The organism is Roseibium sp., assembly GCF_051016195.1.
Lineage (GTDB): Bacteria > Pseudomonadota > Alphaproteobacteria > Rhizobiales > Stappiaceae > Roseibium.
Genome location: NZ_CP134616.1, coordinates 5,715,395 through 5,830,737, shown reverse-complemented (window position 1 = coordinate 5,830,737; position 115,343 = coordinate 5,715,395). Strand labels below are relative to the sequence as shown.

101 protein-coding genes (1 of these 101 cut by a window edge) are annotated in these 115,343 nt (G+C 58.9%); 66 read left to right on the top strand and 35 right to left on the bottom strand.

Translation table 11 applies throughout. The features are described from left to right. Positions 1–576 precede the first annotated feature (576 nt). The 4 genes from cysQ to RDA78_RS26425 all read left to right on the top strand — a co-directional run bounded on the left by cysQ (position 577) and on the right by RDA78_RS26425 (position 5,538). Positions 577–1,422, top strand: coding sequence for a 3'(2'),5'-bisphosphate nucleotidase CysQ (cysQ, locus tag RDA78_RS26440; RefSeq protein WP_434052735.1), 846 nt, complete (start codon positions 577–579; stop codon positions 1,420–1,422). 70 nt (positions 1,423–1,492) lie between these two features. Continuing rightward, positions 1,493–2,422, top strand: coding sequence for a sulfate adenylyltransferase subunit CysD (cysD, locus tag RDA78_RS26435; protein ID WP_434052734.1), 930 nt, complete (start codon positions 1,493–1,495; stop codon positions 2,420–2,422). Between the two features lies 1 nt (position 2,423). Further along, positions 2,424–4,331 (top strand): sulfate adenylyltransferase subunit CysN, encoded by a 1,908-nt coding sequence (gene cysN / locus RDA78_RS26430; protein ID WP_434052733.1) that lies wholly within the window; start codon positions 2,424–2,426, stop codon positions 4,329–4,331. A gap of 193 nt (positions 4,332–4,524) precedes the next feature. Then, a complete protein-coding gene (locus RDA78_RS26425) occupies positions 4,525–5,538 on the top strand; it encodes a GDP-mannose 4,6-dehydratase (RefSeq protein WP_434052732.1) in 1,014 nt (337 codons plus the stop codon). 3 nt (positions 5,539–5,541) lie between these two features. Here RDA78_RS26425 and RDA78_RS26420 read toward each other — a convergent pair whose 3' ends face one another. After that, the gene (locus RDA78_RS26420) at positions 5,542–6,018 is read right to left on the bottom strand and encodes a YbaK/EbsC family protein (RefSeq protein ID WP_434052731.1); all 477 of its coding nucleotides are present in this window, start codon (positions 6,016–6,018) and stop codon (positions 5,542–5,544) included. A 241-nt stretch (positions 6,019–6,259) separates the two neighbouring features. On the opposite strand from RDA78_RS26420, the gene RDA78_RS26415 reads away from it, so the two are divergent. After that, positions 6,260–6,448 carry a hypothetical protein gene (locus tag RDA78_RS26415; protein WP_434052730.1) on the top strand — a complete coding sequence of 63 codons (189 nt, stop codon included), beginning with the start codon at positions 6,260–6,262 and terminating at the stop codon, positions 6,446–6,448. Between the two features lie 100 nt (positions 6,449–6,548). Here RDA78_RS26415 and RDA78_RS26410 read toward each other — a convergent pair whose 3' ends face one another. Continuing rightward, positions 6,549–7,709 (bottom strand): NAD(P)/FAD-dependent oxidoreductase, encoded by a 1,161-nt coding sequence (locus RDA78_RS26410; RefSeq protein ID WP_434052729.1) that lies wholly within the window; start codon positions 7,707–7,709, stop codon positions 6,549–6,551. Between the two features lie 281 nt (positions 7,710–7,990). Between RDA78_RS26410 and mnmD the strand changes: the two genes are divergently transcribed. Next, positions 7,991–8,713 carry a tRNA (5-methylaminomethyl-2-thiouridine)(34)-methyltransferase MnmD gene (gene mnmD, locus RDA78_RS26405; RefSeq protein WP_434052728.1) on the top strand — a complete coding sequence of 241 codons (723 nt, stop codon included), beginning with the start codon at positions 7,991–7,993 and terminating at the stop codon, positions 8,711–8,713. A gap of 6 nt (positions 8,714–8,719) precedes the next feature. On the opposite strand, the gene RDA78_RS26400 is transcribed toward mnmD, so the two are convergent. After that, positions 8,720–9,595: a LysR substrate-binding domain-containing protein gene (locus RDA78_RS26400; RefSeq protein ID WP_434052727.1), complete on the bottom strand. Its 876-nt coding sequence runs from the start codon at positions 9,593–9,595 to the stop codon at positions 8,720–8,722. Between the two features lie 383 nt (positions 9,596–9,978). Between RDA78_RS26400 and bla the strand changes: the two genes are divergently transcribed. Then, positions 9,979–10,860, top strand: coding sequence for a class A beta-lactamase (bla, locus tag RDA78_RS26395; RefSeq protein ID WP_434052726.1), 882 nt, complete (start codon positions 9,979–9,981; stop codon positions 10,858–10,860). 43 nt (positions 10,861–10,903) lie between these two features. Here bla and RDA78_RS26390 read toward each other — a convergent pair whose 3' ends face one another. Next, positions 10,904–11,857, bottom strand: a complete 954-nt coding sequence (locus RDA78_RS26390) for a 2-hydroxyacid dehydrogenase (RefSeq protein WP_434052725.1) — start codon at positions 11,855–11,857, stop codon at positions 10,904–10,906. A gap of 305 nt (positions 11,858–12,162) precedes the next feature. Here RDA78_RS26390 and ettA point away from each other — a divergent pair, with 305 nt between their 5' ends. Both ettA and RDA78_RS26380 read left to right on the top strand, forming a co-directional pair. Beyond that, positions 12,163–13,812, top strand: coding sequence for an energy-dependent translational throttle protein EttA (gene ettA / locus RDA78_RS26385; protein ID WP_434052724.1), 1,650 nt, complete (start codon positions 12,163–12,165; stop codon positions 13,810–13,812). A gap of 67 nt (positions 13,813–13,879) precedes the next feature. Then, positions 13,880–14,845, top strand: a complete 966-nt coding sequence (locus RDA78_RS26380) for an endonuclease/exonuclease/phosphatase family protein (RefSeq protein WP_434052723.1) — start codon at positions 13,880–13,882, stop codon at positions 14,843–14,845. Between the two features lie 242 nt (positions 14,846–15,087). Here the strand turns inward: RDA78_RS26380 and RDA78_RS26375 are convergent, their stop codons facing one another. Then, complete coding sequence (locus RDA78_RS26375; protein WP_434052722.1) at positions 15,088–15,420, bottom strand: DUF2834 domain-containing protein; 333 nt, start codon at positions 15,418–15,420, stop codon at positions 15,088–15,090. Positions 15,421–15,591: 171 nt separating this feature from the next. On the opposite strand from RDA78_RS26375, the gene RDA78_RS26370 reads away from it, so the two are divergent. The 4 genes from RDA78_RS26370 to RDA78_RS26355 all read left to right on the top strand — a co-directional run bounded on the left by RDA78_RS26370 (position 15,592) and on the right by RDA78_RS26355 (position 19,926). Further along, entirely contained in the window at positions 15,592–17,709 is a 2,118-nt protein-coding gene (locus RDA78_RS26370; protein ID WP_434056216.1) for an FUSC family protein, read from the top strand. Positions 17,710–17,857: 148 nt separating this feature from the next. After that, complete coding sequence (locus tag RDA78_RS26365) at positions 17,858–18,685, top strand: hypothetical protein (protein WP_434052721.1); 828 nt, start codon at positions 17,858–17,860, stop codon at positions 18,683–18,685. Positions 18,686–18,867: 182 nt separating this feature from the next. Next, on the top strand, positions 18,868–19,485 hold the full coding sequence (locus tag RDA78_RS26360; RefSeq protein WP_434052720.1) for an MOSC domain-containing protein: 618 nt from the start codon (positions 18,868–18,870) through the stop codon (positions 19,483–19,485). Between the two features lie 48 nt (positions 19,486–19,533). Beyond that, the gene (locus RDA78_RS26355; protein ID WP_434052719.1) at positions 19,534–19,926 is read left to right on the top strand and encodes a RidA family protein; all 393 of its coding nucleotides are present in this window, start codon (positions 19,534–19,536) and stop codon (positions 19,924–19,926) included. Here RDA78_RS26355 and RDA78_RS26350 read toward each other — a convergent pair. Both RDA78_RS26350 and RDA78_RS26345 read right to left on the bottom strand, forming a co-directional pair. Then, entirely contained in the window at positions 19,923–20,237 is a 315-nt protein-coding gene (locus tag RDA78_RS26350) for a DUF2293 domain-containing protein (protein ID WP_434052718.1), read from the bottom strand. The genes RDA78_RS26355 and RDA78_RS26350 overlap by 4 nt on opposite strands. Before the next feature lie 45 nt (positions 20,238–20,282). Then, positions 20,283–22,280 carry a putative bifunctional diguanylate cyclase/phosphodiesterase gene (locus tag RDA78_RS26345; RefSeq protein WP_434052717.1) on the bottom strand — a complete coding sequence of 666 codons (1,998 nt, stop codon included), beginning with the start codon at positions 22,278–22,280 and terminating at the stop codon, positions 20,283–20,285. Between the two features lie 365 nt (positions 22,281–22,645). On the opposite strand from RDA78_RS26345, the gene RDA78_RS26340 reads away from it, so the two are divergent. Both RDA78_RS26340 and RDA78_RS26335 read left to right on the top strand, forming a co-directional pair. Further along, a complete protein-coding gene (locus RDA78_RS26340) occupies positions 22,646–23,281 on the top strand; it encodes a helix-turn-helix transcriptional regulator (RefSeq protein ID WP_434052716.1) in 636 nt (211 codons plus the stop codon). Positions 23,282–23,404: 123 nt separating this feature from the next. Further along, positions 23,405–25,285: an ABC transporter ATP-binding protein gene (locus RDA78_RS26335; protein WP_434052715.1), complete on the top strand. Its 1,881-nt coding sequence runs from the start codon at positions 23,405–23,407 to the stop codon at positions 25,283–25,285. A 72-nt stretch (positions 25,286–25,357) separates the two neighbouring features. Here the strand turns inward: RDA78_RS26335 and RDA78_RS26330 are convergent, their stop codons facing one another. After that, positions 25,358–26,458: a hypothetical protein gene (locus RDA78_RS26330; protein ID WP_434052714.1), complete on the bottom strand. Its 1,101-nt coding sequence runs from the start codon at positions 26,456–26,458 to the stop codon at positions 25,358–25,360. Positions 26,459–26,741: 283 nt separating this feature from the next. Here RDA78_RS26330 and RDA78_RS26325 point away from each other — a divergent pair, with 283 nt between their 5' ends. From RDA78_RS26325 to RDA78_RS26295, 7 genes are all read left to right on the top strand, one after another. Next, complete coding sequence (locus tag RDA78_RS26325; RefSeq protein ID WP_434052713.1) at positions 26,742–27,587, top strand: helix-turn-helix domain-containing protein; 846 nt, start codon at positions 26,742–26,744, stop codon at positions 27,585–27,587. Between the two features lie 272 nt (positions 27,588–27,859). Beyond that, entirely contained in the window at positions 27,860–28,366 is a 507-nt protein-coding gene (locus tag RDA78_RS26320; protein WP_434052712.1) for a hypothetical protein, read from the top strand. A gap of 150 nt (positions 28,367–28,516) precedes the next feature. Continuing rightward, positions 28,517–29,200 (top strand): PspA/IM30 family protein, encoded by a 684-nt coding sequence (locus RDA78_RS26315; RefSeq protein ID WP_434052711.1) that lies wholly within the window; start codon positions 28,517–28,519, stop codon positions 29,198–29,200. 2 nt (positions 29,201–29,202) lie between these two features. Next, a complete protein-coding gene (locus tag RDA78_RS26310; protein WP_434052710.1) occupies positions 29,203–29,961 on the top strand; it encodes a YqiJ family protein in 759 nt (252 codons plus the stop codon). Positions 29,962–30,014: 53 nt separating this feature from the next. After that, a complete protein-coding gene (locus RDA78_RS26305; protein ID WP_434052709.1) occupies positions 30,015–31,895 on the top strand; it encodes a flotillin family protein in 1,881 nt (626 codons plus the stop codon). 137 nt (positions 31,896–32,032) lie between these two features. Further along, complete coding sequence (locus RDA78_RS26300) at positions 32,033–32,812, top strand: hypothetical protein (protein WP_434052708.1); 780 nt, start codon at positions 32,033–32,035, stop codon at positions 32,810–32,812. A gap of 89 nt (positions 32,813–32,901) precedes the next feature. Beyond that, positions 32,902–33,834: a DUF922 domain-containing protein gene (locus RDA78_RS26295; protein WP_434052707.1), complete on the top strand. Its 933-nt coding sequence runs from the start codon at positions 32,902–32,904 to the stop codon at positions 33,832–33,834. Positions 33,835–33,876: 42 nt separating this feature from the next. On the opposite strand, the gene RDA78_RS26290 is transcribed toward RDA78_RS26295, so the two are convergent. Next, entirely contained in the window at positions 33,877–35,457 is a 1,581-nt protein-coding gene (locus tag RDA78_RS26290; RefSeq protein ID WP_434056215.1) for an FMN-binding glutamate synthase family protein, read from the bottom strand. Between the two features lie 424 nt (positions 35,458–35,881). Here RDA78_RS26290 and RDA78_RS26285 point away from each other — a divergent pair, with 424 nt between their 5' ends. Continuing rightward, the gene (locus RDA78_RS26285) at positions 35,882–36,940 is read left to right on the top strand and encodes a hypothetical protein (RefSeq protein WP_434052706.1); all 1,059 of its coding nucleotides are present in this window, start codon (positions 35,882–35,884) and stop codon (positions 36,938–36,940) included. Positions 36,941–37,011: 71 nt separating this feature from the next. Here RDA78_RS26285 and RDA78_RS26280 read toward each other — a convergent pair whose 3' ends face one another. Next, complete coding sequence (locus tag RDA78_RS26280; protein ID WP_434052705.1) at positions 37,012–38,298, bottom strand: glycosyltransferase; 1,287 nt, start codon at positions 38,296–38,298, stop codon at positions 37,012–37,014. Between the two features lie 136 nt (positions 38,299–38,434). On the opposite strand from RDA78_RS26280, the gene RDA78_RS26275 reads away from it, so the two are divergent. Beyond that, on the top strand, positions 38,435–38,863 hold the full coding sequence (locus RDA78_RS26275; RefSeq protein WP_434052704.1) for a secondary thiamine-phosphate synthase enzyme YjbQ: 429 nt from the start codon (positions 38,435–38,437) through the stop codon (positions 38,861–38,863). 6 nt (positions 38,864–38,869) lie between these two features. On the opposite strand, the gene RDA78_RS26270 is transcribed toward RDA78_RS26275, so the two are convergent. From RDA78_RS26270 to RDA78_RS26255, 4 genes are all read right to left on the bottom strand, one after another. After that, positions 38,870–39,622, bottom strand: coding sequence for an SDR family NAD(P)-dependent oxidoreductase (locus RDA78_RS26270; RefSeq protein WP_434052703.1), 753 nt, complete (start codon positions 39,620–39,622; stop codon positions 38,870–38,872). A gap of 27 nt (positions 39,623–39,649) precedes the next feature. Continuing rightward, the gene (locus RDA78_RS26265; protein WP_434052702.1) at positions 39,650–40,093 is read right to left on the bottom strand and encodes a hypothetical protein; all 444 of its coding nucleotides are present in this window, start codon (positions 40,091–40,093) and stop codon (positions 39,650–39,652) included. 388 nt (positions 40,094–40,481) lie between these two features. Beyond that, entirely contained in the window at positions 40,482–40,994 is a 513-nt protein-coding gene (locus RDA78_RS26260; protein WP_434052701.1) for a hypothetical protein, read from the bottom strand. Between the two features lie 144 nt (positions 40,995–41,138). Then, positions 41,139–41,810 (bottom strand): hypothetical protein, encoded by a 672-nt coding sequence (locus tag RDA78_RS26255; RefSeq protein WP_434052700.1) that lies wholly within the window; start codon positions 41,808–41,810, stop codon positions 41,139–41,141. 326 nt (positions 41,811–42,136) lie between these two features. Here RDA78_RS26255 and RDA78_RS26250 point away from each other — a divergent pair, with 326 nt between their 5' ends. Beyond that, positions 42,137–42,991, top strand: a complete 855-nt coding sequence (locus tag RDA78_RS26250; RefSeq protein ID WP_434052699.1) for a cysteine hydrolase family protein — start codon at positions 42,137–42,139, stop codon at positions 42,989–42,991. Between the two features lie 90 nt (positions 42,992–43,081). Here RDA78_RS26250 and RDA78_RS26245 read toward each other — a convergent pair whose 3' ends face one another. The 4 genes from RDA78_RS26245 to RDA78_RS26230 all read right to left on the bottom strand — a co-directional run bounded on the left by RDA78_RS26245 (position 43,082) and on the right by RDA78_RS26230 (position 47,691). Continuing rightward, on the bottom strand, positions 43,082–43,393 hold the full coding sequence (locus tag RDA78_RS26245; protein ID WP_434052698.1) for a hypothetical protein: 312 nt from the start codon (positions 43,391–43,393) through the stop codon (positions 43,082–43,084). Positions 43,394–43,966: 573 nt separating this feature from the next. Continuing rightward, a complete protein-coding gene (locus RDA78_RS26240; protein ID WP_434052697.1) occupies positions 43,967–44,221 on the bottom strand; it encodes a YdcH family protein in 255 nt (84 codons plus the stop codon). A 185-nt stretch (positions 44,222–44,406) separates the two neighbouring features. Continuing rightward, positions 44,407–45,672 (bottom strand): HupE/UreJ family protein, encoded by a 1,266-nt coding sequence (locus RDA78_RS26235; RefSeq protein ID WP_434052696.1) that lies wholly within the window; start codon positions 45,670–45,672, stop codon positions 44,407–44,409. 78 nt (positions 45,673–45,750) lie between these two features. Further along, positions 45,751–47,691 (bottom strand): calcineurin-like phosphoesterase C-terminal domain-containing protein, encoded by a 1,941-nt coding sequence (locus RDA78_RS26230; RefSeq protein WP_434052695.1) that lies wholly within the window; start codon positions 47,689–47,691, stop codon positions 45,751–45,753. 251 nt (positions 47,692–47,942) lie between these two features. Between RDA78_RS26230 and RDA78_RS26225 the strand changes: the two genes are divergently transcribed. After that, a complete protein-coding gene (locus RDA78_RS26225) occupies positions 47,943–48,326 on the top strand; it encodes a VOC family protein (protein WP_434052694.1) in 384 nt (127 codons plus the stop codon). A 73-nt stretch (positions 48,327–48,399) separates the two neighbouring features. Then, the gene (locus RDA78_RS26220) at positions 48,400–49,101 is read left to right on the top strand and encodes a helix-turn-helix transcriptional regulator (protein ID WP_306143224.1); all 702 of its coding nucleotides are present in this window, start codon (positions 48,400–48,402) and stop codon (positions 49,099–49,101) included. A 12-nt stretch (positions 49,102–49,113) separates the two neighbouring features. On the opposite strand, the gene RDA78_RS26215 is transcribed toward RDA78_RS26220, so the two are convergent. Further along, positions 49,114–50,136, bottom strand: coding sequence for a LacI family DNA-binding transcriptional regulator (locus tag RDA78_RS26215; protein ID WP_434052693.1), 1,023 nt, complete (start codon positions 50,134–50,136; stop codon positions 49,114–49,116). Between the two features lie 83 nt (positions 50,137–50,219). On the opposite strand from RDA78_RS26215, the gene RDA78_RS26210 reads away from it, so the two are divergent. After that, positions 50,220–51,398 carry a phytanoyl-CoA dioxygenase family protein gene (locus RDA78_RS26210; RefSeq protein WP_434052692.1) on the top strand — a complete coding sequence of 393 codons (1,179 nt, stop codon included), beginning with the start codon at positions 50,220–50,222 and terminating at the stop codon, positions 51,396–51,398. Between the two features lie 4 nt (positions 51,399–51,402). Here the strand turns inward: RDA78_RS26210 and RDA78_RS26205 are convergent, their stop codons facing one another. Continuing rightward, on the bottom strand, positions 51,403–52,119 hold the full coding sequence (locus RDA78_RS26205) for a DUF1194 domain-containing protein (RefSeq protein ID WP_434052691.1): 717 nt from the start codon (positions 52,117–52,119) through the stop codon (positions 51,403–51,405). Between the two features lie 180 nt (positions 52,120–52,299). Between RDA78_RS26205 and RDA78_RS26200 the strand changes: the two genes are divergently transcribed. From RDA78_RS26200 to RDA78_RS26160, 9 genes are all read left to right on the top strand, one after another. Beyond that, complete coding sequence (locus RDA78_RS26200) at positions 52,300–52,554, top strand: PepSY domain-containing protein (RefSeq protein WP_434052690.1); 255 nt, start codon at positions 52,300–52,302, stop codon at positions 52,552–52,554. Between the two features lie 78 nt (positions 52,555–52,632). Next, positions 52,633–53,301, top strand: a complete 669-nt coding sequence (locus tag RDA78_RS26195) for a response regulator (RefSeq protein WP_434052689.1) — start codon at positions 52,633–52,635, stop codon at positions 53,299–53,301. Then, complete coding sequence (locus RDA78_RS26190) at positions 53,291–54,724, top strand: sensor histidine kinase (RefSeq protein ID WP_434052688.1); 1,434 nt, start codon at positions 53,291–53,293, stop codon at positions 54,722–54,724. The genes RDA78_RS26195 and RDA78_RS26190 overlap by 11 nt, the downstream gene beginning before the upstream one ends. A gap of 168 nt (positions 54,725–54,892) precedes the next feature. After that, positions 54,893–55,330 (top strand): RT0821/Lpp0805 family surface protein, encoded by a 438-nt coding sequence (locus RDA78_RS26185; protein ID WP_434052687.1) that lies wholly within the window; start codon positions 54,893–54,895, stop codon positions 55,328–55,330. Positions 55,331–55,523: 193 nt separating this feature from the next. Beyond that, positions 55,524–56,912 (top strand): hypothetical protein, encoded by a 1,389-nt coding sequence (locus RDA78_RS26180; RefSeq protein ID WP_434052686.1) that lies wholly within the window; start codon positions 55,524–55,526, stop codon positions 56,910–56,912. A gap of 107 nt (positions 56,913–57,019) precedes the next feature. Next, complete coding sequence (ccmI, locus tag RDA78_RS26175; protein ID WP_434052685.1) at positions 57,020–58,150, top strand: c-type cytochrome biogenesis protein CcmI; 1,131 nt, start codon at positions 57,020–57,022, stop codon at positions 58,148–58,150. A gap of 58 nt (positions 58,151–58,208) precedes the next feature. Beyond that, complete coding sequence (gene ccmE / locus RDA78_RS26170; RefSeq protein ID WP_434052684.1) at positions 58,209–58,658, top strand: cytochrome c maturation protein CcmE; 450 nt, start codon at positions 58,209–58,211, stop codon at positions 58,656–58,658. Between the two features lie 36 nt (positions 58,659–58,694). Then, entirely contained in the window at positions 58,695–60,683 is a 1,989-nt protein-coding gene (locus RDA78_RS26165) for a heme lyase CcmF/NrfE family subunit (protein WP_434052683.1), read from the top strand. Between the two features lie 10 nt (positions 60,684–60,693). Continuing rightward, positions 60,694–61,191 (top strand): cytochrome c-type biogenesis protein, encoded by a 498-nt coding sequence (locus RDA78_RS26160; RefSeq protein WP_434052682.1) that lies wholly within the window; start codon positions 60,694–60,696, stop codon positions 61,189–61,191. Between the two features lie 48 nt (positions 61,192–61,239). Here RDA78_RS26160 and RDA78_RS26155 read toward each other — a convergent pair whose 3' ends face one another. Next, positions 61,240–62,184 carry a LysR family transcriptional regulator gene (locus RDA78_RS26155; RefSeq protein ID WP_434052681.1) on the bottom strand — a complete coding sequence of 315 codons (945 nt, stop codon included), beginning with the start codon at positions 62,182–62,184 and terminating at the stop codon, positions 61,240–61,242. Positions 62,185–62,400: 216 nt separating this feature from the next. Between RDA78_RS26155 and RDA78_RS26150 the strand changes: the two genes are divergently transcribed. From RDA78_RS26150 to RDA78_RS26125, 6 genes are all read left to right on the top strand, one after another. Next, on the top strand, positions 62,401–63,999 hold the full coding sequence (locus RDA78_RS26150) for an ABC transporter substrate-binding protein (protein ID WP_434052680.1): 1,599 nt from the start codon (positions 62,401–62,403) through the stop codon (positions 63,997–63,999). A 137-nt stretch (positions 64,000–64,136) separates the two neighbouring features. Then, positions 64,137–65,198, top strand: coding sequence for an ABC transporter permease (locus RDA78_RS26145; protein ID WP_434052679.1), 1,062 nt, complete (start codon positions 64,137–64,139; stop codon positions 65,196–65,198). Next, positions 65,198–66,127: an ABC transporter permease gene (locus tag RDA78_RS26140; RefSeq protein ID WP_434052678.1), complete on the top strand. Its 930-nt coding sequence runs from the start codon at positions 65,198–65,200 to the stop codon at positions 66,125–66,127. The genes RDA78_RS26145 and RDA78_RS26140 overlap by 1 nt, the downstream gene beginning before the upstream one ends. Positions 66,128–66,144: 17 nt before the next feature. Beyond that, positions 66,145–67,044 (top strand): ABC transporter ATP-binding protein, encoded by a 900-nt coding sequence (locus tag RDA78_RS26135; protein WP_434052677.1) that lies wholly within the window; start codon positions 66,145–66,147, stop codon positions 67,042–67,044. Further along, positions 67,041–67,817 (top strand): ABC transporter ATP-binding protein, encoded by a 777-nt coding sequence (locus RDA78_RS26130; RefSeq protein ID WP_434052676.1) that lies wholly within the window; start codon positions 67,041–67,043, stop codon positions 67,815–67,817. The genes RDA78_RS26135 and RDA78_RS26130 overlap by 4 nt, the downstream gene beginning before the upstream one ends. 122 nt (positions 67,818–67,939) lie before the next feature. Then, a complete protein-coding gene (locus RDA78_RS26125; RefSeq protein ID WP_434052675.1) occupies positions 67,940–69,181 on the top strand; it encodes a bifunctional alpha/beta hydrolase/OsmC family protein in 1,242 nt (413 codons plus the stop codon). 27 nt (positions 69,182–69,208) lie between these two features. On the opposite strand, the gene RDA78_RS26120 is transcribed toward RDA78_RS26125, so the two are convergent. Next, positions 69,209–70,288, bottom strand: a complete 1,080-nt coding sequence (locus RDA78_RS26120) for a DUF2336 domain-containing protein (protein WP_434052674.1) — start codon at positions 70,286–70,288, stop codon at positions 69,209–69,211. A gap of 291 nt (positions 70,289–70,579) precedes the next feature. Next, positions 70,580–71,578 carry a DUF2336 domain-containing protein gene (locus tag RDA78_RS26115; RefSeq protein ID WP_434052673.1) on the bottom strand — a complete coding sequence of 333 codons (999 nt, stop codon included), beginning with the start codon at positions 71,576–71,578 and terminating at the stop codon, positions 70,580–70,582. Positions 71,579–71,707: 129 nt separating this feature from the next. On the opposite strand from RDA78_RS26115, the gene RDA78_RS26110 reads away from it, so the two are divergent. The 5 genes from RDA78_RS26110 to RDA78_RS26090 all read left to right on the top strand — a co-directional run bounded on the left by RDA78_RS26110 (position 71,708) and on the right by RDA78_RS26090 (position 79,434). Next, the gene (locus RDA78_RS26110; protein ID WP_434052672.1) at positions 71,708–72,367 is read left to right on the top strand and encodes a glutathione S-transferase; all 660 of its coding nucleotides are present in this window, start codon (positions 71,708–71,710) and stop codon (positions 72,365–72,367) included. A gap of 249 nt (positions 72,368–72,616) precedes the next feature. After that, a complete protein-coding gene (locus RDA78_RS26105; RefSeq protein WP_434052671.1) occupies positions 72,617–74,158 on the top strand; it encodes a Do family serine endopeptidase in 1,542 nt (513 codons plus the stop codon). A 189-nt stretch (positions 74,159–74,347) separates the two neighbouring features. Beyond that, on the top strand, positions 74,348–75,034 hold the full coding sequence (locus RDA78_RS26100) for a response regulator transcription factor (protein WP_434052670.1): 687 nt from the start codon (positions 74,348–74,350) through the stop codon (positions 75,032–75,034). Beyond that, positions 75,018–76,475: a sensor histidine kinase gene (locus RDA78_RS26095; protein ID WP_434052669.1), complete on the top strand. Its 1,458-nt coding sequence runs from the start codon at positions 75,018–75,020 to the stop codon at positions 76,473–76,475. Before RDA78_RS26100 ends, RDA78_RS26095 begins: the two co-directional genes overlap by 17 nt. Continuing rightward, positions 76,429–79,434 carry a bifunctional [glutamine synthetase] adenylyltransferase/[glutamine synthetase]-adenylyl-L-tyrosine phosphorylase gene (locus RDA78_RS26090; RefSeq protein ID WP_434052668.1) on the top strand — a complete coding sequence of 1,002 codons (3,006 nt, stop codon included), beginning with the start codon at positions 76,429–76,431 and terminating at the stop codon, positions 79,432–79,434. Before RDA78_RS26095 ends, RDA78_RS26090 begins: the two co-directional genes overlap by 47 nt. Positions 79,435–79,467: 33 nt before the next feature. Here RDA78_RS26090 and RDA78_RS26085 read toward each other — a convergent pair whose 3' ends face one another. Together RDA78_RS26085 and pepN are read right to left on the bottom strand one after the other, a co-directional pair. Continuing rightward, on the bottom strand, positions 79,468–81,834 hold the full coding sequence (locus tag RDA78_RS26085; RefSeq protein WP_434052667.1) for a PAS domain-containing sensor histidine kinase: 2,367 nt from the start codon (positions 81,832–81,834) through the stop codon (positions 79,468–79,470). 157 nt (positions 81,835–81,991) lie between these two features. Further along, on the bottom strand, positions 81,992–84,637 hold the full coding sequence (gene pepN / locus RDA78_RS26080; RefSeq protein ID WP_434052666.1) for an aminopeptidase N: 2,646 nt from the start codon (positions 84,635–84,637) through the stop codon (positions 81,992–81,994). Positions 84,638–84,851: 214 nt separating this feature from the next. Between pepN and RDA78_RS26075 the strand changes: the two genes are divergently transcribed. The 9 genes from RDA78_RS26075 (at position 84,852) to RDA78_RS26035 (ending at position 96,197) form a co-directional block, all read left to right on the top strand. Continuing rightward, a complete protein-coding gene (locus tag RDA78_RS26075) occupies positions 84,852–85,349 on the top strand; it encodes a class I SAM-dependent methyltransferase (RefSeq protein WP_434052665.1) in 498 nt (165 codons plus the stop codon). 30 nt (positions 85,350–85,379) lie between these two features. Next, positions 85,380–86,570: a CaiB/BaiF CoA transferase family protein gene (locus RDA78_RS26070; protein WP_434052664.1), complete on the top strand. Its 1,191-nt coding sequence runs from the start codon at positions 85,380–85,382 to the stop codon at positions 86,568–86,570. Between the two features lie 24 nt (positions 86,571–86,594). Next, complete coding sequence (locus tag RDA78_RS26065) at positions 86,595–87,191, top strand: NUDIX domain-containing protein (RefSeq protein WP_434052663.1); 597 nt, start codon at positions 86,595–86,597, stop codon at positions 87,189–87,191. 133 nt (positions 87,192–87,324) lie between these two features. Next, positions 87,325–89,175, top strand: coding sequence for an adenylate/guanylate cyclase domain-containing protein (locus RDA78_RS26060; protein WP_434052662.1), 1,851 nt, complete (start codon positions 87,325–87,327; stop codon positions 89,173–89,175). A 202-nt stretch (positions 89,176–89,377) separates the two neighbouring features. Then, positions 89,378–91,264 (top strand): ABC transporter ATP-binding protein, encoded by a 1,887-nt coding sequence (locus tag RDA78_RS26055; RefSeq protein ID WP_434052661.1) that lies wholly within the window; start codon positions 89,378–89,380, stop codon positions 91,262–91,264. Further along, complete coding sequence (locus tag RDA78_RS26050) at positions 91,261–93,147, top strand: ABC transporter substrate-binding protein (protein ID WP_434052660.1); 1,887 nt, start codon at positions 91,261–91,263, stop codon at positions 93,145–93,147. Before RDA78_RS26055 ends, RDA78_RS26050 begins: the two co-directional genes overlap by 4 nt. A 189-nt stretch (positions 93,148–93,336) precedes the next feature. Continuing rightward, a complete protein-coding gene (locus tag RDA78_RS26045) occupies positions 93,337–94,362 on the top strand; it encodes an ABC transporter permease (RefSeq protein ID WP_434052659.1) in 1,026 nt (341 codons plus the stop codon). Positions 94,363–94,364: 2 nt separating this feature from the next. Next, positions 94,365–95,540, top strand: coding sequence for an ABC transporter permease (locus RDA78_RS26040; RefSeq protein WP_434056214.1), 1,176 nt, complete (start codon positions 94,365–94,367; stop codon positions 95,538–95,540). Positions 95,541–95,603: 63 nt separating this feature from the next. Continuing rightward, entirely contained in the window at positions 95,604–96,197 is a 594-nt protein-coding gene (locus tag RDA78_RS26035) for a class I SAM-dependent methyltransferase (protein ID WP_434052658.1), read from the top strand. Positions 96,198–96,486: 289 nt separating this feature from the next. Here the strand turns inward: RDA78_RS26035 and RDA78_RS26030 are convergent, their stop codons facing one another. Then, positions 96,487–96,774, bottom strand: coding sequence for a DUF1330 domain-containing protein (locus tag RDA78_RS26030; protein ID WP_434052657.1), 288 nt, complete (start codon positions 96,772–96,774; stop codon positions 96,487–96,489). A 145-nt stretch (positions 96,775–96,919) separates the two neighbouring features. Here RDA78_RS26030 and RDA78_RS26025 point away from each other — a divergent pair, with 145 nt between their 5' ends. After that, the gene (locus tag RDA78_RS26025; protein ID WP_434052656.1) at positions 96,920–97,810 is read left to right on the top strand and encodes a LysR family transcriptional regulator; all 891 of its coding nucleotides are present in this window, start codon (positions 96,920–96,922) and stop codon (positions 97,808–97,810) included. 8 nt (positions 97,811–97,818) lie between these two features. Here RDA78_RS26025 and RDA78_RS26020 read toward each other — a convergent pair whose 3' ends face one another. The 4 genes from RDA78_RS26020 to nthA are packed head-to-tail and all read right to left on the bottom strand — an operon-like array spanning position 97,819 to position 99,904. Beyond that, on the bottom strand, positions 97,819–98,271 hold the full coding sequence (locus RDA78_RS26020) for a methyltransferase family protein (protein WP_434052655.1): 453 nt from the start codon (positions 98,269–98,271) through the stop codon (positions 97,819–97,821). 10 nt (positions 98,272–98,281) lie between these two features. Further along, a complete protein-coding gene (locus RDA78_RS26015; protein WP_434052654.1) occupies positions 98,282–98,635 on the bottom strand; it encodes a nitrile hydratase accessory protein in 354 nt (117 codons plus the stop codon). After that, on the bottom strand, positions 98,622–99,281 hold the full coding sequence (gene nthB / locus RDA78_RS26010) for a nitrile hydratase subunit beta (protein ID WP_434052653.1): 660 nt from the start codon (positions 99,279–99,281) through the stop codon (positions 98,622–98,624). Before nthB ends, RDA78_RS26015 begins: the two co-directional genes overlap by 14 nt. Then, complete coding sequence (gene nthA, locus RDA78_RS26005) at positions 99,278–99,904, bottom strand: nitrile hydratase subunit alpha (protein WP_434052652.1); 627 nt, start codon at positions 99,902–99,904, stop codon at positions 99,278–99,280. Before nthA ends, nthB begins: the two co-directional genes overlap by 4 nt. A gap of 157 nt (positions 99,905–100,061) precedes the next feature. Between nthA and RDA78_RS26000 the strand changes: the two genes are divergently transcribed. Next, positions 100,062–100,577 carry a peptide-methionine (S)-S-oxide reductase gene (locus tag RDA78_RS26000; protein WP_434052651.1) on the top strand — a complete coding sequence of 172 codons (516 nt, stop codon included), beginning with the start codon at positions 100,062–100,064 and terminating at the stop codon, positions 100,575–100,577. Between the two features lie 365 nt (positions 100,578–100,942). On the opposite strand, the gene RDA78_RS25995 is transcribed toward RDA78_RS26000, so the two are convergent. From RDA78_RS25995 to RDA78_RS25975, 5 genes are all read right to left on the bottom strand, one after another. Next, positions 100,943–101,716 carry a polysaccharide deacetylase family protein gene (locus tag RDA78_RS25995; RefSeq protein WP_434052650.1) on the bottom strand — a complete coding sequence of 258 codons (774 nt, stop codon included), beginning with the start codon at positions 101,714–101,716 and terminating at the stop codon, positions 100,943–100,945. 151 nt (positions 101,717–101,867) lie between these two features. Then, complete coding sequence (locus RDA78_RS25990) at positions 101,868–103,085, bottom strand: glycosyltransferase family protein (protein ID WP_434052649.1); 1,218 nt, start codon at positions 103,083–103,085, stop codon at positions 101,868–101,870. Next, on the bottom strand, positions 103,082–104,137 hold the full coding sequence (locus RDA78_RS25985; protein ID WP_434052648.1) for a glycosyltransferase family 4 protein: 1,056 nt from the start codon (positions 104,135–104,137) through the stop codon (positions 103,082–103,084). Before RDA78_RS25985 ends, RDA78_RS25990 begins: the two co-directional genes overlap by 4 nt. 89 nt (positions 104,138–104,226) lie before the next feature. Then, positions 104,227–105,447, bottom strand: a complete 1,221-nt coding sequence (locus RDA78_RS25980) for a glycosyltransferase family 4 protein (protein ID WP_434052647.1) — start codon at positions 105,445–105,447, stop codon at positions 104,227–104,229. A 40-nt stretch (positions 105,448–105,487) separates the two neighbouring features. Beyond that, positions 105,488–106,705: a glycosyltransferase family protein gene (locus RDA78_RS25975; RefSeq protein WP_434052646.1), complete on the bottom strand. Its 1,218-nt coding sequence runs from the start codon at positions 106,703–106,705 to the stop codon at positions 105,488–105,490. Positions 106,706–106,986: 281 nt separating this feature from the next. Here RDA78_RS25975 and RDA78_RS25970 point away from each other — a divergent pair, with 281 nt between their 5' ends. The 7 genes from RDA78_RS25970 to RDA78_RS25940 all read left to right on the top strand — a co-directional run. Beyond that, positions 106,987–109,506 carry an ABC transporter transmembrane domain-containing protein gene (locus RDA78_RS25970; RefSeq protein WP_434052645.1) on the top strand — a complete coding sequence of 840 codons (2,520 nt, stop codon included), beginning with the start codon at positions 106,987–106,989 and terminating at the stop codon, positions 109,504–109,506. Positions 109,507–109,605: 99 nt separating this feature from the next. Continuing rightward, positions 109,606–110,064: a cyclic nucleotide-binding domain-containing protein gene (locus RDA78_RS25965; protein ID WP_421982280.1), complete on the top strand. Its 459-nt coding sequence runs from the start codon at positions 109,606–109,608 to the stop codon at positions 110,062–110,064. A gap of 10 nt (positions 110,065–110,074) precedes the next feature. Further along, a complete protein-coding gene (locus tag RDA78_RS25960; RefSeq protein WP_434052644.1) occupies positions 110,075–110,899 on the top strand; it encodes an MBL fold metallo-hydrolase in 825 nt (274 codons plus the stop codon). A gap of 376 nt (positions 110,900–111,275) precedes the next feature. Further along, positions 111,276–112,427 carry a helix-turn-helix transcriptional regulator gene (locus RDA78_RS25955; RefSeq protein ID WP_434052643.1) on the top strand — a complete coding sequence of 384 codons (1,152 nt, stop codon included), beginning with the start codon at positions 111,276–111,278 and terminating at the stop codon, positions 112,425–112,427. Between the two features lie 96 nt (positions 112,428–112,523). Then, entirely contained in the window at positions 112,524–113,882 is a 1,359-nt protein-coding gene (locus RDA78_RS25950) for an adenylate/guanylate cyclase domain-containing protein (RefSeq protein WP_434052642.1), read from the top strand. A 176-nt stretch (positions 113,883–114,058) separates the two neighbouring features. Beyond that, positions 114,059–114,826, top strand: coding sequence for an SDR family NAD(P)-dependent oxidoreductase (locus RDA78_RS25945; protein ID WP_434052641.1), 768 nt, complete (start codon positions 114,059–114,061; stop codon positions 114,824–114,826). Positions 114,827–115,006: 180 nt separating this feature from the next. Beyond that, a protein-coding gene (locus tag RDA78_RS25940) for a hypothetical protein (protein ID WP_434052640.1) crosses the window boundary here: on the top strand, positions 115,007–115,343 show its 5' portion. 173 nt of this gene lie beyond the right edge of the window; the window shows 337 of its 510 coding nt (coding positions 1–337); its start codon is at positions 115,007–115,009; the stop codon falls past the right edge of the window.

Sequence of the window (115,343 nt, the reverse complement as noted above, 5' to 3'; positions counted from 1 at the left end):
GCAATGGTTCAGCCCCTTTTGCATTTAAACCTAGTCTAAAGCTGTTTCCAAGAAGTGAATCTGAGCAGATAAAATAAAGAAAGTGATCTGAATCTATTTTTCACAAGTTCAAAGAATGAGTTGCTGCAGCTTTTGGATGTAAAAATATTAAAAGGAATGCGATATTAACGTAAAAAGATAAAAATGTATTTAAATTGATTGTAATTCCCAGCAGTGCTGATATGTTTGCCCGCAATTTTATGAAGAGATTTGTTGCGGAATGCGCGTGTGGAATTTAGAGTATCGGTACGGTGTGCGTTGCAGTGCAAAACTAAGCCGGTTCCGATCATCAATGAATTTGAAGGGACTCGCATATGGGACGATATGAGCAGGTTTTGGGGCTGATTTGGAAAGCGGATACCACGCGCGCAATAAACACCCACAAGTCACGTATGGCAGGTTCCAGGCATTCCCCGTTCAGGTGAAACCATGGAACGCCATTTCTTGAATTGATGCATGTGTTTCCTTTATTTACAGGCCGGAAAGACCGGTAAAATTCAACTGAAACCGATTGGTTCCGGCGTATACGAGGCGTTGATGACAGAAGAACAGATATCCTTATTGTGCCAGTTGGCCGTGCGGGCCGGCGAGGAGATCTTGAAGATTTATGCCGAACCGTTCGACGTGGAGAACAAGGCCGACGGTTCGCCGGTGACCAAGGCCGATGCTGCGGCAGAGCGGATCATTCTTGCTGGTCTTGGCAATGCCTTCCCTGGCATTCCGGTTATTGCCGAGGAGTCCGTCGAAGCAGGCAACCTGCCGGAGGTCGCGGATGTCTATTTCCTGGTTGACCCGCTTGACGGCACCAAAGAGTTTTTGAAGAAGAACGGGGAATTCACTGTCAACATCGCGCTGATCGAAAAAGGTGTGCCCGTTTTCGGTGTGGTCTCGGCCCCTGCTCTTGGTGAGATCTATTGGGGCGGACAGTCGTTGTCGTCTGATGCGGCGGCGCCGTGTGCCTTCAAGGCGCGCATCGAGGGCGGGCTTCTTGCCGACGTGGAAGCGGTAAAGGTCCGGACACCACCTCCCGGAGGCTTGAGCGTGCTCGCAAGCCGCTCCCATCTTTCGGAAGAAACCTCCGCGCTGATCGACCGTCTCAATGTTGCAGAGCGTCTGTCGGTGGGGTCGTCTTTGAAACTGTGCTGGGTGGCGGCCGGAAAGGCGGACCTCTATCCAAGGCTGGCGCCGACCATGCAATGGGACATCGCGGCAGGCGATGCCGTTGTGCGCGCGGCCGGTGGCGCGGTCGTTCTCGCGGCAGATGGTTCCGATTTTGTTTATTCGGTCCCGGTCAACGCCACCAAGGACGATCTGCGCAATCCTCATTTCATCGCTGTGACATCGAGAGACCTTCTGCCGGAACCGGCGGCCGCGGCCTCGTGACAAGCTGCAATAAAAAAGACAGGACATATCCAGATAAAGCCGGTTCGCCGGTCAAAACGGAAAAGCGAACATGAATATGCAATCTCACGGGATCACGCCGGAGCGCCTTAGCAATTTGAAGCGCCTCGAAGCGGAGAGTATCCACATCATCAGGGAAGTGGCCGCGGAGTTTTCAAATCCGGTGATGCTGTATTCCATCGGCAAAGACTCCGGCGTCATGCTGCATCTTGCGATGAAGGCGTTTTATCCGTCCAAACCGCCGTTTCCGCTGTTGCATGTGGACACCACCTGGAAGTTCCGGGACATGATCCGGTTTCGGGATGAAACCGCGAAGCGTCTTGGGCTGGACCTGTTGGTTTACACAAATCCTGAAGGCGTTCAGAAGAACATCAATCCGTTTGATAATGGCTCGTCGGTGCACACGCACATCATGAAAACGGAGGCTCTCAAGCAGGCGCTGGACAAATACGGTTTCGACGCGGCCTTCGGCGGCGCGCGGCGCGACGAGGAGAAGTCCCGCGCGAAGGAGCGCGTTTTTTCATTCCGGAATTCAAACCATGGCTGGGACCCGAAGAACCAGCGGCCGGAACTCTGGAATCTCTACAATGCGCGCGTGGCAAAAGGCGAGAGCATCCGTTCGTTTCCGCTGTCCAACTGGACCGAACTGGATATCTGGCAGTATATCCTGACGGAGAATATCCCCATGGTTCCGCTCTATCTCGCCGCCAGCCGGCCGGTGGTTGAAAGGGACGGCATGCTCATCATGGTCGATGACGATCGCATGCAGCTGCAGCCCGGGGAAATCATCCAGGAAAAGAAGGTGAGGTTCCGCACGCTCGGCTGCTACCCGCTGACCGGCGCGATTGAATCGGATGCCGACACGCTTCCCGCGATTGTCCGCGAAATGCTGATCGCCCGCACGTCCGAGCGGCAAGGCCGCCTGATCGACAAGGACGAAAGCGCGTCCATGGAGAAGAAAAAGCGGGAAGGGTATTTCTAAGATGACTGCAGACGTCAAAGAGGCTGCCGAGGCAGCGGTCACGGACTATATTCTTGCTCAGGAAACCAAGGATCAGCTCCGGTTTCTCACCTGCGGCTCGGTTGATGACGGCAAGTCGACGCTGATCGGCCGCCTGCTCTATGACACCAAGCTGATCTTCGAAGATCAACTGGCAGCTCTGGAGCGCGATTCGAAAAAACATGGCACTGTCGGCGAGGACATCGATCTTGCGCTTCTGGTGGACGGCCTTGAGGCTGAACGCGAGCAGGGCATCACGATTGATGTCGCCTACCGTTTCTTTTCAACCGACAAGCGCAAATTCATCGTCGCCGACACACCGGGCCACGAGCAATATACGCGCAACATGGCGACTGGCGCTTCCACGGCAGACCTGGCCGTGCTGCTGGTGGACGCGCGCAACGGTCTCCTGGTGCAGACCCGGCGTCATGCCTTCATCGCCTCTCTGCTCGGCATTCGCCATGTGATCCTGGCAGTCAACAAGATCGACCTGGTCGACTATTCGCAAAACCGTTTCGACGAAATCCGCAAGGAGTTCGAGGTATTCGCCAACGGGTTCGATTTCGAGACCCTGGAGGCCATCCCGATGTCGGCCCGTTTTGGCGACAACGTGACGGCCAAAGGCGAACACCTGGACTGGTACACCGGGCCTACCCTGCTGGAGCATCTGGAGAGCGTTGAGGTCGGCGAGCACGCGCTCGAGGCACCGTTCCGCTTTCCGGTCCAGTGGGTGAACCGGCCCAACCTTGATTTCCGGGGGTATTCGGGAACGATCGCAAGCGGCCGTGTTTCGGTCGGCGAAGAACTCGTCGTGGCAGGCCCGGCGAAGGTTTCAAGGGTCAAGAGCATCGTCGGTGCTTCAGGAGATGTGTCCGAAGCGCGCGCAGGCGAAGCGGTTACACTCACCCTTGAAGATGAAATCGACATTTCGCGCGGCGATCTTCTGTCTTCGACCGCTCACCGGCCGGACGTGGCCGACCAGTTCGCTGCTCATGTGATCTGGATGAGCGATGAACCGCTTTTGCCGGGGCGTCCCTATCTCTTGAAAATCGGCACACGTACGGTCACCGCGACCGTGTCCGAGATCAAGCACAAGATCAACGTGAACACGTTCGAGCACACTGCGGGCAAGACGCTTGAACTGAATGAGATCGCGTTTTGCAACTTCTCCCTGTCCGCGGCGGTGCCCTTCGATCCATATGAAGCCAACCGGTCCACTGGCGCGTTCATCCTGATCGACCGCATGTCCAACGCCACTGTCGGCGCCGGCATGATCTGGTTTGCACTTCGCCGCGCAAGCAACATTCATTGGCAGGCACTGGACGTCGACAAGACCGCCCGTTCGCGAGAGCTCGGTCAGAAGCCCGCCGTTCTGTGGTTTACCGGCCTGTCCGGATCGGGCAAATCCACGATCGCCTCGATCGTGGAGAAGAAGCTGCATATCGACGGCAAACACACCTACACGCTGGACGGCGACAATGTTCGCCATGGTCTCAACAAGGACCTCGGTTTCACGGACGCGGACCGTGTTGAAAACATCCGTCGGGTGGGCGAGGTTGCGAAGCTGTTCGCCGACTCTGGTCTGATCACGCTCGTCTCCTTCATTTCTCCGTTCGTGTCCGAACGCCGGATGGCACGCGATCTGTTGGAGGAAGGGGAATTTGTCGAGGTGTTTGTCGATACGCCCATCGAGATCTGCCGCCAGCGTGACCCGAAGGGCCTTTATGAAAAGGCTGACCGGGGTGAAATCAAGAATTTCACCGGGATCGACAGCCCGTACGAGGCCCCGGAAAAACCGGAGATCCACGTTAGGAATGTCGACCGGGACCCGGAGGACGTGGCCGAGGAAATCATCGGTTACCTCCGCCAGAACGGTTACCTCGGCAGCTGACGCCGCCGCCGGGCGAAGCCGGACCCGAATTCCAGAGACGCGGTCGCACCTTGTGCGGCCGCGTTTTTGATTGCATGCGTGCCTGCACGGCACGGAAAAACCGGAAACGGACTTTGCCGTTGCCCAAAAGGCCGAAGCCCTATAAGACGCGAGCGACAATCCTGTCGTCTCAGCTAAAGGGCTACGTGCGCAGATGAAAACCGTTTTGGTAACCGGTGCGGCCGGATTTATCGGATACTTTTTGTGCACGCGCCTGTTGAAGGATGGTTTCAGGGTCATCGGTCTCGATGCGATGACAGATTACTACGACGTCCGTTTGAAGGAACGCCGGCAGCAGATGCTGCTTCAGCACGAGCATTTCCAGGCGTTGAATGACCGGGTCGAGACCCAAGACCTGCTCATGTCGCTGTTTCGGACCGAGGTGCCCGACTTCGTGATTCATCTGGCAGCGCAGGCCGGTGTCCGCTACTCGATTGAAAACCCGCGGTCTTATCTGGAAAGCAATATCTGCGGCACATTCGAGCTGCTCGAGGCCGCGAGGGCGTATCCGCCCGAGCATATGCTCCTGGCGTCGACTTCGTCTGCCTACGGTGCCAATGACGTCATGCCGTATCGGGAGACGGACAAGGCGGATCATCAGGTGTCGTTCTACGCGGCAACAAAGAAGGCAACCGAGTCGATGGCGCATTCCTACGCCCATCTCTACGATCTTCCGATCACCATGTTCCGGTTCTTCACCGTCTACGGTCCATGGGCCCGGCCGGACATGGCGCACCACAAGTTCGCCAAGGCCATCCTCGAGGGGCGCCCGATTGACGTCTACAATTACGGCGACATGAAACGGGACTTCACCTATGTGGAGGATCTTGTCGAGGGCATTCGCCTGCTCATGGACGCGGTTCCCGTTCGCCCCGCCGATGGTGAGGAGGTTCCCGAGGGAGACAGTCTTTCACCGGTCGCGCCGTGGCGCATCGTCAATATAGGCAATTCGAAAAGCGTTCAACTGACGGAGTTCATCGATGCAATCGAAGAGGCGACCGGCAGGACGGCTGAGCGCAATCTCATGCCGATGCAGCCAGGCGATGTCGTTGCAACCTGGGCAGATGCCGACCTTCTGCAGCGCCTCACCGGTTATACGCCGAAGACCTCCGTGCGCGAGGGCATTGCGAAGTTTGTCGCCTGGTACAGGGAATACTACCAGGTTTGAGTGTCAGCTTGCCTCGGGCGGAGGCTGGCATACATCCACCCACTGTGCATCGGTGATGTCCGCGAGACGGTCCGGGCTGATCTTGACGGCAGCGTTTGTCGCTCCGGCGGCCGGGATGACGACGTCGAACGCTTTCAGGGACACGTCGCAGTAAACCTGAAGCGGTTGTGCGAGCCCGAAGGGACAAACGCCACCAACGGGGTGTCCGGTCAGGGTTTCCACGTCTTCCAGCCCGAGCATCTTGATTTTTCCGCCAAAGGCGGCCTTGGCCTTCTTGTTGTCCATGCGCGCATCCCCGCGCGCCACAACAAGAAAGACCTTGTCCTTCAACTGGAACGAAAGCGTCTTTGCAATCTGCCCCGCAACTACGCCATGGGCCCGTGCAGCCAGCTCCACGGTTGCACTGCTTTGGTCCGTTTCAATGATCTCCAACTCCGGCGCTGCAATTTCAAGGTGTTGGCGTACGCTGGCAAGGCTCATCTGTTTTGGGCATCCCTGTTAGAAAGAAGATCGTGAAAATTGACATTATTAAGGCAGTGAAACAATCAACAGGCAGAAAACTACTTGTGAATATAATTAAAATTCACCTTTTCGAAATTAATAAAGCGTTCATACTGAATTTAAACGAGAGTTAAACACTTACTCCATAATGCTTATTGATAATGTAACGGAGAAATACGTGAGAGCGTCTTGAAGGCGCAAAGGTTCGAGGAACGCCCATATGGCCAGATCGATGACAGCTGCCGGAGAAGTTCACAACCCCAAATTGGGGGGGCGTGAAAAGGCTGCCGGTTTGAATGATCGCGGCGAAGTTGTAACCCTCCCGTTCCTGCTGGCGAAGAACCTCCTGTTCTGGGGCTCGGTTTCCCTGAGCCTCTATTGCATTTACACTGTCACGACGCTCCTTTGACCTCCCAATAGTTTTCCGGCACTCCCGGCACCGCGGCTTGCCGGGCGTAAGGCGGTCGCAGGTTTGCTCCAAAAACGCTCAATACTCTCTCCATCCACAATCAGAAGCCATCGGAATCCAGCCGATTGAGGCCGAAATGATGTTCCGGCACAAAGGTTTGCGGGAGTTTCTGCCGAGCATCCACTCCTTCGATCTCCGATACCAGGCAATCAGCTACCAGATGGGCGATGCCGAAGGATATCTTGTAGCCACCGGTGGCCGCGTAGAGGGAACGTTGTCCGGGAAGACAGCCCACGAGCGGATCGCGCTTGTTGCAACGCGGCCTGATGCCGGCCCATTCGGACAAGATCTCCCGGCCATGCAACTGCGGACAGAAACGGCTTGCACGCTCGACGAGTTCGGCGGTGCGTGCGGGCGAGGGGGTGGCATCCTCAAAGTCCCGGTCGGAGGTGCTGCCGATGGCGACCGTGCCGTTTCCGTGTGGCACCACGTAGAGGCCGTCGCAGTAGATTGCCGGCCTGTCCTCAAGTCCCTTGCCGTCCAGCAGCAAGGCCTGGCCCTTTTCTCCGCGCCCGATTCGTTCGCCGGTAAACCGCCTTATCAGATCAAAAGTTGAAAATCCGCCGGCAAGAACAAGCGTCTTCGCCTTTATCGTTTCACCATTGGCGAGAAAGACCGTCCCGGATGCCTCGTCGAAACCGGTGACACCTGCGGTCTCGGCAAGGCACCCGTGTCGGCGCACAAACGCGGCGAGTGCTGCGAGGTATTCGCGCGGTGAAGTCCGTGCCGCCAGCGTCTCATAGACGATGCCATAGGGTGCTGCCGCTGCGTCCAGCCAATCCGACCGGCTGCCAGCCGGTTCGACTTCGTATGTGAATCCGGTCTTGTCCGGCTGCCAACGAAGCTTGCTTTCCTCGGCCCTCTCAAGGTGATGGTCGAGCTTGTCCTGCGTTGTCAGCGGCAGAATGCGGCCACATCGTGCATATCCGCAGCTCAGTCCGGTGTCTGCCTCGAGCTGCCGGATGTGGTCTTGAAGACAAAGCAGGGCCTGAAACTGGAATTCCTTCTTCGGGTTCCAGCGTGCCGGCATATGCGGCATCAGGGCGCCGAGCAGTCCGCCGCTGGACCCGGCACCAACATGCGCTGCCTCCAGGACAAGCGTGCGCAATCCCTGCTTGATTGCGCGGTGCGCAATCGAAAGTCCGAAGATCCCGGCGCCGGCAACCGCGATGTCGAAGGGGGTGTCGGACGGCGTTGACATCTTCAGGCGTGGCCCCGGGATTGAAAGCGATGGACGGCTCTCTTATGAGAACGGATCGGATTTGGCAAAGACTTTAGATGATGGATCCATAAATGAGACTGAAATGGCATGCGAAATGGCGAAATCCCGTTAGGAAGGGTGTGCGGAGCGGGCGTCCTGCCCGGTCAAGCACGCTGACGCCACGGGGTGACGCCATTTCCGCCGCCAAATCGGCCTCATTTATGAGTCCGATTTGGCGCATGTCTCAAGGGGCGTGCGCGGGAAACGGCAGGGCGCACTTGATGTCGAAAGGGGCACCTGAGCTTGAGTGGCTGGAAGGCGACGTGCCGCGCGCACCTGGTTTCGGCGACACCTATTTTTCCAAAGCCGGCGGATTGGAAGAAACCCGGCATGTGTTTATCGGCGGTAACAGGTTGTCTGACCGATTACCCGGCAGGAAGAGCTTCACCATCGCCGAATTCGGGTTCGGAACCGGACTGAACTTTCTGACGACACTGCACATGATGACCGCGCTGGAAGAAGGCCCGGACCTGATGTTCCTTTCGTTCGAACTTTACCCGCTTTCCGCTGATCAACTGGAACGGGCGCTGGCTGCTTTTCCAGAACTGTCCGGCCTCGCAGACGCGCTCATCGGCAGCTGGGCTCCGGGGCCGGGCTGGAACCGCATGAAGATCGCGGGTGCGGAACTTCTGCTCGGCGTCGGCGATGCGCGGCAGTTGATATCGGATCTTGCTTCGGGAGGCGGACCAGAAGCAGGTGGTCGCACCGTCATTCCGGCAGTGGATGCCTGGTATCTCGACGGGTTCAGCCCTGCGAAAAACCCGGAGCTCTGGGACCCGGATCTGCTGGCGAACGCAGCCGGCCTGACAGCCCCCGATGGAACCCTTGCGACCTACACGGCCGCTGGCTGGGTCCGTCGAAATCTTCAGGCAGCGGGTTTCGCCATCGAAAAGAAACCGGGCTTTGCCGGCAAGCGTGAGATGATCGTCGGGCGAAAGACCTGAGCCCGCTCACATTCCGGACCGCGCTGCCGCCTCGAGCCAGTCGCGAAAAGTCCGCATAGCGCTTGTTTCGTCGCGCGACTTCAGCCAGGTCAGCCAGTAACTGCCGGTAATGACGCCGATATCGAAGGGTTGGACAATCCGTCTGCATTCAAGGTCGCGTTCAAACAGGCAAACGGGCACAAGACCCACACCCGCACCCTGAGCCGCCGCTTCCACGATGGAAAGCGAAGAATCGAATATCCAGCCACGGCTTCTGGGTGGCGGCACGGCAGCTGCCTGGAACCAGAGCGCCCATTCGTTCAGCCTGTAGGACCGGAGCAGGGTTTCGCGCGTCAGATCGGCAGGTTCGATGAGCTGCGATGCCGTGGCTGGTGCACAGACGGGGGAAAGGTTTGCCTCGAACAGCCTGACGGCCTCCGTTCCGTGCCAGGCGCCGTCTCCAAAGCGCAGAAAACAGTCCAGACCGTCCTCCAGAAGGTCCGCGCGGTTGTTGTTCGTCTTGAGCCGGATGTCGATCTCGGGGTGCTGCTTCGAAAAAGCCTCAAGCCGGGGCAGGAGCCATCCCGTTGCAAAGCTGCTGACGACACCGACTGTCAGGACGTCCCGGAAGTTGCCGTCTTCAAACCGGCTCAGCGCGTCGCTCATGCGCCGGAAGGCGTCAGAAAGAACAGGCAGAAGAGCCTGGCCTTCATCGGTCAGCGTGACACCGCGCGATCCCCGCTTGAAGAGCGACACCCGAAGCGTTTCCTCAAGGGACTTTACCTGGTGGCTGACCGCAGTCTGTGAGACACGAAGCTCAAGCCCGGCGCGCGTGAAACTCTGTAATCGGGCCGAAGCTTCGAACGCCCGGAGAGCGTTGAGCGGTATTCGGGATAGATCCATGGGTCGTTGCTGTTCTCCGGTTTGCGGGGCGCCTGGGTAAAAATGAGCGCCCGGCTTTCAAAACTCGATAAAGAAGCAGGTCTCGATGCCTACCCGGCTTCCGGCGGCCTCTCGCCTGACACGGTTGAGCACACTTCAAACGCACACGCTCCGGCCTTTCGCGCGGCATCCGGAATGACGGGCCTTGAAAAATCAGACCATGCCTTGACCCCACCTTGCATCGTACTGACTGACAACCGATCATGGCCAAGTTTTTCTCATGTCTGACGTTATCAATCATCATTTGTCTTATGCAAAAAGCAAGCGCAATCTCCCGCTTGCTTGAAGCTGTCCACCGGGGGGCAGGGCGCAGCAGGCAACATTTCATACTTCTGGAGATGATGATGATTTCGAGTAGTCGTAGGTTTGCCCTCCTGGGTTTGCTGATCCCCATTCTGTCCGTTGTTCCCGCCGGGGCGGCTGATTTTGATCCGGGCCCCGTTGCGAGGGCTGTCGAGGACGTCGAGACCCGTCTGTCCGCAAGGGTTGGTGTCGCGATCATGGACACGCAAACGGGCAAGACCTGGTCGAACAGGGGCGATGAGCGCTTTCCCCTGAACAGCACCTTCAAGGCATTGCTGTGCGCCGCGTTGCTGGACGCCGCCGAAAAGGGAACCGCAGACGCGAAGCGCGAGGTGGTCGTGCAGGAAAGCGATATCGTTTCCTATTCACCTGTCCTGGAAAAGCATGTTGGCGGCAAGGGTTTTTCAATCGGCGAACTGTGCGAGGTTACTGTCACAACCAGCGACAATGCGGCCGCCAACCTGGTCATGGCGGAACTCGGCGGACCGGAAGGGGTGACGGCCTACCTCCGTCGGATCGGCGATGACAAGACCCGCATCGATCGCTGGGAGCCGGATTCAAACACCGGCGTTCCGGGCGATCCAAGGGACACCACCACGCCGTGGGCGGCCGCTGAAACGCTCCGCAAACTGGTGCTGGGCGATGCCCTGGAGCCTCAGGCGAGGGTGACGCTCACATCCTGGCTGGAAGGCAACAAGGTTGGCAATTCCACCCTGCGGGCCGGCATCCCGAAGAACTGGCGCATTGCCGACAAGACCGGGGCAGGGTCCAACGGATCGCGCAACAACATTGCCGTTATCTGGCCGGAGAACCGGGATCCCGTTGTCATCGCGATCTACATTACCCAGACAACCGCCGCATTCCAGACACGCAACGCGGCAATTGCTGGAATAGGCGCCGCGCTGGCCGAGAGCATAGACTGAACGTCAGGAAGCTGCGCGCCGGATTTGCCACGGCGCGCGGCCTTCATCTCATTTCCGGAACTGCCGTCAGCGGCTTGCCGGTTTCAAACCAGCTCTTCAGGTTGTCGACAACAAGCTGGCCCATGGCGTTGCGGGTTGCCTGTGAGGCCGAGCCGACATGGGGCAGCAGCGTGACGCGGGGCAGTTTCATGAGCCGTTCGGGCGTGCACGGCTCCTGTTCGAAGACGTCCAGTCCGGCACCGTAGATGGTGCCGCTCTCCAGCGCCTCGGCCAGGGCCACCTCGTCGATCACAGAGCCCCGGCCGATATTGATCACGATGCCGTTCGGGCCGAGCGCCTTCAGCACGTCTGTATTGACCGCATGCTGGGTTTCCGCACCGCCCGGCGCGACCACCATCAGCGTGTCGCAGGCCTCCGCAAGCGAGACGAGGCTTGCGTGATAGGGATAGTCCACGCCGTCCTGCCGGGAGCGGCCGTAATATGCGATCTTGAGCCCGAAGCTTTCGGCGCGTCTGGCAATCGCCTTGCCGATACGTCCAAGGCCGAAAATGCCGAGCGTCCGCCCCTGAAGCGTCGCCTGGCTCAGCGGGTAGCCGCCTTTCTTGGTCCAGTTGCCGTCCCTCAGCCAGGTTTCGGCCTGTCCGAGTTCGCGCACCGTCATGATCATAAGGCCGATGGCCGTATCGGCCACCTCGTCTGTCAGGACGTCGGGCGTGTGCGTGACCATCACCTTCGCCCGCAGGCAGGCATCCGTGTCGACATGGTCGTAGCCGACGCCGAAGCTCGAGACGATCTCCAGGTTCGGAAATTTCTCCAGAAACGTGTCGTTGACCTCCGCCCAGGAGAGCGCAATGCCCCGGATCTTCGGGCCAATCTCGCCAAGCATGGCTGCCGGGTCTTCCGCCGCATGCAGCCTGTGCACGGTGAAAGCCTCGTCCAGCTGCTCCTCGACCACGGGAAGCATGGGTTTTGTCATGAGAATGTCGGGTTTTTGCATGGGGTATCCGGCGGGAGAAAAGCTTTGAGATATGTTGTTTCAGCCGCCGGACTTTACAAGAAATCAGGTCTCAGGGAAGAGGAAAAGCGCGCGGCGGGATATCATCGCCCATCGCCGACCCGGACAGCGATGTATTCAATGGTTGCTGCGGCGATTGTGCAGTTCTCGCATAGAAGTTTGCACCATTTTGTAAATGACACTGATTGAACATTCCCCCCATTGCCCCCGGCGCGCATTTCCCCTAAAAGACGCGGCAGAATTCCTAAGAATCCCGTCAGTTTTCGAAAGTGGAGAAGCGGAGCCCCATGGCGCGCCAGTTCATCTATCACATGCATGGCCTCTCCAAGGCCTACAACGACAAGAAAGTCCTCGACAATATCCATCTCTCCTTCTACCCGGACGCCAAGATCGGCATCCTGGGCCCGAACGGGGCGGGTAAGTCGACGCTTCTGAAAATCATGGCCGGCATCGACAAGGAGTATTCCGGTGAGGCCTGGGCCGCCGAGGGCGCCAAGGTCGGCTATCTGCCGCAGGAGCCGCAGCTCGACAATTCCAAGACGGTCATGGAAAACATCATGGAAGGCGTTGCCCACAAGCAGGCCAAGCTCGATCGCTACAACGAGCTGATGATGGACTATTCGGACGAGACCGCCGAAGAGGCCGCAACGCTTCAGGACGAGATTGACGCCCAGGACCTTTGGAACCTGGAAAGCCAGGTCGAAATGGCGATGGAAGCGCTGCGCTGCCCGGCCTCTGACAGCGCCGTCGACAATCTCTCCGGTGGTGAGCGACGCCGTGTCGCGCTCTGCAAGCTGCTTCTGTCCGAGCCCGATCTTCTTCTTCTCGACGAACCGACCAACCACCTGGACGCGGAAACCGTTCACTGGCTGGAGCGGCATTTGCGCGAGTTCAAGGGCTCGGTCCTGATCATCACCCACGATCGCTACTTCCTCGACAACGTCACCGGCTGGATCCTGGAACTCGACCGCGGCCGCGGCATTCCCTATGAGGGCAACTATTCGGTCTATCTGGAAAAGAAGACCAAGCGCATGGAGCAGGAAGGCCGCGAGAACATGGCCCGCTCCAAGGCAATCTCGCGTGAACGCGAGTGGATGGGCATGTCGCCCAAGGGCCGCCAGACCAAGTCCAAGGCGCGTATCCGCGCCTATCAGGACCTTGTCGCGATGCAGGAGGAGCGTCAGCCGTCCATCGAGCAGATCCTCATTCCGGTGGGCGAGCGCCTCGGTGCCAACGTCATCGACTTGGAAGGCGTGTCCAAGGGCTTCGGCGACCGTCTCCTGATCGAGGATCTCACCTTCAAGCTGCCGCGCGGCGGCATCGTCGGCGTGATCGGCCCGAACGGCGCCGGCAAGTCGACGCTCTTCAAGATGCTGACGGGTCAGGAAAAGCCGGACGGCGGCAATGTCGTCATCGGCGACAGTGTTCAACTCGGCTATGTCGACCAGTCGCGCGATGCGCTGGACCCGGACAAGACGGTCTGGGAAGAGATTTCCGGTGGCGCCGAGGTGATCTATCTCGACGACAAGGAAATCAACTCCCGCGCCTATTGCTCGTCCTTCAACTTCAAGGGCCCGGCCCAGCAGGCCAAGGTCGGCGACCTCTCCGGCGGTCAGCGCAACCGCGTGCACCTGGCGAAGGTTCTGAAAAAGGGCGCCAACGTGCTCCTGCTCGATGAGCCGACCAACGACCTCGACACCGAAACGCTGGCTGCCCTGGAAGACGCGCTGGAAAACTACGCCGGCTGCGCCGTGGTCATCAGCCACGATCGTATGTTCCTCGACCGCCTGGCCACGCACATGCTTGCCTTTGAGGGCGACAGTCATGTGGAGTGGTTCGAAGGCAACTTCGAGGACTACGAAAAGGACAAGGTCCGCCGCCTCGGCGCTCACGCCGCCGACCCGCGCCGGATAAAGTACAAGCCGCTGACGCGCTGAAAAATTTGCACAAAAAATACTGAAAGGGCGGTCAACGGACTGCCCTTTTTTCATTTATGCGTCGAACATGACTTCAATTGAACGATCTGTATGTCTGGGCTTTCTGGCGTGTGCATTCGCAAGCGCAGGGTCGGTTCTCGCGCACAACGGATGGCCTTTCGATCTGCTGGCGCAGTTCCAAGCTCAGATCGCTCTGTCCAGCCTACTGTTGCTCGTACTTTTGTGCGTGTTTCGGCGGTGGGGACTGGCTCTTGTAGCCGGTTTTCTGTTCGCATTCTCCGTCTGGAAAATGGACATCGGCAGCAACACACGTTTCGCCGCGGCATCCACATCCGCTGATGCCGCGGTCAAGGTTGTTACGGCAAATCTGTTCGGCAGATCCGGTGCGCTTGACCGCCTGTCAAAGGTGCATGGCCGCGAAGAATTCGACCTCCTGGTTCTGACGGAACTGCCGGTGGCGGCAGATGATGCGCTTCTTTCCAGGTTTCCGGACATGACCCACATTGCCGGAACACCGCGACAAGCGCTCTTTGGGTTGCCGAGCGCCGTCATCCTCTCCAGGTCGCCACCACAGCACGTTGAAATTCTGCGCGTCAACGAGAACCCATCCGCAATCACGAAGGCGAGATATTGCTTTGAGAGCCAAGCTAACTGTTTGACCACTTTTGCGATCCATCCACTCCCGCCGATCACCCCAAGTCTCTATGAGCGCCAGAAGGCAATACTTGAGGAGGTTGCCCGTCAACTACAGGAAACGGACGGTGCAGCGCTGGTCGCAGGTGATTTCAACGCGGTCTCCTGGTCGCCTCTCATGACGGCTTTTCGACGCCGGGGCGACGTCCGGAAAGTCGCATGCGGGGCGCGCTGGAGCCCGACATGGCTCGCACCCTTTCCAGGTGTTGGTCTGGAGCTGGACCACATTTTCGTCAACGGCGGAGTGATGAAAGAGACATGCGAGGTCGGAGCATTCCTGTGGTCGGACCATTGGCCGGTCATATCGGAGCTGGTGCTCATCGAACCCGGTGCTGATTGAGCAGGCCGCCGTCGTCCCGGACGACCAGAGCTGGTTCCCTGCCTTCCGCTGCGCTTCAGCAGGGATGACAAGTCTGCTTACGCAAGCGCGTCCGACGGGACCCATTTCGTCATAAACCGGACAGAAGTGGACGTGATCTGGCAATCCATGCCGTTGTTCCCCATCGCGTCGCTCACCCTGAAATCAGGTCACAGGATCATGCCGGGCACGGGTTCCGCATTGCTGACAAGCAGAATAAACACTCACGTGGGAGGAAGTCCTCTTTCGCCCTCGCGGGCATCCTCACGCAGCCAAAGGTAAAGCGGCAGGGCAAGAGACAGGCCGACGAGCCAGACCGCCGGCACCGTCAGCCACCAGCCGCGCACGTTGGTTTCTTTCGCATCGCGCCACGACCAGATCCAGAAGACAACACAGCAGATCAGGAGGTCCACGGCAATCCCGCTGGCCGGTTTCGTGGCGAACACTTCGGCAACAAAGAGCGGAAGGCTGATCCCGTGCGCCGCAAGGAACCCGCCAAAGAAGATCCAGGGGACCAGTGTTCCGACGATAGTGGCTGAAAGATACAGAGTTTTCATGGCGTTTTCTTTCTTTGCTGAGCTTCAGCAAGAGATGCGCAAAATCCCGACGCGTTTCAATTCCCCTGCAAGGAATAGGCGGCGGCGATGCGCGGATCGCGCGCGGCTTTTGCTTTACGCCGGCATGACTTCGTGGGCATTCTTTGAAATGAAATCAGGTTCTTGGCGAAAGTGATTCAAGTTCAGCCGATGCTTCAAGCCGTTCCCCGAACCCTGTTGCGACTGTACCGGTATGACCCGGGTGCCCTGCGCCTGGTGCGCGGACTGCACCTGACGCTGGCGGTTGTCATTGCCGCGCTGGCTGCCGACCGTCTGGGCCACCTTGCGCAGGGCGTGCCGGGCTTTGCCCTTGCCGTCATCTGCGCGTCAGCGGCCGCGCATGTGCTGATGTTCACGCCTGTTTCAACCAGGCGTCGTGAACTAGGCGAGCTTGTGCGCTTTGGCTCGGTGCTGACCGGCCTTGCGGCGCTTGGCGCGCTGATCGGAACCTTGTCCGGCGTCAAGGCCCCCCTGGTGCTGCAGTTCATCTGGGTCGGGGTGGTTGCACTCGGTTTCGCATTGGACGGTCTCGGGCCGTTCTGGTTGCGGGCAGGACGCATGATCTCGATATTCTGGCTGTTCGTGATCATGTCCAGCACGCCCCATTCCCCGGGGCTATGGCTTCCCCTTATGACAGCGCTGGGCGTTCTCATCGCAATGGCGGCACGGATCGGCCTGTGGCGGCCATCTGCGCACCGGACTTTCGAGCGGGTCGAAGACGCCAACCGCAAGGCGATCGCAGACTATCTTGATCGCGCTGCCACCGGTCGAACGGGCAGCGATAAGGCCGGCAGAGCCGCTCTTCATGACCTGGCAGGCCTTCGAGCCGAACTGGAACTCTCGGCAGAACTGGCAGGAGCGGAAGGAGAGCTGCGCGGCCTCTCCGCAGAAGCCGTCGCAATGATGCGCTTGGCGCTGGAGGTGGTGCGCAACGCCGTCCAGGCTCTTTCCGAAGACACACGCGGCGATCTGCTTGCCAATGAAACCTACCGGTCATCCCTCAAGCAGGTCTTGAAGCGCATTGAGACCGGTCAGGACATGGCGGGAGCAACGAGGCCGGACCTGCAGTGGGCTCGCAGTGCCACAAGGTTTGGCAGGCAGGACATGTTCCAGATCCTCCGGATCGCGCAGGCTTTCGACCGGTTGTGGCAACTTGCCGGAGGATACGAGGTGATCGAAGCTGCGGCGAAAGATGCGCCTGCCGCTAGGGAAAGGCCCGGTATCTGGAGCCGCATCTCGTGGCGGCTCGCCGCGCAGTCGAGTGTCGCCGCCATCGTCGGTTACGGCATCGGTCACGTTTTGAATTTGAGCCACACCTACTGGATCACGATCACGGTGATCGTGGTTCTGTGCAGCAGTCTTGGTGCAACCATCCAAAAGACTGCGCAACGCACAGCCGGGACGCTTGCCGGGTTCATTGTGGCGATGCTCATGGAACCGGTTCTGTCGAAGGTGCCGGAATTCAGGCTGTTTCTGATCGTGGCGCTGCTGCCGCCGATCATCATCCTGTTTGAGCGCAATTACGGCATCGCGGTCGGGATCATCAGTTTCATGGTGCTGATCGGGCTGGAAGCCATGACCGGTCTGCCGGTTTCCGAATTCTGGGATCGTCTCTACGACACGCTGATCGGCGCCGGTGCCGGTCTGGCCGCCGCGTGGCTGTTGTTTCCGAGGCGCAGCGGCGAGGGCGTCAAGGGGCTGGCGAGCGCCTATCTCGTCTCCTGCAAGGACTTCCTGGGCCCGACCGCAGACACGGCCGGGACGGACCAGGCCGCGTACTCTTCACTAAAGGACAAGGCCCGGGAGCTTATCGGTGCCGCGCAGAACTACCGCGCCGAGCAGATCCCCTGGGCCTCGAGTGCACGCACAAGCGGGGATCTAGATGTTCTTGTGATCGTTCTTGCCGACTACGTCATCCTCTACCGCCAGGCGCGCACATCGGTTCAGGCAGAAGTGGCGGAAAACCGCGCCGACCCCTCGATCGGGGATCTTCTGACGAGAATGGACAAGCGCGTTTACGAGGAATTTGATGCCGTGTTGCAGAACAGGGCACGGCAAACGGTGCCGGGCCTGGCGGAAGAGTGGCTTGCCGCGATGCCCGCACCGGAAACGGCCGACATCGACCTCATGACGGACTGGGTTGCGACACTCTACTACGCGCGGAAGGTGGTCCGATGCCTGCAGGGCCTTCGGCAGGAACATATCTGGAGCGCAACTTCGGAGCTCGCTGCGGGCACGCCAGACACCTGAGCGTTACCGATAATTAATTCCAAGGCCTTCATCCGGCTGCATTTGCTGACGAAGAATGTGTTTCATGTCACAATTTCAACCCGCGCTTTGTGCAAGATTTGCACGTCAGCAATCGGGCACCCCGCTTGGCCCGGAGGAGGAGCGACACATGCAGTTAAAGAAATTTCCGCGCGGCCTGACGGTCTGCGCCGGCCTGTTCGCAATGATTGCGACAGGCTCGGCAAGCGCCCAGACGGCGCAGCCGGTGAATGCCGATCCGACGGCGCCGCCAACCTACGATTTCGTTCAGCAGGCGGGTGAGATGTCCTACGACGGCACCTCCCTGACGCTGTCGGACGCCAACACGGGTGTCCTGTTCTTCTCCGACAGGCCTTATCGCGTCGGAGGCCAGATTTCGAATGCTGATTTTGCCGATTACTGGAATACGGATGACGGCTTTAAGGGCGATCCGCCAAATGCAGTGGTTTCGGTCCTGAGCGAAACCGGAAAGGCGCCCGCACTGGTCGAACTGACCTCGGCCAAATCCGAAGGGTCTTCGATGGTCTACGGGGTAACCGTGCTGCGTGGTGACCTGCCGGAATCAGCCAAAGGCGTCGCGCTGTTCATTGACCGGAGCGCCCGCCAGCCGCGTCACCATCACGGCCGGGCGACGGCGACCGCACCGGGATCGGTCGGTTTCGAGCCTTATGGACCGTACTGTTACCACTCGCCGCAGGACCCGCGCTGCCGCGCCTGGCATCATCCCTACCACCCGTATCACCCGTACCATCCGCCATACCACCCGTACTACCCGCCGTATGGCCCTTACTATCACCCCGGTGCCTATGCCGCCGGTGTCGCGACCGGAGCGGCGATCGCCAACGCGGCGAACCAGCCGACCTACTACTACTATCCGATCCCGACCGGACCTTTGCCGCCCAATTGCTGGATCAACTCGCAGCACACACAGATGGTGTGCCCCTATAGGCTCCAGTAATCGGGGAAAAGACGTCCAGGGCCCGCACATTTGTGCGGGCCTTTTGTTTGCGTGACGTGCCCGGGCCTGTTTGCCGGAAACCGGGACGGATCAACACGCTTGATGCGTTGATCAAATTGATTTGCTGGTGTCTTTGGGCAGGCACGCTTAAATCTCCCGGTGCCAGAAAACAGGAGCAGAGTATGACCGACCAGCCCGCATTGATGCCGGAAGAGTTCCGGATAGCATCGAAATTCAAGCTGGACGGGAAGGTTGAGGGCGTCTACCGCACCACGTCCCCGGATGATTTTCAGACGGCAGCCGCCGCGAGCCTGGAACTGGGTTTCGAAGGGGTTCCCGGAGACCGCCACGCCGGTTTCACGCGCAAATCCGGGGGAAGGGAACCCTGGTATCCGCGCGGCACGGAAATGTGCAACGAGCGGCAGGTGTCAATTCTGTCGGTCGATGAACTGTCCGAGATTGCTGCCAGAATGGACATCGGGGAACTGAAACCCGAATGGATCGGCGGCAACATCCTCGTCTCCGCGATACCGAACCTGACCCGCATCCCGCCCCGCACGCGGCTGGTCTTCGAAGGCGGAACGGTGATCCGCGTTGACGGCGACAACGCCCCGTGCCGCTTTGCCGGCGCTGCGATTGCGGCAAACCATCCCGGCCGCGAGGGCCTGGACCTGTTGTTTCCAAAGGTGGCGCGGGGCTTGCGCGGGCTGGTCGGTTACATCGAAAAGCCCGGGGTGATCGAAGGCGGCGAAACCGTGACGGCGCATATCCCCGAACAGTGGATTTACCCGCGCACGTGATGCGCTAATGTGGCACCGGTTCGTCTCTAAAGATCACCGGAGTCCCTCATGCTTCCAATCCATCACATGGTCGGCGATGCGCCGCAGCCTGTTGCCCCGTTTTCGCATGCCGTCGAAGCTGACGGCTGGGTTCATGTCACGGGACAGATGCCGACCTTTCCAGACAACCCGGAAGCGCCTTTGCCGGACGGCATCGAAGCGCAGACCAGGCGGGTGATGGAGAATCTCAAGATTGTGCTGGCAGGGGTCGGCCTCGGACTTGAGAACGTTGTCTTCGCGCGTGTTTATCTCACTGAATTCAAGCGTGACTACGCGAAGATGAACGAGACGTACGGGGCGTTTTTTCCACCGGACAAGCTGCCGGGCCGCACCTGCGTCGGGGTATCCGGTCTTGCCGTGGATGCCCTTGTCGAAATCGATCTGGTCGTCAAACGGCCCTAGAGCCCATCACCGTCGCTAGCGATCTGCCGATTGCAACCCCAGGCGCTCAGAATGCTGTTCATGGTCTCGACAACGAAAAAACGGGCCGCGTCCCGGTCATAGCCTTCCTCGAGAAGGGTATCGTATTCGGTCAGTTCGTGCCGGACATGGCTGGTAACCGCCTGCCACAGTGCGATGGTTGGCGGCAGATGGCGCAGGTGACCGGAAAGCGCGAGGCCGAGTATGGCTTCCGCATCGCTCATCGGAATTCTGGGTGCAAGATTGCGCAAGGCTTTGCGCATCTCTTTCTGCCGCTTTGTGCCGCCGATCAAGACTGGGTCTCCGGGTCAATGTGGCGCGTGCTGACGGGCATGCCGTCAGGCGCTGGACCGTCTCAGCTCTTCCATTCCGTCCGTGTTTGAGAGCGCCAGCCCCGCAACCGTCCCGTTTGCGCGGGCGCTTTCCAGGATCTGGTCAAAGGGCAATGGTGGTGCAAAGTGATAACCCTGCACCAGGTTGCAGTGCAGAGCCGACAACAGGTCGAGCTGCGTCCGGTCCTCGACGCCTTCCACCACACACAGCATTTCCATCGACCGGCAAAGATTGATGATCGAAGTGATCACGCCGCTTGCGACAGGCTCATGAATGCCGGCAACGAAACTGCGGTCGACCTTGACGCAGTCAATCGGCAGGCGGTGCAGATAACCGAGGCTCGAGTAGCCTGTTCCGAAATCATCCAGCGCCAGTTTGACGCCTGCACCGCGCAAAGTCTGCAGGCACTCCTCGGCCGCTTCGTAGCTGCCGATAACCGAGGTCTCGGTGATCTCGAAGGTGATGAGCCTCGGATTGACGCCATGACGTTCAATGGCGTCGAGCAGGGCGTGGACTGTGACCGCAGAGGTGATGTCCTGTGCGGACAGGTTGAAGGAAAGGCTGAGCTCACCCGGCAATTCACCTATCTGACCAACCGCCTTTTCGAAGAGCGACAGCGTCAGGCGGTTGATCTGACCCGTGCGTTCCGCAACCGCGATAAACTTGTCAGGAGGCACGCTTTTTAACGTCGGGCTATGCCACCTCGCCAGAGCTTCAAATCCCACCACACGCTGGTCGGGCAGGGAAACCACCGGTTGGAAAAAGACCTGGAACTCCGTGTCGAGATTAGCCTTCTGCAAGGCCGTTTCGATGGCGCGCTCCGAACGGATACGCGCTTCGTGTTCTTCCGAGTAAACGGTCGTGTGGCCGCGCGACGTCGTTTTGGAGTTATACAGCGCATAGTCGGAACGGTCGAAGAGAGCGTGGGCGGATTTGCCGGCTTCCGGATAGATCGCAATGCCGCAGGACGCGCCCACCGACAGCGTAAGATCACCGATCTTGTAGGGTTCGGTGATCAGGTCGCAAATCGCCTGGCCGGCACTGGACGCCGCGCCGGTTTCGCCGAGGAAGAGGAAACCGAACTCGTCGCCCCCGAGCCGGCAGATCTCGATGTTGCCATTGTCCAGCGTCCTGAGCCGGTTGCCGACCTCCATCAGCAGCTGGTCACCGAGTTGGTGCCCGTACGTGTCGTTGATCGGCTTGAACCGGTCCAGGTCGACCACTCCGACCGCGAATTTCGTGTCGCTTCCCGCAACGTCCGTGATCAGGGCTTCGAGCCGGTTGAAGAAATAGCGGCGGTTCGGAAGGTCGGTGAGCGCATCGGTCTGGGCAAGACGCGCGTTCTCCGCATTCAGGCGCTCTGTCTCTTTCTGCTTGGCGGCAAGGTCGGACTGCGACTGCACAAGTTTGCTAAAGCCCCTGTAGCCGCTGATCAGAACCTGGAGAACGACCAGGCAAACAAGAAAGATGTTCATCGCGATCGCGAAATAAACATCCTGATCCTGCCGGATGTAGTAGACGAGATAGGGCACGGTGACGATGAACATGACCGCAAAGGCTGCTTGCGGCAGGTTCATCAGGCAGAATATGCAGCCGATCACGGTAATGGCGATAAAGAGCGCGACGTGGCCCCGTTCTTCCGGACCGCCATAACCGTCAAGCGCGAGCGACCAGGAGATGTAGATAGCGGCCATGATGCTGCCGAGAATGACCGTCTGGCGCATTTTTCGAATGGCTTCGTCGGGCCCCAGGGTGACATGCCTGGCGCGGATCCAGGCGACCATGCGGATACTCGTCAGAACGAGCATCGGCACCAGAACACCGACTGTCAGGTAGACGGGCGCAACATCGTAATGGGTGTATGCAACGGCAATCGCATTCACCATGAGCAGCGCGTAAAGGGAGGGGATCTGGGTTTTCAGTTCGTTGTACTGCGCTTGCGCGATTTCCGGATGGCGCGGATCGATCGACATCCATCTCAGAAAAACCCGGATTTTTTCCATCAACTCCTCCAACGGGACGAATTCTTAACGGAAGAAGCTAAAAGAAAGGTTAGAATACCTACTTTTAGTTTAGGCAAAAGAGCAATTTTGCTTCCGATTGTATTTTGTCACAACTCATAAAACCAGAACTGTTTCTTACGGCACGTCGCAAAAGTCCATCCGATACCGGGATCCTCGTGCAGCGGAGACTGCCATATAAAGTTTTTGCCTGAAGCTTGATAGAAGTCAGAGGCTTACTCCAAAGTCCGGAATCAAATTGGGAAGCGGGTGAGCGTTGAAAGTCACACGTTTCTTTTATCTCAATTGGCAGTATAATTTGATAAGAGAACTATTTTTTAATGCGCAGCCGGCCCTATATTGAGCCCATGGCCGACCGTACGAGAACCCGCCTCCTAAACGCACTCAAGTCATCGGGACCGCAGACGGCGGCCGATCTTGCGGACAACCTGAATGTGACATCGGTAGCCGTGCGGCAGCATCTTGACGGAATGCATGGTGAGGGACTGGTCGATTTTGAGGACGTCAAAGGCTCGGTCGGCCGTCCGAAACGGGTCTGGGGATTGACCGCTGCCGGGCATCAGCAGTTTCCCGACAGTCACTCGGCCCTGATTGTGGGTTTGCTGGAAGGGCTCTCGGATCTCTTCGGCGATGACGGCCTGGAAAACCTGATTGCACACCGGGAAGCAAAGACGGGAAAGGTCTACAAAGAGGCCATGCGCGAAGCGGCGGATCTGGAGAGCCGGGTAGAGCTGCTTGCGGACCTGCGAAGCCGGGAAGGCTACATGGCGGAAGTGGTGAGGGAGCGGGATTGCTTTCTTCTGATAGAGAACCATTGTTCCATCTGCGCCGCAGCGACGGCTTGCCAGGGTTTTTGCCGGTCGGAGCTTTCCCTGTTCGAGGATGTCCTCGGTCCGGACGCCACGGTTGAGCGTATTGAACATCTCTTGTCCGGCGACCGCCGGTGCATGTACAGGATCAAACGTGGCGAACATGCCGAGTGAGCAAATAGAACGCTTGGAATCCGGTCTGTTTTTTGGCGGTATGTTGAGGTCCTTGTTTGATCGTTGTCCGGGACAACGCACCGGTCAGGGCCGGGACCGGGAGACCATTCAGGAGTAAGAAGCGTGGCGTTTGCCAGACCTGTTTTTGCTGGCTTGATCGAAAGTTACTTCCGTCCGTTTGAAACGCACTTGAAGCCGCTTGAGCTGCCGGTCACGCCGATGCCCGACAAGGGGCCTTTGAGACTGGTCTGGCATTTCGCCGGAATGTTTCGCCGGCAACTCGTGATCGTCTCCGTTCTGGCAATGATTTCATCGCTGCTGGGACTTCTGGGGATCTGGGCGATCGCGTTTGTTGTCGACGGTGTTACGGCCGCAGGTGCACGGGAGTTTCTCCTGGGGCACACTTGGATCCTGGCCGGCTTCTTTTTTCTGTTCGTCGTCGTCAGCCCGCTGGTCTTCCTGTTGCGCCAGACATTCGCCTTTCAGACAGTGCGCATTCTTCTGCCCGCGGCAATGCGCTGGCAGGCGCACAAAGCCGTCGAGATGCAGGATCTCGCTTTCTTCGAGGATACGTTCGCAGGACAGGTTGCCTCGCGCATTGCCCAGGTGACGATGTCGGTCCACCGCCAGATGATGCTGGCAATCGAGACGATCCCCTATCTGGTCATCCAGTTCGGCGGGTCGTTCCTGCTGCTTCTGGCGCTGGCGTGGCCGCTGGCGGTCCCGGTCTTCTTCTGGATCGCCGCAAATGCTCTGGTTGCCTGGCTGGCAATCCCGACCTACATGCAGCGCTCCGCCAGGGTTGCCGCGGCCAACTCGCGGGCCACCGGTGCCATGACCGATGTCTATTCGAACATCGCGATGGTGAAGCTTTTCGCAGCAGAAGATTCCGAGGCCGGCGCGATCCGCAAGGTGATCGGCGAAACGATCGATACCAGGCACAGCGAAAACCGGTCGTATATCCTGACCGACAGCAGCGTCTACTTCCTCAACGTGCTGCTGATGCTGGCCGTGGTCATCATCGGCTTCTGGGGGCTGGTCGGCGAGTGGGTCACGCTTGGCGACTTCGTGGCAGGACTGACAGTGACAAGGTCGCTGTCGGCAGCCTCCTCCAACTTCATCAATGTCGGACAGTCCATCACCAGCACGCTTGGGACGATCAAGGACGCGATGCCCATCATGACGAGCAGGCCCGAGATCAAAGACCGCGCTGGAGCCGGCGAGTTGAACGTCACTGAGGGACAAATCCGCTTCGACGCCGTTTCATTTGCCTATCAGAAGGATCGCAAACCGGTCTTGGAGAACTTCGACCTGACCATCGCCCCGGGAGAGCGTGTCGGCCTTGTCGGACTTTCGGGTGCCGGAAAGTCAACCGTAATCTCGCTGCTGATGCGGCTCAGAGATGTTTCGAGCGGAACCATCACGATTGATGATCAGGATATCAGGGACGTAACGCAGGAATCCCTGCGCAGGCAGATCGGGGTGGTTACCCAGGACATCTCGCTTCTCAACCGCTCGATCCGCGACAATATTCGCTATGGCAAACCGACGGCGAGCGATGACGAGGTGTTGGCCGCCGCGCGTGCATCGGAAGCTGAGGTGTTCATTGCGGAGCAACGGGACAGCAAGGAACGGGCAGGGCTGGACGCGCATGTCGGCGACAGGGGTGTGAAACTGTCGGGCGGGCAACGGCAACGGATCACGATCGCCCGGGTGCTCCTGAAGGATGCACCCATCCTGATCCTCGATGAAGCGACGTCCGCGCTCGACAGCGAAGCGGAACTCGCGATTCAACAGAACCTTGCGCAGATGATGGAAGGACGGACCACGCTCGCGGTTGCCCACCGGTTGTCGACGATTGCGGCAATGGACAGGCTTGTCGTCATGGACGGCGGCCGTATCATCGAAGAGGGAACGCACCGCGATCTGCTTGCGCGCGGAGGCCTTTATGCAACCTTGTGGGAGCGCCAGTCGGGTGGGTTCCTGGCACACGCGGCCGAATAGGCGCTCCGGGGATGAACCGGACAGGCTTGCAGGATTGCCGGTTGCAAGTGCGCGCGCGAATTTGTGGCCCGGTCAGCTGTCCTTTCGTCTCAGGATGACTTTGAGATGCCACTGCTCAAGAGCGTAAGCCGTCGTTTTTTCACGGTACAGCTCCTCGAAGCGCCGGAAGAATTCCGCTTCGAGCTGCGTTGTATCCTTGCCTTTCCCGAGCGTTGGTTCGAACAGGCCTGCGCGGAGCGAGCTCGCCGCAAACGCCTTGGTGTAGCCGACGTATTTCGAGGCGTATTCCAAAGGATCATCGAGGTAGGACGAAAATACGTCTCCACCGCCATCAACGCCGATAACGTCAATCGTGTCGACGTCATAGAGATCGGCAAGGCCCGACTTCTCTTCGAATGCTTCCCGTGCTTCCTGCGCGGTCAGGAACCAGAGCCCGAAAACGAAGTTGTCGGTCACATCGCGCGCGAGCAGACCGTCCTCGGTCATGGATTTGGTAATGGCCTGCATCGCACGATAGATCCCGCGTCCGGATGCGGCCGTATCGTTGATTTCGCCAGCCTCCGGGACCGCACCAATTGTCGAAACGAACAGAAAGCCGCCTGGTTGCAGCTCTTCTGCGCGCAGGCGCAGGAACCTGACCCAGTCTTCCTTTGCCCTGCGCCACATCTCATGCCTCGCGTTGCCGGTCAAATCCGCAAACCACACGGTGTCCGGTGCGTCGAAACTCGCGGTCGATCTGAGCCAGTGGCTTGCAAAAAAGCAGGTGCCGACAGAAACCGAGCGGTCAGGTACCATTCGCTCGTAGAAGGAGCCGACAGCCGCAGACACGAGAGGCGGGTGAGGACGGTTCAGATAGCCGCTCTTTCCGGCGACAAGGGACATCAGTGCGTTCCAGTCATTTCCTGGCTGGTCAGCATGGCAAACGGAGACGTTTTTCCGCGGAACCAGACTGCTCCAGGCGTCGAGCGCGGGCCGGACCGTTTCGATGGCGCTTTGCCCGGGACCGCATCCGTAGTCGGTAATATTCAGATCGTCAGGACGGTTTGCAACGCGCTGAGCCAGATCCGCGATGACGTCGGCGTTTCCGAGCGCATGTTCCTTTTGAGCGCGTGAGTTCGCGTCATAGTCGACCATTCCTTCCGTCGACGGCGATGTTTCATCGGCTTCTGACATGTCGGTTTCTCCCGGTTGTGCATGGCTGCGGCCGCTATCGAAGCTGACGGCAGGATTGCGCACTTTGAGAACGGCGTGAAGGCCCGATTGCACTCTCGAGTGTGCTCGCCGTTTGAAGCTGTCTGAAAGTCGTGCGCCGAAGGGGCGTGGAGCGGAACGGCTTCATCTTGAGCATTTGCAGAATCCTGTGGCGGTGGCCGATCCATGTGGAGGAGAGTCGAAAAGTGTCGAATTTACCCGGCGTGTCGTTGATTTTCCAAAACTGGGCCGACAATAATCAACCATGGACAAGCGAGAACGCGCAGAACTCTTCCGCGAGCGGCTATCGGATGCGATCCGAAGCCGCGACATGAACCGAAGCGATTTGGCACGCGGTGCAAATCTGGACCGGTCCACGGTCTCGCAGCTCCTGTCGGAGGAAGCGCCGCGCCTGCCGAACGGCCAGGCGCTGGCATCGATTTCAACTGCGCTGGGTGTGTCCGCGGACTGGCTCCTCGGCCTGTCGACACACCGCGGCGCAGCGGCCGAGATCCTTGATCAGGCGGTCCAGATCGCCGAAACCGACCGGCATCCGGTTGATGAACATCTTCTCGCCTGGTACCGCGACGCCGTCGGTGCGAAGATCCGGCACGTGCCGGCAAATCTGCCCGATGTCCTGAAAACGGATGCGGTGCTGGCCTATGAATATGCCGGCGAAACGCTCCGGACCGCGGATCAGGCGATCACCGGCACGCGGGATCAGAGGGCGCTGCTCGGACGGGCGGAATCGGACATGGAAATCGCGCTTTCCAAGGAAGCCCTAGAAGCGTTTGCGCGCGGCGAGGGGCTATGGTCAGGTCTTTCTCCCGACGAACGCAGGGAGCAGCTTGAGGTGATGGGAAGGAGCCTTTCTGATCTTTACCCCTCCCTGCGTCTGCACCTGTTCGGCGCCACAGACCGGTATTCATCGCCCTTCACCGTCTTCGGCCAGAAGTGGGCAGCGCTCTATTTGGGACAGCGGTATCTCGCCTTTTCCAACACGCGCCATATTCAGCTTTTCGCCAGCCATTTCGACGACCTTGTACGGCACGCCGTTGTCCGATCGCACGAGGCCGGTGCCTTCGTGACCCGTCTCGCTGATGATGTTTGAACTGACTGTAACCCGGATTTCCTGGGCTGGACCCAGACAGTTCAGATAAGCGCTGTCTCCCGGCAATCCGCGAATGCCAACCGCCTTATCGGGAGCGGATTGCAACCGGGAAAATTTCTACTGCAATGAAGAGTTTGTGCGAAACCCTCCCTTGAATTCGCCACGTGCACTCGCCGGACACTGCATCCCATGATCGATTTTTCTTGACAATTGAAAACTTTCGTATACATATGTAAACATATTGAGACAAACGAAGACGATTGGTGACGTCTATGCCGAAGAGTATTCCGATCAGCGTCAGGCTCAGTGACGACGATGTGGCCTTTCTTGCTGGCTATGAAGTTCAGGGTGCCCGAACCCCCAGCGACAAGATGCGCGAAATCCTGAAAGCGGCGCGCGAGCGAGAAGAAGGCGTGCAGGATGTCGCGTCATGTGAAGACCTTCTCAGGTCGATGGTCCGGCCCGCGGAAAGGGGGTTGCGGCAATTGCAGAGGGAAACCGGAATTAGGTCAGACCTTGTCATGAAACTGTATGAGCGATTGCCTGCAATGCTGGCAGAACTTATCGCGTCCGCCCCCGGGCCTGAGCAGGGCGAACAGGATCTGGTAAAATTTGAGGCAGCCTTGTCTGCCGAACTGTTTTCGGTGATCGAGGAGATTTTCGACCTCGGACTGACAACCCCGAGCCGGACTTACGATCCGGCATTGATGGACAGGCGGCTTGAGCCGATCCTGGAAGTCGCGCGCTTGCTGGATCAGAGGCGCGGGCCGAAGGACTGAACGGCGTATGAGAGATTTGAATGCGGCATGGGCGGGAAAGACCACCGATGTGGTGTGCCGACGGGTTTTGTCTGCGCCGGCAAACGTGAAGCCCGGGATGTATTGGTTTTTTTGAGTTACGGAAGAAGATGAACGGAAAGGAAGGTAAAGATGGCAGAAGGTCTTGTAGCGCGCGTAACGCGTCTGGTCTCCGGTGGTGTGAACCAGTTGGTGGACTCCATTGAAAACACTTCCCCCGAAACCGTCATGGCAGAGGCGATCCGGGAGGTCGACCGGGCTGTTGACCAGGTTCGTGACGAACTGGCCGGCGTTCTGGCGAACAAGCATCTTGCGAACACGCGGCTCGGGGAAACGACCTCGCGCCACGAAGAACTGCAGGGTCAGATCGCCCTTGCGGTGAAAGAGGGACGTGATGATCTCGCCGAGGCGGCGATCGCGCGTCAGCTCGACCTCGAAGTTCAGATTCCCGTCCTGGAATCCGCTGTCGCGGACGCCAGTCGTGAGGAGAAGGAACTGGAGGGTTACGTAGGTGCGCTTCAGGCCCGCAAGCGGGAAATGGAAGCCGAGCTTGAAAACTACCGCCGGTCTCAGCAGCAAAGTGCAGCGGACGGCGCTGCGTCGGGCACAGCCGCACCCAAGGACAGCGTCGAGGGCAAGACACGCAAGGCGGAGGAAGCGTTTGACCGTGTCATGCAGAGCGCGACCGGTCTGCCTGGGATGCAGGCGGCCGACAGGGCCGATGCAACCAAACTTGCCGAGCTTGAGGACCTTGCCCGCAAGAACAGGGTCTCCGAACGCCTTGCAGCATTGAAGGCGTCGGCGAAAGACGGTTGAACATGATCGAGTTCATCCTAGCCGGGCAGAATACGCCTTTTGCGGTCGCTCTTGGCCTGATGATTGCGATCGCGCTTGCCGAAGGTGTGGGCACGCTCATGGGACTGGGCCTGTCGAGCATGATCGACAGCCTGCTCCCGGAAGTGGACCTGCCGGACGCGGACCTCCCCGAAATCGATGCGCCGGAGTTCGACGCGGACATACAGGGAGGCGCGCTGCCGGGAGATCTTGAAACGGTCGCGGCCGGAGCAGACGTTACCGGGCCGGGACAGGGGCTCTTCAGCCAGTTCCTTGGCTGGCTCTGTTTTGGCCGCGTGCCCGCGCTGATCATCCTGGTGATCTTTCTCACCGGGTTTGGCCTCGTCGGCTATGTGCTGCAGGGCCTTGTGCAATCGGTGACCGGTTTCCTGCTGCCGGGTGTCCTGGCATCTGCCGGGGCGTTTGCGGGGGCACTTCCCTTTACACGGGTCACCGCACTTGGGCTGTCCAGGGTGATGCCAAAGGACGAAAGCGACGCCGTTTCGCGGCAGACCTTCGTCGGCAAGCCCGCTGTCATCGTACAGGGGCATGCCAAAAAGGGGCTTCCTGCTCAGGCGCGCCTCAGTGATCCGACCGGTCAATCTCACTACGTGCTGGTTGAGCCGGATGTCGAGGGTGAGGTACTGGAGCAGGGGACGAATATCATTATCGTCCGTCAGCTGGGGCCGCATTTCACCGCGATCAGGAACACGAACGCGACTTTGACCGGCGCCGAAGGCTGAGACCGGCGCCGGGCTCTCAATTTTCATCAAAAAGACAAAGGGAGTTGTAAGTTATGGACCAACTCATAAGCATTTTGATTCTCGTCGGTATCGGCTTTGTCGCCCTGCTGGCGATCGGTTTGATCATTTCCAGGCTCTACCGCCGGTCCTCGAAGGAAGTCTCCTTCGTGCGGACCGGTTTCGGCGGCCAGCGCGTGATCATGAATGGCGGTACGCTTGTGCTGCCTGTGCTGCACGATGTCATTCCCGTCAACATGAACACACTGCGTCTCGAGGTACGCCGCTCGAACGACCAGGCCCTGATCACCAGGGACCGCATGCGCGTGGACGTGCTGGCGGAATTCTATGTCCGTGTTCAGCCGACCATCGAATCCATTGCCAATGCCGCACAGACACTGGGTCAGCGCACCATGAAACCGGAAGCCCTGCGCGAACTGGTCGAAGGCAAATTCGTTGACGCCCTGCGCGCGGTTGCCGCCGAAATGGCGATGGAAGAACTGCACGAGCAGCGCGTGAACTTCGTTCAGAAGGTGCAGGCTGCCGTGTCCGAGGACATCCTGAAAAACGGTCTTGAGCTTGAGTCGGTGTCTCTCACCGGCCTGGACCAGACCAACCGGGAATACTTCAATCCGGAAAATGCCTTTGACGCCGAAGGTCTGACCAAGCTGACCCAGGAGATCGAGGAGCGCCGCAAGAAGCGCAACGACATCGAACAGGAAACCGAAGTCCAGATCCAGCGCAAGAACCTCGAAGCCGAGCAGGAGCGCCTGCAGATCAGCCGCGAGGAAGAATTCGCCAAGCTTGAACAGCAGCGCGAAATCGAGATCCGCCGGGCGGAGCAATCCTCGCTGATTGCCAAGCAGCAGGCGGAGCGCGAGCGAGAGGCCGAAGAGGCCAAGATCCTTGCGAGCCAGAAGGTCAAGGAGAAGGACATCGAATCCAACCAGGCCGTCACCGAGCGCCAGATCGCGATGGACCAGCAGGTGCGCGAGCGGGAGATCTCCAAGGAGCGTACCGTTGAGGCAGCCAATGTCGACAAGCAGAAGCTGATCGAACTTGCCGAGCAGGACCGCGATATTGCAGTTGCCGCCAAGTCGCGTGAAAAATCCGAGGCGGAGGCCGAGGCCGACGAGGCAAGGGCAATTGCTGCGCGTGCAGCCGAACAGGTTTCGACGGCAAGAGAGACCGAGGTGGCGGAGCGTGACAAGCAGATCGAACTGATCGAAGCGCGCAAGGCGGCCGAAATGGATGCTGTCGCGGTCACCGTCGGTGCGGAAGCCCAGAAGCAGGCCGCCGCCGACCACGCCGAAGCCGTCCGGATTTCGGCAGAGGCAGAAGCCGCGAAGCTGCGTATCGAAGCACAGGGTTCTGCGGAAGCCGACAAGCTCCGTGCAGAGGCCGAAAAGGCCCTTTACGAAGTCGAAGCTGCCGGTCAGCGCGCGATCAACGAAGCGGCCAACCTCCTGTCGCCGGATCAGATCGCGATGCAGGTTCGTGTCAAGCTTCTGGAGCAGCTGCCTGAAATCATTGCAGAAAGCGTCAAGCCGATGGAGCAGATCGACGGCATCAAGATCATCCAGGTCGACGGCATGACCGGTGGCGCCGGTGGGGCCGCCGGTGCCGCGGGCCCGAACGGGGGCGGTGGTGGAAACCTCGCCGACCAGATGGTCTCGTCTGCTCTGAAGTACCGCTCTCAGGCTCCGCTTCTGGATGCCATGATGAAGGAAGTCGGGCTGGACGGGTCCGGTCTGGCGGGCCTGACGAACGGCCTGTCCGAGACACCTGCCAGGGCAACGGACGCGGGCGAAACAGGCTCTGTCGAAACTGTGTCGGACGAGGCGCTCGAGCACCTGGCGGCCGGCACCGCCGCCAAGACGACCGGGGACCAGGGTTCCGCAAGGTCCAAACCGGAAAGCTCTGACCCCGCAGCCTGATCAGCTGTGCTGAGACCTACCCCGGCGCCTGGCGGCGCCGGGGCTTGGACACGGGCTGGCTTGAAACGGATCGCGCACCCTGAGATCTCATCCAACAGGGAGGCGGTTCCGAACGGGACAAAATCTGGTGGAGCGGGATGGATTACGAAAACAAGGAAGACCACTTCCAGAAGCGGGGGAATCTGTTTCTCGAGATATCGGCAATCATGATCCTCGTTCTCCTGATCATGTTTGCCGCCGTGGTGTTTCATTTCTATACGGAAGTGAACCGGCTTTACGATGACAAGCAGGAGCTTCTCACCCGGATCGAGGCCTATGGACAACGGTCGGCAAATCTCCAGGACAACCGCGACCTCAATCGTTTGCGGAATGAGCAGGCCGCGCTACGCAGACAGCTGATGGACCTTGAGAGCAAACTGGATGCGGTGCGTGCGAACAAAGACATGCAGATCAATGCACAGCGCACGCGCATTGAAAACCTCGACAGACAGATCAAGGCAATTGCGAACAACGCCAAGCAGCGTAAACCGGAAGTGATCTCCAGGAGCAAAAGGCGCAAGGTGATCGATGATCTTCAGGTCGAACTCGCGGCATGCTCTGAAAAGATGATGTACATATATTGCGACATCACGCTCGAAGCGCTCGGGGGTGTGGGCCGCAGAGTGGAAATCTCGAACCAGAGCACACTCCTGGAAGACGCCGACGGCGTCATCTACCCGATTTCGTCTTTTTCACTCGGGACCGGGGACGAAAATGAAGTTCGCTACAAAGCCAGGATCTTCGTGAGCAAGGCACGGCCGGTGAAGCTGCGGTTCCGGTTTTTCGAACCACCTGTCGGCGCCCACTCCTTTTCCGTTGCACAATTCTACATCGATGGCGTCAAGATTCCGTTTGAGGAAGTCCAGGTGGAACACTGAAAAACGTTCAGGTGAACGGCTGTCCCGCTTTCCGCCGCGTGTTTCCGTTCCCTTGGAACAAGTGCCCTTGCAATGAACAGGTTCGTATGATGAGCAGGCAGATTTTTTTGAAACTGACGGCAATCCTCTCGATCTTCGGCTGCATGATGCTTCCGGCGCAGATCGTGGCCGCTGCGCCTGAAGTGACTACGAAAAACAGCTATTTCAACGTGCTGGGTTCTACGGACGCCGAGATCAGGAAAAATCTGGAGACGCATGCCGGTAGGGACGCATATTGGGGAAATTTCTTCTGGGCCAAGAGCATTTGGTCAACCAAGTGGAACATTGGCTGGCGGGAAACGGAAGAAGGATGTGTCCTGAGCAGCGTCGATGCTGCCGTTGAAGTCGAAAACTGGATACCGCGCTGGCGGAACAAGGGCGATGCAACGCCGGAAATGCGTGCGCGCTTGAGGCGCACCAGCGCAGCGATTGATTTGTACTGGCAGCAGACCATGTCCAACGGGGTGAAAGCAGCCGCTGAAATCGAGAAACTCTATACGCGGTTTCCCTCTTTTAAGACGTGCAAGGAACTGTCCACGACATTTCATGCGCAGGGGAACCGGATTTCGGAGCTTTATCGCGACAGACGCAGGGCAGTCGAAAAGCGGACCGGAAACGGGACCCGCCAGGTTCCCGATCTCTCCGAGCCGGCCGGAGTGGAGACACCGGTTCCCGGAAGCCCGGGTCTCGAACTTGACGGCTGGTGCCAGATCTCGGATGACATGGAAACGGTTCAGACACTGATGTGCCGCTACGATCGGTCGTGTGAGCCGGATTCAGAGCGCTGCAGAATTGATTTCAGCTGGTCCGAGGAACGCATCCAGGTCAGGTATTTCAACGGCGGACCTGTGCAATGGAACGACGAACTGGCTGATTTTGCCTTCATCAACAAGACGCCCTGCGTCCGCAGAGTGTCTGACGACAGGATCCTTTGTTTCTCCGAAGATGAACCGACAGAGCGCTGGTTCTACCACCTGCCTTGAGCCGCCCACCGGATTTTGCGGGCGCTCATGACATGTTTCGGGTCAATGATGCGATCGGTGGTGGTTCAGTGTCCTTGCCGCGTCGAGAGATCTTGAGGGCTGGAAACTCTCCGGCTCTGCCATGGCCCAGAACGCCGAGTAGCCCGGTATGTCGTGCACTTCGTCCAGAAGGGCGCCTTTCTTCAGCCATGTAAAGGCGGCGTTCGCCGACATGACCTCTCGCGGCCCGCCGCGCATGAAGAAGTGCTCCGGCTTGAACTCGCTCGGATGATCGAGACCTGCGGCTGCCGTGAAAGCCATGAGGGACTTCAGCGTGTTTCTATGGAAATTCGCGACCCGCTCGGCCTTGTCGGGTACCACGAGCGCCTGCTGGCGTTTCGGATCCTGCGTGGCGACGCCTGTCGGGCAGCGGTTGGTGTGGCAGCTCTGCGACTGGATACAGCCGACCGCGAACATGAAACCGCGTGCGGAATTCACCCAGTCTGCGCCAAGGCACATGGTGCCTGAGATGTCGAAAGCACTGATGAGTTTGCCGCTGGCGCCCAGCTTGATGTCGTCGCGTATTCCCGTGGCCACGAGGCTGTTGTGAACGAAAAGAAGCCCCTGCAGGAGCGGCGTGCCGAGCCTGTTGGCAAATTCGATCGGGGCCGCACCGGTGCCGCCCTCTGCACCGTCGACGACAATGAAATCCGGCTTGATCCCGGTTTTCAGCATCGCCTTGACGATCGCCATGAACTCCCACCTGTGTCCAATGCACAGCTTGAAGCCGACGGGTTTGCCGCCGGACAGATCGCGCAGCGTCTTGATGAATTCCAGAAGCTCGACCGGGGTTGAAAACGCTGAATGGGACGCGGGCGAAACACAGTCCTTTCCGATCGGAATGCCGCGTGCCTCGGCGATTTCCTCCGTCACCTTGGCACCTGGCAGCACGCCGCCATGTCCCGGTTTCGCGCCCTGGCTCATCTTGATTTCGATCATCTTGATCTGGGGATCGGCCGCCTGTGCGTTGAACTTCTCCGGATCGAATTTCCCCTCCGGCGTGCGGCAGCCGAAATAACCGCTGCCCAGCTCCCAGACGAGATCGCCACCGCCTTCGCGGTGGTATCGGGACACGCTGCCTTCACCGGTGTCATGATAGAAATGTCCGGCCTTTGCGCCCTTGTTCAGTGCCAGGATGGCATTGCCGGACAGCGAACCGAAACTCATGGCTGAGATGTTGTAGAGCGAGGCCGAATAAGGCTGTTTGCAGTCAGGACCACCGATTGTCACGCGCAGTTCTTCGTGGTTCTCGTGCCTGGGCGTGATGGAGTGGTTCACCCAGCCGTAATGGTCGTTGTAAACATCGAGTTCCGTGCCGAACGGTAGAACGTCCTCGATGTTCTTTGCCCGGTCGTAGACCATCGAGCGGCGCTCGCGCGAAAACGGTTTTCCGTCCTGGTTGCTCTCGAAGAAATACTGCCTGAGCTCGGGTCTGATAGCCTCGAACATATACCGGAAATGGCCGCTGACCGGGTAGTTTCTAAGGACGGCGTGTTTCGTTTGCTGAAGGTCGAACATGCCGACCAGAGAGAGCGCTGCAACGATCATGAAGGGCCAGAAGAAATGCATGCTGACGGCGAACATGAGGACAAAACCAACAAGCGTCAGAACAAGACAGATGACAAAAACAATGTAGCGGGCAGGAAACACGGTGGCTGACCCCTTTTCAGAAACTGGCTCATACAGTTGTGTCAGGCCGGGAAGTAAAAGGGAAGGGAGATCGGGAGACAAAGATCTTGAAACGTTTTCTTCCGCTGACGCCGCTCCGGGAATTCAGAGCCGGCGGGTCTGCACAAGGCCGATACCTTGCTTGCGGATAGAGGGCGGTGGAACGCGATCTGTTGCTTGGTCAAAGGTTTTACACCCCGTAATGCAATTACTGATAGAAAAAATTTAAGTAGCGCGTCAATTCCCAATTTCGTATATTACGTAGATGCTCTGCAATATTAGAAAAGAGTTTTATCTGATTTTACTTTGATTGATTTTGAAGATTATTATGGGGGTCGAAGTGGCGACTGAAACTGAGACGAGTGATACGCCGTCAGGTCTGGTGAGTGAGGCCGGTGGAGCAGGTGCAGTTCAATCCAGTGGAGGCAACGGATCCGGGGGAACGGCCGGCGGGCCCGGCTTTTTCGAGCAGAACCTCTTCGGTATGCCTGTCTCGATCGCGGATCTTTTTGGCATATTATTGATTTTGCTGATTATTTTTGCGTGCTACAAGATCTACAATTCTGTCTGGAAGCAGGAAGGCGAAGCCACCGAGGCGCAGCCCGACGGCAATGGCAACTTCAGGGATTTGCTCGCTGAAAACATTGTCAGACTGTCGATCGTTGCTCTGCTGGGTGTGTCGCTGATCGTCGTGGCCATCGGAATCCTGGCAGCGAGTGGCGAGGAGGCCGTTGAAAACAGTCAGTATGTATTTGCGGCCTTGCTGCCTCTGTTCGGCACATGGATCGGAACCGTCCTTGCCTATTACTTCAGCAAGCAGAACTTCGAGGCGGCTAGCAAGGCAACGGAAAGTCTCGTGAAGATGTCGGTGCAAAAGCTCCGTGCGGTATCGATTGAGGAAGCAATGATCCCGCTCGGATCCATCGTCGGTGTCGTCGTGGCTCCCAACGACAAGCTGCGGGAAGTGCCGCTCCAGAAGGTGGCCGAAGCCATGGAAAAAAAGCTGCCGGGCGGCAGGCCGATCTCCCGGGTTGTCATTCTAACGGCGAACAATGCCTGCATCGGCATCATTCACAGGAGCATATGGAGCGAGATGCGGGCCGTGGTGGCGGCCGCATCCGGTACGACGGTCAATTTCAAGAACGAGGCGGCGAACAAGGATACTCTGGACAAGGTCCATGATCTTGAAAGCGAAACGCGCGCTCCAGAAAAATTCGGCAACTTCGTCACCCATTCCATCGCCTTTGCACGGGCGGGGGCGACATTGGCAGATGCCAAGATGCGCATGGAAAGCCGTGATGACTGCCAGGATGTTTTCGTGACGGCGAACGGCAGTGCATCCGAGCCGATCATCGGTTGGGTCACCAACCAGGAAATCAGCAAGGTGCTCGAGGCCTGACCACGCGGCATGATTTTTTCGCGTGGCGCAAGGGATGTCCCGCCTCGTCTTGCTCAATGCCCTCTTGAGATTCAGGTTGGCTCGGTCAGGGCCAGAATACGGGCCGCAGCACCCCTTGCTCCGGGCTCAGCGTTCATCACATCTGCGGCTTTGGCCGCCGCGGCGGCATAGTTCGGATGCTCAAGGTCCTTCAGGGCCCCGGCAAGCGTCTCCGGTGTCAGTTTCTTTTGCGCAATCGGCTTCGGTCCGGCGCCGATGATGCTTATCCGCCGCCCCCAGAATGGCTGGTCGCCGAAGACGGGACAGACCAGCGACGGCCGGCCCCAGCGCAACGCTTCATGCGTGGTCCCGGCCCCGCCATGATGCACGACACCGGCACATTTCGGGAACAGCCAGCTGTGGGGTGCCTTGTCGATCAGGAAGAGCTTGCCTGAGAGCTCGGCCGGTAATGCTTCCCGCGTAAGTCCGCCCCAGCCCGTGGCAAGAATTGCGCGCTGGCCGGTCTGCATCAGCGCCGCCAGCAGTGTTTTCGTCAGACCTTGCGGGTCCTTGCTCGGCATGGAGCCGAAGCCCAGATAGACCGGTGGGGCGCCTGCGGCAAGAAATTGCCTGAGGTCATCCGGCGGTTCAAAGTCCTCCGGGGGAGGCACAAACCAGTAGCCGCACTGCCAGAATTCGGACGGCCAGTCGGAAGGCGTCGGCACGAGCGCCCGCGAGAAGGCCTGCAGCGACAGCGCTTTGCGGCCGCCGGACTGAAACCCGTCGATCGTGGAACCGGCCATCGAGAGTTCGCTTGCCGCCTCCTGTTTGAGCGGTTTGAAAAGCGATCCGAGACCGGCTTTCATCAGGATGCGGCCGAAGCCGTAGCTTCGGCGGTTGAAAAAGGTGCCCATGTCGGGCAGACCGAAAAGCGCCAGCGGAAAGTCGCCGGTCGGCGCCAGGACCGGCTGCAGGCTGGTTGGCAGGGCCGGGACGCCAAGTCTGCGGCCAACGAGCGTCATCACGGTGGCTTTCAGGTTGAACAGGATCAGATCCGGCTTTTCTTCCAGTCCGATCTGCCAGAGTTCCTTCACGATTTCCTGCTGCAGCACGATGCTTTGCCGCGCGGCCTTGACCATGCCTTTCAGCGAATGAAGTGCGGCCCTGATGTCCTCCTGCTGCACGAGGGTCTCATAATTGACCGAAACCGGGCGCGCCCGCGCACCGGCGCGCTCGATCATGGCCTCGAAACCTTCACCGGTGCTCACGGCCACGTCCGCGCCTTGACGGGTCAGTTCTTCCGCCAACGCTACGTAGGGCTGGACGTCACCGCGTGTTCCGAGCGTCGCAATCAGGATTTTGGGTCTGGGATGAGGCATGGTGCTTCCGGAGGGAGTAAACCTGTTGGGAACAGGTCACACCTCAAGATGGCGGTGCACCCGGACAATTGCAACCGGGGCTCTATTCGCTAAGGTCGTCTCCGGGTAGGACGACGACACGGGAAACGCGACCGAAATGCATACAGTCTTTTCCATGAGAACCGGAGGGCCGGGTCTTTACGAGTTCACGCGCACCGTGTCCTCCTGGCTCCGGGAGGAGGGAGCAGGCGAGGGACTGCTGACGCTCTTTGTCCGCCACACATCCTGTTCCCTGCTGATCCAGGAAAATGCCGACCCGGACGTGCAGGTTGATCTCAAGGCGTTTTTCGAGCGTCTCGTGCCGAATTCCGATCACCCCGGCATGCAGTATCTGATCCACACCTACGAGGGGCCGGATGATATGCCTGCCCATATCAAGGCATCATTGCTGCCGGTGTCCCTGTCCATTCCGGTTGTGAACGGCGAGATGGTGCTGGGAACCTGGCAGGGGATTTACCTCTTCGAGCATCGCGACCGTCCGCATCACCGTCAGGTCGCGGCGCAGTTACTCACTGCATCGGTGTAGTCGACATCAGCTCCGCAGCGACGGCAGGCCGATCCCCGTGCTTTCAAAACCGCCGTCCGAAGCGATGATCTGCCCGGTGACATAGCTCGCGCGCTCAGAGCATAGAAACTCGATCACCTCGGCGATTTCCGTCTCGCTGCCATATCGGTTGAGCGGGATGGCATCGTGATAGGCGTCGATGATGTCCTGACTGTGCACGGCCATGGCAAGTTTTGTTCGGACCGGTCCGGGACAGACGCAGTTCACGCGCACGCCGGATTCGCCGAGTTCCGCGGCCTGCTGCTTGGTCAGATGAATGACTGCGGCCTTGGAAGTGCCATAAGCGACACGCAGCGTCGATGCACGCAGACCGGAGATCGAGGCGATGTTCACGATCGACCCTTGGCTTTCCTTCAACGCTGGAACGGCCGCCTGCGATACCAGAAACACCCCGTCCAGATTGGTTTCCATCACGGTGCGCCACGTTTCGAAATCGGTGTCTTCTATCGGGCCGAACTGGGCAACGCCTGCATTGTTGACCACGGCATCGAGCCGCCCGAACCTCTCCAGGATTGCCGGAAGGGTCTTCTCGACTTCGCTCAGGATCGATACATCGCAGAAAAATGGGACTGCACCAGAGAGATTGGCCGAGACCTTTTGCAGTTCCTCCGTGTCCCGGTCCAGCATGGCGACCTGCCATCCGCGCTCGATCATCAGTTTGGAAGTGGCCAGCCCGATGCCGCGCGCGGCACCGGTGACGAGTGCTGTTTTTTGGCTCATGTCGCCGTTATTCTCCTGAAACGCGCGTCAGCGCATGGAAATACAGACCCTGATCAGGCCGGCATTGTCCCAGAGCGCTTTGTCTAGATCGTTGATTCGGAACGCATAATTCCCCGCCGGGTTGCGCGTATTGACGGCCAGGGCGCTGAATTCGGCAAAGGGCACGATCCGTCCGGTCTGATCGCGCACCAGCATTTCCCCAAAGGCGTAGGACTGGTCGAACTTGTATCCGAAAAAGGGGCCGAGGCTCTTGGCATCCTTGCCGGAATAACCCCGCGGTCCGACCGGCTTGTAGATCCCGTTTATCACGCTCCAGCCGCCCGAAAAGCTGACCTGCGTGATCTGGCCATTGGGAATGGTGATGCCTTGCCAGCCCTTTTTTGAATTGACGTCGACGCAGTAGTCCGCCGCCAGAGAAAATCCCGGCACGAGCACAAGGAAGCAAGAGAAGAAGAGGAGGAATCTGGCCATGAATTGCCCCGGGATTGAAGGTCTTCCAGAGCAAATAGCACTCATTCCGCTTCGTCAAGGTCTCGGATAAGGTTCTGTATTTTTTGACGAAAGCGGAGGAGGAAGGGCAATTCCTCACACTTATCTCACGCTTTATTTCCTTGTAAGTTTAGCCCGGAAATCCCACATTTTACTCGAACGATGAGGGTCGTTCCTCCCCAGACTGGCCCCGAGAAAACAAGCCCTGTTTTCTCGGGGTCTTTTTCTTGAGCGCGGCTGAGCAGTGTTGTTTCAGCTCAGGCGCTGCGCTCGTTATCGCGACGCTGGCGATGATTGCAGCCGCGTTGCCGAAGACTTCATTCGTTCATTTCTCCGGCCCCGACTGCCTTCCAGCCGCAGGTTCTCCGCGTCAGTTCCTCGCCTCGACGCGGACGTCGACGATAATGTCCGTGTTCTGAAGGACGTCGCATTCGTATGTCATGCGTGACCAGCCGCCGGAACCGTTCTGAAACCTGATATTGTCGCCGATCATGGTCACCTCAACGCCCTGGGGATTGGTTATCTGGAACCGGTTGAATTTCGGCTCAAGGAGACCGTCGGTCCACTCATAGTCCTGCTCTGCAAACCGCTCGATGATGGCGGGGCAGTAAAAAGTTGCGGTGCGCCAGGTCTTGTCGAGCCAGCAATTCACGGCGGCGCTGCAATCGTGCTGCGTTCCGTAATCGTTCTCTGTGGCGCCTTCCTTCAGCGTGGCGATGTCAATGCCATAAGCGAGTGTCGCGCACGTGACTGATGTGCAAAGCAGCCCTCCCGACCCGCCGAGCAAGCGCAGCCTGCCGCCGGGCTTTAAAGGTATCAAGAAAAGAAAGAGGACTGACGTCAGGAGCGCAGTCAGCGCGGCGAATCCAAAGAGGTAACTCATGCCGACAATCTAGGCGAAGTCATCCGGGTCTGATTATGCCAAAAGCGAAAACTGTCCTCATGCATCGGCGTCTCTCAGATACCCAGATTCAGCAATCGCCTGGCTATTCCCTGCCACGTTCGCCGGAAGGCGCAGACCGAAAAGTCACGTTTCATCTCGTTCGGGGCCGCCTGATGCACCCGGGCGAAATTGCTGCTGCGTTTCGAGGGGCAATCCGCCCGGACTTGGGGCGATTTCGTCCGGCGGGGAGGGGCGCCGATCGCGGTGCGGCGCGCCGGCAATGTGGCGGGTGAGGGCATCGCGGACGGCTGCCGGCCATTGCTCCGGATCGAGCTCGTTGATGTCAGAGAGCGACAGAGCGCCGATTTGTTCAAGCCATTTGCCGACCGTGTCAAGCCACTCGAAACGCGTGTCCTCGGCCTCGATTTCAAGCGCGACGAGTTTGTCATATTCCTGTTTCACGAGGTCGCGAAGTTCGTCATTTTCCGCGCGCTCGTGGTTCCAGAACACTGCAAACTCTGTGCGGGTTTCCCCGGCCTCCTTGACAACCGCGTCAAGTTCCTCAAGGCGCGGCATGCCCATGTAAGCCGGGTTCATTGTCCAGCGCTTTTTCGCGATTTTTGCCCTGAGCCGATGGCGCGTGTCGCGATAGGGCTCCGCAAGCTCCTGAAACTCAGCGCTGTTGTAATGCCGGGTGAAGGGATCGGCCTCGGACCTGGGCGTTGGACTAACGCGCACGGGATCCAATCTTGTGAGTATCTTCTGCCTGAACCAGCCCCCGAAGGCTGCCATAACAGCCGCGAATGTCACTTCCATACCGGACGTTTCCGGTCCCCCGCCTGCATACAATCAAAAACGCAACTGAAAGTCGAGAGGAAGGAAACAGGACCGTTTTGGCGCGCGATGCGTTGTTTGCGATAGCCGGGCTTTACGAAGATGGCTGCAGCCCCGGATGATGGTGGACCTGTCTGGTTGCCCAGTGCGAAAAAGGCGGGAAACAGCGAAAACACGCACAATTTCGCGCGGCGGGTGAACCTTTTGCGCTTTCTACATACCAGTCTTTACCTAACGAGATTAAAGTTAAAGTTTGAAACCGGAAAAAAGCACGCAAAAGTTTTGGTTTGCGCGCGGAGGGAAAGATCATGTGGAGAGCTTTGAAAGCCGTATCCGTCGCGATCCTGTCAAGCGCTCTCATCACCTTGTCGGTCTCCATGGCTGCGGCTGATTTCGACGACACGAGCGCCAGCTACTATGACAAGAATTTCTACACCAAGGTCCCCTGGACGGTAACGCACAAGAAAACCTTCGACGAACTGCTTCAACACAACCTGCAGACACCCGATACTGAACTTCACCGCGACAAGACGGCACTCCTGATAATCGACACACAAAATGACTGGGGAACCGCAAAGGGCTCGGCTCCGGAAACCGATATTGAAACCGTGGTTCCCAATATCGCCAAGCAGACCGGCCTCTGGCGGGAAACCGGTTCGCTGATCGTGCACATCGTCCGTATGTACTACGCGGATGGAAGCGACGCCGACATGGCGCGCCGATGGCAGATGGAAAAGGGCCAGTTCACCATGGCCGTGCCCGGCACGTGGGGCTCACAATTGGTCGCCTCGACGACGCCCGGCGACGTGACGCTGGATTACAAGACGCTGCTCAACCTCGGAGTTCAGCAGATCGGGCCGAATGAGTACGTCATCTACAAGCCGCATTACAACGGCTTCGACCGCAGCAGCCTGAACGCCTTCCTGAAAGCAAAGGACATCGACAGCGTCGTGTTCATCGGCATGACTTTCCCGAATTGCGTGCGCGCAACGCAATATGGTGCGACGGATCACCATTATCGCGTCGGTGCCGTTCCGGAGGCGATCACGCAGGTTTATCCGGGCGGCCTCGTTGCCATGCAGCGGCAGGGTGTTCAGCTCATGTCGATGGATGACTTCGCCAAGTTTGCCGGTTCGATATCCGACACGGCTGTTCCGGAGTAGGGGCGACACAGTCTGGCGCAAATGACGTAAACGCCATGTTTGTCGTCACAGCTGGCACCGGGTTTCTAATTCGCGAACGACCCGCACCGTTCAGGCGTCGACGCTGAAGTCCTGCGCGTTCGGGAGCGCACAAACCCCGCTGGCGACCGGGGTGTCGGCAATCCGGTGCATGAGCGTCCGGAAATCCTGGATTGCTTTTTGTCTGATCTGCTCCATCTTGCCGGGATCCGGTTCTTCGATCGTGATCGGCAAGGCGATGCTGAAGTCGTCAACCTCGATCACGAAGAAGAACGCGAAGCGGGCCGCCCGTTCCTCGACCGTGTTTTCAGCTTCGAACGATGTGTGAACGGTGACCTTTACCCTGTCACTTGTCATGGCGAGCGGCTCCACCTGCCGGGTCATTCCCGGTCCTTTTCTTGAAGGAAGCGGCAAGGGCGCGTGATCCCGGAAACCGCAGTTGGAAGACGGGTCTGCAATAAACGGACGCAAGCGGGGCGAAATTTGAGTACCGCAATCGCAAAGATACGTGCGGGCAGGTCGCCTTCTGGGAGGAGGTAACCGGCCGAGATGTTCGGCCCATGCGGTCTGTCCGTTTCGGCGCACGCGTCTGCATCCCCGCGTCACGCGAGCCGGCATTTGGCCTGAACCGACGCTCGCTCAGTGCCGTGTCTGCTTGCTTGCCAATCCCGCTTGTGGATTCCGGGACACGCAAATGTCGGGTCCTTAAAGGGTTTTTCCATCTCATTTGCGCAGCGTACAAGAGCAACTGCCGTGGCGTTATGTAAATACCGAAACATCTGGATCGTCTGCGAAGAGAAGCGCGCGCAACGTTTTTTCTGGCTGACGGCCGAGGTGAGGATGGTTTCAAAAGGGTACCGGGAGCGTATCTTCTGCGTCACGAACCTCCGGGAAGGGCGGCCCGCGCCGTCGGACGGGGACGACGCGGGCACTCACACCGGCCTGAAAAGGAGGGGCTCAGGTCGCGGTGTTTGCCGCAGCCGTCAACATCGCGGCTATCTGGTCCTTCAGATGAAGACGCTTTTTCTTCAGGTCTTCCAAAACCTCGTCTGCAGCAGGTTCCACATTCGTTTCAATGCGATGCACTTCGCGATTGACGGTGTGATACGCGTCGGCCAGGCGCGAAAAGTGGGCGTCATTGGTTTTCAATGTGTGGATCGCGTCTGCCGCTTCCGGAAATTCTTCATGCAGTTCATGGGGAACGTGACTCATTCATGCCTCCTTTTTAGAAGCACAAGGTGCCGCCAAGACGCAGGAGCGACCTTGAGGCAGATCAATCAGGCGGGAATTCCATGTCAGATGCGGTTGCGGACAGGGCGATGCGCTCAGCTTCGCCACGTGCGATGCGTCATGCCCGAACGACCGGTCAGACCGGAACTGCGATCAAGGCTGATTTCTCAAACGGCCGAGACGACCCCGCCGAGGCGTTCCGCGACCCACCAGGACGACAGGATCGCAATCGCGGCAAGCGTGCCGAGCCTTGCGGGCCGCAAGGCAGGGGTTGCCAGTTTTTCGAGGCAGAAAACGATTGATAGGGTGACGGCCAGGATCAGCAGCTGCCCGATCTCGATGCCGACGTTGAACGCGAGCAGCGCCGGAACGAGGTCCGGTGCGTCCCGTCCCAGGATGTCGCCGAGAACAAAAGAAAACCCGAGCCCGTGCAGCAGTCCTATGCCGGTAAAGACGAGCACTGATCCGGACTTTTTGATCATGGCCGCGATCGCCGCATAAAGAACCGAGGCCGCGATCGCCGCTTCCACGGCCGGAATGAACCAGGGCCAGGAAGGCGTCGCGCCCAGAAAGGTGGCGATAAGCGTCACGGAATGGCCGAGCGTGAAGGCGGTCACCAGATAGATGAGCTTGCGCGTTGCCCCGACACCAAGCGCGAGAGCAATGACCAGAAGAACATGATCCAGCCCCTCAAGAATGTGAAGCATTCCCTGGTAGACGAAATGCAGGAACGTGGACAGACGCGAGCCGTCAAGAACCGCTGGTATTTCGAGTTGCCCCGGTGCGGTTGATGACAAGGGCGGCTGTATCCTTGCGTCGACCAGATGGTTTTCGATCGCAACACCGGGGCCGGGAAGGAGAGGGGCGTATCCGGATCTGATCTCGACGTCACTTGCCGGATCGGGGCTTTCGATCCGCACCCCATAGTCGATCACCGCCGCGCCGAAGACAGGGTCGAGGGATGTGCTGTCTTCCCTGATCGCTGACTGCGCCGCTTCAATGCTGTCCAGAACGCGTTGTGGCCGGCGGCCATGAACCGTGAAGCCGGTGAGGGAGGCGTTCAGGTCGAGACCGGCCTGTGAAAATATGAGGGCGCCCAGAAGTCTGTCTTCAAAGCCGGACCGGTCTTTTGCTATGGCATCCATGTCGAGCCGGTAGCGCACGCCGGTGCCGGTGGGTTCAAGCCGCAGAAAGGGCGACGACAACGGGATCTGATCGACTTGCGCTCTCCCGACAAGGTCGGAAAAGACCAGTGGCGCAGGAACGCGCACGAAGGCGACAAGTGTATTGTTCTCCACAGCGACGAGGATCGTGCGAACCTTCGTTCCTTCGGAGAAATGCGCAGAGGATGAGGTGCACGCCAGAAAAGTCGCGACCGCACACAACACAATGATCTCAAGGACGCGATTGATACGCAGGCAAATCGATTTCATGGGTCTGGTCCAGATGGTCCCGGGCGCGTGGAGCGCCCAGGATAGTGTTCGCGACTGTTCTTCGGCAATGCCGTAAGACTACTGCCAGAACTTTTCCTGCCACGTCATTTGCGGCAGTTCGTCGACGATCTCGAACGTCTTCGAGTGGGTGAAGGTGCGGCCATAGCGGTCTGTTGTCGTCGCCTTCAGCGTGTGAATGCCGACCGGCAGTTCCTTCGGCAGTTCCGCACGCCACAGGTGGTTTGACTTGGTCGAGAGCATCCAGCCCTGGAAAGGCCCTGCAACCCCGGTCCAGTGGGTGCCCTGCCAGGTATAGAAACCCGCTGTCTCTTCACCGCCTTCTGCGCTTTTTACTGCGATCCGGCCATTGGTCGACTGTTTCGCAAGCGCAAGCGGATCGGCATAGGTTGGGCCGACCAGTGCTTCTTCGCCGTCACCCTTCTGTGTCCGCACCGCTTCGGCCGCAACGCCGCCGTTGATCGTGAACGTGACCTTGGAGTCCTTTGAGCCGTTCCAGACGTTGATCGCGACATAGGTGGTGTCGGCAAGATCTTCCCTGGTAAGCATGTCCATGTCCCCGAGGTCGTTGACCGTGACAGGTGGCGTGATGTCGCCAGGCACATCGTAAAGCTCGGTGTAACTGACCAGCTTTTCTGTCCAATCGCGGAAACGCGGTGTGTTGAAGGAGATGTGCATCTGGTCGTCCTTCGTCCCTTCGAAGGTCATGTAGGTGTCGACATATTCGGCACCGGAGAAGTCCAGAACGTAGTAGCCGCGCGGTGAACCGAGGCGCTGCGTTCCGTGGGGGACGCCGGAATTGTTCAGATCACCCGCCCACCAACTGCCGGAAACCGCGCCGGTCACGATCTGGTGGAACTGTGCCGGTCCGGTGTTGGTCGCCTCCTTCCAGCCCTCGAAATATTCGCCCGGAAGGATCTGCTCTGTCGTGTGCGTGTGGCCGGAAAGGCCGAGCGCCGGGCGGTCGCCGACAAGTTCATAGAGCTTGTCCAGGTTGTCGACCTGGTGCTTTTGGGCGCTTGCGTCCGTGTAGGTCACGAACGGAATATGGGCATTCAAGACGATAAGCTTGTCTTCAGGCACATTGGCCAGATCGTTTTTCAGCCATTCCAGTTGGCGCTCGGATATGACGCCGTTATAGGACGGCTTGGCGGACAGATCGCAGAACGCATGGGCATCGACACCGTTGCACGGATAGCGAACGTCATCGAGAACGACGAAGTGCACCTGACCGATGTCGAAGGAATAGTATTCCGGGCCGAATTCGCGGCGGAAGGTATCGAAGCTGTCAGCATCGCTCTTTGCATCGAAGTCGAGGTCGTGGTTTCCGGCAACGTAGTATTGCGGCACGCCGCCGGTTGCCACGATCTTCTTGAAACGGGGATAAAGTGACAGGTCGTCTCCCATGACGTCGCCTTCGAAAAGCAGGCATTCGGTTGCGGAGTTGTCTCGGTTGGACAGCATGTTGCCGACCGTCTTGCGGACATAGGAGATTTCGGCGTTGGAATAGGGCTGAGTGTCTCCGAAGACGAGACACTGGAAATCGTCGCCGACCTTGTCCTCGATCAATGGGAAGTTCACCGCCTGGGGCAGCGGTCCGGTCGGCTCGATGCCGCCGAAGCGCAGATCCGGCGATCCGGCAACCTTGTGCACATAGTTGAACTGGGGAACCATGTCCTCGCTGAGCGGCGTAGCATAGCCGGCCGGCTTGGTGATGAAGAGGTTCATGTCGTCATAGGACGGCAGTTCGTAGGAACCGTCGGACCCGGTTGCCACAACTTCCTTGCCGTTCGAGACCAGGACACCGGCAAGGCCGGTTTCACCTTCGTCCAGTCTGGAATTGCGGTTTGAGTCGACGAACACCTTGCCGTTCGCCTTTTCCGCTGCCTGTGCTCCGCGTACCACGTCTATGCTACCTACATAGCTTGCATCCTTGGCATTCGCGCCGGATGCGAATGCGCTTGTGCCCGCAAGAAGCAGGGCCAGGGTCAGTTTTTTCATGAGAGCCTCCGAGGGGTATGGCTGCTGTGCCAGCCAGGCCGACTGTCAATGGCTTTGGTGACGATAGATTGTCTATCACGTTAAAGTTTTGCATCAAACGTGATGCACGCCGTGTCACACATTCGGAAAACTGTCACATGGTGCCAGCCAGGTCTGGCGCCGTTGACGAAAGACAGGAAACACTCCTGACAGAAGGCTGTCAGGAGGAGGTTGGTAAGGTCACTCCATCGCAGCACAAAAGGAGACTTTTCATGACGTTCGTTCCTGACAATTTTAATGTCTGGATGGAAATTCCGGTTTCGGACCTCGATAAGGCGATCCAGTTTTACAACGAGGTTTTTCAAACCGAATTGAACCTGATCACGGATATGGGGCCGAACCACATCGCCATGTTCCCGACAAAGACGGACAATGGTGTCGCGGGGCATCTGTATCCGGGGCAACCTGCTGCAAAGGGAACGGGACCCACGATCCACATTCTGTGTCCAGATGCCCTTGAAGCCACCATGGAACGCTTCGCCAAGGCAGGTGGCGAGGTTGTATCCGATCCGATCCCCATTCCTGCCGGACGATTCGCCTATGGCATTGACCCGGATGGCAATTCGATTGGAATGTTCGCCTTCAACGCAAGCTAGGGCCACGAAAGGAGCCTTTTCGGAGAATGTCGCGTGATTTCTTGAAACCTTTTCTTCGAAGGGGCACCCGCTCATGAGACGAGCCGACCGCCTGTTCCAGATCGTGCAATATCTGCGCGGCGGACGGCTCGTGCGGGCACGTCAGTTGTCCGAATGGCTGGAAGTATCGGAACGCACGATTTATCGCGACGTTGCCGATCTTCAGGCGTCCGGTGTTCCCATCGAGGGCGCGGCCGGTGTCGGCTACATCATGCGCGACGGCTATGACCTTCCTCCGCTCATGTTTACCCGTGACGAAATAGTTGCTCTTCTGGCTGGTGCCCGGCTGATCCGCGCCTGGGGCGGCGCGGCGATGGCACGCGCTGCCGAGGAGGCAATGATCAAGATCGACGCCGTCATGCCGGACAAAATGCGCGTGCGCCAGAACGAGATCGAGATTCATGCCTTCGCGCCGGAGATGACGCCTGAAGTGCGTGGGCTCATCGACTTCCTGGAAATGTCCGCGGACGCGCGCAAGAGCCTGTCGATCTCCTACATGGACGGGAAGGGAGATGCCTCGGCGCGGGTGATCCGGCCGCTGGGACTTTGGTTCTGGGGCAAGGTCTGGACGCTTGTGGCTTGGTGCGAACTGCGTCAGGACTTTCGCATGTTCCGCCTGGACCGCATGTCCGACGTGAAGGACACAGGCGATGTCTTCCGGCCGGAACCGGGCAAGACGCTCAAGGATTTCTACCGCTCCATGGAAGCGCAGGGGCACGGGCGCCCCGACGCCTGAGCCGATTTTGGTTCAAATGTCGCTGGATATGTTCAAGGGCGTGACCACGTGAATGTCGCTCTCGAAAGATCGCGGCGGCTCGCCGATACCGTGGAAGGCAAGGAGATGCCGCAGAGCCAGCCGCATGTCCGCGCGCAGGTCGTGATAGAGAACCAGAGACAGTTTTTCGCTGCGCAACAGGTCGAGGTTGTCTTCGTCCAGGTCGTGGGCGATGAAGACACCCGGATCGATCCCGGCACTCTCAAGCGCCCTGAGGATGGCCATGTTTCCGCCACCCATCGAATAGACGCCCGAGATTGCGTTGACACCGCGAAGCCTGTCGCGCACCTCAAGAGCGGTTGAAGGGCTGAGCCCGCCGCCGCCGCTGGCATCGATCAGTTCAAGGTCCGGGCGCACGCGCAGCAGTTCCGTTCTGAAGGCCCTGAAGCGGTCCTCCTCGCCCTGGAAACTGTGCTGGCTGAGCGTTGTCAGGATCGTCCTGTCATCGTCCTTGAGCAGTTTCAGCATCAGATACGCCGCCGTCCGTCCGGCTCTTTCGTTGTTCAGTCCCACATAGGCGAGCCGTTCAATATCCGGAATGTCCGTGAAGACAGTGACAACCGGGATGCCTTTGCCCTTGAGCCGCTGGACTGCCTGTCTGGTTTCCACGGTGTTACGCGCCTTGAGACAGATACCCTGGCTGCCGCGGCGATGGATTCTTTCCACGATCGCCATGATCTCGTTGGCGCTCATCGTTTCGGCGAATGTAAATCGGGGCCTGAGCGCAGCCGGTTTGAAGTCCGTGAGAACTGCCTCCGTCGCCTGCTGGATCTGCCGGGTGAAACGGGCCGGTGCTTCCGCGACAATATCGATGAAAATCCGCCGCCCCCGGGCCGCAAGCTGGCTCTCCTGCCGCGTCAGTTCTTCGATCGCGTCTTGCACGCGGCGGCGCGTTTGCGGACTGACATGTGTCCGGTTGTTCAGGACGCGGTCAACGGTTGCCGTGCTCAGCCCGGACTGAACCGCGATTTCCTTGACGGGAAAGCGATGTGTCATTGATGGATTCTTGATGGATTTTCGATGCCCGGACAACCCGGTTTTTGCATAATCTGTCTTTAACGAACAATCGGGAGGAAAAGATGGATCGTCAGGTCGTCTCCAATGGCTATTTCGATGCCGGCAGCTGCAGCATCGACGAATTCAGGGCCCTGGTTGGCCAGGTTCTCGAAGAGAGCGATGTTCCGCTGGCCGGGCGTATCGTCTCGAACATACCCGTCTACAAGGTGAGCGAACTCGGCCGTCTTGTCTCCGGCGAAGAGGGAAAACGCCGGCTCATGGCGGAGTGGGCGCATGTTCTCATGCACCGCTCGGGTGTGCTGGTGCTCGATGGTGCCTTTGCCGACACCACGCCGCTCAACGAGGCAACACGCGCTTTCCAGGACATCATTCGCGAAGAAAAAGCCGCCTCTGGTGGTGGTGCGGACCATTTCGCAGCGGCCGGCGCCAACGACCGGATCTGGAACTCGCTGCAGAAATTGTGTCTTCGCGACCCCGAAGCTTTCGCTGGTTGTTTTGCCAATCCGTTTGTCGACGCGGTCTGCGAAGCCTGGCTTGGTCCGAACTACCAGATGACGGCGCAGGTCAACGTCGTGCGTCCGGGTGGCGCGGCCCAGCAGGCGCATCGTGACTACCATCTCGGGTTTCAGGATGCAGAGACCTGTGCCGGCTATCCCGCGCATGTCCACGATCTCTCCCCGGTCATGACCCTCCAGGGGGGTATCGCCCATGCCGACATGCCCGTTGAGAGCGGTCCGACCAAGCTGCTGCCGTTTTCGCAGCTTTACCGGCCCGGCTACATGGCCTACCGCCAGCAGGTGTTCCAGGATTTCTTCGAAGGCGCTTACGTCCAGTTGCCGCTGAAGAAGGGCGATGCAATCTTCTTCAACCCGGCCCTGTTTCATGCCGCCGGAGAGAACCGGAGCGCCGATATTCATCGCATGGCCAACCTGCTTCAGATCTCGTCTGCGTTCTGCCGCGCCATGGAAAACATCGACCGGGAGGGCATGTGCAAGGCACTCTATCCGGTCCTCCTGGAAAAGGCCCGCTCCGGCGATTGGGGCAGGGCGGAAATCGAGGCGGTGGTGTCTGCCTGCGCAGAAGGCTATTCGTTCCCGACCAATCTGGACACGGACCCGCCGATCGGCGGTCTTGCGCCGGAAACGCAAAAGCAGCTGTTTCTGAAAGCATTGGCAGAAGGGATGTCCGAAGGGGACTTCGCGGCAGCCCTTGCGGCACAGTCGGCGCGGCGCGGCGCTTGAGCCGTCAGTTTCTGGAAGCGTATCCGTTGCCGATGATTTCGCGAATGAGCTTGCGCTTCATTGCTCGCGCATAGTCCTCATAGTCAGCGGCGACTTCAATGAACGCACCGGGACCGCTTATCACGTGCTCCCGGTAGTAGTCGATCGTCGTCGTGTCCTGGTCCGCAATGACCAGGCCGTTGACGGTCACACCCTCGAAGTCGAAGGCCTTGTAGGCGCTGGAGGGCGGAAAGCCGTCATTGTTGATACCGTCTCCGGCCACGTCGATGACCTTCCTGGCGCAATTCGCCGGTGCCCGGCCCATCTGCACCGCCGCATAGCCCAGGGCATAGCCGATTGCGGTCGGAAACCCGATGAAGCCCCTGTGGGACGAACGCAGCTCATCGGCGGCTTCAACCGCGTCGGCTTCATTCTCAAGGTAGCGCCAGCCGAATTGCAGAAAATGCTGGCGCTGTCCGCTCCATTCGAAACTCATGATCCAGATCCCGCCGACGGCTTCGATCGCCTGAACCACTTCAGGGTCGCTGAGCGCATTGGCCAGACCGTTCAGCTGCAGGTCATGTTCGAGATGATCGACGCTGGAAGACGCATCCATGGCAAGAACGAGCGACAGCGAGCAGGCCGCCGCCGGAACGGGGGCGGCCGCCACAGCGAAACAGAACGCAAATGCACGCAGGTGGCTGATGGCACGAGAAAGACCCGCTGAAGCGAATGTGTGCATCGCTGGCAGTCGTTGTGACCTGAACATCTGGAGAGATTAGCAGGTCGATTTTCCAGAGCAATCGCCTTCAGACGCCACGGACTGTCAAAAACGTTTCTAAACGCCGGGTTCAGCTTGCGTTCAGGAAAAATTGATTACACCTTGCGCATGACAGCGAAACACAAACCCGGAACAGGCACCGTGACACGGATATTTGCAATACTGCTGCTGACCCTTGCAATGGTCCAGCCTGCTTATGCAGCGTGCCTGTCCCAATCCCAGGCACGGCAGGCGGTGGCCAGCGGCAAGGCGGCATCGCTCGGATCGGTTGCCGGCAGGGCCGGTGGTGAAATCGTCAAGGCGCAGCTGTGTCAGCGGGGCGGCGGATATGTCTATGTCCTGTCTGTCCTGAAAGGCGGCAAGGTGACAAAGGTCACAGTCAATGCCAGCCGCTAGCTGATAGAGCCTCCGTCAATCCGAAACCATTTCGCCGGTTGCCCATGCAACGTTTGATCATTCAAGAAGTTGGCCAATATGCGCATTCTCGTAGTCGAAGATGATACAGACCTGAACCGTCAGCTCGTGACAGCCCTTGAAGAGGCAGGCTATGTTGTCGACAGCGCGAGCGACGGCGAAGACGGCCACTTTCTCGGCGACACGGAGCCCTATGATGCGGTGGTACTCGATCTGGGCTTGCCCACGCTCGACGGTCTATCGGTTCTTGAAAACTGGCGCCGGGACGGCCGCACAATGCCGGTGCTCATCCTGACGGCGCGGGACCGCTGGTCCGACAAGGTCGCGGGCATCGATGCGGGTGCGGACGACTATGTTGCCAAGCCTTTCCACATGGAAGAGGTGCTCGCCCGCGTGCGTGCGCTTGTGCGCCGGGCTGCTGGTCATGCATCCAACGAACTGACCTGCGGCCCCGTGAGGCTCGACCTCAGAGCGGGACGGGTTACGGTGGACGGCAGTCCGATAAAACTGACGTCTCACGAATATCGCCTGCTGTCCTATCTTCTGCACCACCAGGGCAAGGTAATTTCGAGGACCGAATTGACCGAGCATCTCTACGATCAGGATTTCGACCGCGATTCCAACACGGTCGAGGTTTTTGTCGGCAGGTTGCGCAAGAAAATCGGCTCGGACATGATCGAGACGATCCGGGGTCTCGGCTATCGCCTTGGAGCTGCTGGTGACGAATGAGACCGTTGCAGACGCCGCGGAGCCGGTAACCGCAAGACCGCAGCGGTCTCTTGCAACGCGCCTTGTATTCGTCGCAGCTCTCTGGTCCGCGATCACGCTCGCTCTTGCCGGGATCTTTCTCGTCGGCCTCTACCGGAATGCCAGCGAGCGCGCGTTTGACGTCCAGCTGGAAATTCACATCAAGGCCCTGATTGCGGAGATGCTGGACACCGGGCAGGACGACAGCGAAAGCGGACCGCCGCAGGTGCAAGCCGTGAAGGAACCTGTCTACCGCGGCGATCCGAGGTTTTCACTGCCGCTGTCCGGTTGGTACTGGACGGTGCGGCGCGCGGACAGTCCGGGTATTCTCTATGCGTCGGAATCCCTGGTCGGGGATCCCCTGAACACACCGCCCATCGGCGGCTTGGACAGCAGCGTCGGGTTCATTGCCGGGCCGACAGGCGATGAAGTGCGTGTCCTGCAACAGCGCATTTCGATCGGAGACACCGCCTATGTCATCGCGGTCGGCGCTGCGACAGCAGGTTTCTGGGCAGACGTGGCCGAATTCGCGCGCATGGTGACGCTCACGCTCTGTATCGTTGGCCTGGGTCTCATTCTGGCGATCTTCCTGCAGGTTCGATTCGGTCTCAGGCCGCTCAAGAGGCTGCGGGCATCGCTTTCGGCGGTGCGGTTGGGAGAGGCGGAGCGGATCGACGAGGCGTTGCCGACCGAAATCGCGCCTCTCGCCGTTGAACTGAATGCACTCATCATCTCCAACAAGGAGATTGTGGAGCGGGCGCGCACCCATGTCGGAAATCTGGCGCATGGCCTGAAGACGCCGCTTTCGGTGATTTCCAACGAGGCAAGGGCATCCGACGGCGCCCTGGCGGACAAGGTCGCTGAACAGTCGGCGATCATGTCGACCCAGATACAGCATCACCTGGAACGTGCGCGCATGGCGGCGCAAAGACGGGTCATCGGCGTTTCCTGCGAGACCGAACCCGTGCTCGGAAGACTGATTCGCGCCATGGGAAAGATCTACCAGGACAAGGGGGTCACGGTTTCCTTCCAGCCGGGCGGAGATGTGCGCTTCCGGGGAGAGAGCCAGGACCTGGAGGAAATGAGCGGAAATCTCATCGACAATGCCTGCAAGTGGGCATCTTCACGGGTGAACGTGAAAGTCGAGGCCGTCACAGGGCCCGACAGCAATCGTGAGATGTTCGCACTCTCTGTGGAAGACGATGGACCGGGCCTGTCTCCCGAACAGCGCGCAGAGGCGGTGAAAAGAGGACGCCGGTTGGACGAGACCGTGCCGGGAACGGGGCTTGGATTGTCAATTGTTGCAGATCTGGCAGCGCTCTATGGCGGAGAGCTAAAGCTTGATCGATCGCATTTGGGCGGCTTGAAGGCCAGCCTGATCCTTCCCGCCTTGTCGCCTGATTAATAGTTTCCAAGTTCTTGTTAAGAATCAGGTCGAAGAGCTGTGATAGGAAGTGAACGGGTGCCGCACCGAAAAGACATTCTTGTGGCCAAGTTCGGCCACAAATTGAAAATATCACTTGTGCGTCGCCGGGTTTACCCCGGACACAGCACACCCTGGGAGCTTCTGAGCATGCGACTGCGCGATTTCGCCACTGTTGCCCTTGCCGCCGCCTTGGCGGGATGCTCCATGACGTCCGGCACAACAAACACGGAAGGCCTCGGCTCCTTTTTCGGCGATCCGTCTCAAAATGTGGCGGGCTCGGAGGCCAACACTGCAATTTCGGTTCTTGTGAACAACGAGTTCGGCGATGCGCTTGACCCGTCGGACAGGCGTGCGGCGCAAGATGCGCAGAACCGCGCCTTGAGAGCACGGGGCCTGGGCGCAGCCGTGGCGTGGCAGAACGAGCGCACCGGACGCAGCGGCCAGGTTCGGCCGGGGCCGGTCTATACGGTCAACGACACCAGGTGCAGAGAGTTCACGCATGAAATGGTTCTGCGTGGCCGCACGCTTCAGGCGCGGGGCACAGCGTGCGAAACGGACCGCGGCAGCTGGCTGGTAATCGGCTAGATCTTGGCGGAAAAACCGTTGATGGCGCTGCGTTTTCTCTCAATAATTGCTTAATCCTTGTGCGGGTATCATTGACCGAATCTGGATCTTGGCGCTGAACCCTTGGATGACCCGTTCAAACGAGCTTGAAAACAAAATCAGAACGTATTTGAGCAGTCTCAGCCCGAAAGCGCTCGAGTCGCTGGTCAGAAAATTGGAAAAGTCCAAGCGCAAGCAAAGTTCCGATCCGCATCTCGATCTCATTCTGACCGCAGCGGCCGCGCTGGTTCGCGGTCCGCAGCCGACGGCGGTCGACGCACCCGGTGGAGATCTGAGGCGTGAGCGGGTGCACGAGCTGTTTTTCTCGCCGCTGAGCGATTTCCTCATCGATGAAGCGCTGCCGACCCGGCAGGAAGGACGTATCCATCGCCCAATGCTCGATCGGGTGTGGAAGTGGCTTGCGCGCGACGTGATGCCGAACGAGGTCAAGACCGTTCTCGACCAGGCAGGCAATGCGGCCGTCAGCGGGGAAAGGGTCGACGCGCTGATACAGGCACTCAGGACGCGTGCGGTCGATGCACTCGGCGAAGCGCTGGAAGCCAGCGAAGTCTCTGAGAAGAAGCGGCGCATTATCGGCGTCGAACTTGGTGGTGAACGTGGCATTGCCGAGCTCAAGGACATCCAGAAGGTGTTCGCGGCGGAACGCTGGCTGTCACCTTTCCTGAAAAGCATTCCAGATCGGATCAATGAGCATCGCCTCAAGAAGGACCACGATGTCCTGCGTCTTGTGGACAAGTGCTCGAACCGCTTTCCCGACCATGTTCCGATCATAGCCGCAGCCCTGGTCGAGCGTTCAGACACGCCGTCTGCCTTGTGCACTTTCGCGGGACGGCTTGCCGGCAACGAGGATCCGAGGACGATTGCAGGATCGCAGTTCGCTCCTTTCGTCGACATTGTGATGAGTGAAGCCGAGCGCTTGCAGATACGAGCGCTTGACGATCGCCATAACAATGACGACCCCGGCGCATTCTCCGAGGCGTTGTCGGACTACCATGCGCTTGTTCGCGGTGTTGAACGGGACATGGATCTGTCATTGACCGGCCGCTGGCATCAGCGGCTCGCGGACACCAAACGCAACATCTCAGGAGAGGTGACGCGCGAACTCAAAGGTGCGAGCGGCGCCATTCGCCGTGCCTTGCAGGTGCCCAAGTTTGACAGTGACGGTGTCCTCAAGGTGGATCAGACTGCTATAGATGATGCCGTCAGGACGCTTCGCGTTGTGACCATGGCGCGTACGGCTTCTGAAACTTTTGCCGTCAACGAAATCGGCAAGCAGACCCGCCAGGCCGTTGAGCAGACGCTGGAGATTGTGACACGGTCCTTGATCACCGATCTCGGAAAAGCTGACGGTGCCGAGATTGAGGCGCACGCATCTGCAGCCGACGTCGCGATCAAACTGTCGGAAATCTATTTCGGTGCAGACTATGCGGCGCAGTTGCAGCGCAGCCGGGAAGCCGCATTTGCAAAGGCTTCGAACAAGGAAACGGAAAGTGCGCCGGCTCCGGAGCGCAAACTGGTTTCGAGCGTTCTCGCCAGATACTGACCGCACTTTCGTTCCGGTCTTTGCCAACACGATTGTGAGTGGCGCGACGGCGGGTCACATCCGGTTCGTCTTGCATTTGCCCGTATTGCACTGTCTATAGTGCGCTCATGATATTCTGGATTTTACTCGCACTGATGACAGGGGTGGCTGCGTTGTCGGTCCTCGTTCCGTTGGCGCGGGCGGGGCGGTCGCAGGCGGCGGAAACCGGCAGCGCCGATGAGGCTGTCTACCGTGAACAGCTCGCCGCGATCGAGAGCGAGCTTGAGCGTGGCCTGATTCATCCCGAGGCTGCCGAGGCAGCGCGTACCGAAACCGCGCGGAGGCTGCTCGCAGCTCACGATAAGAACGAAAGTCAGCAGCAAGGCTCGTCTTCGGGGTTCCGGCTGAAGGCTGCACAGGTTTGCGCCCTTGCAGCCCTTCCCCTGATCTCCCTTGCAACCTACTTCGCGCTAGGCTCGCCCGACGTACCAGATCAACCGTTGATCACGCGTTTGAATGCACCGGCGGAGGAACAGTCTGTCGAGTTGCTCGTTGCGCGCGTGGAACGCCATTTGGCGGAAAACCCGCAGGACGGTGAGGGCTGGGCCGTTGTTGCTCCGGTCTATCTGTCGATGGGACAGCCGCAGGCGTCGGCGCGCGCCTACGCGAATGCGCTCCGGATTCTCGGTCCCCGGCCCGATTGGCTGACGGACATGGGTGAAGCGCTCACCATGGCCAACCAGGGCCTCGTCACGGCAGATGCCAAACGTGCGTTCGAGCAGGCGGTTTCGCTTGAACCGACCGCCGTAAAACCGAGGTTTTTTCTCGCGATTGCCCTCGGACAGGACGGTGACCGCGCCGGCGCCGTTCAGGCATGGACATCCCTGCTTGAGGGAGCCGATGAATCCGCGCCCTGGGTAGCCGCCGCGCGCCAGCAGCTGGCAAGTCTTGAAACACCGTCTGCAGCAGGCCCCTTGAGTGGCCCGACCGCCGAAGACGTCGCGGCTTCGCAGGAGATGTCCGCCGGGGACCGGCAGGCGATGATCAGCGGCATGGTCGCCGGGCTTGCGGAAAGACTGGCGGACGAGGGCGGCAGCGCGGACGAATGGAGCCGCCTCATCCGCGCCTATATGGTTCTGGGTGAACCGCAAAAGGCAAGAAACGCGCTCGCGGCCGCGGAGGCTGCGTATGCGGGAAAACCGGAAGATTTGTCACGGATCAAGGACACGGCGAGCTCGCTCGGGCTAAGCGGGTCCTGATGGATAGGATTGCCGGAGGAGTTGCCGCTCCAACAGGCGTAGAACCGGACGCAGAGAGATGACACGGAAGCAGAGAAGATTGACCTTGATCGGATCGGCAGGAGCAGTGCTCGCAGTCGCGCTCGGCTTGATCCTTTTTGCGCTCAACGACCAGATCGTTTTTTTCCAGAGCCCCACTGATATCACCAAGAAGGAAATCCCGGCCGGGCAGCGCATCCGGCTCGGCGGCCTCGTGGAGGAGGGCTCGGTGGTGCGCTCGGACAACGCCGTGGTGAGTTTTCGGGTCACCGACATGGCGAATGCGGTTGCTGTTACCTATAAAGGAATACTACCTGACCTTTTTCGTGAAGGGCAGGGCGTCGTGACGGAGGGAATTGTCGGTTCGGACGGGGTGTTCGTTGCCGATAGCGTCCTGGCGAAACATGATGAGAACTACATGCCCAAGGAAGTCGCCGAAGCGCTGAAAGACCAGGGACACTGGCAAGGCGGTGAAGGCGAAACCAACTAGCAAGCTGGGGCCTGAGGGGGAACACGGGACGCGAACATGATCGTAGAGTTGGGACACTACGCACTCGTATTGGCTTTTGCGCTGACACTGGTTCAGTGCGTGCTGCCGTTATGGGGAGCACTGTCAGGAGACGGCAGGCTGATGGCCGTCGCACCGCCGATTTCAGTCACGCTTTTCATGCTGATCCTGATCTCCTTCGTCGCGCTGACGATCGCATATCTTGCGTCTGATTTCTCAGTCCTGAACGTCGTGCAGAATTCCCACTCGGCGAAACCGCTGCTCTACAAGTTCACCGGCGTGTGGGGCAACCATGAAGGCTCGATGCTGCTCTGGGTGCTCATTCTGGTGTTCTTCGGCGCGCTTGTCGGCCTGTTCGGCGGCAATCTGCCCCAGGACCTGAAAGCCGCGACACTGGCTGTCCAGGCCTGGGTGACCGCCGGTTTCATTCTCTTTCTGCTAGCAACGTCCAACCCCTTCGCGCGCGTGTCCAATCCCCCCTTGGAAGGGGCGGATCTCAATCCGATCCTCCAGGACATCGGCCTGGCAATCCACCCACCGCTTCTTTACGTCGGTTATGTCGGGTTCTCGATCACCTTTTCCTTCGCGGTCGCAGCGCTTATCCTCGGGCGGACCGATGCGGCCTGGGCACGCTGGGTACGGCCCTGGACTCTCCTTGCCTGGTGCTTCCTGACGCTTGGCATCGCCATGGGGTCCTACTGGGCCTATTACGAACTCGGCTGGGGTGGTTGGTGGTTCTGGGACCCGGTCGAGAACGCCAGCTTCATGCCCTGGCTCGCCGGAACAGCATTGCTTCATTCGGCAATCGTGATGGAGAAACGCGAGGCGCTGAAGGTCTGGACCGTCCTTCTTGCGATTTTCACCTTCTCGCTTTCGCTGCTGGGAACATTCCTGGTGCGTTCCGGGGTTCTGACGTCTGTCCATGCGTTCGCAACCGACCCGGCGCGCGGCGTTTTCATCCTTGGCCTTCTGTGTTTCTTCATCGGCGGTTCCCTGGCACTCTACGCCTGGCGCGCGCCAATGCTCAAGCAGGGCGGGCTGTTCGCCCCCATAAGCCGTGAAGGCGGTTTGGTGCTCAACAATCTGTTCCTGACGGCGGCCTGTACCGCGGTTTTCGTCGGAACCCTCTACCCCCTGGCGCTGGACGCGGTGACCGGCGAGAAAATCTCGGTCGGTGAACCCTTCTTCAATCTGACCTTTGGCCCGCTGATGATCCCGTTGCTGATGGCGATCCCTTTTGGACCGATCCTGTCCTGGAAACGCGGTGATCTCCTGGCTGCATGCCAGCGGCTCTACGCAGCTTTCGGCCTCGCGCTCGTGTTCACGCTCTTCACCTTCTGGCTTTGGGGCATGGAAAAGGTTCTCGCCCCTCTCGGGGTCGGCCTCGCGGTCTGGGTCATGGCGGGAGCCGTTTCGGAAATCGTCACCCGCGTGAAACTTCTCGAGATCGGCCCGAAACGCGCAATGTCGCGCCTGATCGGACTGCCCGGTTCTGCCTGGGGAACCGCTGTTGCCCATTTCGGGGTCGGTGTCACGGTTCTGGGTATCGTGACAGCATCCGCCTTCCAGGAAGAGCGCATTGAAACGATGCGTCCGGGGGACACCGTTGAAGTGAACGGTTACGATGTGACCTTCGACGGGGCGGTGCCGCGGCAGGGCCCCAATTTCACCGAAGAGGTGGGTCATTTCACGATCCGCGAAGCCGGGGCGTTCGTCACTGAAATGGAACCGTCCAAGAGGGTCTATACGGCGCGGCAGATGCCGACGACCGAAGCCGGCATTCATACGATCGGGTTCTCGCAGCTCTATCTGTCTCTCGGCGAAAGCCGTGGTGACGGGGCTGTCGACGTCAGGGTCTATTTCAAGCCGCTGATCACGCTGATCTGGATTGGCTGCGTGATCATGTCGATCGGCGCGGTGTTTTCCATGGCAGATCGCCGGCTGCGCATCGGCGCTCCAAAGCCCGCCGCAAAGCGCAAGGCGGCGCAGCCCGCCCCGGCCGAATAGGGACAAGAGCATGCGCACGTTTCTCGCCGGCCTGTTGCTGCTGCTTCCCCTGTTGGGTGTCCCGGCACTTGCTGTTGCCCCGGACGAGGTGCTGGACGACCCGGTTCTTGAAGAGCGCGCCAGAGCTCTTTCGACGGAGCTTCGCTGCATGGTGTGCCAGAACCAGTCGATCGATGACAGCGACGCGCCGCTCGCCAAGGATTTGCGCGTCCTCGTGCGTGAACGCCTCGTCGCTGGGGATACTGACACCCAGGTGATCGATTACCTCGTCTCCCGCTATGGAGAGTTTGTTCTCTTGAAACCGCGTTTTGCCTGGCACACCCTCGGGCTGTGGGCTGCAGGTCCGATTGCTCTTGTTGCCGGCATCATCGCGATTGCTCTCGCGCTCAGAAACAGATCCAGACGTGCGTCCCAGTTGGCTGCGGCAGGCTCTGCGAAGCTCTCCGAGAGCGAGGAAGAACGGCTGCGCGCGCTGCTTGCAAAAAAGGATGGCGACGGGCAGGGCTGAAGTCTGCGAATTGAGCGGATCTCCATCGGCGATAAGCCACTCCGGCGCTCAGGACGGGCTGAGCTGGAATCTTTCAAGGTGGCTTGTGCAGGGATCGGTCTTGAGATGTGCCCAGATCGTCTCGACCAGAGCGGACGTGGTTTCCCGGTTCCGGTAGACCCAGATGTCGAGATTTGTGTCATACCTGCCATTGCCTGCAAGCGCGAACTGGCCTGACTTGACGCCTTCATACGCGCTGCAGGCCGGAAGCCAGATCATTTTCTGATCCATCACGGCAAGACGCTTCATGAACTCGCAGGTTCCGCTCTGCGAGGTGCAAACGAATTCCGGGTCCTGGGCGGTCATGGTTGAAAAAAGAAGATCCTCGACCTTCGAAAAGTAACCGGTCTGACCGTAACCGATATATTCAAGTCCGCTTCTTGGCGGGTTATCCACGTCGAACGCGGGCTGCCCTTTTGCATCAAGGGCAGTACAAAGATGCATAGTGTCTTCGCCCAGTTTGATGGACTCGAAGGCCTGATGCTCAAAAAATGCCGGCACCTCTGGCTTAGAATAAAGCACCACCAGATCCATCTTCCGATCACCGAGCAATTCGATCATTTCGTAAAAGTCATAGGTGTCCAGCGACACCGAAAAGGCGCCGCAGGCGCCCTTGATCTGCTGCAGCCATTCCGGGACGAAACTGAGGGCGAGGGAAGTTGATGCCGCCAGCCGTATGTCAGGCGTTGTCCCGGAATTGCGTCTTTGAAACTCGACACGATTGAGTTCCAGTTCCCGGAGCACGTTTTGTGCTGTCGCGTGAAAGATCTGACCTTCAGGTGTCAGCGTCACGGGATAGCTGCTCCTGTCGAACAGTTCGGTGCCAAGCCAGGTTTCGAGGGCCTTGATCCTGCGGCTGAAGGCCGATTGGGTGATGTTTCTTTCATCCGCGGCCTGGGAAAAGTTGCCGCGGTTGCTCAGGACCAGAAAGTCAGCAAGCCAGTTGGTGTCCACTGCATCATTCCTTTAGGGGAGCTGCCGAATAAGTGAGCAGTATGAAAAACTATGCAAAATTTGCATAACAAGACTCTTGGTTGAATTCAACCAGCCGGTTTAAGCTTCTGGTTCAGGTGTGGGAACCGCGCTCGACCCAAGAAGCGTGACCGCACACGATCCCGCCGGGATCTTCCGGCTCCATCCCATTCGTTTTGTTCCAGAGGGGGAATGATCGTGAACATCACAACACCATTGAAAAGTCTTTCGCTTGCAGCCTTGCTTGCGACATCCGTCGCCTTTCCGGTGATTGCCGCAACTCCGGCCGACACCTTCGTGATTGCTCGAAACACCGCCGACGCCATCACGCTCGATCCTGCCGAGTGCTTCGAATTTACCGGAAGCCGGATCGTCGCCAACATCTATGAACGTCTGTTTCTGTTCGAACCGGACGACCTCACCAAGCTCGTTGGCGGCATCGCCGAATCCTACGAGTTTTCCGAAGACGGCAAGAAAATCACCGTCAAGCTCCGTCCGGGACTGACCTTCCACTCCGGAAACCCGGTGACCGCCGCCGATGTGGCCTATTCGCTGAGCCGTGCGGTCAAGCTGGACAAGACACCGGCCTTTATCATCAAGCAGATCGGCTGGACCGCCGACAATGTCGATGAAGCTGTGGTAGCCGTCGATGACAGCACCGTTGAAATCAATATCCTTGCAGACCTCTCACCTGCGCTCGTGCTGAATCTCCTGTCCTCCAGTGTCGCCTCCATCGTCGACATGAAGGAAGTGCAGAGCCACGAAGTCGACGGCGACATGGGCTATGCCTGGCTGAAGGACAACTCCGCTGGCTCCGGCCCCTACAAGCTGAACACATGGAAAGCCAACGAAGTCGTCATGCTGGAAGCCTTCGACGGTTATCGCCAGGGCAAGCCGGCCATGAACCGCGTCGTCATCCGCCACGTTGCTGAACCGTCAGCACAGCGCCTCCTTCTGGAAAAGGGTGATGTCGATGCGGCAATGGAACTGACGGCTGATCAGCTGAAGGGTCTGTCGGGAAATGCTGACGTTTCGGCGGAGAGCTATCCCAAGGGATATCTCATGTACCTGGCGAGCAACATGGACCACCCGGTCCTGTCCAAGCCCGAGGTCCGCGAAGCCCTGAAATACATGGTCGACTATGACGGCATGGTCGGCTCATTCCTCGATGGTCAGTACAAGATCCACCAGAACTTCTGGCCGTCCGGAATGTGGGCTGCCGCCACGGACACGCCCTACAGCTACAACATGGACAAGGCGAAGGCGCTGATCGCCGATGCCGGCCTTGATAGCGACACCAAGATCACCATCGATACGCTCAACAAATCGCCGTTCACCGAAGTGGCCCAGAGCGTGCAGGCCAGCTTGAAGGAACTGGGCATCGATTCTGAGATCATCCTGTCGGACGGCGCGACGCTCTGGCCGAAATACCGGGCGCGCAAACATGAACTGATTGTCGCGCGCTGGGGCCCGGACTATTCCGATCCGCATTCGAACGCCGACGCGTTTGCCCACAATCCGGATAACAATTTCGAAGCCAAGCTGACCGGCAAGCTGACATGGCGCAACGCCTGGCCGGCGGAAGGCCTGACGGAACTGACCGATCAGGCGGCAGCGGAATCCGATCCGGAGGTGCGCGAGGAAATCTATGCCAAGCTGCAGAAGATGGTGCAGGAGGACTCGCCCTTCACGATCATGTTCCAGGCGATCGGCACCTATGGGAAACGGGCCAATGTCGAAGGCTTCGTCAACGGCGTGACGTCGGACCAGGCTTTCTACAAGACCGTGACAAAATAAGCTGGATTGGCGCGCTGCACTGTTCACCTGAGCCGTGCAGCCCGCCGCATTCGGGATGAACCGCGCTTCCCCATCCATCCGATGAGGAAGCGCGGCTTCGTGTGGACAAGCAGGAACAACCGGGGGTTTCGTTCGCAATGAGCGACAGTTCCGCAATGCAGCGCTCCACGGTGGATTTCAAGCCGTATCTGGGCGTGGCGAAAAAGATCGGCGGCGGCATCTTCATGCTGCTCCTGACCTTTATCGGTCTGACCGCAATCACCTTCATCATTGGCCGGATCATGCCCAACGACCCCGTTGTCGCCATCGTCGGCGATCGGGCCTCGAAGGAGGTCTATGATGCGATGTATCTGCAGCTCGGCCTCGACAAGCCGATCTGGCAGCAATACCTGATCTTCCTGGGTGACATCCTGCGCGGCGACTTCGGAAGTTCGGTCATGACCGGGCAGCCGGTGATCGAGGACATCAAGCGTTTCTTCCCCGCGACGCTGGAACTGGCCACCATCGCCACTGTGGCCGGGGTCATCATAGGGGTTCCGGCCGGCGTGCTCGCCGCCGTTCGTCAGGGAACCCTGATCGATCACGTTGTCCGCATTGTCGGACTGCTCGGACATTCCATCCCGATATTCTGGCTCGGCATGGTCGCTCTGCTGATTTTCTACGCAAAGCTGGACTGGGTCGCGGGACCTGGACGGATCGATTTCTTCTACGACGGCATCGTTGATCCCGTTACGGGCGTCATTATGATCGATGCCGCGATTGCCGGTGAATGGGACGTTTTTCACAACGCCCTGTCGCACGTGATCCTGCCGGCCTCCATGCTCGCCATTTATTCTCTTGCCTATATCGCCCGCATGACGCGCTCCTTCATGCTGGATCAGCTCAATCAGGAATATGTTCTGACCGCCCGTGTGAAGGGACTGCGCGAGGGAACCGTCATCTGGTATCACGCGTTCCGAAACGTGCTCGTTCAGCTGATCACGATTATCGGGCTGACCTATGCCAGTCTTCTGGAAGGGTCCGTGCTGACCGAAACTGTCTTTGCATGGCCCGGCATCGGCCAGTACATCACGAACTCCCTGTTCAACGCCGACATGAACGCCGTCATCGGCGGGACACTGGTCGTTGGAATCTCGTTCGTCTTCATCAACATGCTGTCCGATATGCTCTACCGGATCGTCGACCCGAGGGCGAAATGATGTCGGAAACAGCTCTTGATCAGAAATCCGGTTCGACGTCCTGGCTGCTGGCCGACTCGCCGAAAAACGCCTTCCAGGCAAAGTGCCAGCGCGCCTACATCGGCTGGATGTCGTTCCGATCCAATCCGATCGCCATGCTCGGGCTGGCCATCGTGCTCTTCCTGTGCCTCGTTGCCCTGTTCGCGCCACTGATTGCGGGCGGGGACGGCACCACGCAGGATCTTGCCAACCGGCTGGCTCCGCCAAGCGCGGAACACTGGTTCGGAACGGACGAACTCGGCAGGGACATCTTCGCCCGCATTGTCTGGGGCTCGCGTGTCACGCTCTACATCATCTTCCTCGTCTCCATCATCGTGATGCCCATCGGGCTGATCATCGGGACAACCGCCGGGCTCCTGGGCGGGGTGGTCGACGCGACACTGATGCGCATCACCGACATTTTCCTCGCGTTTCCGCGGCTCATCCTGGCGCTGGCATTCGTTGCTGTCCTCGGGCCGGGCCTGGAAAACGCGGTTCTCGCGATCGCCCTGACAACGTGGTCGCCCTACGCAAGACTTGCCCGTGCCGAAACGCTGACCCTTCGCAACAGCGAGTACATCATGGCGGCCCAGATCATGGGGGCGTCCCGGATCAGGGTTTTGTTCGCGCACATCATGCCCATGTGCCTGTCATCGACAATCGTGCGGCTGACCCTGGATATGGCCGGCATCATTCTGACGGCCGCCGGGCTGGGTTTTCTGGGGTTGGGAGCACAGCCGCCGCTTGCCGAGTGGGGGGCCATGATCGCTTCCGGGCGCGACTATCTGCTCGACCAGTGGTGGGTTCCGACGATCCCCGGCATCGCCATTCTCGTCGTCTCGCTGGGCTTCAATCTCCTGGGTGACGGCCTTCGCGACGTGCTCGATCCGCGCAGTTCGGGAGGGCATTGACGGTGAATGAGATGAAGATGACCGGGTTTCAGCCAGATGATCCGAACGAGCCACCGCTGATTTCCGTACGTGATCTCCACGTCCGGTTTTCAACGCCAAAGGGTTCAGTCCATGCGGTGCGCGGCGTCAGTTTCGATCTCGGGCGCGAGCGGCTCGGGATCGTCGGTGAATCCGGCTCGGGCAAATCGCAGACCGGCCGCGCGCTCCTGCGCCTGACAGCCGGAAACGGGACCATCGACGCAAGCCGTATGATGTTCGGCGGCAAGGACCTGATGAAGGCCGGCGCGAAAACCATGCGCAGCATTCGCGGGTCGCAGATCTCGATGATCATGCAAGACCCGAAATATTCACTGAACCCGGTTCTGACGGTCGGTACACAGATCGCCGAATCGTGTCGCCGTCACGAGAACGTTTCCCGCCCGGAAGCCAGGAAAAGGGCGCTTGCCATGCTTGAGACGGTTCGCATCCGCGAACCGGAGAAAGTCTATGCGCTCTATCCGCACCAGGTCTCCGGGGGCATGGGCCAGCGCATCATGATCGCGATGATGCTGATTACCAATCCCAAGGTGATGATCGCGGATGAGCCGACGTCGGCGCTGGACGTGACCGTTCAGATGCAGGTGCTGTCTTTGCTCGATGACATGGTGCGCGAGCGGGGCATGGGGCTGGTGCTGATCAGCCACGATCTCAATCTTGTCTCCAGTTTCTGCGATCGCGTACTCGTGATGTATGGCGGCCGCATCATGGAGACGCTCGATGCCAAGCATCTGGATCGCGCGCAGCACCCTTACACGAAAGGCCTGTTGAACTGCCTGCCGCGTCTTGATGGAAAACACGATGATCTGCCGGTCCTGAAACGTGATCCGGCCTGGCTGGACGAGACGCAAGACATCGCCGGGGAGGCGGGCGGACGATGATCGACATAGAGAACCTCGGCATTGTCTTCGGCTCCGGAAAATCCCAGATCACCGCAGTCAGGAACGTCAACCTGACCGTCGCCGAGGGTGAGAGCTACGGCATCGTGGGTGAATCGGGGTCCGGAAAGTCGACCGTCTTGCGCGCCATGGTCGGGATCTATTCCCACTGGACGGGCACCATCAGGATCGCCGGCGAACCGCTTAAGGCGAAAAGGTCCGTGTCGTCGCGCAAACACATGCAGATGGTGTTTCAGGATCCCTACGGCTCTCTTCATCCGCGCAGGACCGTCGACGATACCCTGAGCGAACCGCTGATCATCCATGGGCTGAAAAACCGTGAAGACCGCGTTCTGAAAATCCTGAAGGAAGTCGGCCTCGGGCCGGAGTTCCGGTTTCGCTACCCGCACCAGCTTTCAGGTGGCCAGCGTCAGCGCGTGGCCATCGCCCGTGCCCTGATCCTCGAACCCCGGGTGATCTTGCTGGATGAACCGACCAGCGCACTGGATGTGTCGGTGCAGGCCGAAATTCTCAATCTGCTGTCAGCGCTGCGCAAGACCCATGGCCTGACCTACATCATGGTGAGCCACGACCTGGCGGTCGTCGGCCACCTGTGCAGCAGGATTGCCGTCATGAACCGGGGCGAAGTTGTCGAGGAAATGAGCGAAGAGCAGATGCGCTCCGGGAATGTCCGGCACGACTACACGCGCCAACTCTGGACTGCGTCACAGGGTTACGACCGCGCCGCGCTTGAAACGTTCAGGGAATTTGCCTGAGCCGTCACGCCGCCGTCCGCTCAAGGCGCCGAGGGTCTTCACAGGGTTCGCACCAAGCCGTGACTTGCATGACAAGGGTTCGTGCTTACGTCAGGCGCGTTGAAACGCTGGAGGGTTGAACAATGGCAAACAGACCGCTTCGACTGGAATTTGACGGTGCGCATGGCGCAAAACTGGCGGCACGGCTTGATCTCCCGGCCGGGAAGATCCGGGCGTTCGCGCTTTTCGCCCATTGTTTCACCTGTTCGAAGGACATCCCCGCCGCGCGGCACATCGCTGGCGCGCTCAGCGCCGAGGGCATTGCCGTTTTGCGGTTCGATTTCACGGGTCTGGGCGGCAGCGGCGGCGATTTTTCGTCGACGGGCTTTTCCTCCAACGTCGATGATCTCAAACTCGCCGCAGATTTTCTGCGGACAAACTACGAGGCACCACAGCTGCTGATCGGTCACTCGCTGGGGGGCGCGGCGGTCTTGTCTGTCGCGGCGGATATTCCCGAAGTCCGGGCGGTCGTGACCATCGGTGCGCCGTCGGATGCCGATCACGTCATCCATAACTTCAAGGGGTCCGTGGACGAGATCCGCGAAAAGGGATCGGGGAGCGTTGATCTCGCCGGGCGCTCGTTCACGATCCGGAAGGAGTTTCTGGACGACCTTGAAGCGCAGACCGTAAAGGACAGAACGGCAAAGCTGGGCAAGGCGCTCCTGGTCATGCACGCACCGCTGGACGACACGGTCGGTATCGACAATGCCACCGACATCTTTGTCGCGGCAAAACATCCGAAGAGTTTTGTGTCGCTCGACAGAGCGGATCACCTTTTGACCCGAAGCGAAGATGCCGCTTATGCAGCAAGGGTGATTGCAGGCTGGGCCAGCGGATATCTGGACAAGGAAGACACCACACAAGCGGACGAGACCGCGAAAGTGGGTGTCGATGTCGTTGAAACCGGCCAGGGCAAGTTCCAGGCAATGGTTGCCGCCGGAAAGCACCGCATGATCGCGGACGAGCCTGAAAGCTATGGCGGTTTCGACAGCGGACCGTCACCCTATGACTTTCTTTCGACGGCGCTGGGTGCCTGCACCGTGATGACGCTGCGCATGTACGCGGATCGCAAGGGACTGAAGGTTGATCGGATTGGCACGCAGGTTCTTCACAACAAGGTGCATGCGGCCGATTGCGCGGATTGTTCAGAGGAACTCAAGGAAAAGGGCGGCAAGATCGACCGTTTCGAGCGCGTGATCACCATTGACGGGGAACTGGACGAAGCGACCCGCGAGCGGATGCTCGAGATTGCCGACAAGTGCCCGGTTCACCGGACACTGGAGCACGGCGCAGCCGTCGTCACACGCGAAGCCGTCGCAGAGTAGGGATATTGGTGAGGAGAGGCAGCCTGATCAGGCTGCCTGTTCTTCCAGTGTGCTCAGCCGCACCTTCATGAACGACAGCAAGCGCCTCGCATCCTTGTCCGTCAATTCCTGGTAGTCGTTGATCCAGTTCTGCACGGTCGTTTGCGGCTGCTTGTTGTTTGCTGCACGCGCGCGGCATAGCGCAACATAGCCGTTCTTGTCGACGCCGAGCGCCTTGCACAGAACCGCCACGCCGGTCGCATCGTAGCGAACCATCACGTTGGTAACGTATTTCTGGTCCAGGCCTGCCAGTTCCGCAAGCAGGAAGCAGATATCGAACAGGTTGTTCGACAGCGCCATCTGCGTCAGCGCCTGACCAATGGTTCCGCGGCCTTCGCGGATGTCTTTCAAGGCAACCTTCGCATCGATCCGGGTTTTCTTGCGCTCCAGCTTTGTGCTGGCGACAACCTTGCTGGCCTCGTGGAAAAGAGTGCGCACGAGTTCTTCGTTCTCTGCGCGCATCTTCCTGATCTTGCTCTGCTGCTGCGATGGCATCTGCGAGATCAGCTTTTCGTAGTCGTCCTCCGAGACATCCGAGCGTTCGATCATCGCATCACGGATCTTTTCGTCGCGCTCGGCCAGCTTCACAAGAAGGCGTCCGCCCCAGTCTGACAGCTCCGCACCGGAGTTTGCCGCAACCGACTGCTTGACCGGGCTTTCGCCGCGTTCCAGCAGCACGTCGGTGACCTTCGCTTCCAGATGGTCGCGTTTGGAGATGGCGAGAAGGTGACCCTGGCCCATCGTTTTCGCAAGCCGAAGGATATCGTCGGACTTGAGCGCCTTGGACGTCGTCAGCATCGGTCGTGCAATCTCGATCTCGTCGCTGGCCAGTTCGTAGGCGACAGTATGCGACGTTGAATCGACCGGAGCCAACCGTTCGGAAACAGTCTGCTTCTGCTCCGCTTCCATCGACGGCAGCATGCGTTCAAGCACGGCGTTGAAGAGTGAGATTTCTTCGGTCTGATAACTGTTCGCACCGGTTACAAACAGGTCAGTGACATGTTCAACCAGCTTGTGGCGTTTCTCAGGAGAACTGTCCTGCGCTTGGTTGAGAAGATCATTGAGCATGTCGGATCCATCCATTCGTTTGGATCGGAGAATACCCTAGAGACAGTTTACAAGTGTCTAAAGAGTGGAAGGAAATTTGCGCAAGTCGATGGTGCTGCTCGGCAGAAATACCAATGAAGTTCCATGCAGGAGTGGCGATCTTCGTTCTCGGGGTAGGGTCAGGTCAGGATGAAACGGCTCAACTGACACGCAATTGCACCGACGGGGATGGCAACCACCACCGTGTCAGACCTGTTTGAAATGATGATCTGGTTAAGAGCTAGGCTCGGCCTTCAAGACGCAGGACAGTCGTCACGCAGCCTGATGCGTTGCCTGGCTTTCCAGTTTGGCTTTCATTACCGCGAGCAGACGCCGGGCATCGGTTTCGTCGAGCATGTGATAGTTGGTCAGCCACTTGCTGCCCGTGCTCTCCGGAAACTTCAGATGCTTGCAGCGCTCCTTGCAGATTGCCTGGAACTCGCGTGCACCTATGCCACAGGCGCGGCACACGCTTGCAATACCCGTGGCGTCGAAACGAACCATGAGGTTATGGACATATTTCATTTCGAGGCTGGAAAAGACCGACAGCAAGCCAACGATGTCCAATAGATTGTGTTCAATGCACAGCTGGTAGACGGCCTTGTTTAGGTCGGTCTTGCCGAGCCGGATTCCGGCGAGCCATGCCTTCGGACTGATTTTCGACGCCTTTTTCTCAAGTTGAGAACCCGAAGCGATTTCTCCGTCTTCCCGGAACAGATCTTCGATGAGCTCTTCGTTTGACTTGCGCAGATGCCGCATCCGGTCGCCCAGTTGTTTCGGGATATCCTTGACCAGATCCTCGAAGACCGGCAATTCAAGCTCTGCCCCTAGGTTGGAGGCAATGGCCTGTTTGACTTCCTTGCCGCCGCGCTTGATGAGCTGCTGGGTGACTTTCTTGCTGATATGGTCCCGCTTGGCCATGGCGAGCAGGTGACCCTGGTCTCTGACCTCGGCGATTTCCAGCAGCATGTCGTCCGTGATTGATGCCGACCGTTCCAGCATCGCGTGAGCGATCTGAATTTCGTCCTTGGCTATCGCACCGGCCAGCGTCGCGGACGTGGTTTTCACATCCGCAAGTGTCTCGGACATTTTCTGGCGGACTTCAGGTGCCAGGGAATCGTAGACCCCCTCCAGCATGTTGTTGAGGAGGTCGGTTTCCTTGGTCCTGTTTTCTTCAGATCGCGACGAGAGCAGACCTGTCACGTGCTCTGCGAGCTCGTTTTTCTTCTCCGAAGAACTGTCCTTGGCCAGTTGAAGCAGCGAGTCAGTCATGTTGTTACCCTATGAAGATGAGTATCATCACATATTCTTTACATCTCGTGAAAAACGGCGTTCGAGTTGGAGCAAATGCAATCCCTGGGTGCAGTTGACCTTGAGCCGGGCATACGGCATGTCAGGGGCATGAGTGATCTTCCGGTTCTTTATTCCTTCCGGCGCTGCCCTTATGCCATTCGCGCAAGGCTGGCGATTTCCTCCAGCGGCCGGCCGGTCGAACTGCGCGAGATCGTTTTGCGTGACAAGGCTCCCGAGTTTCTTGAAACCTCGCCCTCGGCCACGGTGCCGTGCCTCAAGACGGACGAAGAAATCATCGATGAGAGCTGGGAGATCATGCTGTGGGCGCTGCAGTTCTCGGATCCTGAAAACTGGCTTCAGCCGGAGCACGGAACAATGGCGGAGATGCGGGAGCTGGTTCTTCAATGCGACGGTCCGTTCAAGTCCCATCTCGACCGCTACAAGTATGATGTTCGCTATGACGACGCGGACCGCGAGGAAGAGCGCTCGCTCGCCGCGGTCTTTCTCGCCGACCTTGATACAAGGCTGAAACAGGGACAGTGGCTCTTTGGCCGCTCCGCTTCGTTGGCAGACTATGCGGTTTTGCCGTTTGTCCGGCAATTCGCGAATGCAGACCGTACGTGGTTCGATGCGCAGGACTGGCAGCGGCTGCGGACCTGGCTGGAAACTTTCGAATCGTCCGACGTGTTTCAGTCCGTCATGCCCAAATGGACAAAATGGGCTTCAGGCGACACGCCGGTCAGGTTTCCGGCTGAAAAGACGTCTTGAATTCCAGATTGGGTTTCTCGACCGGGAACACCGTGCAGATGAGACCTGTCACCGGAAATGAATGAAAACAAGAGCTTATCCTGGTAATCTGAATCTCGATCTCAGTAATCCGGCAATGTTACGAATTTGTAATTCCCCCGACAGGCAACGGTAAGGCACGACTACCTACTTTCTTCCTTGAGCCAAGAACGCAGGTCCCCATGCGCTCTGAATTGGCCTCCAATAGTTTTGTCGACAGAGGAAGAAAATATGCAAAATCGTGGGTCAGTCTCTCCCTTGCGTTCGCGCCGTGCCAAATTGCTGGCAGGTGTTGTTGCGCTGGGCGCCGCCGGTGCGTTGACCGCGCAGACGCTTGTTCCGAGCCAGTTGGCTCAGGCCGAACCCGTTCGGGTCGATGCAGCGGCACCCGTAGACTTTTCGGATGTCGTGCGCACGGTGAGCCCTGCTGTGGTGAGTGTTCGCGTCAAGCAGGCCGCTGAGCCGCGCATGATGAATTTCAACGGCGGCAACGGCGGCAATGGTTTCGAAGAGTTCTTCAAGGGTATGCCTGAAGGCCATCCGTTTGAACGCTTCTTCCGCGACTTCGGTGGCCGGGGTGGCGAAGAAGGCCGCAACGAGCGCCGTTCGCCGCGCCAGTATGGCATGTCACAGGGGTCCGGTTTCTTCATCTCCAAGGACGGATTTGTCGTCACGAACCACCATGTGATCGACCGTGGCACCGAGTTTACCGTGATCGACAAGAACGGTGACGAATACAACGCGACCCTCATCGGTTCCGACAAGCGCACGGATCTGGCGCTGCTCAAGGTCGAAAGTGGAAACGAGTTCACCTACGTGGACTTCGCGGACGAAGCGCCGAATGTCGGTGAATGGACAGTCGCGATCGGGAATCCGTTCGGACTTGGCGGCTCTGTCACCGCAGGGATCGTGTCTGCTCGTGGCCGCGACATCGGTGCGGGTCCGTACGACGACTTCATCCAGATCGATGCGCCCGTCAACCGGGGTAACTCCGGTGGCCCTGCGTTCAACATGAACGGTGAAGTAATCGGTGTGAATGCGGCGATCTTCTCGCCGTCCGGTGGCAATGTCGGCATTGCGTTCGCAATCCCGGCTTCGACCGCGCAAGATGTCATCATGGAGCTCAAGAACGACGGCACCGTTGTTCGTGGCTGGCTCGGCGTTCAAATCCAGAACGTGACAGATGACATCGCGGAAAGCCTTGGCCTCAAAGAGGCCCGCGGCGCCATCGTCGCGGAAGCGCAGGAAAACAGCCCGGCTGAGAAGGCTGGCCTGCGCTCAGGCGACACCATTCTCGCCGTTGACGGCACCAAGGTGGACGGCCCGCGTGATCTTTCCAAGATCGTTGCGGCTTATGAGCCCGACACCGAGGTCAAGGTCACGATCTGGCGCGATGACAAGGAGCAGCACATCACTGTGACCCTCGGACGTCTTCAGGACCAGGAAAAGGTTGCCGAAGCTGCCGAGCCTCAGGTCGAAGACACCAAGACCAGCCTGGATGATCTCGGCCTGGTCGTGACGACCAAGGCGGAAGCCGGTCTGGAAGGTGAGGGTGTCGTCATCGCGGAAATCGATCCGGACGGACCGGCCGCGGACAAGCGTCTTTCGACAGGTGACGTGATCCTCGAAGTCGCAGGCATGGAGGTCAACTCGGCCGACGATGTCCTCAAGGCGCTCGACAAGGCGGAGAACGACGGCCGCAAAGCTGTTCTCTTCCGGATCGAGACCAACGACACAACCCGGTTCGTGGCTCTGCCCATGAACCTGGCCTGATCAGGAACCGGTTCGTCTTGGAACCGGAGCCTGACTGGCGGGACCGGCTTGCCCTCTGCCCCCAACCCCGACGGGCCGGTCTTCGCCATGGGTTTCGCCCGTAAACCCAACCGGACTGGCGGCGGCGCCTCACATCCATTGCCGCCGCCAGCCATTCCATTTCGAGCTAACTCAAGGTAAAAGGGTTTCATGTTGCGGATTCTTGTTATCGAAGATGATCCAGAGGCGGCGAGCTATCTCGTCAAGGGATTGAGTGAACTCGGGCATACGGCCGATCATGCTGCCGACGGACAGAGCGGTCTCGATATGGCCCTGCACAGCAGCTACGACATTCTCATTGTCGATCGCATGTTGCCGAAGCTCGACGGACTTTCGATAATCCAGGAACTGCGGCAGGAGGACAATCACACACCCGTGCTGATCCTCTCGGCGCTCGGCCAGGTCGATGACCGGGTCAAGGGTTTGAAAGCGGGGGGCGACGATTACCTTCCGAAGCCCTACGCATTTACCGAATTGCAGGCGCGCGTCGAGGCGCTCGCACGCAGGCCGAAGTCTTCCAGCCAGGTTGAAACCACCTACACGGTCGGGGATCTGACACTGGACCGCATGGCGCATTCCTGCCGGCGCGGTGAGACAGAGATACCGCTCCAACCGCGTGAGTTCCGCCTGCTGGAATACCTGATGCAGCACGCCGGCCAGGTCGTCACACGAACGATGCTTCTGGAAAATGTCTGGGAGTATCATTTCGATCCGCAGACCAACGTCATCGATGTGCACATCTCGCGCCTTCGCGGAAAGATTGACAAGGGCTTCGAAACGCCGCTTCTTCATACCATCCGCGGAGCCGGGTACACCATCCGTGACGCGGCTCACTAGATTTATCCGCACGACAGCGTTCAAGCTGTCCCTGCTATACATTGCTGTTTTCACAGTCATGTCGGGCGTGCTTGTGGTCTATGTTTCCGAGAGCACCGACAATCTGATGTCCGAACAGGTCGTCCAGGCCGTGGATGCGGAACTCAAGGGACTTTCGGATGTCTATGTGCGCGGTGGAATTCGTGATCTGGTCGAAACCATTGACGATCGCACGCAGCACCCCGATGCCAGTCTTTATCTTTTGATGGATTTTGCAGGAAATGCCCTTGTCGGCAATATTGCGCGGCTTCCGACTGTGGTTCTGGAAGAAGCGGATGGCGGCTTGCGCCGCGTTCGCTATACGCTGCTGGGGCAGGGGACGGAAGACGTCGAGCGCCAGGCAATGGTGCGCACGTTCGAACTGCGGGGCGGGTTTCGGCTTCTCGTGGGCCGGGATCTCGGCGATCAGCTCAGGTTTTCCAACCTGCTCGCAAACGCTCTGCGCCTTTGGCTGGTCGTCGTTGTGGTCATGGCCGCGATCACGTGGTTCTTCGTCAGCCGGCGTGTGATGAAGCGGATCGACGATATTTCTGCCTCCAGCCGGATGATCATGGACGGCGATCTCACCGAGCGTCTGTCGCTTGCCGGAACGAACGACGAGTTCGACCGCCTGGCCGTCAATCTCAATGACATGCTGGACCGCATCGAGTTGCTGATGCAGTCGATGAAAGACGTGACGGACAATATCGCCCACGATCTGAAAACGCCGCTCACCCGGCTTCAGACGCGTGTTGAAACGGCGCTGCGGGACGCCAAGGGTGAAGCCGGCTATCGAAATGCGCTTGAAAGCACGCTTCATGAAACGGATCATCTGTTGAGGATTTTCAACGCGCTTCTGCGAATTGCGCGCGTCGAATCGATGGCACCGGGCTCGGTGATGGAACCAACTGACTTGAACCGGCTTGTTGCCGAAATCGCCGAGCTCTATGAGCCGTTGATTGAAGATGAAGGCGGCCGTCTGGAAATCGGTATCTCGGACAACCTCCAGGCTGTCTGCAACAGGGATCTCATCAGTCAGGTCCTGGTCAATCTGATCGAAAACGCCCTGAAATACGGCCGTCCGGAAGACGGAGCGCTTGAGCTTCGTTTGTCAGGCGCGGAGGAGGATGGCCGCGTGATGCTGTCGGTCTCGGACAACGGTCCCGGAATACCGGAAAAGGATCACGACCGGGTCATGGATCGCTTTGTCCGGCTCGAAGAAAGCCGGTCGGAACCTGGAACCGGCTTGGGATTGAGCCTTGTCAAGGCGGTTGCCCGCTTGCATGGCGGAGACTTGCGCTTCAAAAATGAGCACCCGGGACTGTGCGCCCGCATAGATTTGACGCCGGTTTCGCATGAAAGTGTCAGGAGCGGGGATGGAGAAGAAAGATCCAGTCGGACCGAACAGCCACGCGGCGGATGATGCTGCGAAAGGAGCTCTGATAGATCGGATCGGGATCGTTCCGGAAGCTCCCGATGCCGCGCGCGCCGCGCTCTTCGTTGATGATCTGCTCAATCACGAGGAGATGGGTGCCACCTTTCGCACCTGTTTTCAGGAAACGCCGCAGTTCGCGGGGTTTCTGACCGGCATTTTGGGAAATTCGCCTTACCTTCGCGATCTTGTTCTTTCCGACCCGGCAAGAGCGCTCGCCATCTTGCAAGAAGCACCGGAAAAGCGCATTCGGCGACTGCTGCAAGATGCATTTGAGGCAACGGCGGAAGATGAAGCCTCGATCATGCGGGAACTCCGCGGTCTCAAGCAGGATCTTGCCCTGACTCTGGGGCTCGCAGACATTGGCGGCGCGATTGAACTGAACCAGGTTACACGGGCGCTGGCCGGATTTGCAGATTCGGCGCTCAACGCAGGGCTGCGGTTTTGCCTGAACGACCTGGCGCGCCGGGGCAAGTTCTCACCGTTCGATTCGGAAAAGCCGGAAGTCGGCAGCGGTCTGATCGTCCTGGCGATGGGAAAACACGGCGCCAACGAACTCAACTATTCTTCCGATATCGATCTTATCGTTCTTTACGACCCGGAAAAGGCGCCCGTGACCGGCAGTGCGGAGGCGCCGGTCGAATTTGTGCGGCTGACACGCCGCCTGGTCAAGATCATGCAGGACAGAACCGAGGACGGCTATGTCTTCCGCACGGATCTGCGCTTGCGGCCGGACCCCGGCGCCACGCCTCTGGCCATGTCCGTTCCTGCCGCACTGGTCTACTACGAATCGCTGGGGCAGAACTGGGAGCGCGCGGCGCTGATCAAGGCGCGGGCCTGTGCCGGTGACATCCCCGCCGGTGAATCCTTCCTTGATGAAATCGTGCCGTTCATCTGGCGGAAGTATCTGGACTTTGCGGCCATTGCGGACGTTCAGTCCATCAAGCGTCAGATCCACATGCACAAGGGACACGGTGTCCTCGCGGTTGCCGGGCACAACGTCAAGCTCGGGCGTGGCGGTATCCGGGAGGTCGAGTTCTTCGTGCAGACGCAGCAGCTGATCGCGGGCGGGCGCAACCCGGCCCTTCGGGGCAGACGGACGCTCGACATGCTGAATGCCCTCAGCAATGCCGACTGGATCCGGCTGAAGACCCGCGATGAAATGCGCGACGCCTATGTGTTTCTTCGCAACGTCGAGCACCGGATCCAGATGCTGAACGACGAACAGACCCAGCTTTTGCCCAAGGACGACGATGGCTTGCAGCGCGTGTCTGCACTCATGGGTTTTCAGACCTTCGGCGCGTTCGAAACCGAATTGCTGAACCACATGCGGAAGGTCCAGTTGCATTATTCGGAACTCTTCGAAGAAGAGCCCGGGTTGTCTTCCGAACTGGGCAATCTTGTTTTCACCGGCGATGACAATGATCCCGATACTCTTGAGACACTTGCGCGGCTTGGCTTCAAGAAACCGGACGAGGCCGCAAATATCGTGAAGTCATGGCACTTCGGGCGCTATCCATGCACCCGTTCGACAAAAGCGCGTGAACGGCTGACGGAGATGCATCCCACGCTGATCGGCGCCCTTGCGGCAACGGACAATGCCGATGCCGCTCTGGTGGCCTTCGACAGTTTCCTGTCCAAGCTGCCCGCCGGTGTGCAGCTCTTCTCGCTGCTGCGGTCGAACCCGCAGCTTCTGACACTGCTGGCCACGACGATGGGGACCGCCCCACGTATGGCCGAAACCGTTTCCAAGCGGGTCCATGTGCTGGACGCGGTTCTGGACCCGGCATTTTTCGGCGCAATGCCGAGTGTGCAGGAGTTCAGGGTCGGGCTGGACCAGACCCTGGCGCAGGCACGCTTCTATGAGGAGGCGCTTGATCGCGCACGCATTTTCGCTCAGGAGCAGCAGTTCCTGATCGGCCTCAGACTGCTCTCCGACACGCTGTCGGCGGACCGCGTGGGCTTCGCTCTTGCGCGCCTTGCGGAAGTGGTCGTGGACAGGACCCTTGTTCAGGCGATCCGTCATGTTGCGGAAACACATGGTGTCGTGCCGGGGGGCAACATCGCGGTGCTGGCGATGGGCAAACTCGGAGGCCGGGAAATGACCGCGTCATCGGATCTGGACCTGATCCTGCTCTATGAAGCGCCGGCAGACGTCAAGCAGTCGGATGGACAGCGGCCGCTCGCGATCACGCAATACTATACCCGGCTCACGCAAAGACTGGTCACCGCCCTTTCGGCTCCAACGGCTGAGGGCCTTCTCTACGAGGTCGATTTTCGGCTTCGGCCATCAGGGAATGCAGGGCCGCTTGCAACGAACCTGGACGGGTTCATCTCCTATCAGGAAAAAAGCGCCTGGACCTGGGAACACATGGCCTTGACGCGGGCCCGTGTGATTGCCTCCAGCTCCCCTGAATTTGCTCAAAGGATCGGCGACAGCATTTGTGAAACCCTTAAAAAGCCCCGTGACATTCCAAAGCTCGCTGATGATGTGCGCTCCATGCGCGCCCGCATCGAAAAGGAGAAGGGGACCGCGGATATCTGGGACATGAAGCAGGTCGCAGGCGGTCTCGTCGATATCGAGTTCATCGCCCAGTACCTTCAATTGGCAAATGGATATGAGACGCCCGGCGTTCTGGCTCAAGGAACCGAGGACGCACTGGAACGCCTCCGGGAGACCGGTTTTCTCGCTCAGGCGGATGCGGCCCAGTTGTTGGAAGCGCTCCGGATGTACCAGCGGCTCACGCAGGTTCTGCGGCTTTCGCTCTCTGGTGACTTCAAGCCGAACGAAGCGCCGGGGGGCGTACTCGATCTGCTTGTCCAGGCATCGGGAAGCCCAACGTTCTCAAGGCTTGAGATGGAACTTGCCGATCTTCAGAAAAATGTCCGGAGCCTCTTTGTCAAACTTATCGGAGAGGTGGAAACGGTGGAAACGCAGGGGCAGCCATGACGGAATTGCCCGGTTTTTCGGGGGCTGTCGGTCTCAGGATGCGGCTTCGGGGCGTTCGTCTTCGGCAAGCGGCAGCGTGAAACTGACCGTTGTTCCTTTTTTCACCTCGGAATGAATTGTCAGTTTTCCACCATGCAGCTCGACCAGTGAACGGGCGATGGCGAGCCCAAGACCGGACCCCTGGTGCGTTTTGGTGAACTGGTTCTCGACCTGAACAAAGGGCTGCGCAAGCCGTTCGATATCACGCTCCGAAATGCCGATCCCGGTATCCTTAACCTCGAACCTGAGCTTGTCGCCGCGCGGTTCAGCCTTGAGTGTCACCACGCCGCTGTCCGACGTGAACTTGACGGCGTTCGCCAGAAGGTTCAGCAGGATCTGTTTCAGGGCTCTCTTGTCCGCATGAACCATTAGGTCTTCGCCGACATCCGTACTGACCGAAATGTTCTTTTCGGTGGCGGCACCAGTCACGATCCGGCTCGCGTCTTCGGCGGCAGCAGAAGCGCAGACAATTTCGGTATCGATCGACATCCGCCCGGCTTCGATCTTTGACATGTCGAGAATGTCGTTGATCACGTTAAGAAGATAGGTCCCGGAGGAATAGATGTCCTTGCAGTAGTCGGAATAGCGCTCCGTTCCGATCGGTCCGAACATCTCCTGCGTCATGATGTCGGAGAACCCGATGATCGCATTCAGTGGGGTCCTGAGTTCGTGCGAGATATTCGCAAGGAACTCTGATTTTGCCTGGTTTGCCGCCTCGGCGCGGGTTTTTTCTTCCTGATACTTGTCGGCCATCTCGACGAGCTGGCGTGCCTGGAACTCGAGCGTCTGCCGGGACTTCTGAAGGTCGGAAACAGTGGCCTTCAAGCGCTTCTCCGACTCCATCAGCTTTTCTTCGTGTTTCTTCAGCGCCGTGATGTCCGTCCCGACGGAGACGAACCCGCCGTCCTTGGTCCGGCGTTCCGAAATCTGCAGCCAGCGGCCGTCTTCGAGCTGAGCCTCGTAAGATCCTTCAGGCGCGCCGCCGCGCTGGTTCACCGTGACCGGCTGCGGAGCAACTTCCGCGTTCGAGGCCGCAGCCATCACGTCCCCGTAGGGTGTGCCGGCCTTGATCACGTAGCTTGGCAGGCTGTGCAGTGACTGGTAGTTGGAATTGCAGATGACCAGTTCGTTTTTCGCATTCCACAACACGAAGGCTTCGGAGATGGTCTCGATCGCGTCGCGAAGACGCAGATCCGCCATGCGGCTCTGTTCGGCGAGGCGGTGCTGTTCGGTAATATCGATGCAGATGCCGATCAGGTGAGGTTCAGCGCGTCCTGGCTCGGACTGGATTTCGCCGCGTGCACGCAACCAGATCCAGCTGCCGTCGGCGTGCCGCATCCGGAACGTTTCGTCCACCAGCGTTTCGCCGGTCTCAAGCAGGTGTTCAGCGAGCCCGAGCAGGTCGATATCTTCCGGATGCGTGATGTCCGCGACATCGGCAAAGCTCAGGATATCGTCCTTGGGTTCCCGCCCGAGAAGCTCATAAAGCGATGACGACCAGAACATCCGTCCTCGCGACAGGTCCCAGTCGAACAGTCCGCAACGGCCGTGGGTGAGCGCGGTGTCAATCCGTCCGCGCGTGGCCGCATACATCTCGTCGGCAGTTTCGGCGCGTGTCGCCTGGCTGAAGAATCCGTATATGACTGCAAGCAGGACGAGCGACGTTCCGACAAACAGTGTGACGTTCGCTGAAAGATCGTCCCTCCAGCTGGCAAAGACGGCACTTTCCGGCTGCAGCACTGCGATCATGCCCAGACTGCCGTCGAGATGGTGAACCGTTGCCAGGAAGTTCTCGTTTTCGCCGTCGCTTCCCAGGCTGACCGGAACCGTCAAGACACCGGCACGGGCGCCGAAAACGGTGAGCGGCTGGGATGGGCTCAGCAAGGCCGTGATCGGTTTGCCCTCAAGGGCAGGGAGCGCCGGGGCCGTTGCGGAAATTGTGCCCTGTTTGTTGGCGACAAGGAACACGCGGGACTTGCCGATGGCGCCTGCAGGCAGGCTGTCTGCGAGCGCGCGTTTGAGTGTGGTCCGGAACCCGTTTGCCGGAAGACTGTCTTCAACGGCATTCAATCTGGTTGCGACAACAGACGCCATCAGGCTGAGCGTCGTCTGGGCGGACTTCTCGGTCTCCGTGTGGCTTGTGACAAGCTCTCCGGCGCGAAACAGCGCGAGAACGAGAATGAAAACGATTGCGAGGCCGGGAATGATGCGGCGAATGATGGTGTCGGAAGTAACGATGACATTGCGCAAGGCCGCCAGGGCTGAACTGAGTTGCGGGCGTGTGTTGCCTGAACTCTTCTCAGCGTTCGAATCCTTTTCGTGACCACGCGTGGAAGCGTCGCCAGTCAGTGCTCGCGCCATGGATAGTGTGCCTCAAAAACCGCCGCGTCGGAGGTCACTCCGAATCACTTCCATTTGAATCAAATATGAGGTTTTTGTCCAGTCCCTTCCAAGAAGAAAATGGTTAACGCCTGGATTGAATCCGGGCGTTTTTGTTAACCTTTTCCAGTATTGCGCACTATTGCAGTGTCCGGTCGATGATATCGCGACTATCTCTCGACAGTTCTTCGCATGACGAAATCTTCAACAGTGCAGACTCCGCCAGCGCACAACGTTTGGACTCCAGCGCCCTCCACGAACGGAAGCTGGTCAACAGGCGCGAAGCGACCTGCGGATTGCGTTTGTCTATCTCCAGAACCGACTCGACGATGAATTCAAAACCTGTGCCGTCGACCCTTGCGAACTGTGTTGGATTGCCCGTTGCAAATGACTGCAGCAGCGCCCGCACCCTGTTGGGATTGGTTTCATCGAAGAGAGCGTCGGACTTGAGTGACCTGACAAGCTTGAGTGTGTCGGAGCCCGGAGCGGTTGCCTGGACCATGAACCATTTGTCCATGGCAAGGGAGCTGTTTTCGTGCCGCAGCCGATAGGCTTTCAGCGCCTCGTTTCTTTTCGGCATGCCGTCGTGAACAAGAAGTGTCAGACAGGAGATACGGTCCGTCATGTTGTCGGCATTGCTGAAGCGCTCCCAGACGCGTTGCGCTGTCTCTTCAGCATCCGATACCGCGAAATAGTGCAAGGCACGGTTGGACAGGGCGCGTTTACCGGCCGTTTGCGCATCGGGCGAGTATGTGCCGGTCGGCATGTGATCGGTCAGAGCCTTGAGCAGCGCAGAGCGATGCGTGAGCGCAAACTCCGCACGCAGGCGCTGGCGTGCCTGGTGAATGGCGTCCGGATCGACATCCTTTCCAATCTCCTGTGCGATGTCGGCTTCGCTCGGCAACGTCAGTGCAAGCGCCTTGAGAGCAGGATCAAGCTCGGCATCCTGCAGTACCGTCCCGAACAGGTCGAGCACGCTTTGTGAGGGGGTGAGTGGTTTTTCGCTGCGGGCCAGTTGCGTCAGTCGCAGGAGTTCCTGCATTGCCAGCGTCTGGACAGCCTGCCAGCGATTGAAGGGGTCGCGGTCAGAAGCTGCCAGCAGCTCCAACTCGTCTTCGCTTTGGTGCTGGTCGAGCCTCACTGGTGCCGAAAAGCCGCGCAGCAGGGACAGCACCGGCTTTGACGGCACGTCGGAAAAAACCACTTTCTGCCGCGCTTTCTCCAGAAGCATGGTGTCGTTAGCAATTTCGATGCCGTCCGCCGCACCGGTTTCCATGTCCTCACCGTTGGCGGCGACCAGACCGAACCGCAGCGGAATAAGCGCAGGTTTGCTGTTTTTCTGACCTGGAACTGGCGGGATCTCTTGCGCGAGATCGACGGTGAAGGTCCGGTTCCCTGGATCATGCCTGGTCTTGACGGACACGACAGGCGTTCCCGCTTGCTCATACCAGAGCGCGAATTGGGCGAGGTCCGTTCCCGTGGCGTCCTCGAAACAGGTCAGAAATGCCTCGATCGTCGTGGCGTTTCCATCATGCCGTTCAAAGTAGAGATCCAGTCCCTTCTTGAAATCCGCCGCACCAAGAACCGTTTTCAGCATCCGGACGACCTCGGCACCCTTCTCGTAGACGGTCGCCGTATAGAAGTTGTTGATTTCGTGATACGCGCGAGGCCGGACCGGGTGCGCCAGCGGGCCCGCATCCTCCGGGAACTGATGCGATTTCAGGAGCCTCACATCCGTGATCCGCTTGACCGGGCGGGAGCGCATGTCCGAGGTGAATTCCTGGTCCCGGAAAACCGTCAGCCCTTCCTTGAGGCAGAGCTGGAACCAGTCCCGGCAGGTTATCCTGTTGCCGGTCCAGTTGTGAAAGTATTCATGGGCGATCACCGCCTCGATATTGGCGTAGTCCTGGTCTGTTGCTGTTTCCGGGTCTGCCAGAACATATTTGTCGTTGAAGATGTTCAGACCCTTGTTTTCCATCGCGCCCATGTTGAAATCCGACACGGCGACGATGTTGAAAACTTCCAGATCATACTCCAGGCCGAAAGTCTCTTCGTCCCATTTCATGGAGCGCTTTAGCGAGTCCATCGCCCAGCCGCACATCGCTTCATTGCCATGTTCAACAAAGATATTCAGGTCGACCTGTTTGCCTGACATCGTCTGGTAGCCATCGGCAACACGGGCAAGGTCACCTGCGACGAGCGCAAACAGATAAGCCGGTTTCGGGTGGGGGTCGTGCCACACGCTGAAGTGCCGGTCGGAATTTTCAATTCTGCCGGCGTCGACGGGGTTGCCGTTCGCGAGCAGGATCGGACAATCCTTGCTGGAGGCTTCTATGCGGGTCGTGTAGACGGCAAGTACATCGGGGCGGTCCAGGAAGTAGGTGATCCTCCGGAAACCCTCGGCTTCGCATTGCGTGCAATAGGTGCCGGATGATCTGTAAAGCCCCATCAGTTTCGTGTTCGCATCCGGATTGATGCGTGTCGTGATTACAAGCTCAAACGGTTCCGCAGGCGGTGTGTGTATTTCAAGTCTTTCCGGGGTGACGGAATAAGCGCCTTCATCCAGCGCTTTGCCGTTGAGCGCGATGCCGACAAGCGTCAGTTCGTCGCCATCGAGAATGAGTGGAGCCCCGGCGTCAGTTCCGTCCCGGCTTGCAACGGAGGTAGCACAGACGACCTCCGTCTCGTTCGGTTGGAGACGAATGGTCAGGTGTACCGTGTCGATGCGATAGGCCGGTTGCTGATAATCTTCCAGCCGTATTGCCGGCGCCGTTTCGGAACGCATTCAGGTCTCCTGAGCTTGTTTTCTTTGGTTTGTTCCCGGGGCCGGAGTTGTCACCGGCCCTCTGGCTAACGCGTTACCATGATCGTAGATTATGGCAAAGTGCTGTTTCAGGGCGGCTTGGACAGCGTTTGTGCCCGCTCTGCGGGCGAGGCTTTTGACCTCCGGCTTCCGTTTGACTATGTGAGGGGCCACATGAGTCACAGGGATACGTTTTATGAGTCGTCTCGACAGCTTTATTCGCCGCATGACATCGCAGAAAATCTTGCTGGAACACCTCGTCGACAAGGTGAATGCGGTCGAGGGACCGGTCCTCGAACTGGGGCTCGGGAATGGCCGCACGTATGATCATCTGCGCGAGATCTATCCGGACAAGGAAATCTTCGTGTTTGATTTCGCGATGGACTGTCACCCAAGCTGTGCGCCCGACGCCGATCACATGATTCTGGGCGACATCCGCGACACGCTCGCTTTCTGCGGACCGCGCGTCGGCGCCAAGGCGTCCTTTGCGCATATCGATATCGGATCGGCTGATCCAACCAATGATTTGGCCATCGTCAATTGGCTGGAACCGCTGATCGATCAGCGCATGGCGGTTGGCGGCTTTATTCTGACGGCGCTCCGGCTCAATCTGCCGAATTTTGAAATCCTGGAAAAACCGGACGGTATTCATCCGGGGCGTTACCACATCTACCGCAAGACCGCGGAAGCCTGAGACCCGCTCACAACCACGGGATTTGAAAGTATGTCAGCGCCCCTGGAAGGCATCAAAGTTGTCGAACTTGCCAGAATTCTGGCAGGTCCTTGGACAGGACAAACGCTCGCCGATCTCGGTGCGGATGTGGTCAAGGTGGAGAGCCCGCAAGGTGACGACACGCGGGGATGGGGTCCCCCCTTTGTCAGGGACAGTGACGGCGCCGAGCGCGACGCAGCCTATTTCCACGCCTGCAATCGCGGCAAACGTTCGATCGTGGCCGACTTCCGGACGCGGGACGGCCAGGAAACCGTGCGGCGGCTTGTGGCCGGTGCCGACATCCTCATCGAAAACTTCAAGGTCGGCGGCCTTGTGAAATACGGGCTCGATTATGACAGCCTGAAACAGATCAACCCGAAGCTGATCTATTGTTCCATCACGGGGTTTGGTCAGGACGGCCCTTACGCGCATCGGGCCGGGTATGACTTCATGATCCAGGGAATGGGCGGGATCATGGATCTGACTGGTGAGCCGGAAGGCGCACCGCAGAAAATCGGTGTCGCGTTCGCTGACATATTCACCGGGCTTTACGGCGTGATCGGAATTCTCGCGGCTCTGCGCAGACGCGACCGGACGGGCGAAGGCGAATGGGTCGATATGGCGCTGCTCGATGCCCAGGTCGCCGTTCTGGCCAACCAGGCGCTCAACTATTTCATCTCCGGAAATGCCCCCAAGCGCCTAGGGAATGCACATCCGAACATTGTGCCCTATCAGGTGTTTCCGGCGAAGGACGGTCACCTGATCATCGCTGTCGGCAATGACGGCCAATTCAAGAGGCTGTGCGGCGTTCTGGGATTGCCGGCGCTCGCCGGGGAACCGAAATTCGCAACCAATGCCGCCCGTGTTGCCGCCAGGTCCGAACTCGTGCCCCTGATCAGTGCGGAGACGTCCGCACGTGCCAGGGACGATTTGCTTGCCGCGCTGGAACTGGAGGGTGTGCCTGCCGGACCGATCAATTCCGTCGCAGATGTTTTCAACGACCGTCAGGTCGAGCATCGGAACTTGAAGGTCGATCTGCCCGCAGATGGCGTTGCCGGCGGCAGCGTGTCGTCCGTGCGCACGCCGATCGCGTTCACGAACGGCAATCTCGTGCTGGATCGCGCAGCGCCGTCGTTGGGCGAACACACGCTGGAAATCTTGAATGAGCTTGGGCTTGGATCTCACGACACGCCCAGAACATGAACGCGTCAATTCGAGGACGTATCCTTGCCGAACGATACCGACTATCTGAAATTCATCGATCAAACGCTCCTGTCTGACAACTGGGGCAAGCTGACCCGCTACAGGTTCGACTGCCGGCGCAGCGACGGATCCTGGCAGGAACAGATCCGCGAGGCCTATGACCGTGGCAACGGTGTGACGTGTCTGCTCCACAATCCCGATACCGACTGCGTTCTCCTGACCCGTCAGTTCCGGCTACCCGTGTTGCTGAATGGCAAGGACCCGTTCCTGATCGAAACACCCGCAGGGCTGCTGGAAGGGGCAAACCCCGAAGAGCGCATGCGGTCCGAACTTGTCGAGGAGACCGGATACGAGGTGTCCGAGCTCGAACATCTCTTCGACGTGCACATGAGCCCGGGGTCGGTGACCGAGTATCTTTCCTTTTACAAGGGCACCTATCATCTCAATGACAAGGTCTCGGAAGGCGGCGGCGAAGAAAACGAAGGCGAGGATATCGAGGTGCTGCACATCCCGCTGAAGGAGGCGCTGTCGATGATCCGCAACGGTGCCATAAGCGATGCAAAGACAATTCTGTTGCTTCAGGAACTGGCGCTGCGGCAGTTCGCGGGCCAATCCGGGTAGCGCCGCGACGGCGGAACCGGCAGTCCGATTCTGTCTTAGCCTTAATTTGACGCAAATAGTCTGGCAGGTAAGCTACTGAAAGCAACAGGAGGATTTGCGCCGGATGGCCAAGGGCAAGCGCCAGGATCGACGGATGAAGCTACCGCTGACATCAATTGTCGGCATGGGCTTCGGAGCGTTTGTCGCCCTGGCCATCGGGCTGGTTCTCGGTCTGTCGGTCAGCGCCAACTTCAGCAACACCTTTTCCCTTCTCAACGACAAGACGATCCTGAGTACGGATGCGCTCGAATCGCAATTGCGAACGCACTTCACGTCCGTCGAGAACGCTGTTGTCGGCCTCAAGCCCTATTTTGACGACGGCACTCTGCGCGTCGACGACCCCGAGCGCACGCTGGAAGATCTGTCGATCGCGCTGAAGTCGAACAGCGACGTGACGACGCTTGCGGTCACGGCGCCCGACGGAAAACGCCTCGGCATCTACCGTGCGCCAACGGGAAAGCTGTGGCGCATCGAGACCGACGTTCCACCACCGGGAATGACGCCGAGCAGTTTGCCGGCGCTTCAACCGGACAGCCCGCCGACCTGGGGCGCGCTCGTTGAACACGAGGTCGGTCTGTTTGCGAATGTGTCCGTGCCGCTGGTGAGAGACGGTACGTTTATCGGAACGCTGACAGCGGCGAGCTCCATGGAAGATCTGTCGCACATCGTCAGGGCACAGGATGAAGGCCAGGACAACACGGTGTTCATCCTTGACGGATCCGGCCGCGTCATCATGCATTCGGATGCCGACCGCCTGCAGACCGGCGGCGCGATCGAGAACAAGCTGCCCGAAGCCTGGCAGAAGATCGGCGATCCCGTGCTTGCCGCGATGGCAAGCGAGCAGCCGATAGACGAGTTTCAGAAGGCTGCGGAACTCGGCATCGACGTGTCGTTCGTCGAGGCGAACGAAGACGAATACATCATGATGAAGGCATCGCTGGACGGGTTCAGCGACCAGCCCTGGACAATCGGCCAGTATTATCAGAGCGCAACTGTGTCCCGGGAGGTTCGCAGGCTGGCCGGGTCCATGTTCGTCGGCTTCGGTGCCCTGGTGATTTCGGTGCTGATCGCTTTCTGGCTCGGCCGAAGGGTTGCACGACCGCTGCGCAATCTTGCGGTCCAGTCTGAAAGGGTAGGCAGCCTGTCGCTCAACGAGGTCGAACCGATGCCGCGCAGCAGGGTCGCGGAAATCGATCAGGTCGCGCTCGCCTTCAATTCCATGGTCGAGGGATTGAAGGCCATGAACACCTACGTGCCCCGGTCGCTCTTCATCAAGCTGATGCGGCTGGGTGGCGGTGACGCGGCACAGGCGCGGGAAGCTGAATTGACAATCCTCTTTACCGATATTGTCGGCTTTACGGCCCTGTCCGAGCACTTGAGCGCGGAAGAAACGGCCCGTCTCCTGAATGATCACTTCGCCATTCTGGTGGAAGCTGTTGAATCGGAAGGCGGAACGGTCGACAAGTTCCTCGGTGACGGCATGCTCGCCTTCTGGGGAGCGCCTGACGAAAGACCCGACCACGCCGAAGCGGCCGTGAGGACCGCGCGTCGTATCGCCGTTGCGCTGAAGGAGTCCAACAGGCGATCCCGATCGGAAGGGCACCCGGTGATCAATACCAGAATCGGCATCCACACAGGGCCGGCAGTCGTGGGAAATGTTGGAGCGCTCGACCGTTGGAACTACACGGTCGTGGGTGACACGGTGAACGCAGCGGAACGGCTTCAGACGCTCGGCAAGGAAGTCGACGGCGAACCGGAGCTGACGATACTGGCCAGTGCAGATACCGTCTCCAGGCTGCCGCACGAACGCAACAAGCGTCCCGTTGGTGCGCACCACCTGCGCGGACGCAGCGGGTTGATGGAGGTTTACTGGATCGAACCCTATCCGGAAGCAGCTGCGGATACGTCGGACGAGGAGAAGCTTCCCGTTTCAGCAGCCGAATAACGGCATCAAATCACCTTTTCTTTCAGCACTTGCGCGCAAGATTCTGAAAAAAAGACAGGATTCTGATCAAAGTGATGAATATCGCAGCGCAATTCGCTGCATTTCTGCATTGCTAATCAACGGCGAATTTGGTTGTCTTTCTAATGCAAAAAAGGCTTATTAAGGCTCTCGCAGACAATCCTTGCCGGGGAGGAAACGCGCGGTGAATGTTCTCTCGATCGAGGGACTGACGGTTGACTTTAATACGGCGGAAGGCCGTGTTCGGGCTGTTGACGACGTTTCCTTTGTCGTTCCCGAGAACCGAACGGTCGCTCTTGTCGGTGAATCCGGCTCCGGCAAGACGGTAATTTCCCAGACGATCATGGGATTGCTTCCCCAGGCGGCCTCGATCTCGTCAGGCAAGGTGATCCTTGCCGACCCGACCGGGACCGAACCGCCGGTCGATATTGCAGGGCTTGAGCGCAAGGGCCCGGAACTGAGGCATCTGCGCGGCAACCGTGTCGCAATCATTTTCCAGGAGCCGATGACATCCCTGTCGCCGCTGCACACGATCGGGGATCAGATCGGCGAAGCCGCGCTGCTGCACAGAAATGTCTCGGGCGCGGAGGCGCGCGAACTGACCTCTGAAATGCTGCGGCTGGTCCAGTTCCCCGACCCGGAGCGTGCCCTCGATACCTATCCCTTCGAATTGTCCGGCGGGCTTCGCCAGCGCGCGATGATCGCCATGGCGATGATCTGTCATCCGGCGCTGTTGATTGCCGACGAACCAACCACGGCACTGGATGTCACCATCCAGGCCGAAATCCTGAAACTCATCCGCGAGGTGCAGTCCGAACTGCGCATGTCCGTCCTGATGATCACGCACGATTTCGGGGTCGTTGCGAACATGGCCGACGAAATCGCCGTCATCTACCACGGCCGGATCATGGAAAAGGGAACGGCAAAGCAGCTCTTTTCAAATCCGCGACATGACTATCTGAAAGCGCTCTTGAACGCGGTTCCCAGTTTCCACATGGACAAGGAGGAGCGCCTTGTCCCCATACGTCCGATCGAGTTGAAATCGGAAGACCTCACCAGCAACAGGCCTCATTGCGATGTGGAACCGGGCGAGCCGCTGGTCGAAATGCGCAACGTCACCAAGAAGTTTTCATTGCGAAAAGGGTCTCTTCTGAGTTCCAAGACGAAGACGATGACCGCCCTGGACAATATCAGCCTGACGATCCGTCGCGGTGAATGCCTTGGCCTTGTCGGCGAGTCCGGCTCCGGCAAGACCACCGCCGCGAAAGCCATCTTGCGGGCGCTCAGTATCGAGGGGGGAGAGGTCCTCTACAATCGCGGCAAGGGACTGGAAGACGTCGCCAAACTCAAGGGCGCGGACTTGATGGACTACCGCCGCCGGGTGCAGCTCATCTTCCAGGATCCGTTTTCCTCGCTCAACCCGCGCATGACCATCAACGACACGCTGCTTGAGCCGTTTGAAGTGCACGGGATCGGGACTCAGCAGGAACGCGCAGAGCGCGTGCGCAACCTGATGAGCCTGGTCGGCCTCGATCCGAGATTCCTGCGCCGTTATCCGCATTCCTTCTCGGGAGGCCAACGCCAGCGCATCGGCATCGCGCGCGCACTTGCGCTCAACCCGGAGTTCATCTTGTGCGACGAACCGACCTCGGCGCTGGACGTCTCGGTTCAGGCGCAGATCCTGAACCTGCTCCAGGATCTGAAGCGGGATCTCAACCTGACTTACCTTTTCGTCAGCCATAACCTGGCCGTCGTCGACTACGTTGCCGATCGCATTGCGGTCATGTGCCGTGGCCGTCTTGTGGAGTTGGGTGAAACGCGCACTGTCGTCGGCAACCCGCTTCATCCTTATACGAAGGCACTGTTGTCGGCGGTGCCTGAGCCCGACCTGTCGGCACCGTTGGATTTCGCTGCGCTTGACGCCAACAGGGCGAGCGAGCCGCATCTATGGCCGGACCCGTTCCGGATTTCCGACGGTACAGTGCCGTCGCTGGTGGAAATGGAGCCAGATCATTTTGTTTGCGCACCCGGACTAAAGAATCCCGGGGCACTTGAGGGGACTGCAGCATGAAATTTGTAAATCTGAAAGGGGCGGGGCTGCTGTTAGGTGCAGCCCTGGCCGCAACGCCGGTGGCGGCGCTGGAACTGAAGGAGACGCCTGGTCTTGACGCTTCGCTTCCACCGATCGCCGAGCGCCTTCCTTCCGAACCGCTCATTGTCGACATGAAAGCCAAGGGACGTGAAGTCGGCAAGCACGGCGGATCTCTCGATACGCTGATCGGCCGCGCCAAGGACGTGCGCCTGATCAACGTCTGGGGATATGCGCGCCTGGTCGGCTACAACGACAAGCTCGAACTGGTTCCGGACATTCTTGCGGCTGTCGACGCGGAAGACGGCAGGATCTTCACGCTGCATACGCGCGAAGGTCACAAATGGTCCGATGGCGATCCCTTCGACGCCGAGGATATCCGTTATTATTTCGAGGACATCGTCAGTAACGAAAACCTGACCCCGTCGGGCCTGCCGCCGTTTCTGCTGGTAAACGGAAAAGGTCCGAAATTCGAGGTACTCGACGATACGACCGTCCGCTTCACCTGGGACGAGCCCAATCCGCTGTTCCTGCCGGAACTGGCAAAGTCCCGCCCGCCGTTCATTTACCGGCCGTCCCACTACCTGCGGCAGTTCCACGAAAAATACGGCGACGCGGACTTCATCACAAAGGAAGCGGAGAAGGTGAAAGCGCGCAGCTGGGCGCCGCTGCACAACAAGAAAGACGACATGTACAATGCGCGCAATGTGGACCTTCCGACATTGCAGCCCTGGGTCCGCAAGCGCGACGACAGCGATCTGCGCTTCATCCTGGAACGAAACCCCTACTACCACCGCGTCGACAGCACCGGTCAGCAGCTTCCCTATATTGACGAAGTCATCATGACGGTGGCCGACGGCAAGCTGATCCCGGCAAAAGCGCAGGCCGGCGAAAGCAATCTGCAGGCGCGGAACCTGAGTTTTTCGGACATCACGGTCCTGAAGAAGGGTGAAAAGCAGAACGACTACAAGACAGCACTCTGGTCCAACAGCAAGGGATCGGAAATCGCCATTAAGCCAAACCTGACGGTCAAGGATCCGGTCTGGCGCGATCTCGTGCGCGATTCGCGGTTCCGCCATGCCTTGTCGCTCGGAATTGACCGGGTGCTGCTCAATCGTGTTCTGTTTTTCGGTCTGGGCACACCAGGCAATGACACCGTCCTCGCGGCCAGCCCGCTTTACAAACCCGAGCTCACGAGCAAGTGGGCGGACTATGATCCGAAAAAGGCCAATGCGCTTCTGGACGAGATCGGCCTGACAGAACGGAACGATGACGGAATCAGGCTCTTGCCCGATGGCCGTCCGCTCGAGATCATCGTCGAAACCGCCGGCGAGGCACAGGTTCAGGAAGATGCCCTCGAACTGGTCAGCGAGATGTGGGGCGAGATCGGTGTCAAGCTTTTTGCAAAGCCAAGCCAACGCGACAACATGCGCGAGCGCGCCATTGCGGGCGACCTCCTGATGTCTGTCTGGTGGGGCTTCGAAAACGGCATTCCAACCTCGGAAATGCCGCCGTCCGATTATGTTCCCGTCCGTGGTGATGAATTGTCCTGGCACTCCTGGGGCGACTATTACGAAACCCGGGGCGAGGGCGGAGAAAAACCCGATTGGCCGCCGGCCGAGCGGTTGATGGAACTCTACCGGTCCTGGCTTGTGTCAAAGACGCCGGAAGAGCGCACCAAGATCTGGGACGAGATACTTCAGATCCACGCCGAGGAGACCATCCATATCGGCCTTGTTTCGGGTGTCCGTCAGCCGGTCGTCATCAAGGGTGTCAAGAATGTTCCGCTGGAGGGGATCTATGGCTGGGACCCGGGCGCTCATTTCGGCATTCACCGGATGGATGAGTTCTATTTGAGCGAATAGGACCGCTTGATGTGGTCTGCAAGAAACGTGCGGCAAACCGAATACTGTGTTGTCAGGTTGGAATCGGTTTGCCGCGCGGGCGTTTATCCGGACTTGTTGACTTGCCAGAATGCGGGAAGACGTGGTGAGCTTGCGGGAAACGTGAACCGGAGTTTCCGGTTCGATTGCGTCGGGGTGAGGGGAGTATAGGTGCTCTATTACATTATTCGTCGGGTTTTCATGATGGTCCCCACCCTGTTGGTGATCAGTTTTCTGACGTTTCTCATCATTGAACTTCCTGCCGGTGACTACATCTCCAACCAGATCGCTGCGTTGAAATCTTCCGGCGAGCAATCCTCGGTCGCCAAGCTGGAATTCCTGCGTAAGGAGTTCTCGCTCGACAGGCCCTTTTTCGAACGCTACCTCATCTGGGTCGGTCTGTGGCCCGGACCGCATGGGTTTGACGGTCTCATCCAGGGCAACTGGGGGTGGTCTTTCGAGTTCGACAAACCGGTTGAGCAGGTCGTCGGACCGACGTTGCCGCTGACGATCGTGCTCAATTTCGCGACCATACTGTTCGTCTACGTGGTTTCGTTTCCGATAGGCATCTATTCTGCGACGCGGCAATATTCGTGGGGCGACTATGGTTTCACGTTTCTGGGCTATATCGGCCTGGCCACGCCGAACTTCCTGCTCGCGCTGATCCTGCTCTACCTGTTCAATCAGTGGTTCGGTCTGTCGGTCGGGGGCCTGATGGCGCCCGAATACATCGACCAGCCCTGGAGTTTCGACAAGGCCATGTCGGTGCTTGCCCACCTGATCGTGCCAACCATCGTGATCGGGACCTCCGGCACCGCCGCCATGATCAGGCGCTTGCGGGCAAACCTGTTGGACGAGTTGCACAAGCAATATGTCACGACGGGCCGCGCAAAGGGGCTCAGGGAAAACCAGTTGCTCATCAAGTACCCGCTGCGCATGGCGATCAACCCGTTCATCGCCGACATCGGCAACCTGATCCCCTCCATGGTTTCCGGTTCGGTCATCGTGTCCGTCGTCATGAGCCTGCCGACCGTCGGACCGATCCTGCTGTCGGCGCTGCAGTCGCAGGACCAGTTCCTGTCCGGCTTCATCCTTCTGTTCGTGGCAGTCCTGACCCTGATCGGGATGCTCATTTCCGACCTTCTGCTCGCGGTGCTTGATCCGCGCATTCGACTGGGCGGGAGGGCATCATCGTGAGCATGGATGCAAGAGACGGCACACCGACCCGCAACGTTGAGCATTACGTCGACCCGACCCCGTTCAATCCTGCCGTCACGGAGGAAATGACGGAGGAGCAGGAGCGCTTCTTTCAGGCGTCCCAGTGGCAGATCATGTGGTGGAAATTCAAACGCCACAAGATTGCCGTCTGGTCCGGCGTCGTCCTGATACTGTTTTACCTGTGCGTGCCATTCGCCGAGGTGATTGCGCCTTACGGTCCGAATTCGCGTGATAGCCAGCACCTTTTTGCCCCGCCCCAGTCGGTGCACATGTTCCATGAGGGCTCGTTCGTCGGCCCGTTCGTCTACGGAATGACTTCCGAGATCGACATGGAGACGCTGCAATGGGTGTTCACCGAGAACACCGAGGATGTTCAGCGCATCCGCTTTTTCTGTCGTGGCGCATCATACGAGTTCTGGGGGCTCTTTGACGCGGATTTCCACCTGTTCTGCCCTGCGGAAGGCGGCACGCTGTTCCTGATCGGCACCGACCGTCTCGGACGCGACCAGTTTTCCGGTCTCGTTTACGGTGCCCGCCTGTCGCTCACCGTCGGTCTGGTCGGTGTTACGATTTCCATCGTACTCGGCCTCTTCTTTGGCGGCATCGCGGGTTATTTCGGCGGCATTCTGGACAGCATGATCCAGCGCATGATCGAGATCATACGTTCGCTCCCCGAACTCCCGCTCTGGATGGCCCTTTCGGCGGCGCTCCCCGTCACCTGGAGCCCTATCTGGATCTATTTCGGGCTGACCATCATTCTCGGGCTGCTTGACTGGCCCGGCCTTGCGCGCGCGGTGCGTTCGAAACTGTTGTCACTGCGCGAGGAGGAATACGCGAAGGCAGCGGTGCTCATGGGCGCCAAGCCGAAACGCGTGATCACGCGGCACCTGCTGCCCGGTTTCACCAGTCACATCATTGCCTCTGCGACCTTGTCGATTCCGGCCATGATCCTCGGGGAAACGGCGCTCTCCTTCCTGAACCTCGGACTTCGCCGGCCGGCGATCTCCTGGGGTGTTCTCCTGAACGAGGCGCAGAACATCTCGGTGGTCACCGTCTACCCCTGGCTGATGGCGCCGGTTATCCCTATCATTATCGTGGTGCTTGCGTTCAATTTCCTTGGCGATGGTTTGCGCGACGCGGCGGATCCCTATAAGTGATGCCTTGAAATTGAAATTCTCCGGCGGGCCTTTCCGGCCCGCCTTTGCCATCAGGAACGCATCATGTCGAAAAACGCCACCACCGCCGAGGGCTGGGACGAGGAATATGAAGTCGGGCGCTGGGCCTTTCTGCGCTCGCTCCCCGAAAGCGGCCGGTACGGCATCATCGGCATGTGGCTGTCCCTGACCGGATCCATGGACGAAGTCCTTGATATCGGCTGCGGTGAGGGTCTCCTTTACGAACGCCTCCAGCCGATGGGCATCAGGCGCTACGTTGGCATGGACCTCTCCCCGGCATCGCTCGAGATCGCCAATGTCGATCCTTCGATTGCATCATTGCGCGCCGGCGACATGCATTCCTTCGAACCGCAGTCGGGAGAAACGTTTTCCGCCATCGTCTTCAACGAAGTTCTGCACTTCGCCGACGATCCGGCCGCCGTTGTCAGCCGATACGTACCTTTTCTGAAAAAAGACGGCGTCATCGCGCTGTCCATGTACTCCCCGAAACGGCCAGAGTCAGGCGCCAACAGGCTGATCAACAGCCTCTGGGCGGCGACCGACGACGCGGCAAAGTGGGAGGTCCTGGACGACTACCGCCTCGTGTCCGACAAGAAAGGCGTCACCTGGCGCATGCGCCTGGTGAAGCCGGTGGTTTGATCTCAGGTCGGGTCCGCCCGCCTCATTTGCCACCTGTCATTCCGGACGCAGCACAGTGGAGAGCCGGGATCCACTCGCATCCAGAGACTGCCTTGCTTTAGGCTCATGCCACCTTCATTTTCCAGCGCCAGCCTCTCCATTTTTGTCAAAGTGGATTGGGTTCCCGGTCAAGCCGGGGATGACGTCTGCGGGATATTGGGCAGGGGTGACAAATCAATGCCATTCCGGACAACTGAAGCAGCGCGGAACGCCGATCCGGGATCAGGAAATTGGCGGCGTCTTCAAACCATCATCCCGGCAATACCACGATCGTCGACTTTCCTCCCTTGTTGCGAAGGGCGTGAATTTCGGCAAGGGCCGGATCTTCGCGCCAGGCCTTCGCGGCTTCAACACTCGGGAACGAGAGCAGCGCAGCGATGTTCGGGGTGTCGCCGGCAGCTTCGAGAACGGTCACGTCCGGGTCTGCGGCAACCACGCTGCCACCGTGCTTTGCAAGGGCGTCGGCGGCTTTTTCCCGATAAGCGCCCAGTGTTTCCTTGTCGGTCACCGTGATCATGGCAAGGGCTTGTACGGTCATTTGAACTCTCCGGTTTCAGGATGGCGGAACGTTAACTCGAACCGTGCTCGCGAAAAATTCATCAATTTTCAAACAGGGCTGTGCAAAAATGCACCGACCCGAAAAGAGTGTTTAAACAGGCAGGTTTAAGGATGGTCGGCATCTCATGGACAATTGGGACGACTTGAAATTCGTACTGGCCATCGCCAACGCGGGTAACGTCACCAAGGCGGCAAAGGGTCTTGGCGTCACACATTCCACCGTGTCACGGCGTTTGTCTGCCCTTGAGGACCGCATGGCGACCCGGCTTTTCGAACGTCTCCCGGAGGGCTTTGTCCCGACGGCGGCCGGGGAGGAGGCAGTTGTGGCGGCGACACGGGTGGAAGCCGAGGTGCTCGCCCTCGATACGCGCATCACCGCGCAGGACACGGAGCTCGAAGGTCCGCTCCGCGTGACGGCAGCACAGCTCTTGTTTCAGGTGCAGCTTGCGGAAATCATGCAGCAATTCGCGGAGCGGCACCCGCGTATCGAGCTTCAGATGATCGCGGCCAACGAGAAGCTCAGCCTGCACCGCCGAGAAGCGGACATTGCGGTACGGGTGACCGACAATCCGGGTGAAACGCTTTTCGGCCGTCTCGCGACAGGGCAGAACCGCTGTTACTACATGTCCCGATCATTCGCGCGCAAATACCGGCAGGTCATGGAAACGAAGCACGGTGGCGCTTCATTGCCCTGTGTTACTTTCAAGTGGTGGGGGCAGGGCGTCCCCAGGGAAATCAGGGCCCGCTACCCGTCTGCCTTCATAAGTATCGTCGCCGACGACATGATCGCGCTGCTTGCGGCGGTGAAGGCGGGTATGGGCATTGGAAGGCTGCCGTGTTTCCTCGGCGATCCGGACCCGGATCTTGTCAGGCTTCCGGGTATGGCCCCTTCGCGCTACCTGGATATCTGGGTCCTGACCCATCCCGATCTGAAGAACGTTGCAAGAATCCGCGCCTTCCTGCGCTTTGCCGCCGATGCGTTCAGGGAGCGTGGTGGTCTCTATCTGGGGACTTGACCTTCACCTCACACCCAGCGGCGAACTTTCCTCATGTAGGCTTCATAACGCTCGCCAAAGACGCGCAGCAGGCTTTCCTCTTCAGGCTTGATCTGGAATTCCGTCAGATACCAGATGAAGGCCGGAATGATCAGGATCGACAGGAAACTGCTGAAATAGAGCGACGCGGCCACGAGCAGAAACAGCAGTCCGAGATACATCGGATTGCGGCTGATCCGGTAAATTCCGTCCGTCACCAGCGTGGTCGACTTCTCCGGGGTCATGGGGTTCACGGTGGTTTTCTTGCGGACGAATGTCAGAAGCGCAAGGACATCCGGTATCAGGCCCAGGAAAAACAGGATGGCAGCCAGAACGAACTGGCCAGGGAAATTGAAGGTCAGCCCCGGAAACCAGGATGCGGCGGCGAATGTCATCGTAACCGCAACGAGCAGAACCAGGGGAGGAGGCACCTTGAGCTTCATCTCGGTCTGGTCACCCTTTCAACTCGATCGGTTCACCATGCGGGGTCGCCTTTGCAGCCTCGTCCCATGCCTGCCGCAACTCGCCCAGCTGTCCTGCATCCGCAACGCCCTTTGACTTGAGGATATTCTCAAAAGCGCTCAGCCAGTGATCGTAGTAGCCGGACATCTTGCCACTGCCGTTTCCGTCCCTGGCAAGCTCCGCACCGAGGGTTTCGGCCCATTCCGTCCATTCGAACATGCCAGCCTCATGAGCCTGGACTGTCATTGCAAAGACCCGTGCCTGCCAGGGCGCTTCGAAAACCGGGCCGCCATCCTCGTCAAGCGGAAGCCGGGGCGTCGACTTGAGCGCATCATGCAAGGTCAAGATAAGGCTCCCACAGATCAAGGCGGAGGGTCAGGGCCGGGTCGCTGTCCGCGCCCCAGATATCGGTGCCCTTGAAGACGATGCCGTAAAGCCAGGTCGGCTGTTCGCCCAGACCGCGCGCATTGGCGTCCGGAAAGACGTGGACACCGTGAACCGCTTCAACCGTGCCGACGGCATCGCGTGCGTAGCGCGGCAGGCGCGTGTGGTGTTCCGGGTTTATGCGCCTTGTCCGAACCTTGTCGCCCAACTTGTACCGCGCCGGTTGTGTTTCAGGACGGTCGGCCGGGCCGCCTTTTTGCAAGGTCGCGGCAACATTCTCAGCCTTCAGGACACGCTTGAGCGGCTGGCTGGGCTCAAGCGGTTTTCCTGCGTTCAGCTCTTCCGGGCTCACCAGGCTGTTGTCGACCAGCAGCTTCTCCAGCCCGAGCGTCCAGATCTTGTAGTAACTTGACGTCAGATAAACCGGCGGAGGCAGGGACTCGCGCGCGAAGCGGGAGCTGTCGATGTTCCAGGTGCCAGTGGCCCCCATTGCGAGGGTGAGCGCAAAGGCGCGTTCTTCCCACTTGGCGTGAAAGTTCGGCTCGTTGTCTTCAAGCTCGAGCGGGCCGAAGCCCATCTGACCACCGAGATCCTGTGCCCCATTCACGCCGCGCTCTCCTTTTTTGCCGGATCGAGCGCCAGGCCCGTCCCGATCATGCTGTCGCGCGTGACAAGCTCGGCCAGATCTTCCTCGGACCAGCCGTCCGTTCCCGCCGGCCGCTCAGGAACCACCAGGTAGCGGACTTCCGCGGTCGAGTCCCACACCTTGATTTCCATGTCCTCTGGAAGCGTCACGCCGAATTCTGCCAAAACGCCGCGCGGGTCACGCACGGCACGCGAGCGGTAGGGCGCCGATTTGTACCAGACCGGCGGCAGCCCGAGCACGGTCCAGGGGTAGCAGGAGCACAAGGTGCACACGACCATGTTGTGCGCCGTGCCCGTATTCTCAACCGCCACCATGTGTTCGCCCTGACGTCCGACGAAACCAAGCTCGGCGATCGCGGCCGTTGCGTCTTTCATCAGCCGGTTCCGGTAGGCCGGATCCGCCCAGGCCTTTGCCACGACCTTTGCCCCGTTCTTCGGGCCAACCCTGGTTTCGTAGGTTTCGATCAGGGCGTCGAGGGCGGGTGGGTCGACGTACCCCTTTTCGGTCAGAAGGGTTTCCAGGGCGCGAACACGCAATTCGATATCCGATAACTCGGAATGCTCATGATCGTGATGATGCGGCATGGAGGGCTCCATTGGCGGAAGGACGATACGATCCTAAATTGCGTTTGGCGCAACGCCAAGGGGCCGCATCTGAATTTCAGGTGAAACTGCTCTGGGGGAATCTCCGCCAAGGCGTTTTCCGCGAAATACAATCTTTGGCACACTGGACCAACAAGACATGTCATTGGAGGCGGAATTGAAAATCGGGCTGGGCGGCGGCTGCCATTGGTGCACCGAAGCGGTCTTTCAGGCGCTTGAGGGTGTTTCGGGCGTGGAGCAGGGTTTTATCCACTCCGATCCGCCGGAGGACCACTGGTCGGAAGCCGTCATCGTGACGTTCGACCCGGTCGTTCTGCCGCTGGAGAGCCTCATCGAAATCCATCTGCGCACGCATTCCAGCACCTCGCGCCACAAGATGCGCGGCAAGTACCGCTCGGCGATCTATGTCTACGACGCGGGAACCGGCGTGAAAGCCGGCCGCACGCTGCGCGCGCTTCAGGCGCAGTTCGACGAACCCCTGGTGACATGTGTTCTCACGCTGGCCGGCTTCAAGGCCTCTGACGAGCGCTTCCGGAACTACTACGCCAAAGGCCCCGATCGGCCGTTCTGCAAGACCTATATAGACCCGAAACTGGCGTTCTTGAGGAAACAGTTCGGCACGGTTTTGAAAGAGACGGTCCCGGCGGCAGAGTGAGCAGTTCGTGCGTCATCAACCTCATTCCAAGGAACGCAAAAGGACTATTTTCAAGGTCGGGTGGAAAATGAGGGATTTGGCCCATCCCTCGAGACAGCGCCGACGCTCTTCCTGAGGATAAGGGTTTCCAAATCGGGGGTCATTCGAGAAAAGTGAGGCGAAGCCGAATGCTGATCTGGAATCCAGAAGTTAGTGTGAGCTCAGCGAACGCGAGCTTCGATGCTACCGAATTTGCTATGCTTCCAGCGCTGATCATGTCTGGTTTCCGGAGCAGCATTCGGCATAGCCGACACTTCTGGAACTATCTTCGTTGCCCAGCAGTCCTCGATCCCCGGAACCCGTTGCCAACACACCAAGCCCGTCACTCAAGCGAACAGCCACTTCACACGCGGCCATTCCGCCCCTTCGTGGTGGGCGGCGATGGTGAGGAATTCCTCAAGGAACTCGAAGCTCGCCTCGTCATGAGCCAGGTGATGGCTCAGGAGACCGAGCGGTTCGCTCCCCGTGTTGCGCCTTCGGGTGAGCTGCAGGTCGAAGCGCAGGCGTGCGCTTTTCCAGCCGATGAAACGGACTGGCTTTTTCCATTTCAGGATATCGATATGTGACTGGACCTGACGGTCGCGCGGGAAATTGTGAAACGTGAAGGTCGACAGGCCGGTAAGGCCAATTCCGGGCAGACGTCTTGATATCTCCGGCGCGATCCGGTTCCAAGGTGGGACGATCGCTGGAATGAACTTGTCACCGAAAAGAGCGTCGAGCCGCACCTTTCCAGCTTGCAGCTGGTCCATCAGTTCATCGGGCTCGCGCCGCGATCCCAACTCGGCGGCCTTTTCGCCTTTTTCCTTGAGCTGGAAGTTCTTGTGTTGCCAGCCATGCTGCAGCACGAACGCCCGAGGTTCATCGGCAAGGCGCTTCGCGAGAGCCTCCGTTGCGTCCTTGGGAATGACCGCAAGTGCAAGATCGACCTCGTGCTCGTTGGCGAGCGAAAGCATCCTGTCGAGGGCAGGGGTGGGTTCGATCGCATCGTCATCGCGCCACCAGAACGAGACCTTGCGTCCGCGCGCGGCGAACCAGTCGAGGTGACGGCGGAGTTCGTCCTTGAAGCGGTGAAAGTCGGTTCTGGAAGTTTCTGGGATCACGGGTGCAGTCAGGGTGTTGTTGCAGTGAAAAGAAATGAGCAGATAGTGGCAGACACTTGGTCCTTGTCTCTCAAGCTGTCAACATCGTCTTGTCAATTCGTGAGCACCGCAGCGGTGATCACACCGGTTCCGTTCAACGGCGACGGATGTCTCATGATCCGCGATCCGGCGCATCAGCCGACGATTGCCGATATTGATGGTGTTCGTCGAAATGTCCGCCCCGCTTTGCATCGATGTCCTGCAGCAAAATGTCCGCGCTTCGATCCGCGCCTCCCAGGAGAACCCTGTGCGGATGATGCGGAAGCGCCAAAGCGTCGTCGATCGCCGCCGCAAGTCGCTCGGGGGACAGGTGGATTTCATCCAAAACGACCGCGCGTCCGTGGCGTTCAAGTGCTCTCGCCCGCTGGGTCTGTTCCGTTTCGTTTTCCTGGGAAAAGGGAACGAAAACCGCGGCAATATCCGCGATCAGGACGTCCAGCACGGTGTTGTACCCCGCCTGGCTGACGGACAGGCGGGCCCGCTTCAGGAGTTCGGGAAAGTCTCGACGGGCCCGCTCAACAAAAACTCCGTCAGGCGCGCTCTTCCTGTACTCCAGATAAGCATCGTCCTGGACATCATGCCCGATCAGGATGCGCCAGGCGGTGTCCTCCGCCCGGCGCGAAAGCGGTTTGGCGGCCAGGGCCGCTGAAAGCAACCCTTCCGCAACGGCGCCGCCGCCGCAGGAAATGATGACTTCGTCCTCTCCATCCGGTCCGTCTGTGGCAGTGCGCCTGTCGCCGCCGACATAGCCGGTGTAACGCACCAGATGATCGACCTTGTCGGCGAAGGGGAAACTGTCGCCGAGCTGGATGAAGTCCGGATCGGCATGGATTAGAACGCGGTCATAATATTTGAGCGCCTGGTCAGCCATCCACTGCTCTTTCCAGAGTTCCTTCTTGCGCACGAGAATGTCGCGGATGGACGTGGCGATCACCGGCGGCCTGGTTTTCGCCCGCGCATGGTCGAGAAGCGGCGTCAATTCGAAATCAAGCTGGCGGCGTCCGAACGGATAGGTTTCTGTGAGGAGCAGGTCGAAGTCGTCGTCCTCAAACGCTTGAATCGATGCTTTAACCCGCTCGGATTTCCATTTTTCATCAATAGCTTCACCGTCGAGCGTGACAAGCCGCTTGAATGCCGCGTCAGGGCTTTTGCAGGCAGGCAGCTCGACGATGGTCAGTGCCGATGTGTCAAGCGTCGGCGGAATCCTGTTGCCGCTGGCCAGCGTAACCTGCACGCCTCTGGCCACCAATGCTCTGCCGATGCTGGCGGCGCGGACGACATGTCCGGTGCCCAAAAGATGCTGTACGTGAATGAAGGCCTTTGGCGTCAACGGTCCGATGTCCCTTGCGCGTGATTTTGGAGGGCCCGCTGCATCAACGCCTCCAGCCTGTCCGCTCCGGCGGCCAGCGTGTGGTTGTCGGAAATGTGTATCCGTGCGGCAGTTCCAAGGCGATCCGCCAGAACGGGGTCCTCGATGACACGCTTGAGATTTGCCGCAAAGGCGACCGCGTCGCCTTCAGGAGACAGCAGCCCTGTTTCCCCGTCGCGGACAATGTCGGGAACTCCGAACGTGGCGCCGGCGATCACGCCGGTTCCGCTGGCTTGAGCTTCCAGAAGCGCCAGGCCGAACGCCTCGCGAATGGCGGGCCAGACAAGCAGGTCATGCGCCGCATACTGTCCGGGCAGCTGGTCCGGAGGCAGGGCACCGAGCCATGTTGTCCTGCCCGTCGGGAAAAGACCGAGGATGTGATCCTTGGCCGGGCCATCCCCGATGAGCGTCAGGTGCCAGGGCAGGGAGGTGAGCTTTTCAAGAGCCTCCGCGAGTACCTCGAAGGACCTCTGTTTGTCGCCGTCGCGCATCATACCCACGGCAAGCAGTCTGAGGGGTGTTGAAGCAGGTGGCCTGGTGCTTTCTGCGGTCGCCTGAAAAGGGATGGCATCGAGGAAGGGCAGAAGTACCTGCAGCCGCTCAGGCGAAACGACCGGTTTCAGGCAGCCAAGGTCCGCATTATGGATCGCTGCCACCGCATCCGCACGCATGAGCGCCTGGTCGGCAGCTGCAAACCCGAACGCCCAGTTGCCGGTTTGCCGTTTCGGAGCCCGGCTTGCCTCCACGATGGCATAGGGCAGGTCGAACCGGTCACTCAAGGCAGGGCCGATCCAGTCAGGCGCCTTGTGGTAAAGGTGATAGGTCAGGAAAATGTCGGGGCGGTAGCCGGCGGTCTCCCACGCATGCGCGACACGGCCCGCTTCCTCAAGCGCTTCGGAGCGCACGTCCATTTGAATGTCGTCCGCGCTATCCTTGCGCCAGGATCGGAACGTGCTTGCGATGCGAACATCGTGACCGTTGCTTTCCAGCGCCTTGACGATAAGGCGTCCCATTGTCCGGTCACCGGAAGGCACCGGGTGATCCAACGGTTTCATTGGCGCTGTGAAGGCGATTTTCATTCAGGTTGGCCCGGCAGTTCTCGTCACAGCACTTTACGAAATTTCGCAGCCAGTCGGTCAAGGCCCGGATCGGTCGAAAAATGAGAGCGCACGCGCTTTGCGGCCGCCAATCCGAGATCGCGGCGTAGCTGAGGGTTTTTGATCAGTGTTTCCAGTGCTATGCCCAATTGCCCGGGTGCGCCAGGATCGACAAGGAGGCCGGTTTCATCCTCGATGATCAGTTCCGGAATTGCGGAGACCCGCGTCGACAGACAGCACAGTCCCATCGACTGGGCTTCCATCAGGACATTCGGCAGTCCGTCGCGATCGCCGCTTTTGGCAAGTTTCGATGGAAGAATGAAGAGATCGGATTGCCGGCAGGTCGCGATCACCTCTTCGCGCGGCTGCGCCCCCCGCCAGGTGATCCTGTCAGCCAGTCCCATCGACCGGGCCGCCGATTTGAGGGTCTCGGAAAGCTCTCCACCGCCAATATGGGTGAAGTGCCAGTTCAGCTCTTGCGGCAGGCCGGCAAGCGCCTGGAGCAGGTCGTCGTAGCCTTTCTTTTCAACCGCGCGCCCGACGGAGACTAGTTGTACCGGTTCCGCGTCGCCCGCGCGCATCGGACCAGTCTCTGACGGTTGAGGAAAGCCCGAAAAATCAAGACCGTGATAGAGCAGTTCGACCTTGCCCGGTTCCTTTGCAAGCCCGCTCAGGTAATCCGCGTTGACACGCGTGCACGTGACACCCCAATCCGCGTCGTTGATCTTGGTTTTCAGGTCCCACTCCGGGCTCGTCCAGATGTCTTTTGCATGGGCCGAGAAGGACCATTTGCGGCCCGACAGATGTGCTGCATAGCGCGCGGCAGAGCACGGCGTGTGCAGATAGTGCGTGTAGATCCATCTGACATCCTGCGGCAACTCATGCGCGAAGACACAGCCCTGCGCCCAGCGGCGGCGGCGATCGGCGTTGGGCTGGTTCCTGAAGTCTTTCTGGAAGAGGTTCCACGCAGCCTCGTACGTTGGTTGCTTGTGGGCCCAGCTCTTGGCGCGGGCAACCCGCGCCGGGTCGTCCTTGACATACTCCGGCAGGTAAAGGATTTCCGCTGAGATCTGCCGGTGCAGCTCGTGGATGTAGGGATCGTAAGGTTTCCGGAGAGCGACGATCAGGAGCCCGATCCCGCGGCGCTCCAGGCCGAGCATTTCCTGTGCGATGAAAGTTTCGGACAGACGCGGGTAGCCTTTGACCACGACGGCAATACGGGACATGTGCGGTAGTTTCCAGATATGGAGAGCGTGGGGCGACGCTTTAGAAGTTGACCAGCTTCCGCGCGTCTTCAGAGTGGTTCATGTCGAAGATCTCGCCGACGCGTGAGGAGATGACATCCAGCCCGTCCAGAAGCCGGTCGACATTGGCGGACGAAGGCGGCTTGAGCGAGGGAAGGTCGGAAAGGGCCTTCGCCATGAGGTCGGAGTCCGGATACCGGTCAATCGGCAGCACCTTGAGCAACCCGCTATGTTCCGCGCGTTCAGCGCGGATAGCCTGCTCCCGCCTCGGAAGGACGCGCGGGACCATCAGGGTCGGTTTGTCGAACGACAGGATTTCGCAAAAAGTGTTGTACCCGCCCATGCCGACGATGGCTGTCGCGTTCGCAAGGTAGGGTTCGATCTGGGGCGTGAACCGGATGATCTCGACGTCGCGCAGGTGTTCGGCCCGCTCGCTGAACTGGGCCGCCGCCGCCGCCGGCATGAACGGGCCCAGCACGATCAGTGCGGGAAAGAGCGGGCGCTGTCGCGTTTCATAGGCGCGCATGACCCAATCAACCATCTCGACACCGTCTCCTCCGCCTCCCGGAGTGACCAGCACGTAGGGCTCTTCTCCGAAGGGGGCTGCGACGGGCTGCTCGAGCGATGAAGTCGACAACTCGCGTCTGAGATAGCCCGTGTATCTGAGTTTCTCGGTAACGCCATCGGGAACATCGATGCCCTCCAGCGGATCGCAGATGTCTTCCGGACCGTATACCCAGATTTCGTCATAAAGATCCCTCAGCGCGGGATAGACATTCTTGCGGTCCCATTCTTCCTTCAGGACCTGGGTATCATCCATCACATCTCTGAGCCCCAGCACCAGCCGGGTATCGGTGTTTTTGAGCGCCTCGAGCGTGCCGAGGACCTCGCCGCGCAGGCCGAGCGGCTCCTTGTCGACAATGAAGATATCCGGTTCAAAGACCTTCGCGGTATGTTCGATGATCGAGGACCGAATTGCGAGTGTCTGGTCGATGTTGATGTGAAGAGACAGGGGAGTGTATTCGCCATTCCGCAGCTTGATGACACCCGGAATCCGGACGAAGTCGACACGTGAGCGAAACTCGAAACTTCCGATGATCGGCGACCCGGACAGGATCAGAACGGACAGGGTGTCGAAGTCTCCGACGAGGGAGTGCGCGATCGCGCGGCATCGTCTCAGGTGACCCAGTCCAAACGAGTCATGGCTGTAGATCAGAATTTTCGGCGTCTTGGAACTCATACTGCCCCTGATTTGTAAACCTGCCCCTGGGAGCTTATGTCTCATATCATCAACTGTTGTCACGTCCGGATATCCACCAATGTGAGATTTTCGGCATCGGACGGATTTAAACTGCTTGTGGCAAATGCTAATCCTGGCTGGCGCATCGATCTTGGGTCGCTAATATACCAATATGATCACAATGAACATAATTGATCCATAAGTGTTTGGACGAGCGAATGGAAAAAAGCCTTTTCGGATTCATTTGGAAGTATAGTGCTCGCCAGCAGATATTTATCATCATGGTCACCGTACTTACGTATCCGGTGGTCTATTTCCTGCTAGAATTACCTAAGCTGATCGTCAATGACGCTGTTCAGGGAGACAATTTTCCTAGAGACGTACTTGGCTTCGACTTCGATCAGATCCCTTACCTTGTTCTTCTCTGCCTCACCTTTCTCGGGCTTGTCGTAGTCTCCAACGGACTGAAGTTCTACCTCAATGTCTACAAGGGACGGCTCGGTGAGCGCATGTTGCGCAGGTTGCGCTTCGAACTGTTCCAGCGCGTTCTGAGGTTCCGGCTGCCGCATTTCCGCAAAGTGAGTTCGGGCGAAATCATCCCGATGATCACCTCCGAGGTGGAGGATGTCGGCGGTTATATTGGAGAGGCCTTCGCGCTCCCCGCATATCAGGGCGGCATGCTGATCGTGCAACTCGGGTTCATCTTCATGCAGGATCCGCTGCTTGGCCTTGCCGCGGTCAGTTCCTACCCGATCCAGGGATATGTCATCCCGATGCTCCAGAAGAAGGTCATCATTCTGTCGCGCAAGCGGGTCAAGAACGTGCGCATCATTGCCGACAAGGTGGGTGAGAGCATCACCGGCGTTGCCGAAATTCATGCCAACGATGCGGCGGCCTGGCACTCGGCCGATCTCTCGGACCGCCTCTACGAGAACTTCAAGATCCGCTACGAGATCTTTAACCGGAAGTTCCTGATCAAGTTTCTGAACAATTTCATGAACCAGCTGACGCCGTTCTTTTTCTATCTGATCGGCGGCTATCTGGTCATTCAGGGGAACCTCAGCATCGGTGCGCTCCTGGCCGTCATCGCGGCCTACAAGGATCTTGCCGGCCCCTGGAAGCTGCTTCTGTCTTTCTACCAGATGACTGCGGACGTTAGCGTCAAGTACCAGACCGTTGTCGAGAATTTCGATCCGCCGGACATCTATGACACCGAGCGGCTGACTGCAGATGACGATGTCAAGCTCGACGGCGACGTGAAGTTCGAACGCGTCAGCTTTTCCGGTGGGGCTGCCGGTCAGGAAGTCATGGACATCTCGCTCACGGTTCCGGCGCAAAGCGAGTGCGCGATCGTGGGGCCGGACGGGTCGGGCCGGTCCGAGGTGTTGCAGCTCGCGGCCGGGCTTGTGTCCGCAGCGTCGGGCAAGGTTCTCATCGGTGATCACGATCTGGACAAGTTGAACGACAGCACATTGGGCCGGGAAATCGCCTATGTAGGCGGTGCCGTTCACGTCTGGACCGGAACGATCCGGGACAACCTGTACTATGGACTTCGTCACCGGCCGCTGATCCCGCCGGAACGGGACGGGGAGGAGCAAAAGCAATACAAGCGCCGGGTGAATGAGGCCAACCAGACCAAGAACCCTGTCTATGACCTGGCCGCGGAATGGAACGATTTTGATGCCGCCGGCGTCAGTAACGACGACGAACTCGACGAAAAGGCGCTTGCCCTGCTCGAGACGGTCAGGCTCGACAATGATGTTTACCGCCTGGGCCTTCAGTCGAGACTTGATCCGTCCATGAATGACACGTTCGCGGAGAAAATTCTCAACGTTCGCAAGAGTCTCGCGGGCAGGATCGCGGACGAACCGAAGCTCGCCGGATTGGTCGAACTCTGGCACGCAGACAGTTTCAATGCGAGCGCGAGCCTTGCTGAAAACCTGTTCTTCGCGGTGCCCGCCGATCCGGACATCACGATGGATCAGGTGCCGGAACTCGATGAGGTCAAGGAATTCCTTTCCGAAACGGGTTTCGACAAGAAACTGCAGGAGATCGGTCTCAAGATCGCGGAGACCATGCTCGAACTCTTTGCAAACGTTTCCGGCGACAGCGGTTTGCTCGGTTCCTATTCCTTCATCAACCAGGACGATCTGCCTGAATTCGAGAGAATTGTCCGTATCGCCAAGTCGGAGCAGCAGCGGCCCGGATTGTCCGATGCCGACCGGATGAAGCTGACGGGCCTTGCATTCAAGCTGGTTCCGGCCAGGCACCGTCTGGGCGTGATGACCGACGAGCTTCGCGACGAAGTGATTGCAGCCCGCAAGAAATTCCTGGATGGCGTGGTCAAGAACAGCGACAGCTTCGTGGCTTTCGATCCCGATGTCTATCTGCCGCCACTGACCATCGAGGACAATCTTCTGTTCGGTCGTGCCCGTGTCGACCGGCGCGACGCACGACGCCGCATCGACGACGTAATCCGGACAATCGTTGAGGAAACGGGGTTGCGGCACCCGATCATATACGCCGGCTTCGGGTACCATGTCGGAGTGTCCGGTTCGCGCCTTTCGGCCAACCAGCGCCGCCGGATCGCATTGGTGCGTGGTCTCTTGAAAAACGCAAAGATTACAATTTTGGATGATATTGCAACGGGTCTGACCGAGGAGGACAAGACGCTGCGCGATGCTCTGCGGGACTTCCTCTCCGGAAAAACGTTCTTGTATGGCACTTCAAACGCGGAAATCGCAGCTGAATTCGACCAGCGCTTCGTTTTGGACCAGGGCCGGATTTCGGATATAGGGTAGAAAAATGCCATTTTATGTGGGAAGGCATGGAACCTGCAGCATCCAATTGCATGCCAATAAAAAAATACGCGGGAACAACAATGAAGGCGGGAGCAAGCGATGACGCTAGAAACAGAAGTTGAAGCCCTTCGAAAGGTACCCTTGTTTCATGGCATTGATGAAACCAAGTTGCGTCTCCTGGCTTTCATAAGCGAACGCACGGAATACACCTCGGGTGAGCGCCTGTGCTCGCAGGGAGAGGAAGGGGATTGCGCCTTTATCATCCTGTCTGGCGCAGCGGATGTTCTGGTAGATACGCCTGAGGGCGAAAAGAAAGTCGCGCAGGTTGCGGAAAATTCGATCGTCGGTGAAATTGCGATCCTGTGCGACGTACCGCGCACAGCGACACTGGTCGCCGCGAATAACATGGATGTCCTGACCGTATCCAAGGATGATTTCTTGAAACTATTGAAAGAATTTCCGGATATTTCACTTGAAGTCATGCGAACATTGGCACTGCGGCTCGAACGGACCACCCGCGATCTTGCAGATGCCCGCCGGGGGGCGTCCGGTGGTTAGGGAGTGAAACGTGGCAGATGAATTTTTACTCCGCTGCTGGGGCGTGAGAGGGTCCACGCCGACGCCGGGGTCAAGCACGCTGCGATACGGAGGAGAAACCTCCTGTTTTGAAATCCGCGCGGGAGACGCGCTGATCCTTGTCGACTGCGGCTCCGGCGCCCGCAATTTCGGGATGGAGCTGTGCAAGGGGCAACCGCGCAAGTTCGATCTTCTATTTACGCACACCCATCTCGACCACATCTGCGGACTCCCGTTCTTCAAACCGGCGTACGATCCGAACTTCGAAGTCACGGCCTGGGCCGGGCACTTCCAGGACGGGACCAAACTTGTCGACATCGTAAGCCGCATCATGTCACCGCCGATTTTCCCTGTTGCCGCCAAGACGCTGAAAGCGGTTGAGTTCAAGTCGTTCACGGCGGGCGAGAGCATTCCACGTGACGACGACCTTGTCATAAAGACCACGCGGCTCAACCACCCTGGCGGGGCCTGCGGATACCGGTTCGACTATCATGGAAAATCCATCTGCATCATAACGGACCACGAGCACGGAGATCCCGCGGTGGATGAAGTCCTGCCCGGTTTCGTGCAAGGCGCGGACATCATGATCTACGATGCCATGTTCACTGATGATGAATACGAGAGCTTTCAGGGGTGGGGGCATTCCACATGGCAAAAGGCGGTGCAGCTTGCGCGTGTCGGAAATGTGAAGACGCCCGTGCTGTTCCATCACGATCCGCGCCGTTCCGACGATGAACTCGATGAAATAGGTCTTGCGGCTCAAGCCGCGTACCCCGGCACTCTTGTTGCCAGTGAAGGCATGGTGCTGAAACCATAGGTCCTAAGATTACGCCTCTTCCGACATGGAAAGCTTCGAAATGCTTGGCCATACGTTTCAGGCCGCGCGCCGTTGCCAACCTGACAGTAAAAAAAACGGCGGCCCAAAATGGCCGCCCAAAAAATAACACAGCTTAAAAAATTGAACGCTCGCCGATTGCGGGAATGCGGGAATTCCCATGTTGCAAACGAATTACGATCCCGTCAGCAAAATAAACGCTGCCTGGAACCGAACAACGCGATCAACGTCTGTTTACTAGACGTATGCATTAATCGCATGGTCCATATGGACTATATCTGCATATAAATTTTGAGTTGCGTCGAGGTTGCGGACCTAGTGTAATTCCAAACGTTATCGATACCACATCGGGGGGAGCGTGGTCGTAACTTCAGAAAAAGTCGTTGATCTATCCAATCTCGCCATGTCGGCAGCCATGGATCCGAGCCGCTGGCAGGTTTTCCTCGATTCCCTGTCCAGTGCCTTGCGAACGCGGGTCTGTACCCAGCTGATCGGCTACGATCAGATGACCAATGCGGCGCCTTTGGCGTACGCATCTGGGTACGACCCTTCAATTCTGCGGCTTTACGAGGAACAGTTCGCGGACAAGAACCCTTTCGCCGCGAATTTTCCGAACTGCGCCATCGGAGACTCGATTTCCACGCACGAGCTATGCGCGCTTGAGAAACTCAAGAGAACGCAATTCTACGCGGATATCCTGCATCCCCTGGAGGATCTCCATGCCGGTGGAGGCTCCATGTTGGCACTTGACACCAGCCGGATGTTTCTGATCGGCGGCAACATGCGTGCAAAGGATCAGGAGCGCCACGAAGGGGACTGGCTGAAATTGTGCGTCGCGCTTGCACCGGTCATCCGGCAGTCGCTCGAAATCAACCGCATGATCAGGGGCTTGAAGTTTGAGAAGTGGGCCGCGGAGAGGCATCTGCTTGGCACCGGCACGGCGATACTCGTGGTCGACGCCTGCATGATGCTGCACTATGCCTGTCCGGAGGCTCAACGACTGCTTGCCGATGGCGGTCTCGTTCGAAACGACATGTTTCGCCGATTGAAATTTGCATCCCGCGACGTTCAGGAGCAGTTCAAGGCTGCTGCCGGCAGGCAGGCTCTTGGGAACCCGCACCTGTTCGCGAATGTCAGTCTCAGAGACCTGCGCAGAAACGAATGGATATGCCGGACCATCGGAATGAGGCTTGGGGATCTCGATAAATCGCCTTTCGGCGCGTTCATGACCGGCAGTTTGGCTGCGACTTTGGTTGCGCTCAAGCCCGTCGGGGATCGGGTCACGATCGTTGATACACTGCGCAAGTCCTTGTCTTTGAGCCACGCCGAGGCGCAATCGGTGGTCATGCTCGCCGATGGCTTTACCTCGGCAGAGATCGCGGACGAGCGCAAGGTCAGCATTCACACCGTCCGCAACCAGATCAAGTCGGCGCTGTCCAAGTCGGGTTGCCGGCGGCAGAGTGAACTCGTGCAGAAGGTCGAACAGTTGCGGCATTTTGGTGATCGGTGAATGTGCCGCATCACGAGCGGTCACATTCGCGCTTAGCTTATTGCGAAATCCTTGCTGAAAGGAGACACTCCCGTCTCTTTCTGAAACTGGATCGCCATGAGCTCACTTTCGCAAACACTCCGCTATATCGTTCAGGGCGGACCTCCCGAAACGGGCGTGCCTGAGAGGGTCCGCACCGAAATCAGGGGGCGGGAAGCCTCGTCGGAGCGTCTCATAAGTTGGGTGCAGCTCGGGCTCGTCCTGTTCTTTTCAGTTCTTTATGCGCTAGCGCCACGGGCCGAGGGAACGGCCGGGTTCAACTTCGTGCCGGTCGCGCTCGGTGCCTACTTTTTGTTTACAGTGTTGCGTCTCGCACTGTCCTACCGGTTTGAGTTGCCGCAATGGTATCTCCTGATCTCGATCGGTGTTGACATGGCACTGCTCGTCGGGCTGATCTTCTCGTTTCATATCCAGTACGACCAGCATCCGGCGTTCTATCTGAAGGCGCCGACACTCATGTATGTGTTCATCTTCATCGCGCTGCGCGCGCTCAGGTTCGACCCTCGTTTTGTTCTGACAACCGGTCTTGTCGCGGTTGCCGGATGGCTGGGGCTCGTGTTTTACGCGGCCTTCGCCGAAATGGATTCCATGCGCGTCACGCGGAACTATGTCGAATACCTCACCGGCAATTCCATCTTGATCGGTGCCGAACTGGACAAGACGATGGTGATCTTTGCCGTCACCGTCATCCTGTCTGTCGCGCTTTATCGCGGGCGATCGATGCTTTTTGAGGCAACGCGCGGACAGGCTGCGGCGAAGGATCTCAGACGCTTCTTTGCGCCCGAGGTCGCAGCGTCGATCACGGACGCGGACACATCGCTTGAGGCAGGTGAGGGGAGCCAGCGCGAGGCCGCGATTCTCTACGCCGACATTCGTTCGTTCACCTCAACCTCGGCCACGCTTCCACCGGAAGTCGTTTTGGCCGTTCTGGCGGAATACCAGAACCTTGCGGTCGAAGTGATCAACCAGGAAGGCGGCCGCGTGGACAAGTTTCTGGGTGATGGGATTCTGGCGACTTTCGGGGCTGTGCATCCGTCCGATACCTATGCCGCCGATGCGCTCAGGACCGCCGAAAAGCTGGTTGCCAGCGTTGCGGAGGAGCAGGAGCGGTTCCGGGCCGCGGGTTGGCCGGGAAGGCTGAAAATGGGAACGGCCGCTGCTGCCGGACCGGTGACGGTTGGTGTCATCGGATCCAAGAGCAGACTGGAATTCACGGTGATCGGAGATGCGGTCAATCGTGCTGCCAAGCTCGAGGATGCAAACAAGGCGCAGAAGTCAGCCGCACTCACGGATCGGCCGACATGGGATCTGGCTCTCAGGCAGGGATACACGGCCACATTGCTTGAAGTCAGGCCGGACATAACCGTCCCCGGCATGGGCCACCCGGTCGATCTTGTCGTCTTGGCCGACTTGTAGCTCTGCCGCTGATGTGACTTGTGCAGCGGCCTCATTTTTCCGGTTGGGCAGATTGAACGAGAATAGACTTGACCCTCAGGTCCTTCTGGGACAGGCTACGCCGGAAAATTGACCTTTTCGTCAATCAAGTATAAAAAAATTAGCAAATACAACTATATAGACAATAGGAGAGACGCTTGAGGCTCGATTCCACTCTTTCTGCGATTGTTACCGGCGGCGCATCCGGTTTGGGGGCCGCCACGGCAAGGATGCTGGCCGCGGAAGGTGTGAAGGTCACTATTTTTGATCGGAATGCAGAGCAGGGAAGCGAAACCGCATTTGAGATCGGCGGCCTGTTTGCCGACGTCGATGTCACCAGTCAGTCAAGCGTGGAAGCCGGTTTCGAGCTTGCGCGGACGTCGCACGGTCAGGAGCGCATCCTTGTCAACTGCGCAGGCATTGCGCCGGTCGCAAAGACGACCTCGCGCGGCGAACCGCACCCGATGGACATGTTCGAGAAGGTGATCTCGGTGAACCTGATCGGCTCCTTCAGATGCATCACGATTGCTGCGACCGGGATGGCAGACCTTGCACCCGTCACTGCTGACGGCGGGCGCGGTGTCATCGTATCGACGGCGTCGGTCGCAGCATTCGACGGACAGATCGGCCAGGTCGCCTACGCCGCCTCCAAGGCGGGTGTTGCCGGCATGACGCTGCCCGTCGCGCGGGACCTCTCGAAATCGGGGATCCGGGTCATGACGATTGCCCCCGGGATTTTCGAAACACCGATGCTTCTGGGTCTGGCACCGGAAGTGCAGGAATCACTTGGCCAGCAGGTGCCGTTTCCCTCCCGTCTTGGCAAGGCCCACGAATATGCGAACCTCGTCCGGTCTATCTGCGAAAACGATATGCTCAACGGCGAGACGATCCGGCTCGACGGTGCCATTCGCATGGCGCCCCGCTGACGCCAGTCTCCAGAAATCTGTTTGAACCCATTCCGGCAACACAGACCGGGTGAAGAAGCCCTGCACACGGACGTTCGGGCGGGCCGGTGGTTTTGTCATTGTTACCGGTTTCCTTTTTGTTTGACGCGGCGTTGATACTGGAACAGGTTGTCCCGGACATGTTGATTTACGGATTTGAAAATGACTGAGAACATGCACGAGCTCGCACCTCATCATTTGCCTTTTTTTATTCCCAAGGCAGACGGCAGCGACCAGATGATGCTCACGGTGCTGATCGCGTTGATCGTGATCATATTGTTGCTGGGCACCTTTTACCTCTACCTGCATTCACTTCCCGAAAGGCTGGCGCACAAGCACGGGCGCATTCAGTTCGAGCTTGTAGCGGTTCTGGGGCTGCTTGCTTTGTTCACCCACAACCAGATCTTCTGGGTCGCCGCTCTCGTGCTTGCCTTTGTTCAACTGCCGGACTTCACGACTCCTCTGGATACGATCGCAAGTTCAGCGAGCCGGATTGCGA

Excerpts from the sequence above, each read along its gene's own strand:
- cysQ (WP_434052735.1), top strand. The coding sequence starts at position 577 with ATGACAGAAGAACAGATATCCTTATTGTGCCAGTTGGCCGTGCGGGCC.
- cysD (WP_434052734.1), top strand. The coding sequence starts at position 1,493 with ATGAATATGCAATCTCACGGGATCACGCCGGAGCGCCTTAGCAATTTG.
- cysN (WP_434052733.1), top strand. The coding sequence starts at position 2,424 with ATGACTGCAGACGTCAAAGAGGCTGCCGAGGCAGCGGTCACGGACTAT.
- RDA78_RS26425 (WP_434052732.1), top strand. The coding sequence starts at position 4,525 with ATGAAAACCGTTTTGGTAACCGGTGCGGCCGGATTTATCGGATACTTT.
- RDA78_RS26420 (WP_434052731.1), bottom strand. The coding sequence starts at position 6,018 with ATGAGCCTTGCCAGCGTACGCCAACACCTTGAAATTGCAGCGCCGGAG.
- RDA78_RS26415 (WP_434052730.1), top strand. The coding sequence starts at position 6,260 with ATGGCCAGATCGATGACAGCTGCCGGAGAAGTTCACAACCCCAAATTG.
- RDA78_RS26410 (WP_434052729.1), bottom strand. The coding sequence starts at position 7,709 with ATGTCAACGCCGTCCGACACCCCCTTCGACATCGCGGTTGCCGGCGCC.
- mnmD (WP_434052728.1), top strand. The coding sequence starts at position 7,991 with ATGTCGAAAGGGGCACCTGAGCTTGAGTGGCTGGAAGGCGACGTGCCG.
- RDA78_RS26400 (WP_434052727.1), bottom strand. The coding sequence starts at position 9,595 with ATGGATCTATCCCGAATACCGCTCAACGCTCTCCGGGCGTTCGAAGCT.
- bla (WP_434052726.1), top strand. The coding sequence starts at position 9,979 with ATGATTTCGAGTAGTCGTAGGTTTGCCCTCCTGGGTTTGCTGATCCCC.
- RDA78_RS26390 (WP_434052725.1), bottom strand. The coding sequence starts at position 11,857 with ATGCAAAAACCCGACATTCTCATGACAAAACCCATGCTTCCCGTGGTC.
- ettA (WP_434052724.1), top strand. The coding sequence starts at position 12,163 with ATGGCGCGCCAGTTCATCTATCACATGCATGGCCTCTCCAAGGCCTAC.
- RDA78_RS26380 (WP_434052723.1), top strand. The coding sequence starts at position 13,880 with ATGACTTCAATTGAACGATCTGTATGTCTGGGCTTTCTGGCGTGTGCA.
- RDA78_RS26375 (WP_434052722.1), bottom strand. The coding sequence starts at position 15,420 with ATGAAAACTCTGTATCTTTCAGCCACTATCGTCGGAACACTGGTCCCC.
- RDA78_RS26365 (WP_434052721.1), top strand. The coding sequence starts at position 17,858 with ATGCAGTTAAAGAAATTTCCGCGCGGCCTGACGGTCTGCGCCGGCCTG.
- RDA78_RS26360 (WP_434052720.1), top strand. The coding sequence starts at position 18,868 with ATGACCGACCAGCCCGCATTGATGCCGGAAGAGTTCCGGATAGCATCG.
- RDA78_RS26355 (WP_434052719.1), top strand. The coding sequence starts at position 19,534 with ATGCTTCCAATCCATCACATGGTCGGCGATGCGCCGCAGCCTGTTGCC.
- RDA78_RS26345 (WP_434052717.1), bottom strand. The coding sequence starts at position 22,280 with ATGGAAAAAATCCGGGTTTTTCTGAGATGGATGTCGATCGATCCGCGC.
- RDA78_RS26340 (WP_434052716.1), top strand. The coding sequence starts at position 22,646 with ATGGCCGACCGTACGAGAACCCGCCTCCTAAACGCACTCAAGTCATCG.
- RDA78_RS26330 (WP_434052714.1), bottom strand. The coding sequence starts at position 26,458 with ATGTCAGAAGCCGATGAAACATCGCCGTCGACGGAAGGAATGGTCGAC.
- RDA78_RS26325 (WP_434052713.1), top strand. The coding sequence starts at position 26,742 with ATGGACAAGCGAGAACGCGCAGAACTCTTCCGCGAGCGGCTATCGGAT.
- RDA78_RS26320 (WP_434052712.1), top strand. The coding sequence starts at position 27,860 with ATGCCGAAGAGTATTCCGATCAGCGTCAGGCTCAGTGACGACGATGTG.
- RDA78_RS26315 (WP_434052711.1), top strand. The coding sequence starts at position 28,517 with ATGGCAGAAGGTCTTGTAGCGCGCGTAACGCGTCTGGTCTCCGGTGGT.
- RDA78_RS26310 (WP_434052710.1), top strand. The coding sequence starts at position 29,203 with ATGATCGAGTTCATCCTAGCCGGGCAGAATACGCCTTTTGCGGTCGCT.
- RDA78_RS26305 (WP_434052709.1), top strand. The coding sequence starts at position 30,015 with ATGGACCAACTCATAAGCATTTTGATTCTCGTCGGTATCGGCTTTGTC.
- RDA78_RS26300 (WP_434052708.1), top strand. The coding sequence starts at position 32,033 with ATGGATTACGAAAACAAGGAAGACCACTTCCAGAAGCGGGGGAATCTG.
- RDA78_RS26295 (WP_434052707.1), top strand. The coding sequence starts at position 32,902 with ATGAGCAGGCAGATTTTTTTGAAACTGACGGCAATCCTCTCGATCTTC.
- RDA78_RS26290 (WP_434056215.1), bottom strand. The coding sequence starts at position 35,457 with ATGTTCGCCGTCAGCATGCATTTCTTCTGGCCCTTCATGATCGTTGCA.
- RDA78_RS26280 (WP_434052705.1), bottom strand. The coding sequence starts at position 38,298 with ATGCCTCATCCCAGACCCAAAATCCTGATTGCGACGCTCGGAACACGC.
- RDA78_RS26275 (WP_434052704.1), top strand. The coding sequence starts at position 38,435 with ATGCATACAGTCTTTTCCATGAGAACCGGAGGGCCGGGTCTTTACGAG.
- RDA78_RS26270 (WP_434052703.1), bottom strand. The coding sequence starts at position 39,622 with ATGAGCCAAAAAACAGCACTCGTCACCGGTGCCGCGCGCGGCATCGGG.
- RDA78_RS26265 (WP_434052702.1), bottom strand. The coding sequence starts at position 40,093 with ATGGCCAGATTCCTCCTCTTCTTCTCTTGCTTCCTTGTGCTCGTGCCG.
- RDA78_RS26260 (WP_434052701.1), bottom strand. The coding sequence starts at position 40,994 with ATGAGTTACCTCTTTGGATTCGCCGCGCTGACTGCGCTCCTGACGTCA.
- RDA78_RS26255 (WP_434052700.1), bottom strand. The coding sequence starts at position 41,810 with ATGGAAGTGACATTCGCGGCTGTTATGGCAGCCTTCGGGGGCTGGTTC.
- RDA78_RS26250 (WP_434052699.1), top strand. The coding sequence starts at position 42,137 with ATGTGGAGAGCTTTGAAAGCCGTATCCGTCGCGATCCTGTCAAGCGCT.
- RDA78_RS26245 (WP_434052698.1), bottom strand. The coding sequence starts at position 43,393 with ATGACCCGGCAGGTGGAGCCGCTCGCCATGACAAGTGACAGGGTAAAG.
- RDA78_RS26240 (WP_434052697.1), bottom strand. The coding sequence starts at position 44,221 with ATGAGTCACGTTCCCCATGAACTGCATGAAGAATTTCCGGAAGCGGCA.
- RDA78_RS26235 (WP_434052696.1), bottom strand. The coding sequence starts at position 45,672 with ATGAAATCGATTTGCCTGCGTATCAATCGCGTCCTTGAGATCATTGTG.
- RDA78_RS26230 (WP_434052695.1), bottom strand. The coding sequence starts at position 47,691 with ATGAAAAAACTGACCCTGGCCCTGCTTCTTGCGGGCACAAGCGCATTC.
- RDA78_RS26225 (WP_434052694.1), top strand. The coding sequence starts at position 47,943 with ATGACGTTCGTTCCTGACAATTTTAATGTCTGGATGGAAATTCCGGTT.
- RDA78_RS26220 (WP_306143224.1), top strand. The coding sequence starts at position 48,400 with ATGAGACGAGCCGACCGCCTGTTCCAGATCGTGCAATATCTGCGCGGC.
- RDA78_RS26215 (WP_434052693.1), bottom strand. The coding sequence starts at position 50,136 with ATGACACATCGCTTTCCCGTCAAGGAAATCGCGGTTCAGTCCGGGCTG.
- RDA78_RS26210 (WP_434052692.1), top strand. The coding sequence starts at position 50,220 with ATGGATCGTCAGGTCGTCTCCAATGGCTATTTCGATGCCGGCAGCTGC.
- RDA78_RS26205 (WP_434052691.1), bottom strand. The coding sequence starts at position 52,119 with ATGCACACATTCGCTTCAGCGGGTCTTTCTCGTGCCATCAGCCACCTG.
- RDA78_RS26195 (WP_434052689.1), top strand. The coding sequence starts at position 52,633 with ATGCGCATTCTCGTAGTCGAAGATGATACAGACCTGAACCGTCAGCTC.
- RDA78_RS26185 (WP_434052687.1), top strand. The coding sequence starts at position 54,893 with ATGCGACTGCGCGATTTCGCCACTGTTGCCCTTGCCGCCGCCTTGGCG.
- ccmI (WP_434052685.1), top strand. The coding sequence starts at position 57,020 with ATGATATTCTGGATTTTACTCGCACTGATGACAGGGGTGGCTGCGTTG.
- ccmE (WP_434052684.1), top strand. The coding sequence starts at position 58,209 with ATGACACGGAAGCAGAGAAGATTGACCTTGATCGGATCGGCAGGAGCA.
- RDA78_RS26165 (WP_434052683.1), top strand. The coding sequence starts at position 58,695 with ATGATCGTAGAGTTGGGACACTACGCACTCGTATTGGCTTTTGCGCTG.
- RDA78_RS26160 (WP_434052682.1), top strand. The coding sequence starts at position 60,694 with ATGCGCACGTTTCTCGCCGGCCTGTTGCTGCTGCTTCCCCTGTTGGGT.
- RDA78_RS26145 (WP_434052679.1), top strand. The coding sequence starts at position 64,137 with ATGAGCGACAGTTCCGCAATGCAGCGCTCCACGGTGGATTTCAAGCCG.
- RDA78_RS26140 (WP_434052678.1), top strand. The coding sequence starts at position 65,198 with ATGTCGGAAACAGCTCTTGATCAGAAATCCGGTTCGACGTCCTGGCTG.
- RDA78_RS26135 (WP_434052677.1), top strand. The coding sequence starts at position 66,145 with ATGACCGGGTTTCAGCCAGATGATCCGAACGAGCCACCGCTGATTTCC.
- RDA78_RS26130 (WP_434052676.1), top strand. The coding sequence starts at position 67,041 with ATGATCGACATAGAGAACCTCGGCATTGTCTTCGGCTCCGGAAAATCC.
- RDA78_RS26125 (WP_434052675.1), top strand. The coding sequence starts at position 67,940 with ATGGCAAACAGACCGCTTCGACTGGAATTTGACGGTGCGCATGGCGCA.
- RDA78_RS26120 (WP_434052674.1), bottom strand. The coding sequence starts at position 70,288 with ATGCTCAATGATCTTCTCAACCAAGCGCAGGACAGTTCTCCTGAGAAA.
- RDA78_RS26115 (WP_434052673.1), bottom strand. The coding sequence starts at position 71,578 with ATGACTGACTCGCTGCTTCAACTGGCCAAGGACAGTTCTTCGGAGAAG.
- RDA78_RS26110 (WP_434052672.1), top strand. The coding sequence starts at position 71,708 with ATGAGTGATCTTCCGGTTCTTTATTCCTTCCGGCGCTGCCCTTATGCC.
- RDA78_RS26105 (WP_434052671.1), top strand. The coding sequence starts at position 72,617 with ATGCAAAATCGTGGGTCAGTCTCTCCCTTGCGTTCGCGCCGTGCCAAA.
- RDA78_RS26100 (WP_434052670.1), top strand. The coding sequence starts at position 74,348 with ATGTTGCGGATTCTTGTTATCGAAGATGATCCAGAGGCGGCGAGCTAT.
- RDA78_RS26090 (WP_434052668.1), top strand. The coding sequence starts at position 76,429 with ATGGAGAAGAAAGATCCAGTCGGACCGAACAGCCACGCGGCGGATGAT.
- RDA78_RS26085 (WP_434052667.1), bottom strand. The coding sequence starts at position 81,834 with ATGGCGCGAGCACTGACTGGCGACGCTTCCACGCGTGGTCACGAAAAG.
- pepN (WP_434052666.1), bottom strand. The coding sequence starts at position 84,637 with ATGCGTTCCGAAACGGCGCCGGCAATACGGCTGGAAGATTATCAGCAA.
- RDA78_RS26075 (WP_434052665.1), top strand. The coding sequence starts at position 84,852 with ATGAGTCGTCTCGACAGCTTTATTCGCCGCATGACATCGCAGAAAATC.
- RDA78_RS26070 (WP_434052664.1), top strand. The coding sequence starts at position 85,380 with ATGTCAGCGCCCCTGGAAGGCATCAAAGTTGTCGAACTTGCCAGAATT.
- RDA78_RS26060 (WP_434052662.1), top strand. The coding sequence starts at position 87,325 with ATGAAGCTACCGCTGACATCAATTGTCGGCATGGGCTTCGGAGCGTTT.
- RDA78_RS26050 (WP_434052660.1), top strand. The coding sequence starts at position 91,261 with ATGAAATTTGTAAATCTGAAAGGGGCGGGGCTGCTGTTAGGTGCAGCC.
- RDA78_RS26040 (WP_434056214.1), top strand. The coding sequence starts at position 94,365 with ATGGATGCAAGAGACGGCACACCGACCCGCAACGTTGAGCATTACGTC.
- RDA78_RS26035 (WP_434052658.1), top strand. The coding sequence starts at position 95,604 with ATGTCGAAAAACGCCACCACCGCCGAGGGCTGGGACGAGGAATATGAA.
- RDA78_RS26030 (WP_434052657.1), bottom strand. The coding sequence starts at position 96,774 with ATGACCGTACAAGCCCTTGCCATGATCACGGTGACCGACAAGGAAACA.
- RDA78_RS26025 (WP_434052656.1), top strand. The coding sequence starts at position 96,920 with ATGGACAATTGGGACGACTTGAAATTCGTACTGGCCATCGCCAACGCG.
- RDA78_RS26020 (WP_434052655.1), bottom strand. The coding sequence starts at position 98,271 with ATGAAGCTCAAGGTGCCTCCTCCCCTGGTTCTGCTCGTTGCGGTTACG.
- nthA (WP_434052652.1), bottom strand. The coding sequence starts at position 99,904 with ATGCCGCATCATCACGATCATGAGCATTCCGAGTTATCGGATATCGAA.
- RDA78_RS26000 (WP_434052651.1), top strand. The coding sequence starts at position 100,062 with ATGTCATTGGAGGCGGAATTGAAAATCGGGCTGGGCGGCGGCTGCCAT.
- RDA78_RS25985 (WP_434052648.1), bottom strand. The coding sequence starts at position 104,137 with ATGGGACGCCTTATCGTCAAGGCGCTGGAAAGCAACGGTCACGATGTT.
- RDA78_RS25980 (WP_434052647.1), bottom strand. The coding sequence starts at position 105,447 with ATGTCCCGTATTGCCGTCGTGGTCAAAGGCTACCCGCGTCTGTCCGAA.
- RDA78_RS25975 (WP_434052646.1), bottom strand. The coding sequence starts at position 106,705 with ATGAGTTCCAAGACGCCGAAAATTCTGATCTACAGCCATGACTCGTTT.
- RDA78_RS25970 (WP_434052645.1), top strand. The coding sequence starts at position 106,987 with ATGGTCACCGTACTTACGTATCCGGTGGTCTATTTCCTGCTAGAATTA.
- RDA78_RS25965 (WP_421982280.1), top strand. The coding sequence starts at position 109,606 with ATGACGCTAGAAACAGAAGTTGAAGCCCTTCGAAAGGTACCCTTGTTT.
- RDA78_RS25950 (WP_434052642.1), top strand. The coding sequence starts at position 112,524 with ATGAGCTCACTTTCGCAAACACTCCGCTATATCGTTCAGGGCGGACCT.